Origin of the sequence: Mesorhizobium sp. BR1-1-4 (genome assembly GCF_020165375.1) — a bacterium.
GTDB lineage: Bacteria > Pseudomonadota > Alphaproteobacteria > Rhizobiales > Rhizobiaceae > Mesorhizobium > Mesorhizobium australicum.
Genome location: NZ_JAIUIB010000010.1, coordinates 110,299 through 221,468 on the forward strand (window position 1 = coordinate 110,299; position 111,170 = coordinate 221,468).

Annotated in this window: 111 protein-coding genes, 1 tRNA gene and 1 pseudogene (2 of these 113 only partly in view); 51 read left to right on the forward strand and 62 right to left on the reverse strand. The window is 63.7% G+C overall.

Translation table 11 applies throughout. The features are described from left to right. The 3 genes in view from LB571_RS21905 to LB571_RS21915 are tightly spaced (at most 15 nt apart) and all read left to right on the forward strand, a layout consistent with a single transcriptional unit that may run on beyond the window. Positions 1-1,231, forward strand: partial view of a mannitol dehydrogenase family protein gene (locus LB571_RS21905; protein WP_224597874.1) — the 3' portion only. It extends 248 nt beyond the left edge of the window; only the last 1,231 of its 1,479 coding nucleotides appear in the window; its start codon lies off the left edge, out of view; its stop codon occupies positions 1,229-1,231. Between the two features lie 15 nt (positions 1,232-1,246). Then, on the forward strand, positions 1,247-1,930 hold the full coding sequence (locus tag LB571_RS21910) for an HAD family hydrolase (RefSeq protein WP_224597876.1): 684 nt from the start codon (positions 1,247-1,249) through the stop codon (positions 1,928-1,930). Further along, positions 1,927-3,513: an FGGY-family carbohydrate kinase gene (locus tag LB571_RS21915; protein WP_224597878.1), complete on the forward strand. Its 1,587-nt coding sequence runs from the start codon at positions 1,927-1,929 to the stop codon at positions 3,511-3,513. The genes LB571_RS21910 and LB571_RS21915 overlap by 4 nt, the downstream gene beginning before the upstream one ends. Before the next feature lie 11 nt (positions 3,514-3,524). On the opposite strand, the gene LB571_RS21920 is transcribed toward LB571_RS21915, so the two are convergent. The 6 genes from LB571_RS21920 to LB571_RS21945 form a co-directional block, all read right to left on the reverse strand. Then, positions 3,525-4,610 carry an ABC transporter ATP-binding protein gene (locus LB571_RS21920; RefSeq protein ID WP_224525214.1) on the reverse strand — a complete coding sequence of 362 codons (1,086 nt, stop codon included), beginning with the start codon at positions 4,608-4,610 and terminating at the stop codon, positions 3,525-3,527. Between the two features lie 2 nt (positions 4,611-4,612). Continuing rightward, positions 4,613-5,659, reverse strand: coding sequence for an NAD(P)-dependent alcohol dehydrogenase (locus LB571_RS21925; protein WP_224597881.1), 1,047 nt, complete (start codon positions 5,657-5,659; stop codon positions 4,613-4,615). Between the two features lie 15 nt (positions 5,660-5,674). Continuing rightward, on the reverse strand, positions 5,675-6,487 hold the full coding sequence (locus LB571_RS21930) for a carbohydrate ABC transporter permease (RefSeq protein WP_140719268.1): 813 nt from the start codon (positions 6,485-6,487) through the stop codon (positions 5,675-5,677). Then, positions 6,484-7,350 (reverse strand): carbohydrate ABC transporter permease, encoded by an 867-nt coding sequence (locus LB571_RS21935; protein ID WP_224584155.1) that lies wholly within the window; start codon positions 7,348-7,350, stop codon positions 6,484-6,486. Before LB571_RS21935 ends, LB571_RS21930 begins: the two co-directional genes overlap by 4 nt. Before the next feature lie 118 nt (positions 7,351-7,468). Then, positions 7,469-8,740, reverse strand: coding sequence for an ABC transporter substrate-binding protein (locus LB571_RS21940; protein WP_140790002.1), 1,272 nt, complete (start codon positions 8,738-8,740; stop codon positions 7,469-7,471). A gap of 241 nt (positions 8,741-8,981) precedes the next feature. Next, positions 8,982-9,899 (reverse strand): AraC family transcriptional regulator, encoded by a 918-nt coding sequence (locus tag LB571_RS21945; RefSeq protein WP_015314478.1) that lies wholly within the window; start codon positions 9,897-9,899, stop codon positions 8,982-8,984. Positions 9,900-10,139: 240 nt separating this feature from the next. Here LB571_RS21945 and LB571_RS21950 point away from each other — a divergent pair, with 240 nt between their 5' ends. Further along, positions 10,140-11,543: an MATE family efflux transporter gene (locus tag LB571_RS21950; RefSeq protein ID WP_224597884.1), complete on the forward strand. Its 1,404-nt coding sequence runs from the start codon at positions 10,140-10,142 to the stop codon at positions 11,541-11,543. A gap of 172 nt (positions 11,544-11,715) precedes the next feature. After that, positions 11,716-12,633 carry an NADP-dependent oxidoreductase gene (locus LB571_RS21955; RefSeq protein WP_224597887.1) on the forward strand — a complete coding sequence of 306 codons (918 nt, stop codon included), beginning with the start codon at positions 11,716-11,718 and terminating at the stop codon, positions 12,631-12,633. Positions 12,634-12,780: 147 nt separating this feature from the next. Here LB571_RS21955 and LB571_RS21960 read toward each other — a convergent pair whose 3' ends face one another. The 4 genes from LB571_RS21960 to speB form a co-directional block, all read right to left on the reverse strand. Next, entirely contained in the window at positions 12,781-13,428 is a 648-nt protein-coding gene (locus LB571_RS21960; protein ID WP_224597889.1) for an amino acid ABC transporter permease, read from the reverse strand. After that, positions 13,425-14,081, reverse strand: a complete 657-nt coding sequence (locus LB571_RS21965) for an amino acid ABC transporter permease (RefSeq protein WP_224597890.1) — start codon at positions 14,079-14,081, stop codon at positions 13,425-13,427. Before LB571_RS21965 ends, LB571_RS21960 begins: the two co-directional genes overlap by 4 nt. A gap of 6 nt (positions 14,082-14,087) precedes the next feature. Then, on the reverse strand, positions 14,088-14,885 hold the full coding sequence (locus tag LB571_RS21970) for a transporter substrate-binding domain-containing protein (protein WP_015314473.1): 798 nt from the start codon (positions 14,883-14,885) through the stop codon (positions 14,088-14,090). Between the two features lie 74 nt (positions 14,886-14,959). Continuing rightward, positions 14,960-16,021, reverse strand: a complete 1,062-nt coding sequence (gene speB / locus LB571_RS21975; RefSeq protein WP_015314472.1) for an agmatinase — start codon at positions 16,019-16,021, stop codon at positions 14,960-14,962. 210 nt (positions 16,022-16,231) lie between these two features. Here speB and gcvA point away from each other — a divergent pair, with 210 nt between their 5' ends. The 8 genes from gcvA (at position 16,232) to LB571_RS22015 (ending at position 24,939) form a co-directional block, all read left to right on the forward strand. After that, positions 16,232-17,203 carry a transcriptional regulator GcvA gene (gene gcvA / locus LB571_RS21980; RefSeq protein WP_224597904.1) on the forward strand — a complete coding sequence of 324 codons (972 nt, stop codon included), beginning with the start codon at positions 16,232-16,234 and terminating at the stop codon, positions 17,201-17,203. Positions 17,204-17,321: 118 nt separating this feature from the next. After that, a complete protein-coding gene (gene pncB, locus LB571_RS21985) occupies positions 17,322-18,626 on the forward strand; it encodes a nicotinate phosphoribosyltransferase (protein WP_015314470.1) in 1,305 nt (434 codons plus the stop codon). 77 nt (positions 18,627-18,703) lie between these two features. Beyond that, positions 18,704-20,074: a hypothetical protein gene (locus LB571_RS21990; protein WP_224597907.1), complete on the forward strand. Its 1,371-nt coding sequence runs from the start codon at positions 18,704-18,706 to the stop codon at positions 20,072-20,074. A gap of 157 nt (positions 20,075-20,231) precedes the next feature. Beyond that, positions 20,232-21,536, forward strand: coding sequence for an ABC transporter substrate-binding protein (locus tag LB571_RS21995; protein WP_140824215.1), 1,305 nt, complete (start codon positions 20,232-20,234; stop codon positions 21,534-21,536). Positions 21,537-21,657: 121 nt separating this feature from the next. Then, positions 21,658-22,539, forward strand: coding sequence for a branched-chain amino acid ABC transporter permease (locus LB571_RS22000; RefSeq protein ID WP_224584146.1), 882 nt, complete (start codon positions 21,658-21,660; stop codon positions 22,537-22,539). Next, positions 22,536-23,498 (forward strand): branched-chain amino acid ABC transporter permease, encoded by a 963-nt coding sequence (locus LB571_RS22005; RefSeq protein WP_224597909.1) that lies wholly within the window; start codon positions 22,536-22,538, stop codon positions 23,496-23,498. Before LB571_RS22000 ends, LB571_RS22005 begins: the two co-directional genes overlap by 4 nt. Continuing rightward, positions 23,495-24,220 carry an ABC transporter ATP-binding protein gene (locus LB571_RS22010; protein ID WP_224597912.1) on the forward strand — a complete coding sequence of 242 codons (726 nt, stop codon included), beginning with the start codon at positions 23,495-23,497 and terminating at the stop codon, positions 24,218-24,220. Before LB571_RS22005 ends, LB571_RS22010 begins: the two co-directional genes overlap by 4 nt. After that, on the forward strand, positions 24,217-24,939 hold the full coding sequence (locus LB571_RS22015) for an ABC transporter ATP-binding protein (protein WP_140615266.1): 723 nt from the start codon (positions 24,217-24,219) through the stop codon (positions 24,937-24,939). The genes LB571_RS22010 and LB571_RS22015 overlap by 4 nt, the downstream gene beginning before the upstream one ends. Here the strand turns inward: LB571_RS22015 and LB571_RS22020 are convergent, their stop codons facing one another. Together LB571_RS22020 and pncA are read right to left on the reverse strand one after the other, a co-directional pair. After that, complete coding sequence (locus tag LB571_RS22020) at positions 24,940-26,322, reverse strand: sodium:proton antiporter (protein ID WP_181171071.1); 1,383 nt, start codon at positions 26,320-26,322, stop codon at positions 24,940-24,942. A gap of 66 nt (positions 26,323-26,388) precedes the next feature. Continuing rightward, positions 26,389-27,003: a bifunctional nicotinamidase/pyrazinamidase gene (gene pncA, locus LB571_RS22025; RefSeq protein WP_224597914.1), complete on the reverse strand. Its 615-nt coding sequence runs from the start codon at positions 27,001-27,003 to the stop codon at positions 26,389-26,391. 325 nt (positions 27,004-27,328) lie between these two features. Here pncA and LB571_RS22030 point away from each other — a divergent pair, with 325 nt between their 5' ends. From LB571_RS22030 to LB571_RS22055, 6 genes are read left to right on the forward strand one after another with little or no spacing between them, the layout of a single operon-like run. After that, positions 27,329-28,183: an FAD binding domain-containing protein gene (locus LB571_RS22030; RefSeq protein ID WP_224597916.1), complete on the forward strand. Its 855-nt coding sequence runs from the start codon at positions 27,329-27,331 to the stop codon at positions 28,181-28,183. Continuing rightward, positions 28,180-30,933 carry a molybdopterin-dependent oxidoreductase gene (locus LB571_RS22035; RefSeq protein WP_224597918.1) on the forward strand — a complete coding sequence of 918 codons (2,754 nt, stop codon included), beginning with the start codon at positions 28,180-28,182 and terminating at the stop codon, positions 30,931-30,933. Before LB571_RS22030 ends, LB571_RS22035 begins: the two co-directional genes overlap by 4 nt. Beyond that, positions 30,930-32,471 (forward strand): 6-hydroxynicotinate reductase, encoded by a 1,542-nt coding sequence (locus tag LB571_RS22040; RefSeq protein WP_224597920.1) that lies wholly within the window; start codon positions 30,930-30,932, stop codon positions 32,469-32,471. The genes LB571_RS22035 and LB571_RS22040 overlap by 4 nt, the downstream gene beginning before the upstream one ends. After that, positions 32,471-33,355, forward strand: a complete 885-nt coding sequence (locus LB571_RS22045; protein ID WP_015314458.1) for a UPF0280 family protein — start codon at positions 32,471-32,473, stop codon at positions 33,353-33,355. Before LB571_RS22040 ends, LB571_RS22045 begins: the two co-directional genes overlap by 1 nt. After that, complete coding sequence (locus LB571_RS22050) at positions 33,348-33,932, forward strand: amino acid synthesis family protein (RefSeq protein ID WP_015314457.1); 585 nt, start codon at positions 33,348-33,350, stop codon at positions 33,930-33,932. The genes LB571_RS22045 and LB571_RS22050 overlap by 8 nt, the downstream gene beginning before the upstream one ends. After that, positions 33,929-34,390 carry a MarR family winged helix-turn-helix transcriptional regulator gene (locus LB571_RS22055; RefSeq protein WP_140660160.1) on the forward strand — a complete coding sequence of 154 codons (462 nt, stop codon included), beginning with the start codon at positions 33,929-33,931 and terminating at the stop codon, positions 34,388-34,390. The genes LB571_RS22050 and LB571_RS22055 overlap by 4 nt, the downstream gene beginning before the upstream one ends. A 116-nt stretch (positions 34,391-34,506) precedes the next feature. On the opposite strand, the gene LB571_RS22060 is transcribed toward LB571_RS22055, so the two are convergent. From LB571_RS22060 to LB571_RS22070, 3 genes are read right to left on the reverse strand one after another with little or no spacing between them, the layout of a single operon-like run. Next, on the reverse strand, positions 34,507-35,475 hold the full coding sequence (locus LB571_RS22060; RefSeq protein WP_224597922.1) for a substrate-binding domain-containing protein: 969 nt from the start codon (positions 35,473-35,475) through the stop codon (positions 34,507-34,509). Continuing rightward, the gene (locus tag LB571_RS22065; protein ID WP_224597925.1) at positions 35,472-36,785 is read right to left on the reverse strand and encodes an ABC transporter permease; all 1,314 of its coding nucleotides are present in this window, start codon (positions 36,783-36,785) and stop codon (positions 35,472-35,474) included. The genes LB571_RS22060 and LB571_RS22065 overlap by 4 nt, the downstream gene beginning before the upstream one ends. Continuing rightward, positions 36,782-38,368: a sugar ABC transporter ATP-binding protein gene (locus LB571_RS22070; protein WP_224597928.1), complete on the reverse strand. Its 1,587-nt coding sequence runs from the start codon at positions 38,366-38,368 to the stop codon at positions 36,782-36,784. The genes LB571_RS22065 and LB571_RS22070 overlap by 4 nt, the downstream gene beginning before the upstream one ends. A gap of 221 nt (positions 38,369-38,589) precedes the next feature. On the opposite strand from LB571_RS22070, the gene LB571_RS22075 reads away from it, so the two are divergent. After that, on the forward strand, positions 38,590-39,609 hold the full coding sequence (locus LB571_RS22075; protein WP_015314450.1) for a LacI family DNA-binding transcriptional regulator: 1,020 nt from the start codon (positions 38,590-38,592) through the stop codon (positions 39,607-39,609). 46 nt (positions 39,610-39,655) lie between these two features. On the opposite strand, the gene LB571_RS22080 is transcribed toward LB571_RS22075, so the two are convergent. The 4 genes from LB571_RS22080 to LB571_RS22095 form a co-directional block, all read right to left on the reverse strand. Further along, positions 39,656-40,450 carry an inositol monophosphatase family protein gene (locus tag LB571_RS22080; RefSeq protein WP_224597930.1) on the reverse strand — a complete coding sequence of 265 codons (795 nt, stop codon included), beginning with the start codon at positions 40,448-40,450 and terminating at the stop codon, positions 39,656-39,658. 76 nt (positions 40,451-40,526) lie between these two features. Then, positions 40,527-41,528 carry an LLM class flavin-dependent oxidoreductase gene (locus LB571_RS22085; RefSeq protein WP_224597933.1) on the reverse strand — a complete coding sequence of 334 codons (1,002 nt, stop codon included), beginning with the start codon at positions 41,526-41,528 and terminating at the stop codon, positions 40,527-40,529. After that, on the reverse strand, positions 41,525-42,358 hold the full coding sequence (locus LB571_RS22090) for an arylamine N-acetyltransferase family protein (RefSeq protein WP_224597936.1): 834 nt from the start codon (positions 42,356-42,358) through the stop codon (positions 41,525-41,527). Before LB571_RS22090 ends, LB571_RS22085 begins: the two co-directional genes overlap by 4 nt. A gap of 70 nt (positions 42,359-42,428) precedes the next feature. Continuing rightward, the gene (locus LB571_RS22095) at positions 42,429-43,598 is read right to left on the reverse strand and encodes an AI-2E family transporter (RefSeq protein ID WP_015314446.1); all 1,170 of its coding nucleotides are present in this window, start codon (positions 43,596-43,598) and stop codon (positions 42,429-42,431) included. Between the two features lie 302 nt (positions 43,599-43,900). On the opposite strand from LB571_RS22095, the gene LB571_RS22100 reads away from it, so the two are divergent. Beyond that, positions 43,901-44,467, forward strand: a complete 567-nt coding sequence (locus LB571_RS22100) for a carboxymuconolactone decarboxylase family protein (RefSeq protein WP_140789958.1) — start codon at positions 43,901-43,903, stop codon at positions 44,465-44,467. 94 nt (positions 44,468-44,561) lie between these two features. Beyond that, entirely contained in the window at positions 44,562-45,398 is an 837-nt protein-coding gene (locus LB571_RS22105) for a helix-turn-helix domain-containing protein (protein WP_224597939.1), read from the forward strand. Positions 45,399-45,447: 49 nt separating this feature from the next. Here the strand turns inward: LB571_RS22105 and LB571_RS22110 are convergent, their stop codons facing one another. Next, positions 45,448-46,509, reverse strand: coding sequence for an LLM class flavin-dependent oxidoreductase (locus tag LB571_RS22110; protein ID WP_224597942.1), 1,062 nt, complete (start codon positions 46,507-46,509; stop codon positions 45,448-45,450). A gap of 335 nt (positions 46,510-46,844) precedes the next feature. On the opposite strand from LB571_RS22110, the gene LB571_RS22115 reads away from it, so the two are divergent. Continuing rightward, positions 46,845-47,273 (forward strand): DUF6481 family protein, encoded by a 429-nt coding sequence (locus LB571_RS22115; protein ID WP_015314444.1) that lies wholly within the window; start codon positions 46,845-46,847, stop codon positions 47,271-47,273. Between the two features lie 158 nt (positions 47,274-47,431). Here the strand turns inward: LB571_RS22115 and sugE are convergent, their stop codons facing one another. Beyond that, on the reverse strand, positions 47,432-47,746 hold the full coding sequence (gene sugE / locus LB571_RS22120; RefSeq protein ID WP_015314443.1) for a quaternary ammonium compound efflux SMR transporter SugE: 315 nt from the start codon (positions 47,744-47,746) through the stop codon (positions 47,432-47,434). A gap of 198 nt (positions 47,747-47,944) precedes the next feature. Then, on the reverse strand, positions 47,945-48,070 hold the full coding sequence (locus LB571_RS28820; RefSeq protein WP_015314442.1) for a hypothetical protein: 126 nt from the start codon (positions 48,068-48,070) through the stop codon (positions 47,945-47,947). Between the two features lie 211 nt (positions 48,071-48,281). Here LB571_RS28820 and LB571_RS22125 point away from each other — a divergent pair, with 211 nt between their 5' ends. From LB571_RS22125 to LB571_RS22135, 3 genes are all read left to right on the forward strand, one after another. Beyond that, a complete protein-coding gene (locus LB571_RS22125; protein ID WP_015314441.1) occupies positions 48,282-49,091 on the forward strand; it encodes a transglutaminase-like domain-containing protein in 810 nt (269 codons plus the stop codon). A gap of 118 nt (positions 49,092-49,209) precedes the next feature. Continuing rightward, positions 49,210-50,163 carry a cation diffusion facilitator family transporter gene (locus LB571_RS22130; protein WP_140711717.1) on the forward strand — a complete coding sequence of 318 codons (954 nt, stop codon included), beginning with the start codon at positions 49,210-49,212 and terminating at the stop codon, positions 50,161-50,163. A 126-nt stretch (positions 50,164-50,289) separates the two neighbouring features. Beyond that, positions 50,290-50,694 (forward strand): GFA family protein, encoded by a 405-nt coding sequence (locus tag LB571_RS22135; RefSeq protein WP_015314439.1) that lies wholly within the window; start codon positions 50,290-50,292, stop codon positions 50,692-50,694. A 3-nt stretch (positions 50,695-50,697) separates the two neighbouring features. Here the strand turns inward: LB571_RS22135 and LB571_RS22140 are convergent, their stop codons facing one another. After that, positions 50,698-51,954, reverse strand: a complete 1,257-nt coding sequence (locus LB571_RS22140; RefSeq protein WP_015314438.1) for a DNA recombination protein RmuC — start codon at positions 51,952-51,954, stop codon at positions 50,698-50,700. A 103-nt stretch (positions 51,955-52,057) separates the two neighbouring features. On the opposite strand from LB571_RS22140, the gene def reads away from it, so the two are divergent. From def to truA, 4 genes are read left to right on the forward strand one after another with little or no spacing between them, the layout of a single operon-like run. Beyond that, on the forward strand, positions 52,058-52,588 hold the full coding sequence (gene def / locus LB571_RS22145) for a peptide deformylase (RefSeq protein WP_015314437.1): 531 nt from the start codon (positions 52,058-52,060) through the stop codon (positions 52,586-52,588). Positions 52,589-52,592: 4 nt separating this feature from the next. Next, the gene (gene fmt, locus LB571_RS22150) at positions 52,593-53,546 is read left to right on the forward strand and encodes a methionyl-tRNA formyltransferase (protein WP_224597945.1); all 954 of its coding nucleotides are present in this window, start codon (positions 52,593-52,595) and stop codon (positions 53,544-53,546) included. Next, positions 53,543-54,049 carry a GNAT family N-acetyltransferase gene (locus LB571_RS22155; protein WP_141905997.1) on the forward strand — a complete coding sequence of 169 codons (507 nt, stop codon included), beginning with the start codon at positions 53,543-53,545 and terminating at the stop codon, positions 54,047-54,049. The genes fmt and LB571_RS22155 overlap by 4 nt, the downstream gene beginning before the upstream one ends. Positions 54,050-54,072: 23 nt before the next feature. After that, on the forward strand, positions 54,073-54,825 hold the full coding sequence (truA, locus tag LB571_RS22160) for a tRNA pseudouridine(38-40) synthase TruA (protein ID WP_224584121.1): 753 nt from the start codon (positions 54,073-54,075) through the stop codon (positions 54,823-54,825). Positions 54,826-54,856: 31 nt separating this feature from the next. Here truA and LB571_RS22165 read toward each other — a convergent pair whose 3' ends face one another. Both LB571_RS22165 and dapE read right to left on the reverse strand, forming a co-directional pair. Then, positions 54,857-55,489, reverse strand: a complete 633-nt coding sequence (locus LB571_RS22165; protein WP_224597948.1) for a transporter — start codon at positions 55,487-55,489, stop codon at positions 54,857-54,859. 5 nt (positions 55,490-55,494) lie between these two features. Beyond that, on the reverse strand, positions 55,495-56,688 hold the full coding sequence (dapE, locus tag LB571_RS22170) for a succinyl-diaminopimelate desuccinylase (RefSeq protein ID WP_224597951.1): 1,194 nt from the start codon (positions 56,686-56,688) through the stop codon (positions 55,495-55,497). 125 nt (positions 56,689-56,813) lie between these two features. On the opposite strand from dapE, the pseudogene LB571_RS22175 reads away from it, so the two are divergent. Continuing rightward, positions 56,814-57,856, forward strand: a pseudogene (locus LB571_RS22175) (2-dehydropantoate 2-reductase). Here the strand turns inward: LB571_RS22175 and LB571_RS22180 are convergent. From LB571_RS22180 to dapD, 4 genes are all read right to left on the reverse strand, one after another. After that, complete coding sequence (locus tag LB571_RS22180; protein ID WP_140711705.1) at positions 57,756-58,532, reverse strand: hypothetical protein; 777 nt, start codon at positions 58,530-58,532, stop codon at positions 57,756-57,758. The pseudogene LB571_RS22175 and the gene LB571_RS22180 sit on opposite strands and share 101 nt — an antisense overlap. A 69-nt stretch (positions 58,533-58,601) precedes the next feature. Continuing rightward, positions 58,602-58,985: a DUF805 domain-containing protein gene (locus tag LB571_RS22185; RefSeq protein ID WP_224597954.1), complete on the reverse strand. Its 384-nt coding sequence runs from the start codon at positions 58,983-58,985 to the stop codon at positions 58,602-58,604. Further along, on the reverse strand, positions 58,978-59,340 hold the full coding sequence (locus LB571_RS22190; RefSeq protein ID WP_140789931.1) for a DUF805 domain-containing protein: 363 nt from the start codon (positions 59,338-59,340) through the stop codon (positions 58,978-58,980). The genes LB571_RS22185 and LB571_RS22190 overlap by 8 nt, the downstream gene beginning before the upstream one ends. A gap of 71 nt (positions 59,341-59,411) precedes the next feature. Continuing rightward, positions 59,412-60,266, reverse strand: a complete 855-nt coding sequence (gene dapD / locus LB571_RS22195; RefSeq protein WP_015314427.1) for a 2,3,4,5-tetrahydropyridine-2,6-dicarboxylate N-succinyltransferase — start codon at positions 60,264-60,266, stop codon at positions 59,412-59,414. A gap of 142 nt (positions 60,267-60,408) precedes the next feature. Here dapD and LB571_RS22200 point away from each other — a divergent pair, with 142 nt between their 5' ends. Beyond that, positions 60,409-61,257 carry an LOG family protein gene (locus tag LB571_RS22200; protein ID WP_015314426.1) on the forward strand — a complete coding sequence of 283 codons (849 nt, stop codon included), beginning with the start codon at positions 60,409-60,411 and terminating at the stop codon, positions 61,255-61,257. A 98-nt stretch (positions 61,258-61,355) separates the two neighbouring features. On the opposite strand, the gene LB571_RS22205 is transcribed toward LB571_RS22200, so the two are convergent. Next, complete coding sequence (locus tag LB571_RS22205; protein ID WP_015314425.1) at positions 61,356-62,060, reverse strand: pyrimidine 5'-nucleotidase; 705 nt, start codon at positions 62,058-62,060, stop codon at positions 61,356-61,358. Between the two features lie 163 nt (positions 62,061-62,223). Between LB571_RS22205 and LB571_RS22210 the strand changes: the two genes are divergently transcribed. The 3 genes from LB571_RS22210 to LB571_RS22220 all read left to right on the forward strand — a co-directional run bounded on the left by LB571_RS22210 (position 62,224) and on the right by LB571_RS22220 (position 64,790). After that, complete coding sequence (locus tag LB571_RS22210; protein ID WP_140615443.1) at positions 62,224-62,985, forward strand: GGDEF domain-containing protein; 762 nt, start codon at positions 62,224-62,226, stop codon at positions 62,983-62,985. A gap of 183 nt (positions 62,986-63,168) precedes the next feature. Beyond that, positions 63,169-63,354 carry a hypothetical protein gene (locus LB571_RS22215; RefSeq protein ID WP_140789929.1) on the forward strand — a complete coding sequence of 62 codons (186 nt, stop codon included), beginning with the start codon at positions 63,169-63,171 and terminating at the stop codon, positions 63,352-63,354. Continuing rightward, entirely contained in the window at positions 63,351-64,790 is a 1,440-nt protein-coding gene (locus tag LB571_RS22220; RefSeq protein ID WP_224597957.1) for a GMC oxidoreductase, read from the forward strand. Before LB571_RS22215 ends, LB571_RS22220 begins: the two co-directional genes overlap by 4 nt. Positions 64,791-64,858: 68 nt before the next feature. Here LB571_RS22220 and LB571_RS22225 read toward each other — a convergent pair whose 3' ends face one another. Continuing rightward, a complete protein-coding gene (locus LB571_RS22225; RefSeq protein WP_015314421.1) occupies positions 64,859-65,026 on the reverse strand; it encodes a hypothetical protein in 168 nt (55 codons plus the stop codon). A gap of 94 nt (positions 65,027-65,120) precedes the next feature. Between LB571_RS22225 and LB571_RS22230 the strand changes: the two genes are divergently transcribed. Beyond that, positions 65,121-65,612: a MarR family winged helix-turn-helix transcriptional regulator gene (locus LB571_RS22230; RefSeq protein WP_015314420.1), complete on the forward strand. Its 492-nt coding sequence runs from the start codon at positions 65,121-65,123 to the stop codon at positions 65,610-65,612. Positions 65,613-65,629: 17 nt separating this feature from the next. On the opposite strand, the gene LB571_RS22235 is transcribed toward LB571_RS22230, so the two are convergent. The 3 genes from LB571_RS22235 to LB571_RS22245 all read right to left on the reverse strand — a co-directional run bounded on the left by LB571_RS22235 (position 65,630) and on the right by LB571_RS22245 (position 68,741). Next, complete coding sequence (locus tag LB571_RS22235; protein ID WP_224597960.1) at positions 65,630-66,598, reverse strand: amino acid ABC transporter permease; 969 nt, start codon at positions 66,596-66,598, stop codon at positions 65,630-65,632. Next, positions 66,595-67,899 carry an NAD(P)/FAD-dependent oxidoreductase gene (locus tag LB571_RS22240; protein WP_224597963.1) on the reverse strand — a complete coding sequence of 435 codons (1,305 nt, stop codon included), beginning with the start codon at positions 67,897-67,899 and terminating at the stop codon, positions 66,595-66,597. The genes LB571_RS22235 and LB571_RS22240 overlap by 4 nt, the downstream gene beginning before the upstream one ends. Positions 67,900-67,976: 77 nt before the next feature. Then, positions 67,977-68,741, reverse strand: a complete 765-nt coding sequence (locus LB571_RS22245; protein WP_224584230.1) for a transporter substrate-binding domain-containing protein — start codon at positions 68,739-68,741, stop codon at positions 67,977-67,979. Between the two features lie 422 nt (positions 68,742-69,163). Here LB571_RS22245 and LB571_RS22250 point away from each other — a divergent pair, with 422 nt between their 5' ends. Next, on the forward strand, positions 69,164-69,610 hold the full coding sequence (locus tag LB571_RS22250; RefSeq protein WP_224525312.1) for an Lrp/AsnC family transcriptional regulator: 447 nt from the start codon (positions 69,164-69,166) through the stop codon (positions 69,608-69,610). A gap of 135 nt (positions 69,611-69,745) precedes the next feature. Here the strand turns inward: LB571_RS22250 and LB571_RS22255 are convergent, their stop codons facing one another. Continuing rightward, positions 69,746-70,378 carry a TetR/AcrR family transcriptional regulator gene (locus LB571_RS22255; RefSeq protein ID WP_015314415.1) on the reverse strand — a complete coding sequence of 211 codons (633 nt, stop codon included), beginning with the start codon at positions 70,376-70,378 and terminating at the stop codon, positions 69,746-69,748. A 104-nt stretch (positions 70,379-70,482) separates the two neighbouring features. Here LB571_RS22255 and LB571_RS22260 point away from each other — a divergent pair, with 104 nt between their 5' ends. After that, entirely contained in the window at positions 70,483-70,887 is a 405-nt protein-coding gene (locus tag LB571_RS22260) for a VOC family protein (protein ID WP_224597967.1), read from the forward strand. Positions 70,888-70,953: 66 nt separating this feature from the next. Here LB571_RS22260 and phhA read toward each other — a convergent pair whose 3' ends face one another. After that, on the reverse strand, positions 70,954-71,790 hold the full coding sequence (phhA, locus tag LB571_RS22265) for a phenylalanine 4-monooxygenase (protein ID WP_224597969.1): 837 nt from the start codon (positions 71,788-71,790) through the stop codon (positions 70,954-70,956). 134 nt (positions 71,791-71,924) lie between these two features. Here phhA and LB571_RS22270 point away from each other — a divergent pair, with 134 nt between their 5' ends. Both LB571_RS22270 and bchE read left to right on the forward strand, forming a co-directional pair. After that, positions 71,925-72,401, forward strand: coding sequence for an Lrp/AsnC family transcriptional regulator (locus LB571_RS22270; RefSeq protein ID WP_140615204.1), 477 nt, complete (start codon positions 71,925-71,927; stop codon positions 72,399-72,401). Between the two features lie 109 nt (positions 72,402-72,510). Continuing rightward, entirely contained in the window at positions 72,511-74,076 is a 1,566-nt protein-coding gene (gene bchE, locus LB571_RS22275; RefSeq protein ID WP_224597971.1) for a magnesium-protoporphyrin IX monomethyl ester anaerobic oxidative cyclase, read from the forward strand. A 9-nt stretch (positions 74,077-74,085) separates the two neighbouring features. Here bchE and argB read toward each other — a convergent pair whose 3' ends face one another. The 3 genes from argB to LB571_RS22290 all read right to left on the reverse strand — a co-directional run bounded on the left by argB (position 74,086) and on the right by LB571_RS22290 (position 77,166). After that, positions 74,086-74,979, reverse strand: a complete 894-nt coding sequence (gene argB / locus LB571_RS22280; protein ID WP_140712454.1) for an acetylglutamate kinase — start codon at positions 74,977-74,979, stop codon at positions 74,086-74,088. 155 nt (positions 74,980-75,134) lie between these two features. Beyond that, on the reverse strand, positions 75,135-76,634 hold the full coding sequence (locus LB571_RS22285) for an amidase (RefSeq protein ID WP_224584109.1): 1,500 nt from the start codon (positions 76,632-76,634) through the stop codon (positions 75,135-75,137). Positions 76,635-76,734: 100 nt separating this feature from the next. Beyond that, entirely contained in the window at positions 76,735-77,166 is a 432-nt protein-coding gene (locus tag LB571_RS22290; RefSeq protein ID WP_015314408.1) for an SgcJ/EcaC family oxidoreductase, read from the reverse strand. 181 nt (positions 77,167-77,347) lie between these two features. Here LB571_RS22290 and LB571_RS22295 point away from each other — a divergent pair, with 181 nt between their 5' ends. The 4 genes from LB571_RS22295 (at position 77,348) to msrB (ending at position 80,114) form a co-directional block, all read left to right on the forward strand. Continuing rightward, positions 77,348-77,887 carry a sigma-70 family RNA polymerase sigma factor gene (locus LB571_RS22295; protein ID WP_140615195.1) on the forward strand — a complete coding sequence of 180 codons (540 nt, stop codon included), beginning with the start codon at positions 77,348-77,350 and terminating at the stop codon, positions 77,885-77,887. Beyond that, positions 77,884-78,606 carry an anti-sigma factor domain-containing protein gene (locus tag LB571_RS22300; protein ID WP_224598098.1) on the forward strand — a complete coding sequence of 241 codons (723 nt, stop codon included), beginning with the start codon at positions 77,884-77,886 and terminating at the stop codon, positions 78,604-78,606. The genes LB571_RS22295 and LB571_RS22300 overlap by 4 nt, the downstream gene beginning before the upstream one ends. A gap of 221 nt (positions 78,607-78,827) precedes the next feature. Then, complete coding sequence (locus LB571_RS22305) at positions 78,828-79,385, forward strand: fasciclin domain-containing protein (protein ID WP_224597974.1); 558 nt, start codon at positions 78,828-78,830, stop codon at positions 79,383-79,385. A 225-nt stretch (positions 79,386-79,610) separates the two neighbouring features. Further along, positions 79,611-80,114, forward strand: coding sequence for a peptide-methionine (R)-S-oxide reductase MsrB (gene msrB / locus LB571_RS22310; protein ID WP_015314404.1), 504 nt, complete (start codon positions 79,611-79,613; stop codon positions 80,112-80,114). A gap of 118 nt (positions 80,115-80,232) precedes the next feature. Here the strand turns inward: msrB and LB571_RS22315 are convergent, their stop codons facing one another. Both LB571_RS22315 and LB571_RS22320 read right to left on the reverse strand, forming a co-directional pair. Then, positions 80,233-81,828, reverse strand: coding sequence for a DHA2 family efflux MFS transporter permease subunit (locus LB571_RS22315; RefSeq protein ID WP_411908834.1), 1,596 nt, complete (start codon positions 81,826-81,828; stop codon positions 80,233-80,235). Positions 81,829-81,913: 85 nt separating this feature from the next. After that, on the reverse strand, positions 81,914-83,101 hold the full coding sequence (locus LB571_RS22320) for an HlyD family secretion protein (RefSeq protein WP_224597977.1): 1,188 nt from the start codon (positions 83,099-83,101) through the stop codon (positions 81,914-81,916). Between the two features lie 127 nt (positions 83,102-83,228). Between LB571_RS22320 and LB571_RS22325 the strand changes: the two genes are divergently transcribed. Next, entirely contained in the window at positions 83,229-83,963 is a 735-nt protein-coding gene (locus LB571_RS22325; protein WP_224597980.1) for a TetR/AcrR family transcriptional regulator, read from the forward strand. A 97-nt stretch (positions 83,964-84,060) separates the two neighbouring features. Here the strand turns inward: LB571_RS22325 and yihA are convergent, their stop codons facing one another. From yihA to LB571_RS22340, 3 genes are all read right to left on the reverse strand, one after another. Further along, positions 84,061-84,720, reverse strand: a complete 660-nt coding sequence (gene yihA, locus LB571_RS22330; RefSeq protein ID WP_224597983.1) for a ribosome biogenesis GTP-binding protein YihA/YsxC — start codon at positions 84,718-84,720, stop codon at positions 84,061-84,063. After that, positions 84,717-85,355, reverse strand: a complete 639-nt coding sequence (locus LB571_RS22335; RefSeq protein ID WP_181172867.1) for a CatB-related O-acetyltransferase — start codon at positions 85,353-85,355, stop codon at positions 84,717-84,719. The genes yihA and LB571_RS22335 overlap by 4 nt, the downstream gene beginning before the upstream one ends. A 122-nt stretch (positions 85,356-85,477) precedes the next feature. After that, entirely contained in the window at positions 85,478-85,852 is a 375-nt protein-coding gene (locus LB571_RS22340; protein ID WP_224597986.1) for a hypothetical protein, read from the reverse strand. Positions 85,853-85,968: 116 nt separating this feature from the next. Here LB571_RS22340 and LB571_RS22345 point away from each other — a divergent pair, with 116 nt between their 5' ends. Genes LB571_RS22345 through LB571_RS22355 form a run of 3 tightly spaced genes read left to right on the forward strand, consistent with a single transcriptional unit; the run spans position 85,969 to position 89,262 of the window. Beyond that, the gene (locus LB571_RS22345; RefSeq protein WP_140660130.1) at positions 85,969-86,433 is read left to right on the forward strand and encodes a MarR family winged helix-turn-helix transcriptional regulator; all 465 of its coding nucleotides are present in this window, start codon (positions 85,969-85,971) and stop codon (positions 86,431-86,433) included. After that, positions 86,426-87,718: an HlyD family secretion protein gene (locus LB571_RS22350; RefSeq protein ID WP_224597989.1), complete on the forward strand. Its 1,293-nt coding sequence runs from the start codon at positions 86,426-86,428 to the stop codon at positions 87,716-87,718. Before LB571_RS22345 ends, LB571_RS22350 begins: the two co-directional genes overlap by 8 nt. Continuing rightward, positions 87,715-89,262: a DHA2 family efflux MFS transporter permease subunit gene (locus tag LB571_RS22355; protein WP_140660128.1), complete on the forward strand. Its 1,548-nt coding sequence runs from the start codon at positions 87,715-87,717 to the stop codon at positions 89,260-89,262. Before LB571_RS22350 ends, LB571_RS22355 begins: the two co-directional genes overlap by 4 nt. A 204-nt stretch (positions 89,263-89,466) precedes the next feature. Here LB571_RS22355 and LB571_RS22360 read toward each other — a convergent pair whose 3' ends face one another. From LB571_RS22360 to rpmH, 6 genes are all read right to left on the reverse strand, one after another. Then, entirely contained in the window at positions 89,467-90,027 is a 561-nt protein-coding gene (locus LB571_RS22360; RefSeq protein ID WP_140824187.1) for a fasciclin domain-containing protein, read from the reverse strand. 212 nt (positions 90,028-90,239) lie between these two features. Beyond that, positions 90,240-92,210: a protein-L-isoaspartate(D-aspartate) O-methyltransferase gene (locus LB571_RS22365; protein ID WP_224597992.1), complete on the reverse strand. Its 1,971-nt coding sequence runs from the start codon at positions 92,208-92,210 to the stop codon at positions 90,240-90,242. Between the two features lie 140 nt (positions 92,211-92,350). After that, entirely contained in the window at positions 92,351-92,569 is a 219-nt protein-coding gene (locus LB571_RS22370; protein WP_015314392.1) for a hypothetical protein, read from the reverse strand. 383 nt (positions 92,570-92,952) lie between these two features. After that, positions 92,953-94,773, reverse strand: a complete 1,821-nt coding sequence (gene yidC, locus LB571_RS22375; RefSeq protein ID WP_015314391.1) for a membrane protein insertase YidC — start codon at positions 94,771-94,773, stop codon at positions 92,953-92,955. A gap of 14 nt (positions 94,774-94,787) precedes the next feature. Then, complete coding sequence (gene rnpA, locus LB571_RS22380) at positions 94,788-95,141, reverse strand: ribonuclease P protein component (RefSeq protein ID WP_015314390.1); 354 nt, start codon at positions 95,139-95,141, stop codon at positions 94,788-94,790. Between the two features lie 14 nt (positions 95,142-95,155). Then, positions 95,156-95,290: a 50S ribosomal protein L34 gene (gene rpmH / locus LB571_RS22385; protein ID WP_008833937.1), complete on the reverse strand. Its 135-nt coding sequence runs from the start codon at positions 95,288-95,290 to the stop codon at positions 95,156-95,158. 277 nt (positions 95,291-95,567) lie between these two features. Here rpmH and LB571_RS22390 point away from each other — a divergent pair, with 277 nt between their 5' ends. Next, complete coding sequence (locus LB571_RS22390; RefSeq protein ID WP_140875804.1) at positions 95,568-97,055, forward strand: ATP-binding protein; 1,488 nt, start codon at positions 95,568-95,570, stop codon at positions 97,053-97,055. Between the two features lie 258 nt (positions 97,056-97,313). Beyond that, positions 97,314-97,390: transfer RNA gene (locus LB571_RS22395), tRNA-Arg, on the forward strand. A gap of 116 nt (positions 97,391-97,506) precedes the next feature. Here LB571_RS22395 and LB571_RS22400 read toward each other — a convergent pair. From LB571_RS22400 to LB571_RS22425, 6 genes are all read right to left on the reverse strand, one after another. Then, a complete protein-coding gene (locus tag LB571_RS22400) occupies positions 97,507-98,724 on the reverse strand; it encodes an NAD(P)/FAD-dependent oxidoreductase (RefSeq protein ID WP_224597995.1) in 1,218 nt (405 codons plus the stop codon). 365 nt (positions 98,725-99,089) lie between these two features. Then, positions 99,090-100,748, reverse strand: coding sequence for an FAD-binding dehydrogenase (locus LB571_RS22405; RefSeq protein ID WP_224598010.1), 1,659 nt, complete (start codon positions 100,746-100,748; stop codon positions 99,090-99,092). A gap of 39 nt (positions 100,749-100,787) precedes the next feature. After that, on the reverse strand, positions 100,788-101,774 hold the full coding sequence (locus LB571_RS22410) for a Gfo/Idh/MocA family protein (RefSeq protein WP_224598012.1): 987 nt from the start codon (positions 101,772-101,774) through the stop codon (positions 100,788-100,790). A 124-nt stretch (positions 101,775-101,898) separates the two neighbouring features. Then, on the reverse strand, positions 101,899-102,474 hold the full coding sequence (locus LB571_RS22415; RefSeq protein WP_140719156.1) for a YceI family protein: 576 nt from the start codon (positions 102,472-102,474) through the stop codon (positions 101,899-101,901). 69 nt (positions 102,475-102,543) lie between these two features. Further along, entirely contained in the window at positions 102,544-103,116 is a 573-nt protein-coding gene (locus LB571_RS22420) for a cytochrome b (RefSeq protein ID WP_224598013.1), read from the reverse strand. Between the two features lie 59 nt (positions 103,117-103,175). After that, positions 103,176-104,066: a LysR family transcriptional regulator gene (locus tag LB571_RS22425; protein WP_224598015.1), complete on the reverse strand. Its 891-nt coding sequence runs from the start codon at positions 104,064-104,066 to the stop codon at positions 103,176-103,178. Positions 104,067-104,162: 96 nt separating this feature from the next. Here LB571_RS22425 and LB571_RS22430 point away from each other — a divergent pair, with 96 nt between their 5' ends. After that, a complete protein-coding gene (locus tag LB571_RS22430; RefSeq protein WP_140615160.1) occupies positions 104,163-105,158 on the forward strand; it encodes an aldo/keto reductase in 996 nt (331 codons plus the stop codon). A gap of 110 nt (positions 105,159-105,268) precedes the next feature. On the opposite strand, the gene LB571_RS22435 is transcribed toward LB571_RS22430, so the two are convergent. The 6 genes from LB571_RS22435 to LB571_RS22460 form a co-directional block, all read right to left on the reverse strand. After that, positions 105,269-105,871, reverse strand: a complete 603-nt coding sequence (locus LB571_RS22435) for a nucleotidyltransferase family protein (protein WP_224598017.1) — start codon at positions 105,869-105,871, stop codon at positions 105,269-105,271. A 38-nt stretch (positions 105,872-105,909) separates the two neighbouring features. Beyond that, positions 105,910-108,318, reverse strand: coding sequence for a phenylalanine--tRNA ligase subunit beta (gene pheT / locus LB571_RS22440; RefSeq protein WP_224598020.1), 2,409 nt, complete (start codon positions 108,316-108,318; stop codon positions 105,910-105,912). A 43-nt stretch (positions 108,319-108,361) separates the two neighbouring features. Beyond that, positions 108,362-109,414, reverse strand: a complete 1,053-nt coding sequence (pheS, locus tag LB571_RS22445) for a phenylalanine--tRNA ligase subunit alpha (protein ID WP_224525363.1) — start codon at positions 109,412-109,414, stop codon at positions 108,362-108,364. 299 nt (positions 109,415-109,713) lie between these two features. Then, positions 109,714-110,115 carry a 50S ribosomal protein L20 gene (rplT, locus tag LB571_RS22450; protein ID WP_006201247.1) on the reverse strand — a complete coding sequence of 134 codons (402 nt, stop codon included), beginning with the start codon at positions 110,113-110,115 and terminating at the stop codon, positions 109,714-109,716. Positions 110,116-110,203: 88 nt separating this feature from the next. Beyond that, complete coding sequence (gene rpmI, locus LB571_RS22455; RefSeq protein WP_006201248.1) at positions 110,204-110,407, reverse strand: 50S ribosomal protein L35; 204 nt, start codon at positions 110,405-110,407, stop codon at positions 110,204-110,206. A gap of 185 nt (positions 110,408-110,592) precedes the next feature. Further along, positions 110,593-111,170: the 3' portion of a methyltransferase family protein gene (locus tag LB571_RS22460; RefSeq protein ID WP_140660118.1), read on the reverse strand. Its footprint extends 70 nt past the window's final position; 578 of the gene's 648 nt are visible here — the last part of the coding sequence; its start codon lies beyond the right edge, outside the window — the gene reads right to left on this strand; its stop codon occupies positions 110,593-110,595.

Below are 111,170 nucleotides of genomic sequence, written 5' to 3' on the forward strand. Positions count from 1 at the left end.
GCTGACCACGGTGGTCGAGCAGGACGAGGGCCATATGAGTGCCCGCGTCACCGGTGCGATGATCGATTTCCTGATGCCGGGAGATGCCGCCGCCATCATCGATCGGCTGGCCGATCCGGCGATCAGGATCGTTTCGCTGACCATCACCGAAGGCGGCTATTTCATCGACCCGGCCTCCGGCGTCTTCAACCCGACCCATCCCGACATCGTCGCCGACGCGCAGCCGGGCGCCACACCGAAAACCGTGTTCGGCATTATCCTGGCCGGGCTGGTGCGACGCCGCCAGGATGGTATCGTGCCGTTCACCGTGATGTCCTGCGACAACATTCCCCACAACGGCCATGTCACGTCGGATGGTGTTATCGGCCTTGCCCGCCTGATCGACGAGGATCTGGCGAGCTGGGTCAGCGAGACGGTCGCCTTCCCGAACGCCATGGTCGACCGCATCACGCCGGCCACCAGCGACCGCGAGCGCAAGATCCTCGCCGACGATTTTGGCCTCGAGGACAATTGGCCGGTGTTCTGCGAGCCGTTCCGGCAATGGGTGCTGGAAGACCATTTCACCGATGGCCGCCCGGCGCTGGAAAAGGTCGGCGTGCAGTTCGTCAAGGATGTTGCGCCCTATGAGCTGATGAAGATCCGCATCCTCAATGGCGGCCACGCCACCATCGCCTATCCGGCCGGGCTGATGGACATCCACTTCGTGCATGAGGCGATGCAGGAGCCGCTGGTGCGCGGGTTCCTCGACAAGCTCGAGCACGACGAGATCATCCCGACCGTGCCGCCGGTGCCGGACACGGTGCTGGAAGACTATTACCAGCTCATCGAGAAGCGCTTCTCCAATCCCAAGATCGGCGACACGGTGCGCCGGCTCTGCCTCGACGGGTCCAATCGCCAGCCGAAATTCATCATCCCGACCATCGCCGACCGGCTGAAGACCGGCAAAGGCGTTGCCGGACTGGCGCTGGAATCGGCCCTTTGGTGCCGCTACTGCTTCGGCACGACGGACAGCGGCGCCGTCATCGAGCCCAACGACCCGAGCTGGGACCGGCTGAAGGCAACGGCAAAGGCGGCAAAGGACGCGCCCGCCGCCTGGCTTGCGATGGACGATATCTATGGCGACGTCGGCCGCGCCGCCGCCTTCGTCGAGGCCTTCGCCCACGCGCTCAACGTGCTCTGGGCCGATGGCACGCGCGCCACGCTGACGCGCTACCTCGCCGGCAAGCTCTGAGAGCCAGCCGGCATCATGACGCCTGAACTGGTCATCTTCGACTGCGACGGCGTGCTGGTCGACAGCGAGGCGCTCTCCGTCTCGGCGCTGCTCGGCATGATCGAACTCGCCGGCGGCAGTCTCGGCGAGGACGCTGCCTACGAGTATTTCCTAGGCAAGAGCATGAAGAGCGTGCGTGAGATCCTTGGCCGCGACTTCGGCCTGGAGATCACCGATCAGCATCTCACCGCCATGCGCGTCGACCTCATGCGAAAGTTTCGCGAGGAGCTGAAGCCGATCCCCGGCGTCAAGGAGATGCTGCCGAAGCTCGGCCTGCCGTACTGCGTCGCCTCTTCCGGCACGCTGGAACGCATTCGTTACGCGCTCGACGTCACCGGTCTGCTGACGCTGATGGAGCCGCATCTGTTCAGCGCGGCCATGGTTGCCAAGGGGAAGCCGGCGCCCGACCTTTTCCTCCACGCCGCCGCAACCATGCGAGCCCATCCGCGCAGGTGTCTCGTCATCGAGGACAGCCCGGCCGGTGTCGCCGCCGCACGCGCGGCAGGCATGCGCGTCCTTGCCTTTACCGGCGGCGCGCACGCCGGCAATCCGGGATTGAAAGCGCGGCTTGCGTCGACCGAACCGGACTTTATATTCGCTGACATGCTGCAATTGCCCGATCTGATTGCAGGCCTGGGAGCGAGAGTTAGAGCATCTTGACGAAACAGTTTGTCTGCGCGGTCGATGTCGGCACCGGGAGCGCTCGCGCGGGCATTCTCGACGCCAGTGGCACCTTGCTCGGCCGTGCCGAGCGGCCGATCGCCATGAACCAGCCGAAGCCGGATCATGCCGAGCACGATTCGCGCGATATCTGGTCCGCCGTCTGCACCGCCGTGCGTGCCGCGCGGGAAAAGGCCGGCGTCGCCGCCGGGGATATCGCCGGCATCTCCTTCGATGCCACCTGTTCTCTGGTCGTGCGGGACAGGCACGGCGGCCAGCTCAGTGTGTCGACCACCGGCGACAAGCGCTGGGACACCATTGTCTGGCTCGATCACCGCGCCATCGCCGAAGCCGACGAATGCACGGCGAGCGGCCACGAGGTGCTGAATTATATCGGCGGCGTCATGTCGCCCGAGATGGCGACGCCGAAGCTGATGTGGCTGAAGCGTAATCTACCGAAGACATGGAATGAAGCCGGCTACCTGTTCGACTTGGCCGATTTCCTGACCTGGCAGGCAACGGGCTCGCTGGCCCGCTCGCAATGCACACTGACAGCGAAATGGACCTATCTGGCGCACCAGGACATCGCATGGCAGCGCGATTTCTTCGAACTTGTCGGCCTCGACGATCTTTTTGACCATGGCAATCTGCCCGAAAAGGCAAGCCCGGTCGGCGCCGATATCGGTCCGTTGACGGCGCGGGCAGCGGCGGAACTCGGCCTGACCGAAAACTGCCGCGTCGGCGCGGGCGTCATCGATGCCTATGCGGGGGCGCTTGGCGTGCTCGGCGGCTTTGCCGGCGACGACCAGAATATCGGCCGCCATCTGGCGCTGATCGCCGGCACGTCCTCCTGCGTCATGGCGATGTCGCCCGACCCGCAGCCTTTCGCCGGCGTCTGGGGCCCTTACTACGGCGCCGCGCTGCCGAAGCTGTGGCTGTCGGAAGGCGGCCAGTCGGCGACCGGGGCGCTGCTCGACCACATCATCCGCTGGCACGGCGCCGGCGGCGAGCCGAACGCGGCCATGCATGCCAGGATTGCCGGGCGCGTCGCCGAACTGCGCGCCGCCGAGGGCGAGAACCTTGCCGCGCGGCTGCATGTGCTGCCGGATTTCCACGGCAACCGCTCGCCGCTGGCCGACCCGCACGCCGTCGGCGTCGTCAGCGGTTTGACGCTGGATTCGTCGTTCGACAGCCTGTGCAAGCTCTACTGGCGCACCGCCGTCGGCATCGCGCTCGGCGTGCGCCATGTGCTGGAGGCGCTGAATGAGAACGGCTACCTGATCGACACGCTGCACGTCACCGGCGGCCACACCAAGAACCCGCTCTTGATGGAGCTCTATGCCGACGCCACCGGCTGTACGGTGGTCGAGCCGCTGGCCGACGAGGCGGTTCTGCTCGGCACCGGCATGGTGGCGGCGACCGCTGCCGGGCTGTTCCCCGATCTCAACGCCGCCTGCCTTGCCATGCAGCAGGGCGGCAAGGCACGCGCCGCCAACCCGGCGGCCGGCGCCCGCTTCGATCGCGACTACCGCATTTTCCTGGAGATGCACCGGCAGCGGCAGGTGCTCGACGCCATCCGGTAGGTTTTGTCGCTCTACTGCTTGCGCAGGGACGCGCCCGATGTCGCGTCGAACAGGTGGATCGCTTCCTCCTCGAACGTATAGCGGACGGGCGCATGCAGCACCGGGCATTCGCGTGCCGGAACCAGTGCGCTGATCTCCTTGCCGCCGGAGCCGAAGGTCACCAGCGCGTCATTGCCATGGAATTCGATGAGATCGGCGGTGCCTTGCAATATGCCGGCGGCGCCGGCGCCGGCCGTCTTCAGGTCCGGCGGGCGGATGCCCAGCACGGCGCGATCGCCCGGCTGGACATGAAAACCCGCCCCGTCCATCGAAAGCACCGTTCCGGCGCCGGTCAGCGTCCAGCCGTTGCCGGCTCGGGCGACCGTCACATCGACAAAATTCATGTTCGGCGTGCCGATGAAGCCGGCCACGAAAATATTGCCCGGCCGCCGGTAGATTTCCGCCGGCGAGCCGATCTGCTCGATGACGCCGTCCTTGAGCAGCACGATTCGGTCGGCGAGCGTCATCGCCTCCAGCTGGTCATGGGTGACATAGACGGTGGTGGTCTTCAACGACTGGTGCAGCCGCGCGATCTCGACGCGCATATGGTTGCGCAATTTGGCGTCGAGATTGGACAACGGCTCGTCGAACAGGAACACCTTGGGCGTCTTGATCATGGCCCGGGCGATCGCCACGCGCTGCTGCTGGCCGCCGGAAAGTTCGGCCGGTTTGCGGCCGAGATAGGGGTCGAGCCCCAGCGTCCCCGACACCGCTTCGACCCGCTTGCGGATCTCGGCCGCCGGTACCTTCTGGCGCCGCAGCCCGAAGGCGATGTTGTCGAAGATCGTCATGTGCGGATAGAGCGCGTAGTTCTGGAACACCATGGCGATGCCGCGATCCCCCGGATCGAGGTCGTTGACCACCTTGCCGCCGATCGAGACCTCGCCGCCGCTGATGTCCTCCAGACCCGCCAGCATCCTGAGTAAGGTCGACTTGCCGCAGCCGGACGGGCCGAGGAAGACGACGAATTCGTGCTCTTCAATGCTGAGGTTGAGATCGCGGATGACCGTGGTGGCGCCATAGGCCTTGTCGACGTGGGAGCAAACGATCGCGGACATGGTCAGCCCTTTTCGCCTGTAAGCAGGATCTGCAGCTTGACGTCCTGCGGGTTGCCTTCGGCGGCCCGTTCGAACGCCTTGATGCTGTCGGCGAAATCATAGGTGCCGGTGATCAGCGGCTTGAGATCGACCTTGCCGGAGGCGATGAGCTGCAGGGCGCGGTCGAAAATGTTGGCGTAGCGGAACACCGTCTCGATGCGCACTTCCTTCGAGATCGCCGCCGGTACGTTGAGGGCCACCGGCTCCACCGGCAGCCCGACCAGCACCACCGCGCCACCTGGCCGCACGACATCGAACAGGTCGGCGAAGGCCTTGGGGCTGCCGCTCGCCTCGAAGACGATGTCGGCGCCCCAATTGTCGGTCGCGGCCGCGACGGCGTCGACCAGCGACTGTTCGCCGATATTGACCGGCACGATGCCGGCATATTGCGCTGCGATCGTCAGCTTGGGCGCGGAAAAGTCGGAAATCAGCACTTTCGAACAGCCGCCGGCAAGGGCGGCAAGCGCGATCATGATGCCGATCGGGCCGCAGCCGACGACGACGGCGACATCGCCCGGAACGATGCGGGCACGGCTTGCCGCCTGCATGCCGATGGCGAAGGGCTCGACCATGGCGCCCTCGGCGAAGGAGACATTGTCGGGCAGCCTGTAGGTGAAAGCCGCCGGGTGCACGGCATAGGGAGCAAGGATGCCATGCACCGGCGGGGTCGCCCAGAAAGTGACGTCCGGGTCGACATTGTAGATGCCGAGTTTTGTCGCGCGCGACGACAGGTTCGGCACGCCGGGCTCCATGCAGACGCGGTCGCCGACTTTCAAACTCCTGACATTAGCGCCGACCTCGACGATTGTGCCGGCGGCCTCGTGGCCGAGCACCATCGGCGCCCGCACGACATAGCTGCCGATGGCGCCATGGGTGTAATAGTGCACGTCGCTGCCGCAGACGCCGACCGTGTGGATGGCGATCCTGACGTCGTCGGGTCCGACATCGAGCGGCAACGCGATCTCGCGCAGCGACAGTTCGCCTTTTTTTTCAAGTACCAAAGCCCGCATCGGGTCGTCCTCACTTCAAGTCTTTTTTTGCCGGAAAACGGAATTCAGGAAACCGCTGAGCACGCCGAGGAAAAGCAGCGGCGGCAGCGACAGGAGCACGACCGAGGCGTTCAAAATCCCCCACGGCACATTCATGCCTTGCTGGGAGAGTTCGGAGGCGACGATCGGCAAGGTCTTGGCATTGGAACTCGACAGCATCAGCGCGATCAGGAACTCGTTCCAGACCAGCACGAAGCTGAAGGCAATCGCGCCGATCAGCGAACGGGCAGCCACGGGCAGCGCGATCCGCCAGAACACCGCGTAAGCGCCGTACCCGTCAACGAAGGCGGCTTCCTCGATTTCCTTCGGCACGGCCTGGAAGGCTGGAATGGCCAGCCACATAATCACCGAGATGGTGAGCAGGGAGTAGGTGACGATCAAAGCCGGCAAAGTGTCGTAGAGGCCGAGCTGCAGCCAGATCACCATCAGCGGGATCGCCACCGCCACCGGCGGCAGGAAACGCAGCGACAGCACGAAGAACTGGATATCGCCGGCCCAGCGGTTGGGATAGCGCGCCACCGCGTAGGCCGCGGGCAGGCCAAGCACGACGCCGATCAGCACGGCCGTGCCGCAGGCGACGACCGAATTGTAGAGGCCCGTGATGACGCTGTCGCGGCCAAGGATATAGCTGATATTGGCTAGCGTCGGCGTGAACACCAGGCGCGGAACGCGGGTGATGATGTCGACGCTGTTCTTCAGCGAATTGAGCGCCGTCCACAGCAGCGGGAACACGGCCAGAAATCCGGCGAAGGCCAGGACGGCCTTGGCGATCATGCGGCCGGGCCTCATGCCTGCACCCGCTTCCACAGCATGGTGAAGGTGATGACGGTGGCGATCATCATCAGCACGGCCATCGCCGAGGCGTAGGAGACCTTGCCGGACTCGATGAAGCCTTGCGAGAAGGCGTACATGTCGAGCGTTTCGGTTGCCACGCCGGGGCCGCCGCGGGTCATCACATAGATCAGGTCGAAGGAGCGCAGCGACTCGATCATCTTGACGAACATCAGGCTGATCAGCGGCGCCTTCAGCATCGGCAAGGTGACGTAGGCGTGGATCTGCCAGCGCCGGGCGTGGTCGAGTCGGGCCGCCTCGATCGGCTGCGGCGGCAAGGTCTCCAACAGCTTCAGCACGATGACGGCGAAGAACAGGCCCCATTGCCAGACGTCGACCGAAGCCACCGCGAACAGCGCCGTCGCGGGCTTGGACAGCGGGTCGAAGATCAAGCCGCCGGTAATGAGCCGGTAGGGATAGGTGGCGATGCCGTAGAGGGGATGGTAGGCGAACTTCCAGACGAAAGCGGCCGAGACGCGCGGCAGCAGCACCGGGATGATGAACAGCAGGCAGTAGAGATTGCGCAGGCGCGGCGAGGCGGCCTCGAACATCAGCACGCCGAGCCCGATCGCCACCACCATCGTTGCCACGACGGTGACCACCTCCCACTTCACCGACACCCAGACGGCGTTGAGGAAGCGGCGGTCGGAGAATAGATCAAAGAAGTTCGAGAACCAGACCCAGGAATAGGCCGTCGAGCTCAGCTCGCGGTTCTGCAGGGCGATGATGATCGCGTAGAGCGTCGGCACCATCGACAGGATCAGCAGAATGACCAGCGTCGGCACGACAAAGGTGACCGGCAGGGATGAACGTCGAGGCATTGGTCTCAGGCCTTGCTGTGTCTCTGATATCTGGACATGACGGGCAGGCCCTCCTGCGACGCACAGGTTCCGGCGGTCCCGAGACTGCCGCGAACCGCGCGCCGCAAGAGGGAGGGACCTACTTCTTCACCAGCTCATTGGCATAGGCCTCGAGCTCGTTGAGGCTGCCCTTGACGTCGGTGCGCGTGCCGGCGATCAATTCCTCGAGGATGATGCCCCAGCGGTCGCCGAGATCCGGCCAGCGTGGATCCTGCCAGAAGTTCACCGCCGTCACCTTGCCTGTTTCGGCAAGCGCCTGGCCGAGATCGGCGCCGTAGATATCGGCGAACTCCTTGCTGGACAGGATGCTGGTGCGGTTCAGCTCACCGAACTGGTGGGCGTCGAGCCGGCGCTTCTCGTTTTCCTTCGACGTTGCCCAGGCGATGAACAGGCCGGCGCATGTCTTCGAAGCGTCGTCGGCATTGGCTTTTGCCGCGATGGCGAGGCCATGACCGTAACCGCCGCCGGGAAGTGGCGAGGGCGGCGGCAGGAAGCCGATCTTGCCGACCACTTGCGAGGTTTTCGGATCGACCGCCATGCCCGAAAGCGGCGTCGATTCGACGAGGATCGCGACCTGGCCCGACAGGAAGGCGCCGGTCGATTCGTCCCAGCTGCCGGTCTGCGTGCCGGGTGCCGAATCCTTGAACAGCTTCAGATAGGTCTCGGTCGCCTTGACCGCGGCCTCGGAATTGAAGGCCGGCTTGTCGCCATCGAACCACTTGCCGCCATAGGCCTTGAAGAACGGCATCCAGCGCCAGACATTGGCGCCCGAGCCGCGTGCGCCGCGCAACGCGATGCCATACATGCCCTTGTCGGCATTGGTCAGCTTCGGCACGTCGGCGATCAGCTCGTCCAGCGTCTTGGGCGGCTGGATGCCGGCGGCCTCCAGCACGTCCTTGCGGTAGACCATCAGGTCGCCGCCGCCGGTCAGCGGCGCGAACCAGACCTTGCCGTCATAGGTGGCGACCTTCTGGCGGCCCGGGTCGAAGTCGGCATAGTCGTAGTCAGCCGGATAAAAATCGGTGAGCGGCACGATCCACTTCGACGAGGCGAAAAGCGCCACATTCGCTTCATCGACATAGTAGACGTTGTAGTTGCCGACTGTGGACGCGTCCGCGCGCGACTTGGCGCGGCGATCGTTCTCGTTGAGATAATCGATCTTGAAGCTCGCGCCGGAGAGCTTCTCGAACTCGGCCTTTGAGTCCTCCAGAAGCGTCAGGCCGTCGCGTGGCTGCGCCAGCACCTTGACCGGTGCCGAGCAGACCGGCGCCTGCGCCAGGGCTAGGGTTGAAACGGTAGCGGAAAGCACGAAAGCTGCGCCAAGGCTGGCAGCGAGCCGAACTGGTTTCATGATCTTTTTCTCCTCCAGGAATACGTCGCAGGAAACGCAGGTCATCGGTTGCGCGATCCTCACCATCGCCCGGACGACATGCCACCCGTCGCCAAAATGCGCAGTTGCGATGGGCCAAGCTAGAAGCCCCGTTGCAGCCGACCTGTACTTTTATGCATTGTGCAGCGCAAAAATCGGCGCCCATATAGGGGACGCGTCACACGAGTATCGATCTGGTCCAAAAGGGTGATTCAGGATGCGCTTATGCGCGCATCGCCAGACGCTGCCGCGACAGCTTGCGATAGGATGACGGCGTCATCTTGTGCTTGCGCAGGAAGGCGCGGTTGAAGTTGGAGATATTCATGTAGCCGACCTGGAAACAGATGTCGGTGATCGGCACATCGGTGTCAGCCAGCAGCTTGCACGCCTGCCACAGCCTGAGCTTGGCAAGATGGTCGCTGAAGGAATTGCCGGTGTTCTTCTGGAAGAACCGCGAGAAGGTGCTTTCGCTCATGCCGGCCAGCTCGGCCACGTCAGGCAGCTTCAGATCCTCCGCGAAATGCTGGAACAGATAGGTCAGCGTGCGCTGGATGATGTCGAGCGAGGCGGCATCGAGAACCGGCTGGAAGTTCGGTGATGACAACAGCTCATACTCATCGGTCCGGGCCAGCAGGTCGACCAGTTCGAGGAACAGGCAGAACCGGGCCAGCCCATGCACCGTACCCATCCGCTCCATCAGCGCGGCGCCTTCAAGCGCGGTCCCGCCGTGGAAGACCATGCCGCGCAGCGACCGTTCCAGGAACGGCTCCAGTTCGCGCAATTCCGGCAGCATGTCAGCCGATCCTCGCAGCCGCTCGGCATCGAATTGCAGCACGATGTCGCGACCCTCGATCAACTCGCCTGGCTGCACCGCGGTGACCCAGTCATGCGGCAGGCCACCACCGACGATGGTGAGGTAGCCCGGCCCGAACTCGCCAATATGGTCGCCGACCAGGACCACGCCGGAGGATTTCCGCAGCAGGTGGATCTCGTATTCCGGATGGAAGTTCCAGACGTTGCGCTCCCAGGGATAGTCGTCCAGCCGCCACAGGAAACTGTCGCTCGCCTCGGTGACGATATGCTCGAAGGAAGGCGCCGTGCGCGGGATCGCCGCCGTGTTCTTTCTGCGTCTGAACGCCATCCTGCCTCCCATATTCGCCCGCTGCCGATGTTTTAATCCGTAGCAGCCCGGGCCGGCAAGGGAACGAGGCGACGCCTCCCGGCAATGGCGCTGGCTCAATCTGTTCTCGCGCCCCTCCCTTGCCTTCATGTCGCATTTCGTTCAAGAGACGGCGCAAACGCGCGAAACCGAAGGTTTTGCCGTTTGCAATGCGGCTTCCGGCTCTTTGCCGACGCGCCGCAACCTTGAAAGAGCAGGACAATGTCCGCGATCGAAGCCGGCGCTCGCGCGCCGGAAAATCTTTGGCGTCAGGAAATCAGGGCGACGCTGGCGCTGGCCTGGCCGATGGTGCTGACCAATCTCGGCCAGACGGCGATGACCGCCACCGACGTCATGATGATGGGCCGCCTCGGCGCGGACACGCTGGCCAGCGGCGCGCTCGGCGCCAACCTGTATTTCATGCCGCTGATCTTCGGCCTCGGCCTGATGCTGGCGACCTCGCCGATGATCGCGACCGAGCTTGGCCGCCGCCGCTATTCCGTACGTGACCTGCGCCGCACCGTGCGCCAGGGCCTGTGGCTGGCGATCCTGATCTCGGTCCCGATCTGGCTCGTGCTGTGGCACGGCGAGGCCATCCTGCTGGCCATGGGCCAGGAGCCGGCGCTGGCGCGCCAGGCCGGCATTTACCTGCGCTGGCTGGAGTGGGCGGTGCTGCCCTTCTACGGCTACATCGTGCTGCGCTCGTTCATCTCGGCGCTGGAGCGGCCGGGCTGGGCGTTGGTCATCGTCTTCGTCGCCGTGGCCTTCAACGTGTTCGCCAACTGGGTGTTCATGTTCGGCAATCTCGGTGTTCCGGCCATGGGCATCGCCGGCTCGGGCCTTGCGACCTCGCTGTCCTCAACGCTGATGTTCGCCGGCATGGCTGTCGTGGTGATGTGGGAGAAAAAATTCCGGCGCTATCACCTGTTCGGCCGCTTCTGGCGATCCGACTGGCCGCGCTTCAAGGGCCTGCTGCGGCTCGGCCTGCCGATCGCCGGCATCCTTGCCTTCGAGGTGACGATCTTCAATGCCGCCGCCCTGCTGATGGGCCTGATCGACGCGGATTCGCTGGCCGCGCACGCCATCGCCATCCAGATCGCCTCGATTTCCTTCATGGTGCCGCTCGGCCTCAACCAGGCGGTGACGGTGCGGGTCGGGCTCGCCCACGGCGCCGGCAATCCCGAAGGTGTGTCGCGTGCCGGCTGGACCGCCTTCGTCATCGGCGTTTCCTTCATGGCGCTGATGGGGCTGGTGATGGTGCTTTGGCCGCATCTCCTGATCAGCGCCTTCATCGACCTTGGCAATCCCGCCAATGCCAGGGTGATCGCGCTAGCCGGTTCGTACCTGGTTTTCGCCGCCCTGTTCCAGGTCTTCGACGGCGCGCAGGCGGTTGCCGCCGGCATGCTGCGCGGCCTGCACGACACCAAGGTCCCGATGATCTATGCCGCGATCGGCTATTGGGGTGTCGGCCTGCCGCTCGGCGTGCTGCTCGCCTTTCATTTCGGCTTCCACGGCGTCGGCATCTGGATCGGCCTGTCTTCGGGGCTGGCGGTGGTGGCAGCGCTGCTTCTGGCCCGCTGGCTGCGCCGCGACCGCATCGTGCCGTCAGGCGCGTTCGGACATTGAACGCAAGACGGTCGCCAGCCCGCCGTCATGTCCTAACATTGCCGCTCATTAAAACGACGCCTTCAGATCGGCCCACGGACGCCCGCTAAGAGAAGGCCCTGGCATGAGATATTGAACGGTTCCCAAGCGGCAAACGTTTCCACCAAGAGACAAATGACCGAGGAGAATTATCATGAAGGCAATTGTGGTGACGGACCAGGCTGCGGGAACGGCCGGGATGAAGCTGGTGGAGCGGCCTGAGCCGCAGCCAGCGATAAACGATGTCGTCGTTCAGGTTCATGCTTCGGGATTCGTCCCGACCGAGCTGGCATGGCCCTCGACCTGGACCGACCGCCGCGGCCTTGACCGAACACCGTCGATCCTTGGGCACGAGCTGGCCGGAGTTGTCATCGCACTCGGGTACGGCACAACGGGACTGTCGGTAGGTCAGAGAGTATTCGGCCTCGCCGACTGGCATCGCGACGGCACGCTCGCGGAGTATGTAGCCATGGAAGCGCGCAACCTCGCGCCGCTGCCGGGCGACGTCGACTTCACGGTGGGCGCAAGCCTGCCGATCTCGGGTCTCACCGCGTGGCAGGGACTCTTCCAGCATGGCCGGCTTCAGGCGGGGCAGAGCGTCCTCGCGCACGGTGCGGCCGGCGCGGTCGGGTCGATGGTGACGCAACTTGCACGAGAGGCGGGCGCCTACGTCATCGGCACCGGACGCGCCGCCGACCGTCATACGGTGCTCGAATTTGGCGCGAATGAGTTCGTCGACCTCGAGAACGACGCCCTCGAAGACGTGGGCGAAGTCGCTCTCGTGTTCGATGTGATCGGCGGGGAAATCGGGAAGCGGTCCGCCGGCCTGATTCGAGCCGGAGGAACACTGGTGTCCGTCGTCGGATCGACAGAGGCGCGGCCTGCCGACGGCCTGGCGGTCGACTTCGTTGTCGAGTCCGATCGTGGCCAACTGAGCGAGATCGTCCAGCGGGTGCGGGACGGACGACTGCGGACGAACATCGGCAACGTTTCGACCCTCAACGATGCCGTCGCCGCCTTCAACCCTATCGGGCGACGCACTGGGAAGACGATCATCCGCGTTCGTCCGTGAGGATTTGGAAACGGCGAGGGGCAAGGGTCCTCTTCGGTCGAAAGCTGAGCATCCAGCAGATCAAATGACCTTCAAGAGGCGTTCGAACGCTAGGCACCGGGAGTTTGCGGCCGCCGTCGATGTTGGCCAGCGCAACATGCTCTCGGCTCAGCGAGCCGCCGCTCGCTTTTCGAGCCGTCGCGCATACTGCGTCAGCGGAAAGCATAGGGCGAAGAAGATCAGCGCCACCAGCCCATAGACCTTGAACGGCTCGAAGGTGGCGTTGTTGATGGCGTTGGAAGTCCGCACCAGCTCCTCGAAGCCGATGATCGAGGTCAGCGCGGTCGACTTGATCAGCTGCACCAGGAAACCGACCGTCGGCGCGCGGGTGATCGCGAACGCCTGCGGCAGGATGATCAGCCTGAGCTCCTGCAGATAGTGAAGGCCGAGGCTGGCGCCGGCATCCCATTGGCCCAATGGCAGCGCATCGACGCCAGAACGCCAGATCTCGGCCAGATAGGCGCTGGCGAAGAAGGTGAGGCCGAGCACCGCCGCGGTCCACGGCTCGATGCGCAGGCCAAGCATCGGCAGGCCGAAGAACATCAGGAACAGCTGCATCAAGAGCGGCGTCCCCTGGAACAACGCGATGTAGCCGGAGGCAACGCGCCGGCTCCATTTATTCTTGGCGATCCTCAGGAACAGCACCGCCATTCCGACCAGCGCGCCGCCGACGAAGGCGGCCAGCGACAAAAGCACCGTCCAGCGCGCGGCAAGCAGAAGGTTGCGCACGATGTCCCAGAGGGTGAATTCGATCATGACACGCCAGCTCCGAGCGCGCGGCGGCCGCCTGCAACCAGCAGCCGCCGCAAGGCCATCGACATCAAGAGATAGACCAGCGTGACGACGAAATACGTCTCGAAAGAACGGAAAGTGCGCGCCTGCAGCATGTCGGCCTCATAGGTCAGCTCGCGCACCGCGATCTGCGACACCACGGCTGATTCCAGCATCATGATGACGATCTGGCTGGTCAGCGCGGGATAGATGATCTTGAGCGCCTGCGGCAGCACGATCTTGATGAACACCTGCCGTGGCCTCAGCCCGAGCGCCAGGGCCGCTTCCGTCTGCCCGTGCGGCACCGCGTCAAGGCCGGCGCCGACGATCTCGATCGTGTAGGCGGCCATGTTGAGCGTCATCGCCAGGATGGCGGCCAGGATCGGATCGAGCCTGATGCCGAGGCTCGGCAGGCCGAAGAAGATGAAGAACAGCTGCACCAGGAACGGCGTGTTGCGCATCACCTCGACATACCAGCCGATGGCCCTGCGCAGCAGCGCGGGGCCGCTTCGCCGCCCGGCGGCACCGAGGATGCTGAGCAGCGTGCCCGCAAGCGTGGTGACGGCGATTAAAAGGATCGTCGTCGCCGCGCCGTGCGCGATGTCGGCCACGGCACCTGGAAGCCAGCCGAAGGCCACGGCAACTCAATCCTTGAGGTTGTCGGGATTGAGCGGCGTCTTCAGCCAGGCCTTCGAGCTTTCGTCAAGCTTGCCGTCGGCCAGCATCTTGGCAATGGCGTCGTTGACCGCCTTCTTGAGGGCATCCTCATGCTTGTTGAGGCCGATATGCGAAGGCGAGGTCAGAAGCTGAAACTTCTGCTCCGGCTTCAGCGCATCCTGCTTGGCCAGCACCTGCGCGCCGACATCGTTGCCGACGACCATCAATTGGGTCTGGCCCGAGATGAAGGCCTGGATCACTGAATTGTAGTTGTCGAAACGCTTGATGTCCGCCGAGGCCGGTGCTGCTTCGGTGAGCGAGGTGTCTTCCAACGTGCCGCGATTGACGGCGATCGACTTGCCGCCGAGATCTTCCTTGCCTTTGACTGGCATTGCCGCCGGACCGATCACCGCGATGTAATAGGGCGCGTAGGCAGCGGCGAAGTCGATGACCTGCTCGCGCTCTTTCGAGTAGCCGACGCTCATCAGGATGTCGACGCGATGGTCGTTCAAATAGGGGATGCGGTTCTGGCCGGTGACGGCAACGGTGTTGAGCTTCACCTTGAGCGTGTCGGCGATGTACTGCGCCACATCCATGTCATAGCCCTTGAGGCTCATGTCGGCACTGGCCGAGGAGAAGGGCGGGAAGTCGGCGAAGACGCCGACATTGATGGTGCCGGCCTTGGTGATGTCGGCCAGCGCGTCGGCATTGGCGGCTTGCGTGGCGAAGCCGGCTAACCCCACGAGCAGAACGGCGGCGATGGATGATTTGCGGTGGATTGTCATTGTCATTCCCCTTCTGGAAGCTTTTGATTGTTTGGGTCGGCCGCCGGCTCCAGTGCGGCGGCCGCCTTTCTCTGTCAGGCCCCCTTGCCTGATACTGCCGGGCTGAACACCATCAGGCTCAGGATCTCGAACAGCACCTGCGCGCCGGCGTGCGCCGTGTTGGTGGTGGCGTCATATTGCGGCGCCACCTCGACGACATCGCCACCGACAATGTTGAGACCCTTGAGGCCGCGCAGCAGTTCGAGCACTTCGCGCGTCGTCAGCCCGCCGACTTCCGGCGTGCCGGTGCCCGGTGCGAAGGCGGGATCGACGCTGTCGATGTCGAAGGACACATAGGTCGGGCCGTCACCGACTATTCTGCGCGCCTTCTCGATGATGGCGGGAATGCCGAGACCGGTCACTTCCTCGGCATGGACCACGGTCATCCCGGACTCGTAGGTGAATTCCCACAGATATTCGGCCGAGCCGCGGATGCCGATCTGGATGGTGCGCGTCGGATCGAGCACGCCGTCCAGCACCGCGTTGCGGAACGGGCCCCCATGGTGGAATTTGGTCAGGTCGAACAGGCCGCTGGTGTCGCAATGGGCGTCGATGTGGATCAGGCCGACCGGGGCCTTCTTGCCGACCGCCTTCAGGATCGGGTGGGTGATCGAGTGGTCGCCGCCGACCGACAACGGGATGACCCCGGCGTCGACGATCTGGTTGATGCGCCGCTCGATATCCTCATGGCTGGTCTCCAGTCGGTAGCGGCTCTGGAACGGAACGTCGCCGATGTCGGCGACCCTGAGTTCATGCGTCGGCGCGCATTCCAGCACATGATTGTAGGGGCCGATGCGCTCGATCGCTCGCAAGGCGCGCGGCCCGAAGCGCGAGCCCGGCCGGTTGGTGACGCCGAGATCCATCGGCACGCCTGTTATCGCCACCTGCAGGTCGCCGAAGTCCGGATTGTCCGCTGCAATTTCGCGGTAGGGCGCGGTGAGGAAAGTCGGGATGCCGGAATAGGGCGCCAGCCGCGTGCCGCTCTTGGAAAAGATCTTGTCGGCGACCTTGCGGAATTTCGGGTCGAACATCTCGCCGCCATGGCTCTCGCCATATTTGCGACGCAGCGCATCGAGCTTGCCGCGATCGTATCCCATATCCGCTTCTCCTCGGCTGATGCAGTGGTGCCGGCGGTCATTTCGGGCGAACCGACCGTCATCCGGCCGGGCCGTTGTCCCGCTGGCAGTCTGCAGATTTCACGTCTTGATATTGCTCCGGATCAAAGTGTCCGGCAGCCGCTTTGAAAAAGCAATTGATATTGTTAGGGTGTTTCCTGTGAGAAAATCTCACAGTAAAGCCGAGCATCCATGGCCAAGCGCCTGCCACCACTCAACCCGCTGCGCGCCTTCGAGGCCACGGCCCGCCATGCCTCGCTGACCAAGGCGGCGAACGAACTGAATGTCACGCACGGCGCCGTCAGCCACCAGATCAAGGCGCTGGAGCAATCGCTTGGCGTCAAGCTGTTCGAGCGCGTCGGCCAGCGGGTCAAGCTGACCCCGCATGGCGCCGAACTTTTGCCGGCGGTATCGGTCGCCTTCGACGGTATCGCCGCCGCCACCCAACGGCTGACGCGGCCGGCAAGCAGCGGCGCGCTGTCGGTGTCCTGCGTGCCTGCGTTGCTGCTCTTGTGGATAACGCCGAGGCTGGGCAGCTTCACCGCGCAATATCCCGACATCCAGCTGACGCTCATTCCCTCCAACGATCCCAGGGATAGCCGGGCGCCGCATATCGATGTCTGCGTGCACTATGGCGATGGCAGCTGGGCCGATTGCTGGATGCGCAAATGGTCGGGCCTGGAGCTGTTCCCGGTGGTCAGCCCGACGCTGATCAACAACCGGCCGATCCGCAATGTTCGCGACCTCGCCGAACATGTCTTGCTGCATGGCGACGATGGCCGCGAGTGGCACACCTGGCTGGCCGCCGCCGACGCGCTGGACCTGGAGCGCGGCCGGCGTCATCATCTCGGCGATGCACGCATGACGGCGGAAGCCGCCGTCCATGGCCACGGCGTGGCGCTGGGCGACTCGGTGACGGCAAGCGCCCTGCTGGCCAGGGGCATGCTGGTCGCGCCGTTCAGCCTGTCGGTGCCGGCGGTCGACGATTTCTATGTCGTTTGCCGCAATGAAATGCGGGCGACGCCGATCGTGCAGGTGTTCATCGACTGGCTGTTTGCCGAGAAGGCCGGGGATGACGGCCGCGCCGACGCCCCGGTTGCGGGCCGCCTCGTCACCCGCCGCAAACGTCCCGCGCTCAAGGTGATGGGCGGCAAACCCACATAGCCGCATGCAGGGCTTTCTTTTTGTCGGGCCAGCCTGAAAGCGGGCAGCGTTTTTGCCAATTCGATGCTATGAGGCCTGTCGCGATTGTGGGTGGCAGGCAGCGAAGGCGGCAGCAAGCATGGCAAAGACCGATATTGCGCGGCGTGTCTATAACCACACCTGGAAGCTCGACCCGATCGTGCGCAGCCTGCTCGATACGGATTTCTACAAGCTTTTGATGCTGCAGATGATCTGGGGCATGTACCCCAAGGTCGACACCACCTTCTCGCTGATCAATCGGACGACTTCGGTCCGCCTCGCCGACGAGATCGATGAAGGCGAGCTGCGCGAACAACTCGACCATGCCCGCACCTTGCGCTTCTCCAAGAAGGAAATGATCTGGCTGGCCGGCAACAATTTCTACGGCCGCAAGCAGATTTTCGAGCCGGAATTCCTCGCCTGGCTGGAAGGCTTCCGGCTGCCCGACTATGAGCTTTCCAAGCGTGACGGCCAGTACGAGCTCTCTTTCTCCGGCCCCTGGATGTACACCACGCTTTGGGAGATCCCCGCGCTCGCCATCATCAATGAATTGCGTTCGCGTGCCGCTTTGCGATCGTTCGGGCCTTTTACGCTCGACGTGCTCTATGCCCGCGCCAAGGCCAAGATGTGGGCCAAGACCGAACGGCTGAAGGCGCTGCCCGGCATCCGCATCTCGGATTTCGGTACCCGCCGGCGCCATTCCTTCCTGTGGCAGCGCTGGTGCGTCGAGGCGCTCAAGGAAGGCATCGGCGAGGCTTTCACCGGCACCTCCAACGTGCTGCTGGCCATGGACAATGATCTCGAAGCGCTGGGCACCAACGCGCATGAACTGCCGATGGTGTTTGCCGCCCTTGCCAATTCGGAAAAAGAGCTGAAGCAGTCGCCCTACAAGGTGTTGCAGGACTGGCAGCGCTACTATGGCGGCAATCTCTTGATCGTGCTGCCCGATGCCTTCGGTACCGCCTCGTTCCTGCGCGACGCGCCGGACTGGGTCGCCGACTGGACCGGCTTCCGCCCCGACAGCGCGCCGCCGATCGAAGGTGGCGAAAAAATCATCGACTGGTGGCGCGAGAAGGGCAAGGACCCCAGGCAGAAGCTGCTGATCTTCTCCGACGGGCTTGAGGTCGAGACCATCGAGGAGACCTACCGTCATTTCAAGGGCAAGGTGCGCATGTCCTTCGGCTGGGGCACCAACCTGACCAACGACTTCGAAGGCTGCGCGCCGACGCAAACCAACAGCCTCGACGCCATATCGCTGGTCTGCAAGGTCACCGAGGCCAATGGCCGGCCGGCGGTCAAGCTTTCCGACAACCCGGCCAAGGCGACCGGCGATCTCAAGGAGATCGAGCGGTATTTGAGGATATTTGGGCAGAAGGATCGCGTGGAGCAACTGGTCAAGGTTTGAGGGTGGTCGGGCTCTTGGACAGTTCGAGTTCTGTCGTAGAACGCCTCCGTCTGCCGTTCGCCTTATGGTTCTCGGCCTTGTGGCTCGTCTCCCCCACTCTCGCCTTCGCCCACGCCTCCGACCGCGGCCACGTCCTGCTCCTTCCTACCGGCTATTATCTCGCCGGCGGCGCTTTCGCCGTGGCCGCCAGTTTCCTTGTCTTGGCATTGCTGCCGTCCGACACCCTCGACCGTTTCTGGCGCCGACGCCTGCCGCTATTCGCCTTCGGCGACAGCGTCCGCGCAGCCATCAGCCTGGCATCCTTTGCCGGCTTTGCAATTCTCCTCGCCGCCGGCTTCATCGGCAGCCGCGACCCGCTCTCCAACCCGCTGCCACTGGTGGTGTGGACGCTGCTATGGGCCGGCCTGACACTGCTGCAAGGCGTGTTCGGCGATATCTGGTCGTGGCTCAACCCCTGGTACGGCCCGTGGCGGCTACTGTCGCGGCTGACCGGCGGAAGCGATGACGGGTTCAGGCAACTTCCGCAATGGCTCGGCTGCTGGCCGGCTGTCATGCTGTTTTTTGCCTTCGCCTGGTTCGAACTCGTCTATCCCGCTCCCGACGATCCGGCGCGGCTGGCCTTTGCCGCCGGCCTCTACTGGCTGTTCACCTTGGTGGCGATGCTGGTGTTCGGCTACGACAGATGGAGCCGCAGCGGTGAATTCCTCGGCATCTTCTTTTCGGTGGTGGCGCGCTTCGCGCCGATCAAGCGCGGCGACAAAGGCCGTCTTGCGCTGTGCTGGCCGGGCGCCAAACTGCTCCGGGCCCAGCCGCTGCCCGCCAGCGGCATCGCCTTCCTGCTGCTCGCTTTGTCCTCGGTCTCCTTCGACGGCCTGTCGAAGACCTTCTCCTGGCTCGGCCTGTTCGGCATCAATCCGCTCGAGTTTCCGGGCCGCACGGCCGTGATCGGCAGCGGCACGCTTGGGCTCGTTATGACATTCGTGCTGCTCGCGGCGGTGTTCCTGCTTGCCGTCGTCCTCGGCCAGCGTCTTGCCCGCGGCGGCCAGCCTTTCGCCCAGGCAGCCGGCATGCTGGTGTGGTCGATCGTGCCGATCGCGCTCGCCTACCATGTCGCGCATTATCTGACGGCGCTGCTGGTCGACGGCCAATATGCGCTGGCCTCCCTGTCCGATCCCTTCGCGCTTGGCTGGAACCTGTTCGGCACCGCCGACATGCAGGTCGAGGCCGGCATCGTCGCCGGCGCGGTGTCGGCATGGTGGCTGTGGAATGTCCAGGCGGGCGCCATCATCCTTGGCCATGTGCTCGCTGTCCTCGTCGCGCACGGCTTTGCCTGGCGCCTGCATCCCCAGCCTGCCCGCGCCGCGCTCAGTCAGTTTCCGCTCACCGTGTTGATGATCGCCTACACCATTTTCGGTCTCTGGCTGCTTGCCACGCCGACAGTCGGATGAGACAAGCCATCTCCTGTGAGCCATGCCCGAAGGAAAGCTCGCTTGCCAGGCCAAGCCTTTGGTGATTTAGTTTGTATACATGCAATTTTGCATCCTCTTGCCGAGGATGTTCGAGCCGCCTTATCGTTGGTCAAAACACAAAAACAGGGGAACGAACGTGACTGACAAGAACGGATTTTTCGATCTCTCCAAAACCACACTCACCCGCCGTACCACGCTGAAGGGCCTCGCCGCCGGCGCTGGCCTCGCCATGGCGCCCGGCTTCGTCCGCTACTCCCAGGCACAGAGTTCGGCGCCGATCAAGATCGGCTTCCAGTCGCACCGCACCGGCATTGGCGCCGCCTATGGCCGCTGGTACGAGAAGACGACCGCCGCCGCGATCAAGGCGATCAATGCCGCCGGCGGCATCAATGGCCGTCAGGTCGAGGTGATCATCGAGGATGACGGCACCGATCCCGGCCGCGGCGCCGAAGTGATCGGCAAGTTCGCCACCCAGCACAAGACCGACATCGTCTTCGGTACGCTGTTCTCGCATGTCGTCATCGGATCGGCGCCTGCCGCCGGCGAAAACAAGATGCCCTACTTCGTCGTCAGCGAAGGTCACCATGTCGCCTCGACCAAGCTCAACCGCTATGTCTTCCAGCCCGGCATCACCGACGTGAAGAGCCAGATCCAGTCGATGGCGCCATGGATCGCGGCCAATGCCGGCAAGAAGGTGACGCAGATATTCCCCGATTTCGCCTTCGGCTACGACCATCGCGACTACCTGCCGCCGGCGCTGAAGGCGCAAGGCGCCGAGGTGATCGCGCAGATCGCCATTCCGCCGACGGAATCGTCCTTCACCAAATACTTCCCGCAAATCCCGCCCGAGACCGAGGTGATCTACCACGTCATGGTCGGCCCGGCGGTGCTCACCTTCGTCAAGGAACTCGGCGAGTTCTACGGTTCCAACCGGCCGCAACTCTTCGGCTTCATCGATTCGCTGGAAGCCGTGGACATCAACAGCCCCGGCCTCGAATTCCTCGACGGCAGCCATTTCTGGGAAGGCTCGCCGCGCTACGCCCAGCCCGACGACACCGAAGCGCAGAAGGCCTATCGGGCCGCTGTCGGCATCGACGACAATGGCGCCGCCGTCGGCGACGCCAAGGATGTCTCCACCGCCGCGCACATGTTCGGCTGCTGGGAAACGCTCTACGTCGTCAAGAAGGCGATGGAAGACGCCGGCTACAAGGGGCCGGAAGACCGCGCCAAGCTGGTCGAGGCGACCGAGGCGCTGAAGGAATTCGCCGAAGGCCCGGAGCATCCGCAGGGGCCAAAAACCTTCAATGGCAAGATCCACCAGTGCTTTGGCATCCAGAATATCTCCAAGGTCGAGGGCGGCAAGCTGAAGGTCGTGCACAAGACCAAGATCGAGGACGGGCTTTACGAGGCCGAAGGGGATTACACGACGCAGGCGCTGTGAGCTCATTCCAGCAGCCAACGTGAGCGCCAAGGCACCCCCCTCTGTCCTGCCGGACATCTCCCCCGCACGATGGCCGGCAGGCCAGAGGGGGGTGCCTCGCGCATCCCTCTGTGGCTAACCCATGCACTTCGGACCTCACCTTCTCCTCGCAACCCTTGAAGGCCTCGTCACCTCGGCCGTGCTGGCGTTGACGGCCCTGGGCTTGTCGCTGGTGTTCGGCGTCATGCGTGTCGTCAACGTCGCCCATGGCGAGTTCTTCATGCTGGGCGCCGTGCTTGCCTGGGCGATCACATCGGCAATTGGCGGCCATCCGGCTCTTGGCTTCCTGGCGGCGCTGGTGATCGCGCCGCTGATCGTCGGCGCCATCGCGCTGGTCGCCGAACGGCTGGTGCTGAGCCGGCTCAACTACAATCCGGAAGCCACCATCGTCGCCACCATCGGCATGCTCTACATCATCCAGCAGCTGGCGCTGACCTTCTATGGCCCCGAAGCGCGGCCCGTGGAGCCGCCGTTCAGCTATCGCATCCTTCTGCCGTGGTTCGGCTATTCCGGCTACAAGCTGTCGATCATCGCCGCATCCGCTCTTCTGCTGATCGCGACATGGCTGGTGCTGACGCGCACCAGGATCGGCCTCATCATGCGTGCCACGCAGTATGACAGCGAGACGGCGCAGGCCTTCGGCATCCCGGTCGGCCGCGTCTATGGCGGCGTCTTCGCGCTCGGCGCCATGCTGGCGGCCATCGCCGCGGTGCTGATCGTGCCGATCAGCCAGGCGCACTACCTGATGGGGCAGGATCCGCTGCTCTTGTCTTTCATCGTCGTCATCATCGGCGGCCTCGGCTCGTTGCGCGGCACGGTCGTCGCCGCCGTGCTGATCGGCGTCTCCGACGGCATCATATCGATGTTCTTCTCGCCGACGCTGGCCAAGATCATCGCCACGCTGCTGGTCGCCATGGTGCTGGTGTTCCGGCCGCAAGGCCTGTTCGGGACGGCATCGCGATGAGCGAAGCTTCGCCGGCAAAGGCCTATGCGCTGCATCTCGGCGTGATTGCCATGCTCTTCATGCTGAGCTTCCTCTTGCCGGGCTATTATCACGGCCTGCTCGCCCGCATCATGGTGCTGGCGGTCTTCGCCATGGGCTACAACATGCTGTTCGGCTATGTCGGCCTGCTCAGCCTTGGCCATGCGATGTTCTTCGGCGCCGGGCTTTACGGCGCCGGCCTTGCCGTCATTCAGCTCGGCTGGAGCGTGCCGCTGGCGTTCCTCGCCGGCATTGCCTGCGGCGCGGCGTTGGCGCTGGTGATCGGCCTCCTGGCGCTGCGCACCACGGGCGTGGCCTTCATGATCGTCACCATGATGTTCGCGCAGGTGTTTTATCTGGCTATTCTCTACTTCGCGGCCTGGACCGGCGGCGATCAGGGTCAGGTCGTGCCGCAGCCGGCGCGTGTCCTCAATCTCGGCGCCACCTCGCTCGATCTCACCAACCCGACCGTACGCTACATGACGGCGCTGGGCTTGTTTTCGCTCGTGCTGCTGATCACGCTTGCCGTCGTCCGGTCCAGATACGGTCGCGTGCTGATAGCGATCCGGGAGAATGAGGAACGCACGAAGATGCTGGGCTACGACACCTTCTCCAACAAGCTTGCCGCCGTTATCGTCTCCGGCACGATCTGCGCGGCGTCCGGCGCCGCCTACGCGCTGCTGTTCGGCTATGTCGGGTCGAGTTTCGCCTCGATACAGTATTCGATCCTGCCGCTGCTGTGGGTGCTGCTCGGCGGTGCGGCCACAACGCTTGGACCACTGATCGGCACGCTGTTCATGTACTATGTCATCGACGTCACCAGCGGCTACACGTCGGCCTACCTGCTGATCGTCGGCATGGCACTCATTGTGCTGGTGCTGTTTTTCCCGAAAGGCATTCTCGGCACCATCCGCCAGCGCTGGCTTGGATGGCTGCCATGACGCCGCTGCTGACCACCAAGGGCCTGTCGCGCAGCTTCGGCGGCCTGCGTGCGGTCGACAATGTCGACTTCACCCTGATGCCGGGCGAGATCCGCGCCGTCATCGGTCCGAACGGCGCCGGCAAGACGACCTTCGTCAGTCTGATCAGCGGCCGCATCCAGCCGTCTTCGGGAGCGATCGTCTTCGACGGTGCCGACATCACCGGCCTGCCGACCTATGCCAGGGTCCGCCGGGGCATCGCCTACACCTTCCAGATCACCAGCGTCTTTGCCAACCTCAGCGTCTATGACAATGTCGCGCTGCCGGTGCAGCTCACGCTCGGCGATCGCCGCTCGAAGGCTGAGCTGCGTGCCGGCGTCATCTCTGCGCTTGAACGTACAGGGCTGGCCGACCGCACCCATATGCCGGCCGGGCAATTGTCCTACGGCCATCAACGATTGCTCGAAGTGGCGATGGGCCTGGCGCTGAAACCGCGCCTGCTGATCCTCGACGAGCCGACGCAAGGTCTGGCCGACAGCGAGATCGACAATTTCGTCGAACTCGTGCGCGACATCGCCAAGAGCGCCACCGTGCTGCTGATCGAGCACAACATGCCGGTCGTGATGCAGCTTGCCGATCGCATCACCGTCTTCAACGCCGGCAGGATCCTGGCCGAGGGCACGCCCGAGGCGATCCGCGAGAACGCTGCGGTTCAGGATGCCTATCTGGGAACGGCGCCATGACGGAGGCGAGCACGGTCGAAGCGCTGACGATTTCCGGGCTCGATTGCTTCTATGGCGCGGTCCAGGTACTCTATGGGCTCGACCTGGTGCTGAACAAGGGCGAGGTGCTGTGCCTGTTCGGCCGCAACGGCGCCGGCAAGACGACGACGCTGAAGGCGATCATGGGCCTGGTTCCCGCGCGTGCCGGCTCGATCAGGCTCGCAGGGCAGGAATTGACCGGCCTGCCGGCCCATGAAGTGCCGAAGGCCGGTGTCGCCTACGTGCCGCAGGGCAGGCGCCTGTTCGCCGAGATGACGGTGGCCGAAAACATCGAGATCGGGCTGATGGCGCGCGGCAAAGGCAAGGCGACGCGCGAGAACGTTCTCGACCTCTTCCCGCTGCTGCGTCAGCGGCTGCGGCAGCGCTCGGGCACCTTGTCCGGCGGCGAGCAGCAGATGCTGGCCATGGCGCGCGCGCTTTGCCTTGAGCCGCAGGTGCTTTTGCTCGACGAACCGACCGAAGGGTTGATGCCGTCGATGATCGCCAGGATCCGCGACACGGTGTCGAAGCTGCGCGAGATGAATGTTTCCACCATCCTGGTCGAGCAGCGGGTCGATGCCGTGCTGTCGGTCGCCGATCGTGTCTGCTTCATCGAAAACGGCCGCAACCGCGAGACGGTCGATGTCGAGGCCCTGCGCGTCGACCCCTCGGCGGTCCGGCGCTATGTCGGCGTGGGTTGATCAACCGAAAAACAGAAAACCCGCGACCAAGAAGGTCGGGACCAGCACCAGCCCGGACCACAGCATGTACCCAAAGAAGCCCGGCATCTTGACGCCGCGATGTCTGGCAATCGCATAGACCATGAAGTTGGGTGCGTTGCCGATATAGGTGTTGGCGCCCATGAACACGGCGCCGGCCGAGATCGCGGCAAGCGTCGAGGCGAACTCCGTCATCAGGTGGCGGGGATCGCCGCCCGCCAGCTCGAAAAACACCAGATAGGTCGGTGCATTGTCGAGGAAGGACGACAATGCACCGGTCAGCCAGAAATAGGCGAGGTCGTTGGGCGTGCCTTGCGCCGAGGTGACGAGCGCGACCAGCGGCGCCAGCGCACCGTTGTGGCCGGCCCTCAAAATGGCGACGACCGGGACGATGCAGATGAAGATGCCGGCGAACAGTTTGGCCACTTCCGCGATCGGACCCCAGTTGAAGCCGTTCGCCTCGCGGTGGCTCTTGTAGGAGAGCGGAAGCGATAGCAGGGCCAGCGCGAGGATGATCGCGTCGCGGACCAGGTTCTGCAGTTCGAGACCGACGCCGAACACGGAAAAACTCACGCCCGGCTTCCACGCCGCCGACAGCAGGATGGCCCCGATCACGCCGGCCAGCAGCGGGAGGTTGGCCAGGCCGCGCAGGCGCACCTTCGTATCGGGTGTCGGATCCTTGATCTTCGGTGCGCCGGCCTCGCGCCGGTGCAGGATGAGGTCGATCGCCAGGAACGCCGCCAGCACGACGACGCCAACGAACAGCGTCTCCCGGTAGAGGTTGGTGGTCGTCCAGAAGAAATCGACACCGCGCAGGAAGCCGACGAACAGCGGGGGGTCGCCGAGCGGCGTCAGCGAGCCGCCAATGTTGGACACAAGGAAAATGAAGAAGATGACGACATGGGCATTGAAAGGCCTGTTGTCGTTGGCGCGCAGGATCGGCCGGATCAGTATCATCGAGGCGCCGGTCGTTCCGATCACCGAGGCCAGCAGCGCCCCGACGATCAGCAGCCCGGCATTGACCAGCGGTGTGCCGTGGATGTTGCCGGCAAGCAGGATGCCGCCTGAAATCGTATAGAGCGCAAACAGCAGGACAATGAACGACATGTATTCGGTGAGCAGCGCGTGCAGCACCGCCTCGGTCGCCGCGGGAGCACCGAAGGCAATCGCGAGCGGCACGATCACCAGCGCCGCCCACAAGGCCGCGATCTTGCCGTAGTGATGTTCCCAGACATGGTGGAACAGCAGCGGACCGGTCGCGATCGACAACAGCAGCCCGGCAAACGGCAAGGCCCACCACAGCGACATGGCGCCGCCAGGCAGGCCGTGCTCTTCGGCCGCGAAGGCCTGTGCCGGAAACAGCATCGCGACGATGATCGCGCCGCCCGCCCCGGTCGCTATCGGCAAGTATCCCCTTCTACCCCCCACGAGTCAGCCCGAAGTGCGATCTTCGAGCGTCACGCCGGCATCGCGCATCTTCGCCAGCATTGTCTCGAGCGATCCGTTGAGATCGATGCCACGGCAGGCATCGAGCCTGACCGTGGTTCTAAACCCTTGTTTGACCGCATCCAGCGCCGAGAAGGCGACGCAGAAATCGGTCGCCAGGCCGACCAGGGTCAGTGTGTCGATGCCGCGCTCCCGCAGATAGCCGGCGAGCCCCGTGGGCGTCGCGTGATCATTCTCGAAGAAGGCGGAATAGCTGTCGATGGCCGGGCGAAAGCCTTTGCGGATGACGAGTTCGGCCTTGGTCCAGGCAAGTCCGGAATGGAAATCCGAGCCGAGACTGCCCTGGATGCAATGGTCCGGCCACAGCGTCTGCGGACCATAGGGCATCTCGATCGTCGAATAGGACTGCGACCCCGGATGGCTGGAGGCGAAGCTGGAATGGCCGGCGGGGTGCCAGTCCTGTGTCAGCACGACATGGTCTGTTCGCCGGATCATGTCATTGACCAGCGGCACGATCTCGTCGCCGCCGGCAACGGCCAGCGCGCCGCCCGGGCAAAAGTCGTTCTGCAGGTCGATGACAACGAGCGCTTCGTCGGCCATGGGCTTCCTTCCTGTCAGGCTGGGGTCGGGCTCCGAACGAGGCACCCGGCGAAAGAAAAAGCCGCTGGCGCGACTGGAGGAGAAACTTGACCAGATGGCGGTCCGCGTCAACCTCCAGCGGCATAACAAATGCGTGGCGATGCCAGCCGGACGTATGCCGGCGCAAACTCTGGCTTTGACAATTTCCGCCGTCTTGATATCATTTGCATACGAATGAATTTACCGGTCGAGGCCGGTAAAGACTTCCTTGGGCAAGCGCCTCGGGAGGGCCAGTTCGGGCAAAGCCCATTTTATCGGGAAGGCCCACCTTATTGGGAAGGAAAGCGTGATCCGTTACGCGAAACCCACCACGGTCGACGAGGCGCTCGCGCTGCTTGGCGGGGGCGTCTGGCGTATCCTTGCCGGCGGTACGGATTTCTATCCGGCGCAGGGCAGCAAACCGTTTCGTGACAATGTCCTCGACATCAACGGCCTGACAGCGCTGCGCGGCATCGCCGAGACCGGCAGCCACTGGATCATCGGCGCGCGCACGACATGGACCGACATCATCCGCCATCCGTTGCCGCCGGCCTTTGATGCGCTGAAACAGGCCGCGCGGGAAGTGGGTTCACCACAAATCCAGAACGTCGCCTCGGTCGCCGGCAATCTCTGCAACGCCTCGCCGGCCGCCGACGGTGTGCCGGGGCTGCTGGTCCTTGATGCCGAGGTCGAGCTGCGCTCGGCGACGGCGACGCGCCATCTGCCCTTGTCGGCGTTCATCCTCGGCAACCGCCGTACGGCCTTGCGGCCTGGCGAGATGCTGACGGCCATCCACGTGCCGAAGCCCGCCGGCACATCGGCCTTCGTCAAGCTCGGGGCGCGGCGCTATCTCGTTATTTCCATTGCCATGGTGGCGGTGCGTCTGGTTGCCGAGAATGGCACTGTCGCGCAGGCGGCCGTCGCCGTCGGCTCGTGTTCGGCCGTGGCGAGGCGGCTTGCCGGTGTCGAGGCGGCGCTGCTCGGGCTTCCCCTGGACGCCGGGCTTGTTGCCGCGGTCCGGTCCGCGCCGATGGCTGAGCTGCAGCCGATCGCCGATGTGCGCGGCAGCGCCGAATACAGGCTCGACGCGGTGCGCGAGATCGTTGCGCGCGCCGCGCTTGAGGCCGCGGGCAAGCCCACGGACGACAAGGTGGCCGCATGAGCATGGAACGCGCCGATATCGCCTTCGCGGTCAATGGCGCCGCTGTCTCGGTCAACGTGCCGCCGCTGCGCCGGCTGTCCTCGGTGCTGCGTGACGAATTGCGGCTGACCGGCACAAAGGTCGGCTGCGACGCCGGCGACTGCGGCGCCTGCACGGTGCTGGTCGACGGCGACCCCGTCTGCGCCTGCCTGATGTCGGCGGCCTCCGCTTCCGGCACTATGGTGACGACGGTCGAGGGCCTCGCCAATGGGCGCCTGTCGGCGCTGCAAGCCTCGTTCCTGGCGCATGGCGCCGCGCAATGCGGCATCTGCACGCCGGCGCTGCTGGTCGCGGCGTCAGCGCTGCTGGACACGAAACCCAGGCCGACCGAGACCGAGGTGCAGGATGCGTTGGGCGGCATCCTCTGCCGCTGCACCGGCTACCGCAAGATCATCACCGCGGTGATGGAGGCTTCCCTCCAGGCCGCGAGCCTGGACTTCCGTCTGCCTCGGTCCGGCCAGGCCATCGGCGCGTCACCGGTCAGGCTCGACGGTGTGCCAAAGGTGACCGGTGCCGAGAAATTCGGCGGCGATTCCTTTCCGGCCGAAGCGCTTGCGGTGCTGGTAATCCGCTCGCCGCATCATCATGCCGGCTTCGCCTTCGGCGACATCGATGGCTGGGCAAGCAGCCATTCCGGTATCACGGGCGTTTTCACGGCAGCCGATATCCCGGGAAAAAACTGCTTCGGCGTTATCGGCCCGTTCGCCGACCAGCCGGCGTTGGCCGAGGGCTTTGCCCGGCTTCGCGGCGAGGCTGTCGCGCTGGTCGCCGGCGAGCGCGAGGCGATCCTAGATCTCGACCTGTCGGATTTCCCCGTCCGCTGGACCGAACTGCCGCATGTTCTCCAGCCCGGCGATGCGCAGGCCGAAGGTGCGGCGCTGATCCATGAAAACCGCCCGGCCAATTTGCTGACCAAGGGCTTCGTCGAACGTGGTGATCCCGAGTCGGCACTTGCCGATGCGGCGTTCATCGCGAGCGATACGATCGACACCTCCTATGTCGAGCACGCCTATATCGAGCCGGAAGCCGGCTATGCATATCTCGACGGCGACACGCTCGTCGTCGTCGCCTGTACGCAGGCGCCTTACATGGATCGTGACGACACGGCAAAAGTGCTCGGCCTTCCCGTCGACAAGGTGCGCATCGTACCGACCGCGACCGGCGGTGGCTTTGGCTCCAAGCTCGACGTTTCCCTGCAGCCGCTGATCGGCCTTGTCGCGCTGAAGACCGGGCGGCCCGCGGCCCTTGCCTACACCCGCAACGAATCCATGATGTCGACCACCAAGCGCCATCCGGCGCGGATGAAGGCCACCGTCGGCGCGGATGCCGAGGGCCATGTCATAGGCATGATCTTCGAAGGCGATTTCAACACCGGCGCCTATGCGAGCTGGGGGCCGACGGTCGCCAACCGCGTGCCGGTGCATGCCTCCGGTCCTTATTTCACGCCGAATTACCGCGCCGAGGGCCGCGCCATCCACACAAATGGGCCGATTGCCGGCGCCTTCCGTGGCTTCGGTGTGCCGCAGGCGACGATCATGCAAGAGACGCTCTATGACGAGCTCGCCGGCAAACTCGGTATCGATCGGCTCGATTTCCGGCTGAAGAACTGCCTTCGAAACGGATCCGAAACGGTTACCGGGCAGGTCCTGGAGTCCGGAGTTGGCATCGCCGAATGCCTCGAAGCGTTGCGACCGCATTGGGCGCGGGCGACGGCCGATGCCGACGCTTTCAACAGCGCCAACCTGGACAGGAAACGCGGCGTCGGCGTCGCTTCGTGCTGGTATGGCTGCGGCAACACCTCGCTGCCCAATCCGTCGACCATCCGGGTCGGCATCGCGGCTGACGGCGCGGTTATCCTGCATCAGGGCGCGGTCGATATCGGCCAAGGGTCCAACACCGTCATCACGCAGATCTGCGCCGACGCGCTCGGCCTGCCGCTGGAAAAATTCCGGCTGAAGAGCGCCGATACGGCGATCAGTCCCGACGCCGGCAAGACCTCGGCCTCGCGCCAGACCTTCGTCACCGGCAAGGCGGCCGAGAAGGCAGGACGCGCCCTGCGCGAGAAGATCCTGCGCTTTGCCAATGTCTCGGACAAGGCTTCGCTTGAACTGGATGGCCCGGCGATCGTCATCCGCGAAGGCGAGGCGACACGAAGCATCGATGTTGGCTTACTCGACGTGGATGCGCACGGTTTCGTCTTCCACGCCGAGGAGACATACGACCCGCCGACGCTGCCGCTCGATGCCAAGGGCCAGGGCAAACCCTATGCGGTCTATGGCTATGGCGCGCAGATCGCCGAACTTGAGGTCGACCTCAGGCTCGGCACGGTCACGCTGATCAGGATCATCGCCGCGCACGACGTCGGCAAGGCGATCAACCCGCTGCTGGTCGAGGGCCAGATCGAGGGCGGTATCGCGCAAGGCATCGGCATGGCACTGATGGAAGAATACATCCCCGGCCGGACCGAGAATTTGCATGACTATCTCATCCCGACCATCGGCGACGTGCCGCCGATCGAGACCATCCTTGTCGAGGTGCCCGATCCCGAAGGGCCGTTCGGCGCCAAGGGCCTGGGCGAGCACGTGCTGATCCCCACGGCGCCGGCGATCCTCAATGCCATTCGTCACGCCACCGGCGTGCTGGTCACCAAAGTGCCGGCAACGCCAAGCCGCATCCTGGCGGCCATCCGCGAGAAGGAGGCACGCGCATGAGCGAGCTTGCCGAGCGTTTCGAAACCCATGATCCCGGCGAGAAGCTGGTGGCGGAAAAGATCCGCTGCGACGCCTGTCCCGTCATGTGCTACATCGCTGACGGACGCACCGGCGCCTGCGACCGCTATGGCAATATCGCGGGCCGCATCGTGCGCATGGACCCGCTGACCATCCTCGACCATGCGGCCGAGACCGGGGCCGCCATGGTGCCCTTTGTCGCCGAGGGCGAGCAGTGGGATGGCGAACTCATCAACACCGGCCGCCGCTTCGTCACGGCAATCGGCGCCGGCACAACCTATCCCGACTACAAGCCCGCTCCCTTCATCGTCAGCCAGGAAGTGGAAGGCGTCGATCTCGTCACCGTGGTGACCGAAGGCATCTTCTCCTATTGCGGCGTCAAGGTGAAGATCGATACCGACCGTCATATCGGACCCGAAACGGCTGTTGTGCGGGCTGAGGGCGAAGCCATCGGCCATGTCACGACGGGAGAATACGGCTCGCAGATGCTGTCGCTGGGCGGCGTGCATCATTTGACGGGCGGCTCCAAGGCGGAAGGCCGCGCCACCTGCGACGCGCTGCTCAACCTGTGCAACTGCAAACCGGTGGAACTCACCATCGACGGCGGCGCCACGGTCATTGTCGAAGCCGGCAAACCGCCCGTCATCGACGGCAAGCAGGAACATCGCATGCGCGTCGGCTGCGGTTCGGCCACCATCGGCATGTTCGCCACGCAATGGCGCGGGCTGGTCGACGAGGTGGTGGTGGTCGACGACCACATTACCGGCGTCGTTTCCGAACACCAGGCCGGCAAGGTGCTGGGCTGGCAGGATACCGGTATCAAGATCGTCGGCCGCCGCTCGACGCCGGGCCGCTATTTCAAGGTCTCCGAGCCCGGCCTCGGCTGGGGTGGCACCAGCATTTCAGATCCGCTGTCGATCCTCGGCGAATGGAACGCCAAGAAGGGCGCGCGGCCGGGCCTGTCGCTGCTGATGGTTTCGACCACCGGCGAGCAGTTCGCCTATTACGAGCTCGACGACGACTTGAAACCGGTCGAAAAACCGTTTCCGGAGCGGCTGCAAAAATCGGTCAACCTGATCGAGGACAATTGCGAGCCGGCTTTGTGCACCGTGCTGTTCATCGGCGGCGCCGGCGGGTCGCTGCGTGCCGGCGTCACTGAAAACCCGGTCAATCTCACCCGTTCCGTGCAAGGCCTGAAAACCTACGTCACCGTCGGCGGCGCGCCGGTCTATGTCTGGCCGGGCGGCGGCATCACGCTGATGGTCGATGTCACCAGAGTTCCGCCAGGCGCCTTCGGCTATGTGCCGACGCCGGCGCTGGTGGCGCCGATCGAGTTCACGCTGCGCCGCGACGACTATGTCAGGCTTGGCGGCTATGAGGCCGAAATCCGCAGCGTCGCGGATATTGTCGCCAAGGGCGGCGAGTACCTCAATCCCCGGCGCGGCACGGGTGCCCCGGCCAGCAATCCATGGCCGCCGCTGGCGCAGTTGCGCCGCGCGGGCTCGGATGGGGCCGGCTGATGGAAGGCCCGCAAGCGCATTGGCTGCAGGATGGCAAGCGGCTGCATCTCAACCATGGGCCGATCGACCTGATCGTCGAGGCCTTTGGCGAGGCTGACGAGTGTCGCGCCGCCTATGCCCAAGCCGTCGCGCGCTTCCAGACGATCCTGATCGAGTTGGTCGAGGAGCTTCCCGAACTGCGCCTCCCAGCATTTTTCTTGGCGCCGCGAACCTTCACCGGCCCGACGGCGCGCCGCATGGAAGCAGCCGTCATGCCCCTGGCGGAATGCTTCATCACGCCGATGGCCGCCGTCGCCGGATCGGTAGCCGACGAAATGCTTGCCGCGCTGCTTGCCGGCCGCAAGCTCGACCGCGCCTATGTCAACAATGGCGGCGACAGCGCCCTCCATCTCGACAAGGCCACGTCGATTGGCTTGGCGGTCGCCGGGACCGGCAACGGCATGGCCGACCGGATCACGATCCGCGCGCAAGATGGGGTGCGTGGTGTCGCAACCAGCGGCTGGCGTGGCCGCTCCTTCTCGCTTGGCATTGCCGATGCCGTCACCGTGCTCGCGCGCACCGGCGCCGAGGCAGATGCGGCGGCGACGCTTATCGCCAACGCCGTCGACCTGCCCGGCAATCCCGCCATCAGGCGCACTCCCGCAAGCGACCTGTCGCCCGACAGCGATCTTGGCGCACGGCTGGTGACACAAGGCGTCGGCACGCTTGCCTCTGGCGAGGTGGCGCGGGCGCTGGACAATGGCCTCGCCGTCGCCGAAGATTTTCGGCGGCGCGGCCTGATTGCCGCATCGGCGCTGTTTCTTGGTGGGGAGGCCCGTATCAGCGGCTCCGTTGCACTCGGCCCGCCCAACAAGCATGAACCGGAGGAAGTTGCCCATGCCTGAGTTTCCGATCCGCAAGATCGCGGTGCTGAGCGAAGAGATTTTTCACGACGGTGGGCCTGTCACTGACGTGCCGCGCCGGCGTGCCGCCGCCATGGCGGTGGTCAAGAACCCTTTCGCCGGGCGCTATGTCGAGGAGCTGCAGAGCGCCATGGACGATCTGAAGCCGCTCGGCCTGCTTCTTGCCGACCGGCTGATCGCGGCGCTCGGCGGCGACGTGAAACAGATCGACGGCTACGGCAAGGGCGCCATTGTCGGCAGCGCAGGCGAGCTGGAACATGGCGCGTTGTGGCATGTACCCGGCGGTTACGCGATGCGCGAGCGGCTGGGCGATGCCAAGGCGATCGTGCCCTCGGCCAAGAAGGTCGGCGCCTTCGGATCAAAGCTCGACGTACCGCTCGGCCACATCAACGCCGCCTATGTGCGCAGCCATTTCGACGCCATGGAGGTCGGCATCAGCGACGGCCCGCGTCCTGACGAGATACTGTTCTGCCTCGCCATGACCTGTGGCCCGCGCATCCACAACCGCATGGGTGGCCTCGCTGCGGATGACATAAAAGCCTGGGACGGGCTGCGGTGAGCGGCGAGGACAACCTGCTCAAGCTGGTCGAGACCGAAGAGGCCGACGATCACGACTACCTCCTGCAGGAACAGGTCGGCTTCATCCTGCGCAAGGCGCACCAGCGCCATGTCTCGATCTTCGCCGCCCGTATCGCCGATCTGACGCCGCCGCAATTCGCCGCACTGGCCAAGCTGCGCGATGTCGGCGAGACCTCGCAGAACCAGCTTGGCACGTTGATCGCCATGGATGCCGCGACGGTGAAGGGCGTCATCGACCGGCTGAAGGCGCGTGGCCTGGTCGAGCTGTCCCGGCATGAGGTCGACAAAAGGCGGCTGCTGGTCAATCTGACGGCCGAGGGTCGCGACGCGATCGAGCGGCTGATCCCGCTTGCCCGGGAAATCACACAGGAAACGCTGGCGCCGCTCACGAACAAGGAAATCGCCACCTTCATGAAGCTGCTGGCGAAGCTGGCGTAGAGCGGCGGCGGCGAGGTCCTTTCCTCTCCCCCGATCGACGGGGGAGAGGAAGGTGCCAAGCTGTCCCTCGGACGAAGAACCTGGACCTTGGGCCGGCGCTTATCTCCGGCGAAAACTCACAGGCCGTTGTCCTTCAGCACCTGGGCGGCGTTTTCCTTGGTGATCTTCTGCGTCGGCAAGGTGATGGTCTTTTCCACCTTCTCGCCGTTGAGGAACTTGATCGCCTGGCGCAAGCCTTCCGCGCCTGGGGTCACATAGGTGAAGGTCGCCGTCAGCTCGCCCTTGTTCACCATCTGCACGCCTTCGTTGGGCAGGCCGTCGATGCCGATGAACTTGATGTCCTTCTCGCGGCCGACATCCTTGGCGGCCAGATAGGCACCGTAGGCCATCGGGTCGTTGTGGCCGTAGACGAGATCGATCTTCTCGTTGGTCTTCAGCGCGTTGGCCATCAGATTGTAGGCTTGGTCCTGCTTCCAGTCGCCCGACTGCTGGTCGAGCAAATATTTGATGCCCGGTTCCTTGTCGGTGAATTCATGGAAGCCGTCATGGCGGTCATGCGCCGGCTGGGTGCCCATGCCGCCCCAGATCTCGACGACATTGCCCGCTGCCTTGCCCTTGCCGCCGAGCAGTTCGACGGCGTATTCGCCGGCCGCGCGGCCGATCAGCTTGTTGTCGCCGCCGACGAACTGCGTGTAGTCCTTGGTGTCGACATTGCGGTCGAGCACGAAGACCGGGATCTTGGCGTCGATCGCCTGCTGCACGACGCCGGTCAGGCCGGCGGATTCTTTCGGCGAGACCAGCAGCGCGTCGACTTCCTGGCGGATCAGGTTCTCGACGTCGGCGACCTGTTTCTCCGTCTTGTCCTCGCCGTCGGTGATGATCAGCTCGACCTCCGGATGCTTGGCGGCCTCGGCAATGATGTCCTTGTTGAACTGGGCGCGCCAGGGCTCGATGGTGGTCACCTGCGAAAAGCCGATCTTCCACTTCTTGTCCTGGGCGAAGGCATGGGCGGTGGACAGCAGTGCCGTGGTGGTCAGCAATGCCGCGCCGAGTGCGGCAAGCTTCAGCATGTCACGTCGTTTCATTTCTTGTTTCCTCCGAGATTGAGAGACGGTGTCTCTTGCGACGGCCGTTTTGCGGCGGCCGTTTCCTTGTGCGCCGCCCCGGGCAGGCGCAGATGGGCCATGAGATCGCCGGCATTGCGCTCCTGCACGAGCACGGTGCCGATGATGATCATCCCCTTCAGCACCAGCTGAAGGTTCGAATTGATGTTGTGGAGCTGCAATATGTTGGACAGCAGCCCGAAGATCAGCACGCCGCAGAAGGTGCCTATCAGGCTGCCGCGTCCGCCCATCAGGCTGGTGCCGCCGATGACCACGGCCGCGATGGCGTCGAGTTCCAGCCCAGCGCCGGCATCCGGCTTGCCTTGCCGGTACTGCGCCACGTAGAGCACCGCGGCGATTCCGGCGAGCAGGCCTGATATGGCATAGGTGGCGATCTTGACGCGGCCGGCGGCGATGCCGGAGAGCCTGGCCGCCTCCTCGTTGCCGCCGATCGCATAGACATAGCGGCCGAAGGGCGTGAAGCGCAGCACCGCGCCATAGATGACAATGGCGCCGAGGAAGAACAGGCCGGGCATCGGGATGACGCCGAACACCAGCGAGCGCAGCAGCTCGAAATCGGCGGTTGCGTTGGAACCGGTATAGACCGGCAGCACGGCATTGTTCTGGCCGGCGGTGAGCCGGGCGATGCCGAGCGCCGTCACCATCATCGCCAGCGTGACGATGAACGGCTGCAGCCGCCCGCCAACGATGATGAAGCCGTTGATGGCGCCGAACAGCAGGCCGACGCAGGGCGCCACCAGCAGCACGCCGAGAACGCCGAATTTGGGCTCGATCTGCGGCAACAGGTACCACAGCGAAAGACAGCACAGGACGACGCCGACGGTTGCCGGCGTGACCAGCCCGCGAACGGTATCCAGCCTGACATCGCGAACGGCGGCATCCGCGCTGGCGCGGGACTTCTCCACATTGAGGAAGATGAAGCGCGTGACGACGAAGCCGAGGCACAGCGCGACCAGCGCGACGGTCGGCACGCCGAGCACGACACCGGGCGTCACGCCCGGAACCGTCAGCAGCATGGCGCACACCACCGAGCAGATGGCCATCAGCGAACCGACGGAAAGGTCGATGCCGCCGGTGATGATCACCGCGGTCATGCCGGTGGCGATCAGCCCGGTGGTCGACACCTGGCGCAGCACGTCGAGCAGATTGCCGTAGGACAGAAAGATGTTGTTGCCCTTGGAACTCACCGGCGAACCCAGCACGCCGATCAGGAAGATGGCGATCAGGCCCCAGTAGAGCTTGGTGCGGGACAGGAGTTTCAGTGCGGTCATGCGGCGGGTCTCGATAGGGTCCGGCGCGGTGCAGCGAGGCGCATGATGGCCTCCTCGCTCGCCGCGTCGCGCGAAAGGATGCCTGTCTGGCGGCCGTCGGCCATCACCAGGATGCGGTCGGAAAGATGCAGCAATTCCGGCAGCTCGGAGCTGATGACGGCGATGGCCAGGCCATCGCGCGCCAGCCGGAAGATAAGGTCGTAGATTTCGCGCTTGGCGCCGACATCGATGCCGCGCGTCGGCTCGTCGAGCAACAGCACCCTGGGCCTGGTCGCCAGCCACTTGCCGATGACGACCTTCTGCTGGTTGCCGCCCGACAGCGTGCCGGCAGGCTGGTCGATGTCCCGGCAGCGTATGCCGAGCGCCTTGACCGCCTGCCGCGCCAGCCCCTGCTCGCCGGCCAGCGAGCGGATGCCGAAGCGCGCCAGCGCGCCGACCAGCGGCAGCGCCACATTGTCCGATATCGAGGCCTGCAGGTGCAGGCCCTGCGTCTTGCGGTCCTCGGTCACCAGCGCGATGCCGAGGCGTCTTGCATCGCGCGGCGAGCGGATATCCACTGGCTGGCCGTCGAGCCGGATCTCGCCGCCGGCACGGCCATCGCTCGAGCCGAAGATCGCTTCCATGATCTCGGTGCGGCCTGAGCCCAGCAGCCCGCCAATACCGAGGATTTCTCCGGCGGCCAGATCGAAGCTGACGCCGCCGACCACCTGCCGCCAGCCCTGGCGGTCGGGCTTCGACAGCGACAGGTCGCTGACCGAAAGCACGGTCCTGCCGCCGGGATCCCGCTCACCTTGGGAGGATGCGAGCAGGTCCCGTCCGACCATCGCCGAAATGATGGTGTTTTCGTCGAGTTCGGCCATCGGCCGCGTCAGCACATGGCGTCCGTCGCGGAAGACGGTGACGCGACCGGCCAGATGCATCACCTCGTCGATGCGGTGCGAAATGTAGACGATGGCGACGCCGCTATCGGCAAGCTGGCCGATGATGCGGAACAGCCGCTGGCATTCGGCCGGCGACAGGGCCGAGGTCGGCTCGTCCATGATCAGGATGCGCGCCGACATCGACAGCGCCTTGGCGATCTCGACCAGTTGCTGTTCGCCGACGCGCAAGGCGCCGACGCGAGCGTCCGGATCGAGTTCGATGCCGAGCCGCTGCAGCAGGGCGCTTGCCGCGCGGCTGCTCGCCTTGCGGTCGACGATCAGCCCGGCGATCAGCTTTTCACGGCCGAGAAAGATGTTGTCGGCGACGCTGAGTTCCGGCACCAGGTTGAGTTCCTGGTGGATGATGGCGATGCCGGCATCCTCGGCGTCGCGCACGCCGGCGAAGCCGACCGGCCGGCCATCGACGCTGACCGTGCCTTCATAGCCGGTATAGACGCCGGAGAGGATCTTCATCAGCGTCGATTTGCCGGCGCCGTTCTCGCCCATCAGGGCATGGACCTCGCCGCGTCGCAGTTCGAAGCCGACATCGACGAGCGCGGCGATGCCGCCAAAGCTCTTGGAAATGTGCTCGGCGCTCAGAACGATGTCCGGCCGATCCGATGCCGCATTGCGCGTCGAAGAAGGGGAACTGCTCTCTTGCATGACAATGGCGGCCTCCCTTCCGTCGTCGTCAACTCCAGGCAAACGCTAATCTAAACGTTTCGATAGTGTCAAGCCGATATCAGGTGCCAGAAGTTTGATGCATTTCGATTCTTGCTTAAAAAGACCGGATTCCGTAGGTATTGGCGGCAGAGGGGGGACGAAACGTTTCGAAAATGACAGCGTCAGGGCGAAAAAAACAGCGCAAATCGACCGCGCCCACCATGCTTCACGTGGCGGAGGCCGCGCGTGTCTCGGTCGCCACCGTGTCGGCGCTGATCAATGGTACGGCGACCGTCAGCCCGGAACTCAGCCAGCGTATCGAACAGGCAATCCGCGATATCGGCTACAAGCGCAACGCTATCGCCCGGAGCCTGAAGATGGGCACGACCCGCACCATCGGCCTGACCGTCCCGCACATCACCAACCCGTTCTTCACCGCCGTCGTGTCGGTGATCCAGCAGGCCTTCGACCGCGCCGGCTATGCCGTCATGCTGTGCTGCACTGACGAGGATTTGAACACCCAGGACGACCAGATCAGGCTGCTGCTCGACCGCATGGTCGACGGGCTTATCGTGGCCCGCGTCGGTGGCGGCGCGATCCTCGAGCGGATCGTCGTCGACGCCAATGTGCCGGTCGTGTTGCTGGACCGTCTGTGCGAGGGTGTGGACACCGACGCCGTGGTTCTCGACAACCAGCGCGCGGTGTTCGACGCCATCAGCTATCTGATCAATCTCGGCCATCGGCGGATTGGCTACATTACCGGCACCTCGGATATTTCACCCATGCATGACCGGATGACCGGATATTGCGAGGCGCTCCAGGCCGCCGGCTTGCCGGTGGCCGAGGAACTGGTTCGTTCCGGCAATTTCCACGAGATCGACGGCTACAACGCGACCATGCAGCTGCTGTCGCTGCATGAGCGGCCAAGCGCCATCTTCTCGGCCAACAACCCGATGGTGATCGGCACGATGAAGGCGATCCGCGACATCGGCCTGTCCTGTCCGGAGGACATTTCGGTAGCCTGCTTCGACGATTTTCCCTGGTCCGACGTGTTCCAGCCGCAACTGACGACGGTGGCGCAGCCGGTGCAGGCGATCGGCGAACAGGCGGCCAATCTGCTGCTCGACCGTCTCGCCGGCAACAGGGACGCGCCGCCGCGCAAGCTCGTCCTCAAGGGCCGTTTGATGATCCGCAATTCATGCCGCCCGCTGGGGACAGTGGTGCAGAGCGTGAGCGCCTGAGCATGCCGAAAGTGTGAAGCGGTTTCGGGCAATTCCCGGGATTTGATCAGGGCGTGAAGACCCCGGAACACAGTTCCTGCAGCTTCGAAAAGACGCCTTTGCCGCCGGTGATAATCTGTGTCCCTTTCTGCAGCACTGTCTTCGGATCCGCCTTCAGCACAGTGCCGCCGGCCTCCTCGATCAGCAGCATGCCGGCGAGGCAGTCCCAGGGGTTCATGTGTTCTTCCACATAGCCAAGCAGCCGGCCCGAGGCGACATAGGCAAGCATCAGCGCGCCTGACGCGTTGCGGAAGAAGACGCCGCCCTCGGCCAGGATCTTCTTGATCAGCACGGCGATGTTCTCGGCTTCGGCCCGGTTTGAGAAGCCGGTGCCCACCGAGCCCTCTTGCAGGCTGCTGGCCGCACTCGTTTTGATCGGCTTGCCGTTGACGAAGGCGCCGCCGCCCAGCCTTCCGTGGAAGGTCTCGCCGGTCGACGGCTCGTGGATGACGCCGACGATCGTCTCGCCATTTCTTGCGCAAGCGATCACCACGCACCAGGCCGGAATGCCGCGTACGAAATTGGCGGTGCCGTCGATGGGGTCTATGACCCAGGCATGGCCGGTCGAGCCGGCGACCGAGGCGTGCTCTTCGCCGATAATGCCGTCTTGCGGATAGTCGGCGGCGATTGCCGCGCGGATGAACAGCTCGACCTCGCGGTCGGCCTGCGAGACCAGGTCCTGATGGCCTTTGCTCTCGATGGTCAGGCTGTCGAGATCGCGGAAATATTTCAGGCCGAGTTCGCCGGCGCGCCGCGCCAGGTTGATGGCAAACTGCTCGCGTCTATCGAGATCATGGGGCAAGGCAAGGCTCGCTGTGGCGAAGGATACCCGCACTTAGCAGAGCATCGACGTCGGCAAAAGCTCCAGGCCGCCTGTTTCAGGCCGCTTGCGACAACGATCTATGCGCCTCGGCCAAAATCTCGAAGGAACGCACGCGAGCGGCGTGGTCTGATATCTGCGCCGTGACCATCAACTCGTCGGCGCCGGTGCGTCGCACGAACGCATCGATGCCTTGCCGGACTGTTTCCGGTGAGCCGACGACGGCGCAGGACAGCGCCTGGCTGAGCATGGACTTGGCCATCGGGTCGAGATCCCGGTCATAGTTCTCGACCGGGGGCGGCAATTTTCCGGGCCTGCCGGTGCGCAGATTGACGAAGGCCTGCTGCAGCGAGGTAAACAGCAGCCGCGCCTCTGCGTCGGTGGGTGCCGCGAAGACGTTGAGGCCGAGCATGACATGCGGCTTTTCGAGCTGCTCCGACGGCTGGAAGCGCGAGCGGTAGATGTCCAGCGCATGATCGAGTTCCGCCGGCGCGAAATGCGAGGCGAAGGCGTAGGGCAGGCCGAGCATGGCGGCGAGCTGCGCGCCGTAGAGGCTCGACCCGAGAATCCAGATCGGCACCGTCTGGCCCTCGCCGGGCACGGCGCGCACACGCTGGCCTTCCTCGGCCGGCAGGAAATAGCCCATCAGCTCTACGACATCCTGCGGGAAATTGTCGGCGCCAGCCTCGAGATTGCGCCGCAGCGCGCGCGCCGTGTTCATGTCGGTGCCGGGAGCGCGACCGAGGCCAAGGTCGATGCGGCCGGAAAACAGGGCGGCGAGCGTGCCGAATTGCTCGGCGATCACCAGCGGCGCATGGTTGGGCAGCATGATGCCGCCGGCGCCGACACGAATGGTTTTGGTGCCGCCGGCGACATGGGCGATGACGACCGATGTGGCCGCGCTGGCGATCCCCGGCATATTGTGATGTTCGGCCAGCCAGTAGCGCTTGTAGCCAAGCCGCTCGGCGTGGCGGGCGAGATCGAGCGAATTGGCGAGCGATTGCGAGGCATCGCTGCCTTCGACGATCGGCGACAGGTCGAGAACGGAAAGTTCGGTCATATACTGGTCTCCACGATCTTCTTCTCGCGCACCTGGGCGTCGAAGGCCTTGCGGTCGGGAATGGTGATGCCGAGCTGGCCTTCCAGCGTGTCGGCAAGTTCGGCGGCGGTGGCGATCTGCTTCTGCTCGGCGCGGCCATCGACGTGATGGATCGATAGGCGATCGCCGCGCAGCGCATAGCGCCGGTCGGGCGCGGCGCGGGCCGCTATGACGGAGGTGAGGAAATGCGATGCCGGGTTGGTCGACAGGAAGTAATTGGCGACGGAATAGTCCACCTCATAGTGCGGCTGCAGGTCGAAGCGATACAGCGAGCGCCAGTCGCCGCCGATCAAGGCCTGCAGGCGGAAATGATCGCCGGCCTCGATGATGCGGAATGTCTCGTGCGGCGTTTTTTGTTCCCGGCCGGGCTTCAGCAGCAGCGGCGCCGTAAGCGTCAGGCCGCCGAATCCGACGTCGGCGATATAGGTGTGGCCGTCAAGTTCGACGCGCAAAAGCATGTGGCTACGCGCCGTGATGGCGTCCTCGCTCTGACCCCAAAGCACACGCGCGGCAAGGCCGCCGACCTTGAAGCCGAGCGCCTTCAGCGTGTGCATGAAGAGGAGATTGTGCTCGAAGCAATAGCCGCCACGCCCACCAAGGACGATCTTGCCCTGCAGCGAGGCGACATCCAGTCCGACCGGGCGTCCCAGAAACGGATCCATATTCTCGAACGGGATCGCCTGCGGATGCAGGAAATGGAGCGTCTTCAGCGTGTCGAGCGAAGCGTGCCCGGAACCGGCATGGCCGATCCGGGCGAAATAGGCGTCGAGGTCGAAGGGAACGTCGTTCATCGGGAAGGGCACCGGGCACTGATCGGCCGGATATAGGCATTCGATCCCGCCGTCGCAAACCGTGCGCCGGTTATCCGGCTGCCGCGGCGTCCTGCTCGTCGGCTTCGTCCTCAACGACCGCGGTGTGTTGGGCGGCGAGAAAATTGCCGACATGGCTGAGGCTCTCGAAATGATCGCAGAACACCTTGACGACGACCAGCAGCGGCACCGCCATCAGCGCGCCGACGAAGCCCCACAGCCATGACCAGAATGCGATGGCGATGAAGATCGCCACGGCGTTGATCTCGAGCCGCCGCCCGACCACCATCGGCGTCACGAACTGGCCTTCGATGATGTCGCACAAAACCAGGAAAGCAGGCGCCAACAGCGCATAGGCGATCGTGTCGAAGGTGATGAGCGCGATGACGGTGACCAGGACAAGCGTGATCATGGCCCCGACATAGGGCAGGAAATTGAGCAGGGCGGCCGCCGCGCCCCAGACCAACGGATTGGGCATGCCGAGCGCCCACAGGCCGAGGCCGATGACCGTGCCGAGGCCGGTGTTGATGATGGTGACGGTGAGCAGATAGTGCGAGATTTCCCGCTCGACGTCGTAGACGACGCGCAGCGCCCGCTTCTTTTCGGTGAGGCTGGCGAAGGACTGGATGATCTTCTCGTAGAACATTGTGCCCGAGGCGAGCAGGAACAGCGACAGCACGAAGATGATGGTCAGGCTTGTTCCAGCCGACAGGATGTTGCTCGCCGCCGACGAGAAGAAGCCGGACTGCGCTACCGCGACCTTTTGCACACCCGGTTCCTGCGATGTCTCGGTCAGCCCCTCGATCTGGTGCGCGATGTCCATGATCCTCTCGAGCGGCCGTCGCAACTGCGCCAATCGCTCGGTCAGCTGCTGGCCGATGGACGATGTGTTGTTGATGAGATCGATGACAGGCCCACTGAGCACATAGCCTGCACTTGCGAAGACGAAGATGGACACAAGCACCAGAAGCGTCGCCGAAACCACTTCGGGAATGCCGCGCTTGCGCAGCAGCCGCACGATCGGGGTCAGCGTCAGCGCCAGCAGGAAGGCCAGGATGACCGGCATGAAAAAAGCGCGCGCGAAATAGAGCGCATAGACGGTCATGAACAGGAAGATACCGATGAGCAACGAGCGCATGAGACGCGTATCGGCACGCGCCGCCACTCGCGATTCTTCGGCTTCGGCAACGCCTGCGCCCAAAGCGGTGGGTTCGGCCTTCATCGCGATCCCCTCGGCGGGCACATCACAACTGATGCAATCCGCAGACGGAAACGCCAGCGCGGCTTCAAGGTTCCGTTAGCCGGCACTGACGGCGTGGCCGCCTTCGAGCGGCGGCGCCGTCAATATAGCTCAAACCGACGGCTCGGCTGCGAGCGTTCCACGATTACATGCCGTGTAATTGAGTCCGGGCAGGCGGCGGGCCTAGTACGGGAGCAGGCCTTTGCAGCCCAAGGGCTCGCAAGGCCGGCGCGGCGAGGATGTCGCCGGCACGATTACGCCCACCCCTGAAAGAGGACATCACGATGCAAAGATTTACCCTTCAAACAACCGAGTCGGCGCCGGAGAAATCCAGGCCCGCGTTGAAGGCGCTTGAGGAGAAGTTTGGCTTTCTTCCGAACGTCATGGCGACGATGGCCAACAATCCGGTTCTCCTCAACGGTTTCGTCAGCAGCTTCGGCAGTTTCCACGGCGGAAGCTTCGACGAGATCGAAAAGCAGGTGCTGCTGCTGACCAACGCGGTCACCATCAAATGCCCCTGGACCGTCGCCGCGCATTCGACATTCGCCATCGAGGATGGGATTGCGGAAAGCGAAGTCAAGGCGATCCGGGATGGCAGGTTGCCGACGGACCCAAAATATGCGGCACTCTCGGCCCTGACGAGGGCGCTGATCGAAAACAAGGGAAACGTGAGTGACGCGGACATCGATGCGTTTGCTTCGGCGGGCTATTCGAAAGCCCAGATCCTGGAAGTGGTAACCGGCGTCGGCGTCTCCACCATGGCGGCAACCACCACCAACATGGCCGGCACGCCGATCGAAGAGCGCTTCCAGCCGCAGGCATGGTCTCCCGCCGCCGCGATTGCCGCCTGACCCGATCGACGGCGCATGGATCTTCTGGTGCCATGCGCCGTCGCTGCGTGATTGCATCGCGTGTATCGTTCGAGGGACTGCGAGGACAGCGGGCATGAAGACCAACTCCAGAACGGCCATGACACCCGACCTGGGCACGCTCTTGCGTTACTGGCGCGATGTGCGTGGCAGAAGCCAGCTTGATCTATCCCTCGATACGGGCATTTCGCAAAGGCAGATCAGTTTCATCGAAAGCGGACGCAGCGTTCCCGGCCGTGAGACCTTGATGGCGATCGCGGGGGCGCTCGATGTCCCTTTGCGCGAGCGTAATGCCCTGCTTTTGGCGGCGGGCTACGCGCCGATGTTTTCCGAAGGCGCCTGGAACTCCATGGAAATGAAGAGCGTCACCGATGCCCTGACGCGCATCATGCGCCAGCATGAACCCTATCCGGCGCTGGTCATGGACCGGTACTGGAATGTGCTGATGACCAACGAAGCCGCACCGCTCTTCTTCGGCTGTTTCCTCGACATGGCCGCTCGGGAAGGGCCGCGCAACATGCTCCACCTCATATTCGATCCCGAAGGCATGCGCCCGTTCGTCGCCAATTGGCCTGACGTGGCGCGGAGCCTGTTCGAGCGGGTCTATCGCGAATCCATCGGCCGCGTCGTCGACGAAAAGACCAGGGAGTTGCTGGCGGCGCTGCTCGCCTACCCGGACGTGAACAGCGATTGGAAAAATCCGGTGGCGATCGGCTTCATGCCGGTCATTCCGCTTGGCTTCATCAAGGACGGTCGCCGCCTGGACTACTTTTCGATGGTCACCACGGTCGGCACTCCCCAAATCGTCGCCGCCCAGGAACTGCGCATCGAGTGCCTGTTCCCAGCCGACGAGGCGACCGAAATCCATCATGCCGCGATGATGGATGCGGCCGTACACCGGGCAACGCGATAAGCATCCTCATCCAGGGCTCATGGAATGAGGCTCGCGGGCCTCCTTAAGTTCACGCGACAGGCGCCGCCACGGGCGGCGCGGATTTCGCGGTTTCCTTGCGCACGATCGGCGCCACCTTGGTGCCGTAGAGCTCGATCGCCTTCATGATCTTGGCGTGCGGCATGGTGCCGATCGCCATCTGCAGCAGGAAGCGGTCATTACCGAACACCCTGTGCTGGGTCACGATCTTTTCCGCCACCTGCTCCGGATTGCCGACGAACAGCGCGCCGTCGGGACCACGCGACTGGTCGAAATGCGCGCGCGATGTCGGACCCCAGCCGCGCTCACGGCCGATGCGGTTCATCACCTCGGCCTGGGGGCCGTAGAAGTCGTCCGCCGCCTGCTCGGTCGTGTCGGCGATGAAGCCATGCACGTTGATGCTGGTCGCCAACCCCGTCGGATCGCCGCCAGCGCGCTTGGCGGCCTCACGGTAGAGGTCGAACAGCGGCGCGAAGCGTGCCGGTTCGCCGCCGATGATGGCAAGCGCCAGCGGCAGGCCGAGCGCGCCCGCCCGAGCGGCCGATTGCGGCGTTCCGCCAATGGCGATCCAGACCGGCAGCCTGTCCTGGAAGGGCCTGGGATAGATGCCGCGATCGTTGATCGGCGCGCGCAGCCTGCCCGACCAGGTAACCTTCACCTGATCGCGGATGGCCAGCAGCAGGTCGAGCTTTTCGGCGAACAGCTCGTCATAGTCTTCGAGGTTGTAGCCGAACAGCGGGAAGGATTCGATGAACGAACCTCGCCCGGCCATGATCTCGGCGCGGCCGCCCGACAGAAGGTCGAGCGTGGAAAACTGCTGGAAAACGCGCACCGGATCGTCGGAGGACAATACGGTCACCGCACTGGTCAGCTTGATGCGCTTCGAACGCTCCGCCGCCGCGGCCAAAGCCACGACCGGTGCCGAGGCGGCATAGTCCGGCCGGTGGTGTTCGCCGAGGCCGAAGACGTCGAGCCCGACCTGGTCGGCAAGTTCGATCTCCTCGATCAGGTTGCGCAGCCGCTCATGCGGACCGATGGCGCCGGGACCCGGCACAGGGCTCACATCGGCAAAAGTGTAGAGACCGAGTTCCATTTGGATGTCATCCCAATGTGTTGATCGTTGCGCTAGGGTGGGATGATTTCAGCTCTGTTCGACCTGAAATCCGAATCCGACGCTAAATCGAAGAGATAGAGCCTGATGTCGTCCGAAAACCGCTTCCCCCTTTTCGGCATCATGCTCCAGAGGTAGCGACGCGTCCCTCGCGCCGCCAGAGGCTGGCTGGTGAACAGTGCATGTCGATTTCGGCGGAAAATGCGTCTCCCGGGTGCAACATCCCGGAATTTCATGGCTGGCATGCCTTTTTGGCGCTTGAACTCCCGGTTTTCGCGCGTATGTAAGCGTCGCGAATAGACTTCAAGGAAGTGGACTTGGCTATCTACAGGGAAAAAGACATTTTCGAGCGGCGCAATGCCGCGACCGAGGCAAAGAAGGCGCTTCTGGAGCGCTTCAAGTCAAAGCCGGCAGCAGACGATCCCGCAGTGCTGGCACGACAGGCCGAACGCAAGGCGATCCTTGCGGCTCGTGAGATCCGCGAGGCCGAGAAGGCCAAGCTGAAGCAGGAAAAGCTGGCACGCGAGGCGATTGAGAAAGCCGAGCGCGAGGCAGCAGCCGAAGCTGCGCGCATTGCAGCCGAAGAGGCAGCGCAAGCGGATGCCAAGCTTCGGGAAGCTGAAGAGAACGAGCGTATTGCTCGTTTGCTTGCCGATGAAGCCGAGCGCAAGGCAAAGCGCGACGCACGCTATGCGGCACGCAAGCAGCGCACCGGCAGGACACCGCCCGGCTTTACGGGTCGCTAACAGCGCACTCGCCTCGATGGATGATGAATAAGGGACGCGCCAAGGCGCGGCCCTTTTTCGCGTTTATCGGTGTTGCCCACGGGAAGCCTCCCTGCATCCAGGGATGTCGATTCATGGATGTCAGCTCGATCGATAGCGTCAGCCGGTGGACAGGCCGTTCAGGCCGCGAATTTCAGCCCCATGATACCGCAGACGATCAACGCGATGCAGCCGAGCCTGATCGCCGTCGCGGGCTCGCCCAGCAGCCAGACGCCGAGCAGCGCCGTGCCGACGGTGCCGATACCGGTCCACACCGCATAGGCGGTGCCGACAGGCAGCGTCTTCAGTGCCAGGCCAAGCAAGGTCAAGCTGACGATCATCGACGCGACCGTGAGCACGGTCGGAACAAGCCTGGTGAAGCCGTCGGTGTATTTGAGCCCGATCGCCCAGCCGATTTCGAACAGGCCGGCGAAGAACAGAAGAATCCATGGCATCGGAACGCTCCATCCAGAACACCCGGCCGAAAGGTCTTCGGATGCTCAATCAAACAATGGGCGGGCCGTCCCAACCGGATTTCGGGAAATGCGAGGTCGTCCCCGCATCGTCGATATAGGGTGTCTGAACGCCCAATCAACAATTCGCCGGCGGTATGTCGGACGCCGCCGGTGAAATCCATGCACGCTCTGCGATATCTACTTTTCCTTGATCCTCGTCGCCTTGACCGGCGGCGCCTTCAGGGCCGGAGCGGCTACAGGCTTCTTGGCGTCTTTCTTTGGTTTGCGGGCTTCCTTGCCTGCCTTCATCGCACCTTTAGCCATGATTCGTTCCTCCAGTTGCGGGAAACGGAGTGAAACAAGACAAACGCCAGACTGCAAGAGGCGAGTGCCTGCTGCCGGCGCCGGCAGGCCGCTTTCAACCGGTTTCTAATTTGCTCGTAAACCCCGGCAGTCCATGCCATGCTTGTCTTCGCACTGCAGCATCGACCCGTGCACCGCCGGGTGATCGTCAGGCAGGCCCGTCAGGACGACAATGCGGATCCATATCGGCTGCGAGATGAGCTTCGACTTTCCGCAGGAAACGCCGCTCATCTCAATGCTCAATGTCCACTATTCCCGCGCCTCCGATCTTGAGCGCCCGGATTTCCTGACCTCCAACCCGCCAGTGCCGATTGAGAGTTATCGCGACAGTTTCGGCAACTGGTGCAACCGGCTCGTCGCCCCGCCCGGGCGTTTCACTTTCGGTACGGATGCGGTGATCCGCGACTCCGGCACGTTCGAGATGGGCGAGTTGATGGCGTGGCAGCATGAGGTGCGCGACCTGCCGGCTGAAACGCTGCTGTTCCTGCTGCCCAGCCGGTTTTGCGAAAGCGACCTCTTGGCAAGCGAGGCATGGCGGCTGTTCGGCCATATGCCATCAGGCATCCCGCGCGTGCAGGCGGTGTGCGATTTCGTCCACAACCACATCGTCTTCGACTACGGCAACGCACGGGTGACGCGCACCGCCGCGGAAGCCTGGCGCGAACGGAGCGGCGTGTGCCGCGATTTCGCGCATCTTGCCGTCACGTTTTGCCGGGCACTCAATATCCCGACGCGCTACTGCACAGGCTACATCAGCGACATCGGCATGCCGAAGCCTTGGGCGAGCATGGATTTCTGCGCCTGGATGGAGGTTTATCTCGGCGGCCGCTGGCACGCTTTCGATCCGCGCAACAACGCGCCACGCATCGGCCGCATCCTGATCGCCTCCGGCCGCGACGCGGCGGATGTGCCGCTAACCCATATCTTCGGGCCAGGGTTGCTTGCGGGCTTCAAAGTGTGGACCGACGAGATCCAGGAATAGCCGGCCTTCCCGTCAGCAGGTTTCGAACACATTGAACGACCCGACGATTGGCGCGTTGTGATGGCTGTGCAACTCCGCGGCAGAGCCGCTACACTGCCTCGAAGAGGATAAAACCTGCATGGCTGGGCACGGCGGCTCCAGAACGGTTATCTACGCGGCGCTCGCCGGCAATCTCGCCATAGCGTTGACCAAATTCGCCGCCGCCTTTTTCACCGGCAGTTCGGCCATGCTGTCGGAAGGCGTGCATTCGCTGGTCGATACAGGCAATGGCGGCCTGTTGCTCTACGGCATGCACCGGGCGGCACGCCCCGCGGACAGCTCGCACCCGCTCGGCCATGGCCGTGAACTCTATTTCTGGAGCTTCATCGTCGCCCTTCTGGTCTTCGCGCTGGGCGCTGGCGTGTCGTTCTACGAGGGCATCATCCACATCATGGCGCCGGAGCCGGTCGCCAACGCTAGGGTGAACTACATCGTTCTCGGCCTGTCCTTCCTGTTCGAAGGCAGCTCCTGGCTGGTGGCGCTGAAGGAATTCCGCAAGCAGAAGGGCAAGCAGGGCTGGCTGCAAGCCGTGCAATCGAGCAAGGATCCGAGCGTCTATACCGTGCTGTTCGAAGACAGTGCCGCCCTTCTCGGCCTGGCCGTCGCCTTTGCCGGCATATTGGCGGCGGAGATTTTCGAGATGCCCGAACTCGACGGCGCCGCCTCGATCGGCATCTCGCTCATCCTCGGCACGACGGCAATCTTCCTGGCGCGTGAAAGCAAGGGCCTGCTCATCGGCGAGCCGGCCTCACCCGAGGTGCAGAGGAAGGTGCTGGCGATCGTCCAGCAGGATCCGGCGGTGCAGCGGGCGAACGGCGTGCTGACGGTGCATATGGGTCCGGAAGAAATCGTCGCCGGCCTGAGCATCGAATTCGAGGACCATTTGTCGGCGCCGGAGATCGAGGCCTGTGTCGAGCGCATCGAGGCGCGGTTGAAGAAGGAGATGCCTGAGATCACGCGGCTGTTCGTCAAGCCGCAGACGTCAGGCACCTGGGAAAAGCGGCGCAAGCTGATCGAATCCGCGTCCGGATAGATTCGAGTACGAACTTTGCGACACCGCGGTGCACTTTTCGGGATTCTGGCCTCTGGACCAGCGCCCTGCCGTTGCCTCGGGTCTCCGTGCCGCTAAAATCAGCCGATCGAAGTTGGAGGAATGACAATGAAGATCGACGGCGGCTGCCATTGTGGCGCCATCACCTATGAGGCGGAGGTCGACCCGGAGAAGACCTCGATCTGCCATTGTACCGATTGCCAGCAACTGACCGGTACGGCATTTCGCGTTACCGTTCCTGCGACGGAGGATCACTACCGGATCACCAGCGGCGAACCGAAGATCTACATCAAGACCGTGGCGAGCGGCGCCAAGCGAACGCAAGCTTTTTGTGCCGACTGCGGCTCGCATCTCTATGCGACATCGGTCGGCGACGGTCCGAAGGTCTATGGGATCAGGGTCGGGACCTCGCGGCAGCGCCAGAACCTGGTCCCGAGACACCAGAAATGGCACCGGTCGGCGCTGCACTGGCTTCCGGAATTCGAGGGTATGACGACGGTCGAAGAGCAGTAGCGTTCAGTCGTCGCCTTCGACGACCCTCAATCTCAGCTGCCCGGTCTTTGAATCGGCAGCGCGCGGTGCGGCCTCCACCTTGGCAGGGGCGCCGCCGCGCGGGGCGTCGGGTTCGCCTTCTCCGAATTCCAGCGCCTCGATCTTCTGGCCACGCTTGGTCACTTTCGAGGTCGAGACGAGTATGTCTTCGATGTCCTTGGCCGACTGGCCGAAATGGCCCTGCAATTTGCGCACCCGCTCGTCGACACGCTGGACGTCTTCCATCAGCCTGATGACTTCGCCCTGGATCAGATGCGCCTGCTCGCGCATGCGCGCATCCTTGAGGATCGCCTGGATGACCTGGATCGACAGCATCAAGAGCGAAGGCGAGACGATGATGACGCGGGCACGGTGCGCCTTCTGGACAACCGCTTCGAAATTCTCGTGGATTTCGGCGAACACCGATTCCGACGGCACGAACATGAAGGCGGTGTCCTGGGTTTCGCCCTGCAGCAGGTATTTTTCCGAAATGTCGCGGATATGGACCTCGATATCGCGGCGGAAGGCCTGGGCCGCGACCTTCTGCAGGTCGGCGTTATCGGCGGCCCGGATGGCATTCCACGCTTCCAGGGGAAATTTGGCATCGATGGCAAGCGACGGCGCGCCGTTCGGCATTTTCACCAGGCAGTCCGGCCGGCTGCCGTTCGACAGCGTCGCCTGGAATTCGTAGGCGCCGTGCGGCAGGCCGTCGGCGACGATCGCCTCCATGCGCGACTGGCCGAAGGCGCCGCGCGTCTGCTTGTTGGAGAGGATCGCCTGCAGCTGCACGACCTGGCCGGCCAGCGACTGGATGTTGCCTTGCGCGGTGTCGATGACCGCCAGCCGCTCCTGCAGTTTCGCGAGGCTCTCATGCGTGGACTTGGTCTGCTCGGTCATGGTCTGGCCGATGCGGCCGGTCATGGCGTCGAGCCGCTGGCCGATCGACTGCGTCAATTCGGCTTGGCGGGCGCCGAACACTTCGGCGATGGCGCCCATGCGGCCCTGCATCTCGGCCTGGGATTGCAGAATGCCGGCCATCCGCGCCTCGGCGTCGCGGGCATGGTCGGCGGCTTCCGCTGCGGCGACCGCGCGCGCCTTGGCCGAGCGCCACAGCGCGATGACGAGCGCCACGAACAAGCCGAGAAACAGCAATGTGGCGACGGCCAAGACGTGGCCGAGCGTGATAGTCGAGGCGCCGAGCCGTGCGGCGGGCTCCGAAAGGATGGTGCTCAGATCATTCATGTGGACAGCATAGCCGATTCGGCGGTCTGGCACAGATCAAAACGTGAACGAGGCGCAGGCGCACCGGTTGACGCCTTTCTATTGAGGTCTTAGGTGAAACGCCATGCCGATCAAGCCGCTTATCATTCTTCCCGATCCCATCCTGCGCCAGGTCTCCAAGCCGGTGGAGCGCGTCGACGCGCCGGTACGCAAACTGGCCGACGATATGCTGGCAACTATGTATGACGCACCCGGCATCGGGTTGGCGGCAATCCAGGTCGGCGAGCCGCTGCGCATGCTGGTGATCGATCTCGCCAAGGAAGACGAAACCCCGGCGCCACACGTCTTCATCAACCCGGAAATTCTCGAAAGCGCCGACGCGCGGTCCGTCTACGAGGAAGGCTGTCTGTCGATCCCTGATTACTATGCCGAGGTCGAGCGCCCGGCTTCGGTGAGGGTCAAATATCTGGACCGTGACGGCAAGCTGCAGGAGATCGAGGCCGAGGGGCTGATGGCAACCTGCCTGCAGCACGAAATCGACCACCTCAACGGCGTGCTGTTCATCGACCACATCTCGAAGCTGAAGCGCGACATGGTGGTGAAGAAGTTCAAGAAGCTCGCCAGGGACAAGGCGCCAGGCAAGCTGGTGGGATAGGGCAATGCCCCTTCGCGTCATCTTCATGGGCACGCCGGAGTTTTCGGTGCCGACGCTGCGCGCCATCGCCGAGGCTGGCCACGAGATTTCAGCCGTCTACACGCAGCCACCGCGCGCCGCCGGCCGGCGCGGGTTGGAACTGACGCCGTCACCGGTGCAGCGCGAGGCCGGGCGGCTTGGCATCGAGGCGCGAACGCCGGCATCGTTGAAAAGCGAGGCCGAGCAGGCTGCTTTTGCCGACCTCGGCGGCGATATCGCCGTGGTCGTCGCCTATGGATTGCTGTTGCCCAAGGCAATTCTTGACGCACCCCGGCTTGGCTGCGTCAACGGCCACGCATCGCTTTTGCCGCGCTGGCGTGGCGCCGCGCCGATCCAGCGCGCCATCATGGCTGGAGATACCGAGACCGGCATGATGGTGATGCGCATGGAGGCGGGGCTGGATACCGGCCCGGTGGGACTGGTTGAAAAATGCGCCATCGGCCCCGATATAACAGCCGGCGATCTGCATGATCGGTTGATGAGTGTCGGCGCTGCCCTGATGGTGGAAGCGTTGGCGCGGCTGGAACAGAACACCCTGGCATTTACCGCGCAGGCGGCCGAAGGGGTGACTTACGCCAGGAAAATCGATAAATCCGAGACGCGCGTGGAGTGGACACGGCCCGCGGCCGAGGTTCACAATCACATTCGTGGCCTGTCGCCGTTTCCCGGCGCCTGGTCCGAGATTGAAATTGGCGGCCGTATGGAACGGCTGAAACTGCTTCGCTCGACGCTATCCGAAGGCGTGTCGCCTTCGGAAGATTTGGGCGAGTCGGGAGGAATTCTCGATGACCGGCTGACAGTCGCCTGCGGAAAAGGCGCGGTCAGGCTGGTCGAAGTTCAACGTGCGGGCGGAAAGCCCGCCGCCGCGTCGGAATTCTTGCGCGGAGCCAAGATCGAAAAAGGACTGAAATTCTCATGAGCATGATGTCGATACGCGCGGCGACGCCGCGGGACCGCGAGGCCATCCGCCTCGTCGAGGAACACGCTTTCGGCCAGCAGACGGAGGCCGGACTGGTCGACGCGTTGGTGACCGGCGGTGACGCCGTCGTCGAACTGGTGGCGGAAGAGGACGGCCAGGCCGTCGGCCATATCCTGTTTTCGCGGCTGTTCGTGCAGAACGGCGGCAAGAGCTTTGCCGCCGTGGCGCTTGCCCCGCTGGCGGTGGAGCCTTCCTTTCACGGCTCCGGCATCGGCGGCGCCTTGATCCGCGAGGCTCATATCCGGCTCAAGGACGCCGGCGAGACACTGGCCGTCGTGCTGGGCGATCCGGCCTATTACGGCCGTTTCGGCTATAGCCACGCCCGCGCAGAAAAGTTCGAAAGCGAATACCAGGGCGAGGCGCTGCAGGCGCTGGCCTGGGGCGAAGCTCCCGAATCCGGCAGGCTGGTCTACGCCTCCGCCTTCACCGCTCTCGCCGCCTAGGCGGGGGCGTATAGCCGACCGGCATGCCGCGTTTTCGCCTCGATATCGAATATGACGGCAGCCTGTTTGCCGGCTGGCAGCATCAGGCCGACCAGCCTTCGGTGCAGCAGGCGATCGAGCAGGCGATCGAGAAATTCTGCGGCGAGGCGGTCCGGCTGCGCGCCGCCGGCCGCACCGATGCCGGCGTGCACGCGACCGCGCAGGTGGCGCATGTCGACCTTGCCAAGGCGTGGCCCGACGACAAGGTGCGCGATGCCGTCAATGCACACCTGCAGGCGGCCGGCGCGCGCATAGTCATCCTGAAGGCCACGATCGTCCCGGACGATTTCGATGCCCGTTTCTCCGCCATCGGCCGGCACTATCTCTACCGCATCCTCAACCGGCGGGCGCCCTCGGCGCTGGAGAAGGGTAAGGTGTGGTGGGTACCGAAGCGGCTCGATGCCGCCGCCATGCACGAGGCGGCGAAGCTCCTGCTCGGCCGGCACGACTTCACCACCTTCCGCTCGACGCAGTGCCAGGCCAACAGCCCGATCAGGACATTGGAGCGGCTCGATGTGAGCCGGGCGGGCGATGATCTGATCGAGGTGAGGGCATCGGCACGATCCTTCCTGCACAACCAGGTGCGCTCGATGGTCGGCTCGCTGAAGCGGGTCGGCGACGGCGGCTGGACATCGGGCGACCTCAAGGCGGCGCTCGAGGCGCGAAACCGCGCCGCCTGCGGCCAGGTGGCGCCGCCCGACGGGCTTTTTCTCATTGGCGTCGATTATCCCGGGTAGAACCCTGGTTCTCCCGGGTAGAATCCTGGTTCTATCCGGGATAAAGCCCGGAAAGGCTCTGGCCCCCGACATCGTCCGGCACGGAGATGCCAAGCAGCATCTGCAGTCCGAACAGCACCAGCAGCGAAGCGACGAACATGCCGACGAAAACGGCGGTGCCGAAGGCAGCGCCCCTGCCGATCGTCGCGTTGGTCATGCGCCAGGTCAGCACCATCGACAGGGAAAATAACAGCAGCGACACAAGGCTCGAGACCTGGCTTGCCGAGGACAGGAAAAGCCTGATCAGCGCCGAAGGCAGCATCAGCCAGGCAGTGATCGCCGAGGCCCAGTTGCTGGCCACGACATAGTGGACGAAGCGCCCGCCGATGCCGGCGCGCCGCGCCACCAAGGCGAGCGCCACCAGCGGCAGTACCCAGGAGCCGATATCGACCGTCGCCAGTCGCACCAGCATGCTGAAGCGGCCGGCGAAGGTATCGGGATCGCCGATCTCGTTGGCGATGCCGACCCAGCCGACGATCAGCGCCGGTGCCGCGACGATGATGGCGAAGAACGAATTCCAGAAGCCGTCGGCCGTGAGGTCGAGCAGGCGCAGGCCGTCGGCCTTGCCGAGCATCAGCCGCCAGGCGCCGGTCAGCGAAGCTTGGGTTTCGTCCGCCGAAAGCATGCTGATCAGCCCTGTCCGAACCAGTCGTCGATGAAGCGCTGGTAGATCCGCGTCAGCGTTTCCAGATCGGCGATGGCCACGCGCTCGTCGACCATGTGCATGGTCTTGCCGACCAGGCCGAATTCGACCACCGGGCAATAATCCTTGATGAAGCGCGCATCCGATGTGCCGCCGGAGGTGGATAGCGCCGGCTTTTTGCCGACCACCGCCTTGACCGAGCCGCTCAGCGTCTCGACCAGCCTGTCGTCGCGGGTCAGGAAGACGTGGCTCGGCCGGTCGCGCCAGACCAGCTCATAGTCGACTGGCGTCTTCTTGCCCGGCCGGTATTTCTTGCGCCCAGCCGCCTGATCGAGGCGGTTGTGGATTTCCGCCTGGACCGTCTCGGCCGTCCAGCTGTCGTTGAAGCGGATGTTGAAGGTGGCGGTTGCCTTGGCGGGAATGACGTTGGTGGCCGGGTTGCCGACATCGATGGAGGTCACCTCGAGGTTGGTCGGCTGGAAATCCTTGGTTCCCTTGTCGAAGACGGGATGCAGCAAGGCGTCCACCAGGCTCATCAGGCCGCGCACCGGGTTGTCGGCAAGCTGCGGATAAGCGGCATGGCCCTGGCGGCCATTGACGGTGATGCTCCCCGACATCGAGCCGCGCCTGCCGATCTTGATCATGTCGCCGAGCGTGTCCGGATTGGTCGGCTCGCCGACGATCGACGCGTCCCATTTCTCGCCTTTGGACGCGGCCCATTCGAGCAGCTTGACCGTGCCGTTGATGGCAGGCCCTTCCTCGTCGCCGGTGATCAGCAGCGAGACCGAGCCCTTCGGGCCACCATTCGCCTCGACGTGGCGCGCCACCGCGGCGATGAAGCAGGCAATGCCGCCCTTCATGTCGACCGCGCCGCGGCCATACATTTCGCCGTTGGCGATGTCGGCGGCGAAAGGCGGATGCGTCCAGGCGGCTTCGTCGCCGACCGGCACCACGTCGGTATGACCCGCGAACATCAGATGCGGGCCATTGCCGGAGCGCCGTGCATAGAGGTTTTCGATGTCGGGCGTGCCGTCTTCGGAGAACACCGGCCGATCGACCAGGAAGCCGAGCGGCTTCAGCATCGCCTCCAGCGCGCTCAGCACGCCGCCTTCGGCTGGTGTCACCGAGGCACAGCGGATGAGAGAGGCAAGGTTTGCGGCGGGGTCAGTCGGCAGCGTCATGGCAAAAGCGATAGTCGAAAGCGAATGGCCTGTCACGGCCAGACATAGGGCCAAGCCAATGGCCGACGATACCGCCGACATTATGGTTTTCATGTCGTATAGTTCTGGCTGATGCGGAGTAAGAGATGGCAAACGGCGAAAAGAGGATCGTCATCGCCGGCGCCGGCAGCATTGGCTGTTATGCCGGCGGCTGCCTGGCGCTCGCCGGCGGCGGGTTGTCCTGCTTGCCAGGCTGCGCATCGAGGCAGCGCTCCGGCAGGGCGGATTGCGCGTCAGCGACCTCGAGGGCCGCGATCGCCTGATCAAGCCGGCAGAGCTTGTCGTCACCGCCGATCCGGCCGCGTCCTTGCCGGGGGCCGATGTGATCCTGGTCACCGTCAAGAGCGGCGCGACGCGGGAAATGGCGGCACTCATCAAGGCCCATGCCCGTCCCGATGCCGTGGTGGTAAGCCTGCAGAATGGCGTCGACAACGCCGACAGGCTCCGAGGGGCGCTTGGCCAGCGAACGGTGCTGGCTGGCATGGTGCCGTTCAATGTCGTGCAATCAGCCGATGGAGAGCTGCCGTTGCGCGTCCACCGCGCCAGCGACGGCAAGGTGATGGTCGAAAAGGGCGATGTCGGCCTTGCCGACCTTCTCGACACCGAAGGCCTGGCTGTCGAAACGCGTGGCGATATGAAGGCCGTGCTGTGGGGCAAGCTTCTGATGAACCTGAACAATGCGCTGGTGGCGCTGTCGGGCCTGCCGCTGGCAACTGAACTCGCTGACCGGCGCTGGCGGCTGATCCTGGCCAGCCAGATCGACGAGGCCTTGCTGGCGATGAAAGCCTCCGGCATCGAGCCGGCGCGGATCGCCGGCCTGCGCCCGACGCTGCTGCCGAAGGTGCTCAGGTTGCCCGACTGGCTGTTCAAGCTCCTGGCCCGGCGCATGCTGGCGATCGATCTCGAGGCGCGCTCGTCGATGTGGGACGATCTGCAGCGTGGCCGGTCGACCGAGATCGACGACTTGCAGGGCGCTGTTTTGCGGCTCGCTGAAAAAGCCGGTACGCCGGCGCCGACGGTCCAGCTTATCAGCGCGCTGGTGCGCGCGGCGGAAGCCGAGCGGCTTGGCTCGCCAAGCCTGGTGCCGGAGAAGGTTGTGGCGCCGCCGTCCGGCCGTCGATCAACGTGATCTTCTGCCAGATCTTGCGCGACAGGTTGGACGCCAGGTTCTCGATGTCGTTGACGCCGTCGATGACGACGGCGTCATTGACGGATTGCGCGAACAGCGCCGCGATCTTGCCGGTGATCGACAGCATTTCGGAGCAATAGTCGAGATAGCGCGCGAGATCCGCGGCATTGGTGAGACGGGCCGGCGAATGCGCCGTCGGCTTGAAGCTGGCCGACAGCGCCGCCGGATCCTTGGTCAACTGGTGCATGTCGATGACATGGATCAGCGATCTGAGGCCGTGCAACTGGCGAAACACCTGCTTGCGCTTGATGCGCTCCTCGGTGCGGATCAGGGCCAGGAAGCCGAGCACGGCGAGGATGATCATGTTGATCGTGGCTTCGATGCCTTGCACCGACTGGACCGCGTCGTCGGCCTGGGAGATGTGAATGAGCGGCAGGATGGTGCCGACGAACAGGAAGATCAGCGCGCCCGCGATGACGGAGGCGACGATGATGCCACGCAGCCACCATATAGGCGCTTCCAGGGCCTTGGCGGCCTTGGCCAGATCGCGCGACAGCGACACAAGTTCGGCGGCAACGCCGCGCAACCCGGCCTCCGGAAAACGGTCGGCCACACGCCCTTCCAGCCGCTCGGCGGTTTCGATGATCAGTTTCGGATCAAGCGTGCGGTAGCGCATGGCGATCCGATCGGCCCCCTAGGGCATGATGCCGAAAAGTGTGAAGCGGTTTTCCGACGACGTCATGCTCTATTTCTTTGATTCTGCCGGCTCGTTGGTGCGCCGGCCATAACGGTTGGGTCCAGGCTGCCCTGGAAACAGGCACAACACAAGGAAGGCGACGATCGAGACGACCGGCACGAACAGGATCAGCGCGGCGATACCCGGCTTGTCGAGGTCGTGCAGCCGCTTCACCGCCAGCGCGATGTTCGACCACAGCGAGGCGATGAAGGCGATGAAGAAGATGAACGACCACATGTTGCTCTCGGCCGAACCCTCCGGCACCAGCGTGAAGCGGTACAGCGGAAATGCCTGGATGATGGCGACGAGCAACCCGCCGAGAAAATAGGCCGCGCGGCTGACGCGGCCCGAGGTCTTGAGGAAAAGCCAGTTGAGATCCGATCTTTCAGGCAAGCGGGTCCGATCCATATTGATTGGCACCCCTGGTGCCTTCGAGAATGCCGAGTTCGACCAGCAGCCAGATGCCGCCGATGACGGGTACGAAGCCAATCAGCGTCCACCAGCCCGACTTGTTGCGGTCGTGCCAGCGTTTGGCATAGAGGGCAATCGCGAAATAGATCGATGCCAGCGCGAAGAGGATGCCGATGATGCCGATCTGGGCACCGCTGGCCGTGGTGACACGCGTGCCGAGGATCGCATCGAGAATGAAAGCAATAACGCCGATAACGATGAATACGCCGATGCCAGCCCAGAACTTGCCCCGGTTGATACGGCCATCAAAGCTTGTGAGCAGATATTTCCAGTCCATGTCACCCCTCCAGTTGAACCAGCGCGGCCGATTGTCGCGCCGGCGGAAGGTGCGCCTGCCCGGCGGAAAGATCAATCGCGCAGCAATTCGTTGATCGAGGTTTTGGACCGGGTCTTGGCGTCGACCCGCTTGACGATGACAGCGCAGTAGAGACCTGGGCCCGGCTCGTTGTTTGGAAATGCCTTGCCCGGTAGCGAGCCGGCGACGACCACGGAATTCGGCGGCACCTCGCCATAGAAGATCTCGCCGGTGGCGCGGTCGACGATCTTGGTCGACTGGCCGATGAAGACGCCCATGCCCAGAACGGAGCCTTCGCGCACGATGCAGCCCTCGACCACTTCGGAACGCGCCCCGATGAAGCAATTGTCCTCGATGATGGTGGGGCCGGCCTGCATCGGCTCCAGCACGCCGCCGATGCCGACGCCGCCCGAAAGGTGGACGTTCTTGCCGATCTGGGCGCAGGAGCCGACCGAGGCCCAGGTATCGACCATGGTGCCGCTATCGACATAGGCGCCGACATTGACGAAGGACGGCATCAAAACCGCGCCCGGCGCGACATAGGCCGAACGGCGCACGATCGACGACGGCACGGCGCGGAAGCCCGCCTTCTCGAAATCGACGGCGCCCCAGCCGTCGAACTTGGACGCCACCTTGTCCCACCACACGGCCTCGCCGGGGCCGCCCTTGATGATCTCCATCGGATTGAGCCGGAAGGAGAGCAGCACCGCCTTCTTCAGCCACTGGTTGACATGCCACTTGCCGTCGGCCTGCCGCTCGGCGACGCGGGCGGTGCCGCGGTCGAGCAGGTCGAGTGCCGACTGAATGGCGTCGCGCACCTCGCCGCGGGTCGCGGTCGAAATGGCGTCGCGTTCCTCGAAGGCCCTGTCGATGGTCTTTTCGAGGCTCGCCAGATCGGGCTTCGACATGAATTTGCTCCATTACCAAGCTGTTAAGGGCTGCGCCTTAACCTGTTTAAAAGTCGCGCGGACCCTATGTTAAGGTGGAATGGGGGTCAATCGCGCCAGCGTCATGGGACGGCGCAAGTAAAGGAATGGACGGGTGGATTCGATGACTCCCATGGAAAAGGCGGGATGGACGCCGCTGCCGCACTCGGATGAGGATCTGGAGCGGTCGAAAAGCGTGCCGGACACGCCGCAAACGCGGGCCGAGACCTACCGCCTGGCCTGGAACGATCCCGACTTCATGACCCGGCGCGAGCTGCGCGCCGTCAGGCTGCAACTGGAACTGCTGAAGCCGGAAATGATCCTCGCCGAGCGCGGCATTCGTTCGACCGTGATCCTGTTCGGCGGCGCGCGCCTGCCGGAGCCCGGCGGCGAGGCCTGGGCGGCCAAGAACGAGATGCAGAAGAAGAACCTTGAGGAAAACAGCAAATATTACGAGGAGGCGCGCAAATTCGCCCGCCTCTGCTCGCAGCAGTCGGCCACTTCATATTATCGCGAATATGTGGTGGTGACCGGTGGCGGTCCGGGCGTCATGGAAGCGGGAAACCGCGGCGCCGATGATGTCGGCGCGCCGTCGATCGGGCTCAACATCGTGCTGCCGCACGAGCAGGCGCCGAACCCCTATGTGACGCCGGAGCTCTGTTTCAACTTCCACTATTTCGCCATCCGCAAGATGCACTTCGTCATGCGCGCCAAGGCCGTGGCGGTGTTTCCCGGCGGCTTCGGCACGATGGACGAGTTCTTCGAGACGCTGACGCTGATCCAGACCGGACGCATGGAGCGCGTGCCGGTGATCCTGTTCGGCAAGTCCTTCTGGAAGCGGGCGATCGACCTCGACTTCCTCGCCGAGCAGGGCACGATCAGCCCGGGCGACCAGGACATCATCGATTTCGTCGACACAGCCGACGAAGCGTGGGGCATCATCAGCCGCTTCTATAAGCTAGGGAGTGAGTGAGTGAGTAGGCAGTGGGAATTAGTGAGTAGGGATTAGTCAGTAGTGAGCGAGCGAAAGGTGTGCTCCTCCACTACTCACTACTCACTACTCACTACTCACTACTCACTACTCACTATTCCCGTCAAAAATTCCGCGAGATCGTCGGTGACGTAGTCGACGTCGTCTTCCTGCGCCGGGTCGCGTTCCCAGATTTCCGAGAAGGTCGGCTCGAAATTGCGCGGCACCACGAGAACCGTGGTCATGCCCAGAGACTTCGGCACGGCCAGGTTGCGGGCAAGGTCCTCGAACATCACGGCATTGTGGCCGGTGACGGCGTGCAGTTCGGCGAACTTCTCGTAGGTCTGACGCGCCGGCTTGGGATTGAGGCCGGCAGCGACGATATCGAAAATGTCGTCGAAATGGTCGAGGATGCCAAGTTGGCGCGCGGTGCGCTCGGCATGCCTGCGGTCGCCATTGGTGAAGATGAATTTGCGGCCGGGAAGCTGGCGGATGGCGGTGCCGAGAACAGGATCGGGCACCAGCCACGAATAGTCGATGTCATGGACCTTCTCCAGAAAGTCGTCGGGATCGATGCCGTGGCGCGTCATCAGCCCGTTCAGCGTCGTGCCGTATTCGCGATAGAGCTCCTTCTGCAGCTTGCGCGCCTCCTCGCGCGGCAGCGCCAGCAGTTCCCCGACATAGGCGGTCATCTTGACGTCGATCTGCGAGAACAAATTCGAGTGATGCGGGTAGAGCGTGTTGTCGAGGTCGAACACCCAGTCGGTGACATGGGCGAAGCGGGCGGGATCGGGAAGCGTGGTCATGCGCTCCTTATGGCATGAAACAGGGATTCTGAAAGCGACTTTATCCACAACTTATGCGCGTCGAGAGTGGCGGAAATGGCCCCACGATTCAAATTTTAGCCATCCCGGAAAGGTGGCCTTCAGGGCTTGCTGGCACAGAGACAAGTCCTGTGGGGAGCCCGCGATGAATAGCATTATTCTCAAATCCGCCGCCATCGCCTTCGCCTCCGTCGCTGCCTCGCTCCTGCTGACATTGATCATAGTCCCAGCGATGGGATTCCCGGTCACGCGCACGATCTGGCTGACGTCGACGGTCTGTCCGCTGGTCCTTGCCTGGACGGCATGCGCCGGCACGTTCTGGCAGAGCGACAGGTTGAAAAATGCCCATCGCGAATTGGCCCGTGCCCATGCCCAACTCGCCGCGGCGCACCGCCGCCTGGCGGAAAAGGCGAGCCGCGACGACATGACCGGCATGCTCAACCGGGAAAGCTTCTTTGCCGCGTTGGACGGCTCCCGGCGCAAGTCCGACCGCGGCGCGCTGCTGATCATCGACGCCGATCATTTCAAGAAGATCAATGACAATTTCGGTCACCTGACCGGGGACGACGCGCTGCTGTTGATCGCCAGCGCCATCGAGCGCGGCGTGCGCAGCGGCGACGTGCTCGGCCGGATCGGCGGCGAGGAGTTCGGCGCGTTTCTGACCGGAGCCACGGAACAGGAGGCCAAGCGCGTTGCCGAACGGATCCGTCGCGAGGTCGAGCTGATCCGCTTCCGACCCGTCGATGAGCGAACCATTCCGTTGACCGTTAGCATCGGCGGCACCGTGTGCGGCGAGGATGTCAACGTATCGGACCTGATGCGCGCCGCGGACCGGCGCCTCTACCAGGCCAAGCATGCGGGCCGCAACCTGACGATCCTCGATACCGACATTTCCGAAGCCGCATGAGCGGGTTGGCCAGCACACCCGGCCGGTTAAGAAATCTCTAACCCTGTTTGCATCCGGTTGTCCGCTTGTCAGGCTTTTTACCGCCGTGAGGCCATGCTTGGCACGATACTGGCTTCCGTGACGATGCGTGTGCCGTTCGGGGAATGTCATGCGCGCATCGAAGCCCCAGCCGAGAGGCCTGTCATGAGTTTCTTGATCAAAAAAATGTCGCGCCGCACGCTCGTGCAGGCGCTGATCGCCCTGCCTGCGCTGTCCTTGTTCCGCAAGCTGCCTGATACGGCCGCCACCCATGCCGGTTCATCCCGGGCCAATCCCGACGAGATCGTCGAGGTCAATGGCTGGATCCTGAAGCGGAGCGACCTGGCATGATCTTCGACAGCTACGACGCGTATCGCGCCGCCAATTTCGCGCCAAAGGTCTGTGTACTTGGTTCCGGCCCCGCCGGCACCACGATCGCCAGGAAACTTGGCGCGGCCGGCATCCCGGTCGTGGTGCTGGAAGCCGGCTCGCGGGAATTCAGCGACGAGTCGCAGGATTTCTACCGCGGCACCACGGTCGGCGATTCCTACTTCGATCTCGATATCACGCGGTTGCGGTTCATGGGCGGCAGTTCCAATCACTGGGCCGGTTGGTGTCGCGTGCTCGACAAACAGGATTTCGAGCCGAAAGCCTGGGCACCGGACACCGGCTGGCCTATCCGGCGCGCCGACATCGAACCCTATCTTGCGGAAGTGCGCGATATCCTCGACCTTCCAGATTTCCGGCCAGATGTGCCGATCTCGGACGACATTCGCTGGGTGCAGCTGATCAAGAGCCCGGCGGTCCGGTTTGCAGAAAAGTTCGGCGACCAACTCGACCAGAGCAAAAACATCGCCGTCGTGCTCAACACCTACGCCACCGAGCTTGCCGGAGATGGCAAACGCGTGACCGGCGCCAGATTATGGTCCAACGGGCAGGACGCCGGCTCGTTCAGCGCCGACTATTTCATCGTCTGCACCGGCGGACTGGAGAATTCCCGGCTGCTTTTGTGGTCCAACCGGCGCTCCAACGGCGGCGTCGTGCCGAACGCGACGGCGCTTGGCCGCTACTGGATGGAGCATCCGACCTTCGAGGGCGGCAATGCCATCCTGGCCGACGACGGCGCGTTCGAGGTCGATGCCGTCAAGGAGGCCTTCTTCTCGCCGATGGCTGCCGCGATGGAACGGCTCAGGATCATGAATTTCGGCATCAGGCTGATCGAGACTCCCTATCCGGGCGTCAAGAGCCTGATCGCTGATCTTGCCTGTACGGCGCCGCACATGGCGGAATGGGTGTCGGGCAAGCTCGACCAGAACCTGCGTTGCGCCGCTCAGCTTTATGTCGCCTGGGAACAGGCGCCGCTGGCTTCGAACCAGATCGAGCTGTCGAAAACCGAGGTCGACCATGCCGGCGTGCCGCGCATCGAACTGCACTGGAAGAAATCGGAACTGGAACGCCGCACCCTTCTCGAAGGCTTAAGGCTGTTCGGCACGACGCTTGCCCAGAAGAACCTGGGCCGGGTGCGCATTGCCGACTGGATCTCGAAGGGCGACGATTATCCGACCAACGAAGAGACGGCGGGCCACCATCATATGGGCGGCACGCGCATGGGCACCGACGTCACCAGGAGCGTGGTGGACGCCAACTGCAAGGTGCATGGCATGGACAATCTCTATGTCGGCGGCTCTTCGGTCTTTTGCACGTCGGGACAAGCCAATCCAACGACGACGATCACCGCGCTCGCCTGCCGGCTGGGTGAGCACCTGAGCAAGGTGGTCACGGTCTGAGCGCAGTCGTCGTCCCTGCTCGGATCACCACCCGTTCTGCCGACGCCAAGGATGGCGCCGGCAGAGGCTCAAAAGCCGTAGAGGGCGATGCGCACCAGCACGGCGGCGGCGGCGAGCGACACCAGCAGGATGCCGAGGCCGATAGGCGATCCCCAGCCGTACCATTCCATCGCCAGCTTCGCGTATCTGAACTCTTCCTCATGCGAGAGAGGCGTACGCTGTTGGATCAGGCTCATTTTCCACTCCTCGTTGGCGGCCGCCCCTTGCCTATCGCAAGCCGTGGCCGCATATTGCTATAATAGTCTAAATGTTAGACAGATTGATAATTAGATGATCGAACTAAATTCGTCAAGCGGAGATCGCGCCGAACTGACCGCCGCGATCGGCCTTGCCATCATGCAGTGGCAGGACGCGACGCAGGCCTATGACGATGCGGTAGGCGCGAGACTCGGCCTCAACATGGCCGAGCGCCACTGTATCGGACTGCTGCATGGCGGCCCGCAATCGGCCGGCGCGATCGCGGCCGCGACCGGGCTGACGCCGGCCGCGGTGACCGCGCTGATCGATCGGCTGGAGGCGCGCGGTCTCTTGACGCGCACGCGCAGCCTCGAGGACAGGCGCAAGGTGGTTATCGAGGCAACGGAGACAACACGGGAGCTCTCGGCGCGCTATTACGGCGCCATCGCGCGGGAAGGTGAAAAGCTCATTGCCACGTTCGGCGACGCCGAGCTTGCCACCATCCGGCGCTTCGTCACCGCCGCGCTCGAGCTGCAGCGCGACCAGCTTGTGCGGCTGAAGGCCGAGGCACCGCAGCCGCGCTGATTTTAGGCGTCAAACCCCTAGCGGTCCGATCGGCCGAAGCGCCGTTCGAGATAGGCCTGGCCGAATTCCAGCGCGATCGACAGGATCCAATAGATCATCGAGGCGGTGATCAGCATCTCGATATGGCGGAACTCCGTCTGGCCCATCGTGCGGGCGAGATACATGATCTCCCAGACGCCGACGACCGACACCAGCGAGGAATCCTTCAGCATGGCGATGAACTGGTTGCCGGTCGGCGGGATGATGACGCGCATGGCCTGCGGCAGGATGACCAGCGCCATGGTCTGGCCGGGGCTCAGGCCGAGCGCCGTGGCGCCTTCGCTTTGGCCGCGCGGGATGCTTTCGATGCCGGCGCGGAAGATCTCGGTCATGTAGGCGCCATAACACAGCGACAGGGCCACGATGCCGGCCGGCACCGCGCCGATCACATAGCCGACCTGCGGCAGGCCGAGGTAGATGATGTAGATCTGCATCAGCAATGGCAGGCCGCGAAACAGCGATGTGTAGAAGGTGGCCAGCCCGTAAACGATGCCGTTGCCGGTCAGTTTGGCGATGGCCCCGACGAGCGCGATGGTCGTTGCGATGAGAATCGAGATCGCTGAAATGTAAAGCGTCGTGGTGACGCCCTGGGTGATCAGGAAGCCGACCTTCCTGGCAATGAAGGCAAAGGAGAGGTCGAAGGAATAGAAGAACAGCATCAGCAGCGCGAACAGCTCGATCCAGACGCCGGCGATCTGCTGGCGTCGGGGCATGAGCAGCAGCAGCTTGCAGTTCACCAGAACCAGGAGCGCGATCAACACGGCCGAGAGGGCGCGCGACAAGGCTGGATTGGCCTGCAACCAGTCGGATGCAAGCGGCATCACCGAGCCGATCCAGCTCGACTTGATGCCCATGGCGTAGAGGGCCGCGGCCAGCAGCGCGGGAAAAAGCGCGGCCGCCGCGTGGCGGGCAAGCCCTGGATGGGAGAGCATCAGCCTGCCGATCATGCCGTCACCTTGTCCTTGGTGGTGGCGCGGCGTTCCCGCCACCAGTCCTGCGCCTGCAATTTCCAGTAGGTGAGCTGCGCGGCGGCCAGGCCACCGGCGCCGCCGGCCCAGCTCAGTCCGAATGGCGCGAATTGCCGATACCGGTCCGAAGCGCCCAGAATGCCCTCGGCGACAATTTTTCCGGCAATCGCCGTGGTGTTGAGGCCATGGCCACCAAAAGCGGTGCAGTACCAGACGCCCGATTGCAGCTCCCCGATCTGGGGCATCAGATGCCGGGCATAGGACATCAGCCCCGACCAGGCCAATTCGGTCTTGAGGCCGGCGAGCTGCGGGTAGGTGCCGACCATTTCACGGCGCAATTCGCGCGCCAGCGCGTCGGCGGAAGCGGCGCGCGTGGTGATGCGCCCGCCCCACAAAAGGCGATTGCCGCTCTCGACCAGACGATAATAGTCGCCGGCCCGCCTGTTGTCGCCGACGGCATCGGTGGTGGCGATGGCTTGCGCGATGAGGCGGGGAGCCGCCTCGGAAACCATCACATAGGTCGCGATGGGCAGAAAGGCGCGGTAGAGCTGGCCGAACACCGGGCCGGTATAGCCGCCGGTCGCGAGCACGATCTGGGGCGCCCGAAGCGTGCCCTGGCTCGTGCGCAGCATCTTTTGCGGTCGCGACAGGTCGCATTGCACGACCTCGGAACTCTCATGGATCTTGCCGCCCAGCCGCTCGATCTCGTCGGCCAGGCAACGCAGATAGTTGAGCGGATGGATGTGAAAGGCGTTCGGGTCGCGCAGGCCCTGGTGGTAGCGAGCCGACTTCAGCACCGCGCGCACATCTTCGCCGCGCAGATATTGAAGCTCGTAACCATGGTCGCGTGCCATCTGGTCGGCATAGGCCTTCAGCGCATCGCCGCCGTCGTAGCGCAAGACGCTGAGCAGGCCGGCACGCGGCTGGGCGGCCGATATTCCGAGCGCCTCGATGGTGTCGCGCACGAAGTCCATGCCTTCGATCGACAGCCGGTGCAGGTCGCGCGCTGCCTCCCCGCCGACACGTGCGGCGATAGTGTCGCCGCCGGTGGCGAAGCCGGGTGTGACGAAGCCGCCATTGCGTCCCGAAGCGCCGAAACCAACGACCTGGGCTTCCAGCACGACGACGTGCAGTCCGGCGCGCGCCAGTTGCAGCGCTGTCGTCAGCCCGGCCAATCCGGCGCCGACGACGGCCACGTCACATCGCGCCTCGCCTTTGAGCGGGGGCCGCGTCTTCCGGTCAGTCAGGGTGCGGGCGTAATAGGTGTCCGGATAGGCCATGGCGACTTTGCGGTGAGGGCATTCATGAGGCGAGGTGACGCCCGCCGGCTGCCGAGGAGGCAGCCGGCGGAATGACTTTACTTGGCGCTGTAGTCCTTGCCGTACCACTTCGTGGTCAGCGCGGCGAGCGTGCCGTCCGTCTTCATTTCGGTGATGATGCCCCCGACCTTCGCGGTCCACTCGGGATCCTTCTTCTCGGCGATGACGACGAGCGGCTCGCGGAAGGCGTACTCACCTTCCAGGATCTTTACGGGATAGCCGTTCTTGATGGCATTCTGCGCCGTCTGTTCCGGCGCGATCACGGCATTCAGGCGCACGCCGTCGCCAAGCCGCAGGTCATCGAAGGGAAGCATGGAATCCGCGTAGGTGCGGATCTCGCCCGGCTCGAGCTTGTATTCGATGGGAGCCAGGCCAGGCGCGTCGATTTCGAGCTTGCGGCGGATGAAATCCTCCGAGGTGGTGGCAGTCTCGACGCCGATGATCTTGCCGTTGAGATCGGCGACCGACTTAGCGCCGCTGTCCTTGTGCAGGACATAGACGTAGGGGCTGTAATAATAGATGCCGGCAAAGTCGATCACCTTGGAGCGGGCTTTTGTCGGCGTGACCGATCCGACGCCAAGGTCGTAGCGTCCCTGCCAGCGCCCGCCGGTCAGCGTCGCCCAGTCGGGCGTTTCGAACGAGACCTCGACGCCAAGCCGCTTGCCGATCTCGCGCGAGACATCGATGTCGAAACCGGCGAGTTCGTTGCTGTCGTTGAGAAAGCTCTGTGGAGGCCAGGCCGCGTTGGTGGCGATGACCATCGCCTTTTTCGACGTGACGCGGTCCAGGGTTTCACCGGCCATGGCTGCCGTCGTGATGGCGAATGTCGCGGCGGCAAGAACGGCCAAATTGAGCAGTTTTTTCAAAGTTATCCCTCCCTTGTGGTTGAACTGATAGGTTGAGTGGCCGACGTCGAACCTCAGCGCTTCAGCTGCAGGTGCAACCGGATCGGTTTCGGACTTTGCCCATCACAGCCGAAGCTGATTCCTCCTGACGGACCGGCGTTCGTGACCCCAGACAGTCAGGTCGCAAAAAGAAGGGTTCCACCCGGCGAAATGCGGGATATTGGCGATCGCGCAGTCATTGCGTCCCTTGGGATGACAAAGTGCCGGATAGTTGGCCTTGTTCCGTTCGCCGCTGCCAGTATTGCGGATTGTCGCGGGGGCTGTTCAGCCGATAGGATCGCGCGGTGGTTACTAAGCGGATCGAGCGAGAGGTTTTGTTTGTGGAATTGACCGAGAAGGATCGTCAGTTGCTCGCGCTGATGCAGAAGAACGCGCGTGAGCCGGTCGCGTCACTGGCACGGCAGCTCGGCGTGTCGCGGACAGCGCTGCAGGAGCGGATCCAGAAGCTGGAGGCCGGCGGCATCATCGAAGGCTATACCGTGCGGCTGGCCAAGACGGTGGCCCAGAACGCCGTCCACTGTTTCACCCTCGCCTCCCTGAACAACAAGAGTTATCCGGACGTCTCCAGAAGGATCAAGGCGATGCCCTCGATCCAGGCGGTCTATGCCATAACCGGTGAATGGGATCTGATCATCCACCTTGCCGCCGAGACGCTCGAGAAGCTGAACCGGGAGGTGAATGCCCTGAATGAAATCAGCGGCGTCGTCAAAACCGCTTCCCACGTGGTGATGGAGACGAAGTTCAACCGGACCATCTACGCTCTGTAGGAATGGCGGAATGTCCCGGCGGCCGGCCGTTCCACTGGAACTTGTCGATCTGGTAGCCGGTGCGCATCACTGTTTGCGGGTCGAAAGGCACATGGTGGTGTCCTCGACCCCTGCAAACGTGGGCAGGGGACGCGACTAGTTCGGCTGGACTCCGTAGACGGCCAGAAATGCCTCCACCGAGGCATCCGCGTGGCGTTCCAGTTCGGCCTTGGAGCGCCGGTTGCCTCCCGTGAACATGGCTTCATTCATGGGGATCCAAAGAAGCATTCCAAAAAGATGGCTGGCTGCCAGATAGGGATCACTTGTTTGTATCAGTCCTCGACTGGTGAGTTTTTGAAAGCAGGACGCCGTCGAGGCAAGCATGCGCTCAAACCCCTTTTCGTACCAAGCGCGGCCAAGCTGCGGCATTCGATCCGCGTTGGCGATGATCAAGCGCCGCAGCTTCAACAACTCTTCATCCATGAGAACCGCTATCAGACGTCGGGCAAGCTGCTGCAGGCCGCCTTCCATGAATTTCGCCTCGGAAAGCAGCGTCGTCACGGACTCGATGATGTCATTGACCTGGGTAGCGGTTGACAGAACGACTTCGCCAAACAGCGTCTCCTTGTCGGTGAAATGCTTGTAGACGGTCTGCTTGGAGGCCCCCGCCTTGGTGGCGATTTCCTCCATGCTGGTCCCGTCATATCCCTTGCTGGTGAACGCCGCTGTGGCCGCCTGGATGATCTCACGATCCTTGCGAGCCGATCTGGTCTCACCGTCGATTTTCATGGCGCCCTCTTAACCAGTACTAGACGGTACCGTTCTCTCGTGGTAGCCCCATGAAACGGTACTGGACTGACTAGTACCTGTCAACGAAGGCAAGGCTTAGACCGATGACCAAGATGATCTTCATAAATCTGCCGGTGCGGGATCTGCAGGCAGCGACCAATTTCTATCTCGCGATCGGGGGCACGCTCAATCCGCGGTTCTCGAACGACCAGGCCAGTTCGGTCATGTTTTCCGACGCGATCGGGGTGATGTTGCTGACGCACCAGCATTACGGCCAGTTCACAACCCGCCAGATCGGCGACGCCAGGCGTGACAGCCAGATGCTGATCGCACTCACCGCGAGCAGCAAGGACGAGGTCAATGCCACGATCGAGAAGGGCGTCGCGGCCGGCGGCCGCGCCGATCCCAACCCCGCTCAGGATCTCGGCTTCATGTTGAACCGCCACATCGAAGACCCTGACGGCAACGTCTGGGAGCTCCTGTGGATGAACCCCGCTGCCATGCAATAGCCCAGCGCGATCAAAGCGTCCAAAGCGCGTCGCGTTGAGACAGATTCATGCGACGCGCTTTATGTTTTAGACCGTCGCCGGGTCGAGCGCCGGCTGGCTCTTGCGGCGCGCGACGATCGCTTCGAAATCCGCCGTCTGGAAGGCATCGCGCAAGGCGTCGAAGGACGGCAGCACGAAATAGGCGCGCTGGAACTTGTCGATCTCGTAGCCGGTGCGCATCACCGTTTCCAGGTCGAACGGCACATGGTGGGCGTCCTTGCTCTCGACAGCGAACTGCAACTCGGTGAACGACGACATCAGACCGGCGCCAAACGCCTTCAGCTTCTGGCCGTTCTCCTGCATCAGGCCATATTCGGCCGTGTACCAGTAGAGCCGGGTGATCATCTCGTCGCCGCCCAGCGCAATGATGTCGCCGGCCTTCTTGCCATACATCTGCATGAAATCGGCAAACACCGGCTGCGAGAGAACCGGCACATGGCCGAAGAAGTCATGGAACATGTCCGGCTCGACGACGTAGTCGAGTTCCTGCCTGGTCCGCAGCCAGTTGGTGACCGGGAAGCGGCGGTTGGCGAGGTGGTCGAAGAACGGTGCGGCCGGGATGAGGCCCGGCACGGCGACGATTTCCCAGCCGGTCAGCTTGCGCAGTTTGGTGCTGACGTCCTCGAAATCGGGGATGCAGTCGAGCAGGCCGAGCTTCTCGACGCCGTCGAGATAGGAGTGATGGGCGAGCTTTTGCGTCAGCTTGGTCTGGCGGTCGCACAGCGTGCGCCACACCGCCTGCTCCTCGGTCGAATAGTCATAAGCCTGCGCCACGGTGAAATCCGCGCGGCACACCGAATAGTCCCCGCGCAACCCTTGCGCCGCGCAGTCGCGGGCGTATTCGGCAACGCTCATCGTCGTCATGGGTTTTCTCCTCGCATCAATGGTTGACGTGCCGCAAGGCTAACCCGATCTGCCGAGGCAATTCGGTTTTGATGGTGGCTCCTCCGCCACATTCGAGATACTATTCACTCACAATTCACGTGGGAGGAGTGAAAATGCCTCAATTCGACGATTTCGAGATCAAGATGCTGGATGTCCTGCAACGCAACGGTCGCAAAGCCGTTTCCGAGCTGGCGCAGGAGGTCGGCCTCTCCACCACGCCCTGCGCGCGGCGCTTCGAGGCGCTGCAGGAAGCCGGCATCATCAAGGGCTTTGCCGCGGTGATCAGCCGCCGCGCCGTCGGCCTGATGGTCGAGGTATTCATCCAGGTGCGCCTCGTCAGCCACAGCGACGGCTCGCCCGAGAGCTTCATTGCCGCCGTTCAGCGCATGGATGAGGTGTCGTCGTGCTGGACGATGACCGGCGACCACGATTTCCTGCTGCATGTCATGGTGCCATCGGTCGACGAGCTCAACGCCTTCGTCATGCATCGGCTGATGCGGCTCGACGGCGTGCGCGACGTCCACACGCAACTGGTGCTGCAGAACATCAAGGGACCCGGCCACACGCCGCTCGCCCATCTCAGGCGGTGATGCGCGTCCGCGTTTCTGCGGAAAAGCTGCAAGCAAACTGCTGAAACGGGCCAATCGGGCGGCACTATCGCCGGCCAGCATTGCGCGGACCAACTCCATGAGGTCCGCCATGAAAATCGTCCTGATCAATCCGCCGCACACCGCCATCGGCAGCCGCGTGCCGGACGATCACCTGCCGCCGCTTGGTCTGCTGGCGATCGGCGGCCCGCTGCTCGACGCCGGTCATCAGGTGCGGCTCGTCGATGCCGAGTTCGGGCCGATGCCGCTCGCCTCGGTTGTCGCGGCAGCCCTGAAGGACTGTCCCGACTTCGTTCTGATCGGCCATTCCGGCTCGACCTCGGCACATCCGACCGCCTTGTTGATCGCCGGGATGGTCAAGGCGCGCGCGCCGGCGACGATCATCCTCTATGGCGGCGTCTTCCCCACCTATCACTGGCGCGACATCCTGGCGTCAACCGACGCCTTCGACTTCATCGTGCGCGGCGAGGGCGAGGCGACCGTGGTGGCGCTGGTCGAGGCGCTGGAGATGCGCCAGCCGCCGGCAAGCGTTGCCGGCATCGCCTGCCGCGACGATCTTGACCGTCCCTTCGCTACGCAAGCGGCGATGACCATCGCCGACCTCGACGCCTACCGCGTCGGCTGGGAGCTGATCGACCACCGCGGATACAGCTACTGGGGAGGCAAGCGTGCGGTGGTCATGCAGTTTTCGCGCGGCTGCCCGCATCTGTGCAATTATTGCGGCCAGCGTGGCTTCTGGACCCGCTGGCGGCATCGCGACCCAGTCAAGTTCGCCAAGGAGATCGCCTGGCTGCACCGCGAGCATGGCGTCGAACTGATCAACCTGGCGGATGAAAATCCGACGGTTTCTAAAAAGGCATGGCGCGCCTTTCTCGAAGCCTTGATTGCCGAGAACGTGTCGGTGCTGATCGTCGGCTCGACCCGCGCCGACGATATCGTGCGCGATGCCGATATGCTGCACCTCTACCGCCAGGCCGGTGTCATCCGCTGGCTGCTCGGCATGGAAAACACCGACGAGCAGACGCTGCAATTGATCCGCAAGGGCGGCAGTACCTCGTCCGATCGTGAAGCGATACGGCTGCTGCGGAAGCACGGCATCCTGTCCATGGCAACCTGGGTCGCCGGCTTCGAGGATGAGGGATTTCGCGATCTGTGGCGCGGCTTTCGCCAGCTCCTCGCCTATGACCCCGACCAGATCCAGGCGCTCTATGTGACGCCGCATCGCTGGACGCCGTTTTTCCGCATCGCGCGGGATCGCAAGGTCATCCAGAGGGATGCCCGCCTGTGGGATTACAAGCACCAGGTGCTGCAGATGACCCGGCTGAAGCCGTGGATGCTGTTCTTCTCGGTCAAGCTGATTGAGCTCGCCGTGCAGTCGAGGCCGAAGGCGCTGGCGCGCATCCTGTTCCACCCCGATCCCGAGCAGCGGCATTCGATGCGCTGGTACACGCAGATGGGCCGCCGCGTCTGGTTCCGCGAGGTCTGGGGTTTTCTGGTGACCGACCGCCGGGTGAAAGGCGGCCCGACGCTCGCCGAATTCTGGGGCGCACCGCAGGACACCGAGGAGGAATCGATGGTTGTCGGGCGGCCAGTTACGAAGCCGGAGCTTCCCGCAGCCGTAAATCGCGGCCTGCCAGGCAGAAGATTAGCCGGCTGACAACAAGCATTATGGCACGATCAGCGTGCCGGCGCCGTGTTCGGTGAACAGTTCGAGCAGCACCGAATGCGGCGTCTTGCCGTTGAGGATGACGACGCCTTCGACGCCACGCTCGATCGCCTCGATGCAGGTCTCGACCTTGGGGATCATGCCGCCGGAAACCGTGCCGTCCTTGATCAGCGCCTTGGCCTCGGCGACCGTCAACTCGTCGATCAGCTTCTTGTCCTTGTCTAGCACGCCCGGCACGTCGGTGAGGAACAGCAGGCGCGAGGCCTTGCATGCGCCGGCGATGGCGCCGGCGAAAGTGTCGGCGTTGATGTTGTAGGTATGGCCATCGCGGCCGGGCGCGACCGGCGCCAGCACGGGGATCATTTCGGAGCGCGCCAGAAGGTCGAGCAACGTGCGGTCGACCTCGACCGGCTCGCCGACGAAGCCGAGATCGAGCACGCGCTCGATGTTGGAATCGGGGTCGATCATCGTCTTGCGCGCCTTTTCGGCGAACACCATGTTGCCGTCCTTGCCGCACAGGCCGATCGCCCATTCGCCCTCGGCGTTGATCAGCGCGACGATCTCCTTGTTGATCGACCCGGCCAGCACCATCTCGACGATCTCGACCGTCTTCTGGTCGGTGACGCGCAGGCCGCCCTCGAACTTGGATTCGATGCCCATCTTGGCCAGCATGGCCCCGATCTGCGGTCCGCCGCCATGGACGACGATTGGGTTGACGCCGGACTGCTTGAGCAGCGCGATGTCGCGGGCGAAGGCCTTGCCGAGTTCGAGATCGCCCATGGCATGGCCGCCATACTTCACCACGACCGTCTTGTGCTCGTAGCGCTGCATGTAGGGCAGCGCGCGCGACAAGAGGGCGGCCTGCATTTCGGCGGTGGCGGCGACGTCCGACATCGGCGTGGTTCCCTGGTATTTGGTTTTATGCATGTCGTTGTCCCAAACCGCTGGGCACTTTTGGGCGACATGCATCAGGTAAGGACGGCGGCGTCTTAGCGGGAATTGACGCGAGCCGCAAATGGCTTTGCTGTCATAGTCGGTTCACGGTGTCGTCATTGTGACGGCACCATCAGCGGCGCCCGCCGCGTCAGCCAGCCCGAGATTTTCTCCATCTGCGCGGCGAGCGACAAAAGTGTTTCCTCGTCGCCCGGCCGGCCGGCGGCCTGGATGCCGAGCGGCAGGCCGGCGTCCGTGACATGGACGGGGAGCGCGATCGACGGCTGGCCGCTGACATTGTGGATCGCCGGCCAATGCGTGAACCAAAGGCTCTTGTCCATCAACTGGCCGAACAGCGGCTTGATCCTGAGCAGCGCGGTGAGGTGCAGCTTGTCGAGCAGGTTTTCGATCAGTTCATCGGCGCCTTTCGGATCCATGGCGCCGCAGGCGAGCGGCGGGTGCGCGATAACAGGCATCAGAACCGCGTCATAGCGCGCGGTCTCCGTGATCAGTTGCCTCGAGGTGGCATGCAGGCGCTGCAGGCCGGCATAGGTTTCGCCGGCCGAGATCATCTCGCCCAACCGGCCAAGCACGCGCGTGGCGCGCTCGATGTCGCCCGTCACCGAGCGGCCGACGCGCAGCGCTTCACCCCGCAACGAGCCGGCGACGGCGGAGGCGACCGTTGTGCAGAAATCGGCGAAGAAATCGCGGCCGATAAAAGGCAGATCGATGTCCTCGACCGAATGGCCGCCCTCGCGGGCGAGTGCCACGGCAATGTCGAGCGCCTTCAGCGTCTCGGCCGAAATCGGCAGGCCCAGCGGCGACTTGCGGTACACCGCCAGCGTGAGCTTGCCGGGATCCCGCGCGGCAGCGGCGGCGAACGAGCTTTTTGGCGGGCGCGCGGCATAAGGCGCGAGCGTATCCGCACCATGGGTGAGGTCGAGCAGCAGCGCGCAGTCGCGCACCGAGCGGGTGACGGCGTGATCGACGACCATGCCGTACCAGCTTTCGCTCACCAGTGGGGACAACGGGACACGGCCGCGCGAGGTCTTGAGGCCGACAAGGCCGCTGCAGGCCGAAGGCACGCGGATCGAGCCGCCGCCATCCGACGCATGCGCCACCGGCACGACGCCGGCGGCAACCAGGGCTGCCGAACCGCCCGACGAGCCGCCGGTGGTGTGGCCGGTATTCCAGGGATTGCGGGTGACGCCAAAGGCCTTGGATTCCGTCATCAGCCGCAGCCCGTGCTCGGGTGACGTCGAGGTGACGATCGGAATCAGCCCGGCGGCGAGATAGCGTTCGGTCATCACCGAGTTGAAATCGGGCACCCAGGCCGGAATGCGGCTGCCGCCATGCGAGGGCACGCCCTTGATGGCGATGCCGAGATCCTTGATGGCGAAGGGGACCCCAGCCAGCGGCAGCGAACGGTCGATGCTCTTTGCCCGGGTCCGTGCCGCCTCGTAGAGCGGCTCGGCCGTGGCATTGATTTCGGGGCGGGTGGCCTCGGCACGGGCGATCGCCGCTTCGGTCAACTCGATCGCCGATAGTTCGCCCCTGCGCACCAGACCGGCAAGGCCGGTTGCGTCTTCTTCCCAAAGGATTCGTTCGACCGACATGTGCGCTCCCCCATTGCTGCCAAGCTAGTCAGCGGCAATTCCCTTGGCAATCCAGGCTGATAGTGTCTCAGTTTGGAGTTTGGCGGCGACTTTTAAACGGCTATCTCCCCGCGTTGGAAGGGGGCGCAATCGCCCCCGGAACAATGTCGGTGTTTTGGGCAACCTTTATCCGCCAGCCCGACTGTTCTTCCTTCAAAACCAGAAGCAGAATGCCTTCTCGTTTTCCGGCGGATGAGCCGTCCGGAGCGGATGCGCCGGTCAGGATCCATGAATAGTGCACCGATGCAATGCCGGAAGACAATTCAACAACTGACGAGACAACACCCTTCAATCGGCTGTCACGAAACATGGTTTCATGAGTTGCGCGGTGCGCCCTTTCGATCTCGGTGCGGTTCTTCCACCACATGCCCACGACATTGACGAAATTGGCGTCGTCGGCGAACAACGCCGCGAAGTCGTTCATATCGTGTCTATTCCAGGCATCGGCAAAGGCAGTGGCGACATCCTCAGGTTTGGCGAGCACCAATCCCATGACAAATCTCCCTTGCTTCGGCTGAAGCGTAGCATGTCGGGGGAAGCGCCTCAAACGCGATTGCCAGCTTTTGACTTCAAACCGGGACACTGTCTCGGGGCAGGTGTGCGGACGCCGAACTTTAGGTGCACAGCATATTTCCGGCGTTGCAAATACAGCCCAATTGCCTAATTTGGCGCGCATGACGCCGCAGGACATTACCAAGCTGATCGTCCGGACTTCGATGAAAGATCGGGCAGCGTTCGATCTGCTTTACCGGCACACCAGTGCGAAACTTTTCGGCGTATGCCTTCGTGTATTGAACGACCGGGGAGATGCTGAAGAAGCGCTGCAGGAAGTCTTCGTCAAGATATGGACGAAGGCGGATCGCTTTGCTGTCTCCGATCTGAGCCCGATCTCCTGGCTGGTGGCAATCGCGCGCAATCATGCGATCGATCGCATCCGAGCGCGGCGCAAGCCCGCCGCCGATATCGATGCCGCGCTCGACGTGGCCGATCCGGCGCCGGGACCTGAAGCGATGGTGGTGGCGGGCGACGAGACCGAGCGGATCCATCATTGTCTCGATGAGTTGGAGAAAGACCGGGCGGCGGCCGTCCGGGGCGCTTATCTCAAGGGCGAAAGCTATGCCGAACTGGCGGAACGCCACGGCGTGCCGTTGAACACGATGCGCACCTGGCTGCGCCGCAGCCTGATGAAACTCAGGGAATGTCTGGAAAGATGACGCTGGCAGAGGACAACGGACCGGAACGTGGAGGCGACGACCTGTTCGCCGCCGAATACGTTCTTGGCGTGCTGCCGATCGAAGAGCGGCAGATAGCCTCCAGGCGCATCGACGTCGAGACCGATTTCGCGCGGCTGGTCGACGGCTGGGAAGTTCGCCTGTCGCCGCTGGGCGCGGCCTATCTTGAAATCGAGCCGCCGGCTTCGGTGAAGCCGGCGATCGACCGCCGGCTGTTTTCATCCGCCGCCACCACGCCTGCCGAGCCGCGCGCCGGCCTGTGGTCCAGCCTCGCCTTCTGGCGCGGCCTTGCGGTGGCGGCTGTTGCCGCGCTGGCGCTCTACGTCGCCGTTCCCTATGTCAACCGGCCGGCTGAACAGCCGCAGGCGCGACTCGTCGCTTCGCTGGCCGCCGACGGCAGCGACGTCAAATATCTCGCCGTCTATGATTCCGAACGGCATGAAGTCAGCCTTTCGCATGTTTCCGGCGTGCTCGCCGCCGGCAAGGACTTCGAACTCTGGATGATCGAGGGCAAGAACGCGCCGGTCTCGATGGGCGTCATCCCGGCGGGTGCGACGGCGCATATTGGCGTCTCGCCCACCACGCAGCGGAAACTCGCGCAGGGCGCCGTGCTGGCCGTCAGCCTCGAACCCGCCGGCGGTTCGCCGACCGGGCAGCCCACCGGGCCGGTGGTTGCCGCGGGCGATTTGAAGGGCATCTGATCGAGCCTTCGCACTGGCGGCGCGTGGATAGAACAGGCTCAGTCTATCTCCGTTCCATATGTCTAAATGGACCGGTAGCCGGCGAATTGCCAAGGCAGAAAATACATCCACAGTGAAAATAAATCAAAAATCCGCGAAATATTCTGAAACTCACGCATCTGTGTTCCGTATCTCCTTGCGTCCCCAAAATGGGAAGAGAAAACCCGAGGAGTTTTGATACAATGCGTAGATTCGCCACCCTTTTGCTCGCCGGCACGATCGCTGTCTCCGCGCTTGCCACGGCTGCTTATGCTGAAAACCCGATGGTCGGCGGCGCCGCCATGTTTGCCAACAAGACCATCGTCGACAATGCCGTCAATTCGAAGGATCACACGACGCTGGTCGCCGCCGTCAAGGCGGCCGGTCTTGTCGAGACCTTGCAGGGCGCCGGCCCGTTCACCGTCTTCGCGCCGACCAATGAAGCCTTCGCCGCCCTGCCGGTCGGCACGGTCGAGACGCTGCTCAAGCCCGAGAACAAGGACAAGCTCGTCAAGATCCTGACCTGCCATGTGATCGGCGCCAAGGCGATGGCGGCGGATGTGATGTCCATGGCCAAGGCCGATGGCGGCACGCACAAGGTCAAGACGGTCGGCGGCTGCGAGCTGTCGCTGAAGGCCGACGGTGGCACGGTCACCGTCACCGACGAGAACGGCAATGTCGCCAATGTGACCATCGCCGATGTCGAACAGTCCAACGGCGTCATCCACGTTCTCGACAAGGTTCTGCTCCCGAAGATGTGATCGGGCCGAAGATGTAACGAGGCGCTTGTCGCGGACGAACCTGCTGCAAGAGCTCTCCGTCGATCGCGCCGTCTCGCTCCCGTGATCCGCAATCGACACGCGTGCTCCGCGCCGCCCACGATCGAAAGTGGACGGCGCGGAGTGTCGTTTGGGGCAACCGTCACCGGCTTTTGACTTTCGGGCGGCGGCATAGTTTGGCAAAACAGACGACAGGAGGAACTGGTCATGAACCGTCGCGACTTTCTTTTGAGCGGTGCCGCCGCTATCGGCGTCATCGGAACCGCGGCAGCAATGCTGCGCATGGGCAGCCCGCAGGCCGCGCAGGCCGCCGAAAAATTCGAGGTCGCCAAGACCGAGGACGAGTGGAAAGCCATCCTGTCGCCGGCCGCCTTTAACGTCCTGCGCAAGGAAGGCACCGAATATCCAGGCACCAGCCCGCTGCTCAACGAACACCGCAAGGGCATCTTCGCCTGCGCCGGCTGCGACCTGCCGGTCTATCCCTCGGAGACGAAATTCGATTCCGGCACCGGCTGGCCGAGTTTCTGGCAAGAGATCGCCAATGGCATCGGCAAGACCGAGGACCGGTCGCTGGGCATGACCCGCACCGAAGTGCATTGCCGCCGCTGCGGAGGCCATCTCGGCCATGTCTTCGATGACGGTCCGGCGCCGACCGGCCTGCGCCACTGCATCAATGGGGTGGCGCTGACCTTCAAGCCCGCCGCCGCCTGAGGACCCAAAGGCAATAAAAAAACTCCGGGCTTTGCGGCCCGGAGTTTTTTGCGTGGGTCGGAGCTTTCGGGCGTGGACTGGAGGAGCTTCCCGAAAACCGCTGCCACGATTCCTTGCTTCAGTGCCCGCCGCCTCCGCCGCCACCGGGCGCGGCCGGCTTCCTGATCAGCATGGTGAAGAACCCCAGCGTCCCGAACAGCACGGTCAGCAGATAGAACACATCCATGAAGGACAGCAGCGCCGCCTGCTGCTGGACCATGCCCGACAGCTTGGAGATCGCGGCACTGGTGGCGTCGAGGCCGGTGGTCTGCTCGAAATTGAGCGTCATGTTCTGCAGTTTGGCCTGCGCGGCGGCACTGCCCCACTGCACATGCTCGGAGAGCCGGGCATAGTGGAAGGCGTTGCGGTCGATCAGCACGGTGTTGATGAGGGCGAGGCCGACGGCGCCGCCGAGATTGCGAGTCAGGTTGAACAGTCCCGACGCATTCTTCAACCGGTCCGGCGGCAAGGTGCCGAGCGCGATGTTGTTGATCGGCACCATGCACAGCATCATCGAACAGCCGCGCAGGATCTGCGGGATGAGCAGCTCGTAGAAATCCCAGTCGGCGGTCAGGTGCGTCATCCACCAGGTACCGGTGGCGAAGCCGAACAGGCCGATCATCATCATCAGCCGCAGGTCCATCTTGCTCGACAGGATGCCGGATATGGGCGCGGTGACGAACATGGCCAGGCCGCTGACGAACAGCGCTTCGCCGATCATCATCGAGTCGTAGCCGCGGATGCGTCCGAGGAAGACCGGATAGAGATAGGTCAGGCCATAGAGACCGATGCCGATGACGAAGGAAAACAGCGAGCCGAAGGCGAAGTTGATGTTGCTGAACGCCTTGAGGTCGACGATCGGCTCCTCGGCGGTGAAGACACGCCAGAAGAAGATCACCGCGCCGATGGTCATCACGATGGCGCAGATGAAGACGCCCTGGTCCTGCAGCCAGTCATTGTTCGGGCCTTCTTCAAGCACGTATTCCATGCAGCCGAGGAAGGCCGCCATGCCGGCCAGGCCCCACCAGTCGAACTTCGAGAACAGCTTGAGATTGGGCTTGTCGAAATCGATCAGCGACCAGGCAGCGGTCGCCACGAGGATGCCCGGCACGACATTGACCAGGAACAGCCAGTGCCAGGAAAAAGCGTGACTGATATAGCCGCCGACGGTCGGGCCGATGGTCGGCGCCAGTGTCGCCACCAGGCCGATCATCGGCGAGACGATGGCACGGCGCGAGGGTGGGAAGATGGTGAAGGCCGCGGCGAAAACGCTCGGGATCATGCCGCCGCCGATGAAGCCCTGCACGGCGCGGTAGACGATCATCTGGTCGATGTTGGTGGCGGTCGCGGCAAGGGCGCTCGCCGCGGTGAAGCCCGCCGCCGCGACGGTGAACAGCACGCGCGTCGACAGCATGCGGCTGAGGAAGCCCGACAGCGGGATCATGACCACCTCGGCGATCAGGTAGGCCGTCTGCACCCATGGGATCTCGTCGGAGCTGGCGCTGAGGCCGGCCTGGATCTCGGCCAACGAGGCCGAAACGATCTGGATGTCGAGGATCGCCATGAACATGCCGAACACCATCGCCAGAAAGGCGATGACGCGGCGCGTCGAGATCGTGTCGGGGGCAGCCGGCATTGCCGGCGGCGATCCTGCGGTGATGGTTGCGGTTGCCATTTCCTGGCCCTCCTTGGGGCCCCGTTGAGGCAGGCCGGGCGGCTCGGTGCTTCAATCAGCCACCAAGCCGCCCTCCGAAAAGCGATCAGTTACTGGTGGCGGCAGGCGCGGTACGGCTGTCGACGGCGACGACGACGCTCAGGCCCGCGCGCAGCTTGCCGGTCTTCAGCGCATCGGCCGGTACGTCGATGCGGACCGGAACGCGTTGCACCACCTTGGTGAAGTTGCCGGTGGCGTTTTCAGGCGGCAACAGCGAGAACACCGCGCCCGAGGCCGGCGCCAGCGAGGAGACGGTTCCCTTGATGGGCTGGCCGTCGATGGCGTCGACCGAGATGTTGACCTTTTCGCCGGGCACGAGCCTGGCAAGCTGCGTCTCCTTGAAGTTGGCGACGATGTAAAGCTTGTCCATAGGCACGACCACGGCGAGCTTTTGGCCGGGGCTGACCAGATCGCCCTGCTCGACGGAGCGGTTGCCGACGACGCCGTCATAAGGCGCCTTGAGCACCGTGAAGGAGAGGTCGCGCGCGGCCTTGTCGCGGCCGAGCTGCAGGGATGCCAGCGTGCTGGCGGATTCCGCGCGCTGTGCCTCGAGCACACCGATATTGGCCTGCGCGGCGGCGATCTGTGCGTCGGCGCCGACGAGCGCGGCATTGGCCTGGTCGAGCGCGGTCTGGGCGTCGTCCAGCTGTGCCTGCGTGCCGACATGGGTCTTGACCAGTTGCGCGGCGCGCTGCTGGGCCCGGCCGGCATTGTCGGCGGCGGCCCGATCGGCGACCTTCTGCGCCTGTGCCTGCTGAAGCGAGGCTTGCGCGGCCTTGGTCTGCGCGTCGATGCGGTCGAGCGTCATGGCCAGCGTGGCGATCTGCGCCTCGGCCTGGGCGACGGCGATCTTGTAGTCGCCGGCGTCGATCGTCAGCAATGGATCGCCGGCCTTGACCTGCTGGTTCTCGCTGACCAGGACCTGGTCGACATAGCCGGAAATTTTTGGCGAGACGAACGCCATGTCGGCCTGGACATAGGCGTCGTCGGTGGAGATCATGAAGCGGCCCGTGGTCCAGTAGTCATAGCCATACCAGGCGCCGCCGCTCAGAAGGGCAAGGCCGATGATCGGCAGCAGGAAGGAGCGCACCGAGCGCTTTTTCTTGGCCGGCGCTTCCGCCGGCGGCGGTGCGACGACCGGCTGGAGGGGAATTTCCGGAGCTTCCGTCGCCGGCGCGACCTTGGCGTTGGGGAAAGGGCGGACTTCGGCTGATATTGACGCGGTCGAGGACATGACATCTCTCTAAAGTTATAATACTGAACCGTTCGGTTCGATCAGGCCGTTGACATAGCGCGTAAAGAGGACCATATCAAGGGGCAATCGAACCGATTGGTTCGAATTATTTCGAGGTCCGACTTTTATGGTTGAGATTGTACGCAACAGCGAAACCGATCCGTGCGAAGACCTGCTGGACGGTCTGCGCCGCGGCCGCCCGGCCGCTGGACAGGACCCGGTCAAGCGCAGCCAGATCATCGATGGCGCCCGTCGTGTCTTCATCGAAAAGGGCTTCGAGGCCGCCTCGATGAACGACATCACCCGCGAGGCCGGGGTCTCGAAGGGCACCATCTACGTCTACTTCGCCAACAAGGAAGAGCTGTTCGAAGCGCTGATCGAGGAAGAGCGCGGCACCATCTTCAAGAACATGTACGACATGCTCGACCGCGCCGACGACTTGCGCCAGACGCTGGTGAAGTTCGGCAAGGTTCTGTCGATGAAGATCACCTCGGCCAGGGTCATCCAGGCGCAGCGTACGGTGATCGGCGCCTCCGACAGAATACCAGACATGGGCGCGCGCTTTTACGAGCGCGGGCCCAAGCGCGGCCATGACAAGGTGGTGACGTTCCTCAACGCCGCCATCGAGCGCGGCCTGCTGGAGATCGACGATGTCGACCTCGCCGCCTATCAGTTCACCGAACTGTGCCTGGCCGGTCTTTTCCGGCAGTGCATCTTCGCCTATCGCACCAAGGCCCCGACCCAGGACGAGATCGACCACATCGTCAGGTCGGGCGTCAACATGTTCCTGAAGGCCTACGGCACCGAAAAGCTCGTCGATGAAGAAAGCCACGAGATGATTGCAATCGAGGCGAAACCTTAGAAGCAATCCAGGAAATTGCGTGCAGGTTTCTGTCCGAATTGCGAGAAAACAGGGAGATAGGGCCTGCCCGTCCTGATGGCCGACCTATCCCAGCTTTTTACCCGCCATTGGCGGCGAGCACGATCGCGGCCTGCAATTCCTCCAGGCCTTCGCCTTTTTCCGATGACGTCGCCAGCACGAACGGGAACGCCGCGGGACGCTTCTTGATCTTGGCCAGCGTCTCCTCGATCAGCCGCGGCACGCCGGCGGCCTTGATCTTGTCGGTCTTGGTCAGCACGATCTGGTAGGACACCGCCGCCTTATCGAGCAGCGACAGCACTTCGTCGTCCTTGGCCTTGATACCGTGGCGGGCATCGATCAGCACATAGACCCGCTTCAGCGTGACCCGGCCCTTGAGATAGTCGAAGACCAGCTTGGTCCACTCGTCGACCTTCTCCTTGGGCGCGGTGGCATAGCCGTAGCCCGGCATGTCGACCAGCGCCATTGGCGGCAGGTCGGTGCCCTCGCCCGAAAATCCATCCGGCACGAAATAGTTGAGCTCCTGCGTGCGCCCCGGCGTATTGGAGGTGCGCGCCAGGCCCTTCTGGTTGACCAGCGCATTGATCAGCGACGACTTGCCGACATTGGAGCGGCCGGCGAAGGCGATCTCGGGCGGCCCTTCCGGCGGCAGGAGCTTCATGGCCGGCACGCCGCGGATGAAGATCCACCCGCGCGTGAACAGGTCGGTGCTGATCGCGGTGCTGTTGGGAACGTTCAAGCTGCTGCCTCCAGAAGAGAAATATCGGCGCCTCTGATGGCGTCGAGGTTGCGGCCGATCTTGTCCACCGGCCAATCCCACCATGCCACCGCCAGCAGCCGCCGGATCGTCCTGTCGTCGAAACGCATCTTGACCACTTTCGCGGCGTTGCCGGCGACGATCGCATAGGGCGGCACATCGTGCGTCACCACCGATTTGGCGGCGACGATGGCGCCATGGCCGATTTCCACGCCGGGCAGGATCACAGCCTCCATGCCGATCCAGACATCGCTGCCGACCATTGTGTCGCCGCGCACTTCCTTCGACCACGTGGCTGGGTCAAAACCGTTTTCCCAGCCATGACCGAAGATGTTGAACGGATAGGTTGAAAAGCCGGACATCGCGTGGTTGGCGCCATTCATGATGAAGCGCGCGCCTTCGGCTATGGCGCAGAACTTGCCGATGATGAGCTTGTCGCCGATGAAGGGATAGTGATGCAGCACGCATTTTTCGGCGAACTTGTCCGGCCCGTCGGGGTCGTCATAATAGGTGAAGTCGCCGATCTCGATATTCGGCACTGTCACCAGAGGCTTCAGGAAGCCGACGCGTGTGTGCATCGGGATCGGGTGCTTGATGCCGGGGTTGGGTCCGTCCATGTCGAAGTCCGTCCAGGAAGTGACAGCCACGTGGATCCGCAATCCGCGCGCCTGGTCAAAATAACGTGATCCGCCCTATAGCACCAATCGGCTGACGAGCGAGCCTTCCTTGCTCGCCATGCTCATTTGTTGCCGCGGCAGATCACGATCGGATTGGACAGCGCGCTGTCGAACCCACTGCCCTGATAGACCTGAACGTTCGACGCTCCGGGCGGCAGCATGAAGCTGCCTTCGACGACCTTCTGATCGCCCGCGATCGTGTGGAGATCCCAGCTAAACGTGCAGAACTGCGGCGGCGCCTTGGTTTCGACGTGGCTGCAATTGAGCTGCGCGCCGCCCAGCATGGCGGCGCCGCCACAACTGACCGCATCCTTGGCAGCCGCGGCGCCGGGGCACCCAATGAGAGCCGTGACGGCCGCGATCCCAATCCAATTCATCGCCAAATCCTTGCCGGCAAATCCACATCGCCAGGCGGCCTTTGCGGTGCCGTGGCCCATGCGTTTTTTCCTGCCCGAGGCTTAATCGGTCTTGCGCGGGGCGTCCAGCAGGATTATGTGCATGATGATAATAAGCATGCTCACGAAAAATTGTCCATCGACCCCGATCTCCTCCCATGCCCTCTTCCCCCAATATCAGCTTCGTGCTGCACGACGTTGCGCGTCTGCTTCGCAAGCGGTTCGAGCAGCGGTCGCGCGCTTCGGGACTGACCCGCGCCCAGTGGCAGGTGCTGGCGTACCTTTCGCTGCATGAAGGCATCCACCAGAACAAGCTCGCCGACCTTATCGAGATCGTGCCGATCACGCTCGCCCGGCTGCTCGACAAGATGGAGGCCCGCGGCTTCATCGAGCGCCGGCCCGATCCCGCCGACCGCAGGGCCTGGCTGCTTTACCTGAAGCCGCAGGCCCGTCCGCTGCTCGAGATCATGCGCGGCAACGGCCAGAAAACTCGAGACGAGGCCTTCGCCGGCCTTTCGCCTGAAACACAGCAGCGTCTGCTGCAAACCCTAAGCTTGATCAAATCCAATCTGCTCGCGGCTTGCACCCAGCCGGCCGTCGACCGGGAGAAAATACATGGCTGAATCAACATACCCCAAAAAGCCCGCCGGAGACGAGACGCCAGCGGGTCGGACAGACCAGATCATCCGGCTCGACAATGAGCGGGAGCAGCGGCGAGCCAACGTCGTCATCGACAATGACGAGCTGGAAGCGCCGGTTGCCCTGGAGCCTGCGGCACTCGAGGCTCCGGCCAAGGAGCCGCAGCCACGGCAGACCCCCGCCGCCGTCGCCCCTCCTGTTCCGGCCAAACCGAAGCGCAGCCTGACACGGCCGGTCCTTTTTGCGCTGCTTCCGGTCGCGCTCGTCGTCGGTGGCTATTACTATGTCACCGGCGGCCAGCTGATGACGACCGACAATGCCTATATCCAGGCCCAGTCGCTCGGCGTCTCCACCGACGTCTCCGGCACGGTGGAGGAGATCGACGTGCATGAGAACCAGGCCGTGAAGAAGGGCGACGTGCTGTTTCGCCTGCGTCCGGCCTCCTTCGAGACCGCTCTCGCCGCCGCCCAGGCCCAACTCGGCACCGTGCGCAACCAGGTGCTGACCCTGGAGGCGAGCTACCAGCAGTCGCTGTCGCAGATCGAGCAGGCGCAAGCCGACATCCCCTATTATGAGGCCGCCTTCCAGCGGCAGCAGGATCTGCTCAAGACCTCCACCGCCTCGAAGGCGTCTTTCGACAGCGCCCAGCACGACCTCGTCGCCGCGCGCCAGAAAGTGTCCGTCGCCAAGGCGCAGGCGCAGGCCACGCTGGCCCAGCTCGGCGGCGACGCCAACCAGCCGGTGGAGAAGAACCCCTTCTACCTGCAGGCCAAGTCGGGCGTCGACGATGCGCAGCGCAACCTCGGCGATTCCGTGGTCAAGGCGCCGTTCGACGGCATCGTCACCAATGTCGACGCACTGCAGGTCGGCAAGTACCTGCCGGCTTCGCAGCCGGCGTTCAGCCTGGTCTCGTCGACCGACCTGTGGATCGCGGCCGAGCCGAAGGAAACCGAGCTGACCTATGTCAGGCCGGGACAGACGGCGACGATCAGCGTCGACACCTATCCGGGCGCCGTGTGGCACGGCACCGTTGCCTCGATCAGCCCCGCCTCCTCGTCGAGCTTCTCGCTGCTGCCGGCGCAGAACACCACCGGCAACTGGGTCAAGGTCGTGCAGCGCATCCCGATGCGCGTGACGATCGATGGTATCGACGGCAAGCCGCCGCTGCGCGGCGGCATGAGCGCGGTGGTCGACGTCGAGACGGGCCATGCACGCGGCCTGCCCGACTTCGTCACCAATCTCGTCGGCCTGTTCGGACAAAAGTCATGACCAGCGCGTCCGCGACAGCTGCCACGCCGGTGGTCGCCAATCGCGGCGCCATCACTGCCTGCGTGATCCTGGCCGTCATCATGCAGGCGCTGGACACCACCATCGCCAATGTCGCGCTGCCTTACATCCAGGGCAGCGTCTCGGCCAGCGCCGACCAGATCAACTGGGTTCTGACCTCCTACATCGTGGCGGCGGCGGTGATGACGCCGCCTTCGGGCTACCTCGCCAACCGCTTCGGCCGCAAGCGCATCCTCCTGACCTCGATCACCGGCTTCGTCGTCGCCTCGGTGCTGTGCGGCTTCGCGCAATCGCTGCCGCAAATCGTCGGCTTCCGCCTGCTGCAGGGCCTGTTCGGCGCGGCTCTGGTGCCGCTCTCGCAGAGTATCCTGCTCGATATCTACAGTGTGGAAGAGCGCGGCTCCGCGATGGCGCTGTTCGGCATTTCGGTGATGGTCGGGCCGGTGCTGGGCCCTGTCATCGGCGGCTGGCTGACCGAAAATGTCAGCTGGCGCTGGGTGTTCTACATCAACGTGCCGATCGGCGCCTTGGCCTTCGCCGGCGTGTCGCTGTACGTCCTGGAAACCAAGCTGGACTTCAAGGCGAGGCTGGATTGGCTGGGTTTCGGCATGCTCAGCATCACCATCGCCGCCTTGCAGATGTTTCTCGATCGCGGCGAGCAGCTCAACTGGTTCTCGTCATCCGAGATCATCGTCGAGGCGGTGATCTGCGCATCGGCCTTCTACATCTTCCTCGTCCACACCTTCACCGCCCGCAACACCTTCGTCAATCCGAGACTGTTCCTGGACCGGAATTTCGCCGTCGGCATGATCTTCATCTTCATCATCGGCATCACCTACTTGGCCTCGCTGGCGCTGATGACGCCCTATCTGCAGACGCTGATGGGCTACCCCGTGGTGACGGCCGGCATCGTCATGGGGCCGCGCGGGCTTGGCACGATGGCCTGCATGTTCCTGGTCGGCCGGCTGATCGGCAAGGTCGACACGCGCTGGCTGCTGCTCATCGGCCTGCTGATCACCGCCTGGGCGATGTACGACATGACCGGCTGGACGCCCGACGTTTCGCAATGGACCATCATCTCCACCGGGTTCATCCAGGGGGCGGGGCTCGGCTTCCTGTTCGTGCCGCTGACCACCATAACCTTCGCCACGCTGGCGCCGGAGCGGCGCGCGGAAGGAACCGGCCTCTACAATCTGTCGCGCAACATCGGCTCCAGCGTCGGCATATCGGTGGTCACCGCGCTCCTGACGCAGAATGTGCAGATCAACCACGCCAGCATCGCCACCTATGTGACGCCCTTCAACCAGGCGTTCAACGATCCGGCGATCTTCCAGGCGATGAACCCCTACACCGCCGCCGGCCGCGCCGCGCTCGACGGCGTGGTGACGCTGCAGGCGACTGTTATCAGCTACATGAACGACTTCAAGCTGATGATGCTCCTGTCGCTGGCCGCCATCCCGCTGGTGCTTCTGCTGCGCAAACCGGGAACGCCGGCCAAGATCGACCACAGCGCCGTCATGGAGTGAGACCGCTGGGAACGGTTGACGTTCGACCGCTGACCCCGACCGTCTGCACGGTAGGGAAAAAGAAACCGGGGTCCTGTTAGGGACGACAGGACCCCGGCCTCGCCGATACGGCTTCCCAAGAAACATGGCACCTCGTCACGAGGCGGGGATGGCGGACCGAGAAAGCCCCAACGGTCTGCCAACGCCCCCTTTCGCCGGAAGCCGTTACTTCGGCAACAGCACCTTGTTGACGACGTGAATGACGCCGTTCGACTGGTTGACGTCGGCGATCGTCACCTTCGCCTCGCCGCCGGACTCGTCCATGATGTAGAGCTTGCCTTTCTTGATCTCGGCCGTGAGCGTGTCGCCCGAGACGGCCTTCATCTCGTATTTGCCGCCCATCGCCTTGGCCTTCTTCATCATCTCGGCGCCTGAAATCTTGCCAGCCACGACATGCGCGGTCAGCACCTTGGTGAGCTTGTCCTTGTTCTCGGGCTTGAGCAGCGTATCGACGGTGCCGGCCGGCAGTGCGGCGAAAGCCTCGTTGGTCGGGGCAAACACGGTGAACGGACCCGCGCTTTGCAACGTGTCGACCAGGCCGGCGGCCTTGACGGCGGCGACCAGCGTTGTGTGATCCTTCGACTTGACCGCGTTCTGCACGATGTTCTTGGTGGCGTACATCGGCGCGCCGCCGACATTCGGGTTCTTGGCGTAGGCTGGGGCGGCAATCGCCATGCCGGCGACAAGGGCTGATACGGCGATGGTCCTGAATGTGGGCAAGCGCATGTGGTCTTCCTCCGGGTGAGGGCTGATCGGAATTGATAGCCTTTGGAAACGCACAAGCAGTCACGCCGCGCGAGTGCTCGCAGTTTCGCCGATCACGGGAACGTGAATGGAGGCCTGCCCAAAGAAAATATCTGGACGAACCAGGCTTTTTCAACGGGCCGCGCGATTGAGGACAGGCCGACCGTCAGGCGCTGGAAGTGAGTCCCGGACATTCAGATGCCGAAGGGAAATGTATCCGGTACCTTGCCGATGCTGTCGGCCGGCTTGCTGAGCGGCGTGACCGCGGACGTTCGATCGAACCAGACGAAGGCGTCGAACTGGCGGGAGACGGACGAGTCCATGTAATGGCTGAGCCGTTCAGTCTCCGGCCTGTAGATGACGCCGATATAGCGTTCCGGCCTCGGCGCCGCCAGGTCGGCGCCGAGCTGGCCATGGCGCTCAAAATCCAGCAGGAACGACGGTTTGCCGCTCTCGTGACACAGCCGCTCGAAGCTGCCCGGCAGCGACGGATTTACGTCCTTTACCTCCATCTCACGGTCCCAATCCGAGGCACAGGCGACGGTACCGGTATCCGTCCCGAAGCCGATCAGCGCCGTCTGGGCACCGAAGCGCTCCCGGCAGAGCTGGCCGATGTTCAACTCGTCACGGACAGTGCCCATGTCGGTATGCCGCGCGTCCCCGATATGCGAGTTATGCGCCCACACCACGGCCTTCGACTTCGGCCCATGCGCTTCGAGAAGTTGATCGAGCGTTTCAAACATGTGCCGATCGCGGAGGTTCCAGGTCTCGGCGCCACCATAATACATCACGCGGTAGTAGCGCTCGGCCGATGCGACCAGACGTGCACTCTGCTTGGCGTCGAGGAGATCGCCGTCGCCCTCCATCATGGATCGCTCGAACAGATCCATGCACTGTCGCACAACGGCCTCTTCGCAGGTTCTGTAGCCCGGCCGCAGCGCCGCGCGTCCGTAGGTGCTGGGCTCGTTCTGCCAGGGCATCAGACAGCCATAGCGCTCGCGCGCGACGGCGGCCGCTTCGGGATCGACCTTGTCCAGATAGGCAAGCACCGTGGCGATCGAGCCGCTCATATTGTAGAGATCGAGCCCATAAAAGCCTGCTTTCCGCGCATGACCGGGCACATCCCGGTTGTATTCATGCAGCCAGCCGATGAATTCGGACACCTCGGCGTTGCGCCACATCCAGGTCGGGAAGCGCTGGAAGAGCGGCTGCGCATCCGACCGCCGCTCCCCTCCGCGAACATACCGGTTGATCTGCGCCGCATCCGGCCAATCCGCCTCGACGGCCACGATGGTGAAGCCGTGTCGCTGGAGGAGGCGTCGGGTGACAGCCGCACGGGCACGATAAAATTCCGAAGTGCCGTGGCTCGCCTCCCCGAGCAGGACGACGCGCCGGCTGCCGAACCGATCGAACATCGCGCCGAAGGCCGGATCGTCGATCTGCGGCAAATCTTCGGCCGCCCTTGCAATTTGCTGCGGCAATGGAGGAGCGCGCGCCTCGCGCACCGATGCGTTTTCGTCGTGTCCGCCGTGCTCGCCGATCAGCGGCACGAACATGACACCACCGAGGTCCTCCTCCTCGAACTTGTTTGCAGCGATCCGCGTGACGCGAACGAGCCGCTGGGAGTAGAGGTCTTCACCGACCGGGATGATCAGCCTGCCGCCGATCTCCAACTGCTCCTGCAAGCCGAGGGGGATGGACGTTCCGGCGGCCGCGACGACGATGGCGTCAAACGGCGCCTTTTCCTGCCAGCCTTTTGTGCCGTCGCCGACCCGGACCTCGATATTTCGATACCCGGCGGCATTGAGCCGCCGCTCCGCCTGCTGCGCGAGCGATCGATGCCGCTCTATGGTGAAGACGTGTTCAGCAAGTTCGGCCAGCACAGCCGCCGCGTAGCCCGAGCCGGTGCCGATTTCCAGCACGCGATCGGTCGCCTCGATCTCGGCCATCTCCGCCATTTTCGCCACGATGAAGGGTTGCGAGATCGTCTGTCCGCTGCCGATCGGCAGCGGACTGTCCTCATAGGCGAATTCCTCGAAACCCTCGTCGACGAATTGCTCTCGCGCAACCCGGCGTACCGCATTCAGAACCCGCCTGTCATGCACTCCACGGCGCGCGATGTGCGCCTCCACCATCCGATGCCTGGCGTGCTCGAAATCCAGCATGAGAGCCTCCAATCAGGCGATTGATCGGATCGACGTGATGTCATCTCGAGAGCGAAGTCGTTTTCGGTGCCATTCGCTCTTCCGGCTCCCGGGCACGGACCATCCTGTCTTCCTCGGCAGCCCACGCCGATCGCGCAGGCTTATTGGTTGGTTCGCCCGGTCTGTCGCGGATTGACGCCGCCTTGCGGCGTGGTGTCGTTATCGACATCTCCCTTGAAAGTGTTCTCGCCGTCCAGTTCCTCGTCCTCGTCGAGAAGATTGCCTCCCTTGATCGTGCCCCTGGAGGCGCCGATCCCGGGATTCTGCTTCAAATCCTTGTTGGTGGGCTTGGCCGTCTTTGGGTGAATGTTGCTGCTCATCGGAATGCCTCTCTGCAATTAGCATGTGATGAGGTCGATCCACTGCCTTGAATTTGGATGGGCGCGCCGACCTGATCCTCTCCACGCGGGAGCTTAGGAAGCCTTTTGCGCGAACTCTTGAACGCAGGATAAGTTCCATGCGGGACAATCCGGCAGCGGCGAGGGTCGGCTGATTTGCCGGTAATGACGGAGACCAGGAAATGCCGGCTCGGTGCCTGTCCTCATCGCGTGCCGGACCACCGCATCGCACGCTGCATCGCTGAAACTAAAAGGCTGGGCCCTGTAGAACGCAGGACCCAGCCGTCAGATCTGCTTGCTTGCCGAGACCGCCCAACTTTATGGCTCAGTCGGCTGGGGCGGGCTCTCTTGCCTAAGAGGTGCCGCTATTCCGCCGGTGACGGTTTCTTGCGGAACAGCGCCACCAGATTGTCCCACAGCTCGATCTTGGCGCCCTGGCGCTTCATGATCACGCCCTGCTGCAGGATCGACAGCGTGTTGTTCCAGGCCCAGTAGATGACGAGACCCGCCGGGAATCCGGCCATCATGAAGGTGAAGATGACCGGCATCCAGGTGAAGATCGCAGCCTGCGTCGGGTCCGGCGGCGTCGGGTTCATGCGCATCTGCAGGAACATGGTGACGCCCATGATCAGCGGCCACACACCGATCATCAGCATATGCGGCAGCGTGACCGGAACCAGCCCGAACAGGTTGAAGATCGAGGTCGGATCGGGCGCGGCCAGATCCTGGATCCAGCCGAAGAACGGCGCATGCCGCATCTCGATGGTGATGTAGAGCACCTTGTAGAGGGAGAAGAAGACCGGGATCTGCAGCGCCACCGGCCAGCAGCCGGCGAGCGGATTGATCTTCTCGGTCTTGTACAGCTCCATCATCGCCTGCTGCTGCTTCATCTTGTCGTCCGCGTATTTCTCGCGGATCTCGAGCATCTTGGGCTGCACCTTCTTCATGTTCGCCATCGACGCGTATGACTTGTTGGCGAGCGGGAAGAAAATGGCTTTCACGATGACCGTGGTGGCCAGGATCGCCAGCCCGAAATTGCCGAGGAACTTGTAGAGCGTGTCGATCAGCCAGAACATCGGCTTGGTGATGAAGTGGAACCAGCCCCAGTCGATCAAAAGGTCGAACCGCTTGATATGGCGCTCTTCGGCATAGGCGTTGATCTTGCCGACTTCCTTGGCGCCGGCGAAGATTTCGGTCTCGACGGTCGCCGACTGGCCGGCCTCGACATTGATCGGGTCGGTCAGGAAGTCGGACTGGTAACGGTGGCGGCCATCCTCGAAATACGCATAGCGCGGCTGGAACGGCTGCTTCTCGGTCGGCACCAGCGTGACGGCCCAATATTTGTCGGTGATGCCGAGCCAGCCGTCGGTCGACTTGCCAGGCTGGTACTGTTTGTCCTTCTCGACCGAGGCGTATTTGTGTTCCTGCAGGCCTTCCGTGCCGGTGAAGCCGATGAGGCCTTCATGCAGCACATAGGTGCTGGCGACGGCCGGCTTGTCGTAGCGCGTGACACGGCCATAGTTGAACAGCGAAACCGCGCTCGAGCCTGAATTCTGCACCGTGTCCGACACGGTGAACATGTAGTTTGCGTCGACGGAGAAGGTGCGCTTGAAGGTCAGGCCCTTGTCATTGGTGTAGGTGAGCGTCACCGGCGTCGACGGGGTCAGCGTCGGATTGCCGTCCACGCTCCACACCGTCTCCGCACCCGGCACCGCGCCGGTCTTGTCGTTGCCGACAAAGCCGATCTCGGCGAAATAGCCGGTGGGCAGCGCCTGCGGGTTGAGCAGCTCGATCTCGGGCGAATTCTTGTCGACCGTCTCGGTGTAGTGCTTGAGCTTGAGGTCGTCGAGCCGCGCGCCGGTCAAATTGATCGAGCCCTCGAGGCTCGGCGTGTCGATCTTGACGCGCTTGGATGCCGCCAGCGCCTGATCGCGGCCGGCCACGGTGACCACGTCACCACCGGGCGCGTTGGGAATGGCGCCCGGGGTGGTCGCGCCTGGGGCCGGTGTCGATGCGCCCGGATTGGCCGCATCGGCCGCCTTCTTCTGTTCCTCGACGCGCTGCTGCTCGATTTTGGCGGCCTCGCGCTGCGCCTCGCTGCGCGGCAGCACGTAGAAGTACTGCCATACCGCCAGGATCAGCACCGACAGGGCGATGGTGATGAAGAAGTTCCGGTTGTTTTCCATCGAGAGCCCTTGGCCTATCGTGTTCCGCGAAGTCGGCGGGAGAGTTCGGCCTTCAACTGGCCGAAAGGGGCGCGCAGCGCATCATCGCGCCCGACGATGACATAATCATTGCCGGGCACCATGTCATCTGCGGCATGGACGCGGACGGCTTCTTTCAGCCGGCGCCTGACGCGGTTGCGCACAACGGCGTTGCCGACCTTCTTGGTGACGGTGTAGCCGACGCGCGGCACCCCGCCATCGCCGCGGTCGAGGACCTCGACGAGGAAAAACCGTCCGCGTCGCTTTTCACCACGACGGACGGCCAGGAATTCCGCGCGTTTCAGAAGCCGCTCGGGATTTTGCCCCACTGGCTTGCCGGTTGCGGGCAACGATCTCGTCTCGCTTAGGCGCTGAGCCGCTTGCGGCCGCGGTTGCGGCGAGCTGCGACGACGCCACGGCCACCCTTGGTGGCCATGCGGGCACGGAAGCCGTGCCGGCGTTTGCGGACGAGTTTGGACGGTTGGTAGGTACGCTTCATTTGTTTTAATACCGCGGGGTGCGGCCCTTCTTGATTCTGTCACTTTGTAACAGGAGCTTTGCCGGGCCGGTTTTGGCGCGATCGAAACCGCGCCGGGACGAATGGCCCGAGCGTGAGCGGGCTTATAGAAAGAAGGGTTTTGGAAGTCAATCCGGCGTCGGCGCCCTAAAGACGCACCTGTTTTGGAGCATCTATTTTTCCGACCAAGGGAGAAATTGGCAAAAAAGCCGTAATCGCCTAATCTTGGCTGATCAAGTGATTGTGAAGATCGAGTCGCATGAGCGAAGCCAGCCAAGCAGGGGAAGGGACCGGACCGGCGTCAGCCGCTGTCCGCACGGTACCGCTGTCGCGTGGTCTGTCAACGAAGCTGCTGCTGCTCACCATCGTTTTCGTGCTGCTGGCCGAAGTGCTCATCTTCCTGCCCTGGATCGCCAGTTACCGGCTGAGCTGGCTCAAGGAGAGGCTGAGCACGGCCGCAGCCGTGTCGATCGTGCTGGTGCAGGGCGAGTCGACCTCGCTGTCGCGTACGGCCCAGAATGACGTGCTGATGGCGATCGGCGCCAAGGCGATCGCGGTGCGCGACGGCGGCGTGTCGCGGCTTCTGGTGGTGGCCGACATGCCGCCGCAGGTCGACGAACACATCGATCTCGCCAGCGTCGGCATGATCAAGGGCATGACTGGCGCGCTGGATACGCTGTTTTTCGGCGGCGACAGGATGCTGCGCGTCTTCGGACCGGTCGGCGACAGCGACAAGGAGTTCGAGCTGATCATGCCGGACTACTCGCTCCGCAAAGCCATGCTCATCTATTCGCGCAACGTCGCTTTCGTGTCGCTATTGATCTCGCTGTTCACGGCCATGCTGGTCTATGCGGCGATCGACCTGATCATGATCGGGCCGATCCGCACCATGACGCGCTCGATGCTCTCCTTCTCGGAAGCTCCCGACGACCCTGGACGGATCATCCGCCCCGCTGCTCGTTCCGACGAGATCGGAGTGGCCGAGCGCGAACTGTCGCAGATGCAGGAGCGGCTGCAAAAGATGCTGGCCGAGCAGAAGCATCTGGCCGACCTCGGTCTCGCCGTGTCGAAGATCAACCACGACATGCGCAACATCCTGGCCTCCGCCCAGCTGATGTCGGACCGCCTGCGCCTGGTCAAGGATCCGACCGTGCAGGCCTTTGCGCCGAAGCTTCTGCGCGCGCTCGACCGCGCCGTCTCCTATTCGGAGGGTGTGCTTCATTACGGCCGCACGCAGGAGCCGCCGCCGTCGCGCCGCAGGGTGAGGCTGCGCCAACTGGTCGAGGACGTGCACGGCCTGCTCGACATCGAGCAGGGCATCGAGTTCATCAACGCGGTCGAGATGGCTTTCGAGGTGGATGCCGATTCCGACCAGCTCTTCCGGGTGCTCACCAATCTTTGCCGCAACTCGGTGCAGGCGATGGCGGCCGATACCGAAAGCGCCGTGGTGCGGCGGCTGGCGGTCTCGGCCGAGCGCATGGGCAGCGTCAGCCGCATCGCCGTCACCGACACCGGCCCCGGCCTGCCGCCGAAGGCGCGCGAAAACCTGTTCGCGGCCTTCCGCGGCTCGGCGCGCAGCGGCGGCACCGGCCTTGGCCTGGCGATCGCGCATGAACTGATCAGGGCGCATGGCGGCACGGTGGAATTGGTCGAATCGATCGGCGGGCGCACCACATTCGCCGTCACCATCCCCGACCAGCCGGTGCGGCTCGACCAGGCCCGTGGCAGCCTGCGCCGCCCAGCCTGACGGCTTCCGTCCCGTTTCCCGAGATTACCACCTTGCGGACCCGTCGCTCTCTCCAACAGTTCCCGATCGCCAGGATCAGGCCAGTCACAGCGGCTCGAAGTGCCGGGATGAGCGCCGGCATCGCCGCATGACAGGCTTGCGACAAAACTTTTGCCGGATCGGCTTGCTTTTCGCGAATTCAGTCGTTAGGGAACTGCACACATTCGCGGCCGGTCTTTCGGACCGGATCGCGGGGCCGTCGAAAACATGGCCTGATGCGCGCCCGTAGCTCAGCTGGATAGAGCACCAGACTACGAATCTGGGGGTCAGGAGTTCGAATCTCTTCGGGCGCGCCATTTCGGAATTCGCTATTCATGCCAAAATCGACCGGCTCTGCGATTCACCGTAATTCCGTCGCTTTGTCGGCGTGTCGGCGGCTAGCCCTCGGGGTCTACACGTGGCCCTATCGTGGTCAAACTGCGCCATAGAAGTGCCGATATTGCCAGGCGGCTTCCCGCTGCAATTCAGCCTCGGACCACGACGTGTCCTTGAAGCGCATGACGGACATCGGCGAGAGATCAACCGGTGGCTTACCATCGACAATCCAGGTTGCGAGTGCCTCTCCGACCGTCGGCGAGATTGAGAGGCCGGCAACATTGCAACCGCTTGCGAAATGGAAGCCGTCAATTCCTGGAACTGGGCCAAGGATGTGATGACCGTCAGCGGTCATTGTGGGGATGCCACCGCGAAATTCTCGCACCTTAGCCTTTTGCAGTATCGGCAGTTGATCCGTCACTTCGGTCGCAGCTGAATGAAGTATCTCGATGTCGAGCGGCATGTCCTTGACATCAAATCCAGGCCCGAGCGATTGCATATCGAAAAAGCGCGGTGCATCCTCGTAGACGCCCCAAAGAAACCCACCCTGACATGGGCGCATGTACACGGCCGCGTCCATGATCCGAACCATTGGCAGCTCCGCACGCGCGCCAGCCAGAGGCTCCGTAACGATTAGTTGCTGGCGGGTGGGTACCAAGGGCACCCGAATGCCGCTCGCCTCCGCCACCTGCCGCGTCCACGCACCAGCGGCATCAACGACGACCGGACCTTCAATTGTGCCTTTCACGGTATTCACGCCGGTGACCTTGCCACCACCGATGTTCACGGCGAGTACGTCGGTTTTCGGCAGCAAGGTTGCGCCCTGAGCCGCCGCTGCTCTGGCGAAGCCGACAGCAACCTGCGTCGGGTCGAAATATCTGTCGTCGCCAATCCTCATCACTCCAACGACGCCGCTCGGCTTCAAGAACGGATTAAGGCGGCTCGCCTGCTCCGCTGAGATCAGCTCGACATCAAGACCCATGCGCCGCCCGCGCTCGAAGTCGACCTGGATAACCTCCGCGTCCTGCGGCCGGCGCGCGATTTTCAGACTGCCCGAATGCACCCAATCGAGAGGTTGCCCGGTTTCTTCCGTAAACGCCTCAATCTTGCGGCACGCGTCCTTGATAAGGCTAGTCATCAAATCGCCTTTGCGGGTGCAGCTCACCATTCCTGCAGCGCGGGGCGAGGTCTGCGATCCGATGTCATGCTTGTCGATCAGAGCAACGCTGAGCCCCTTACGCTTGCTCAAGTAGTACGCGGTGGCAGCGCCAAGGCCGCCGGAGCCAATGACAATAACATCCGCTTTGCTGATCATTGCGGCGTACCCCCGATAGATTGGCATTCATCGAACGGTATCACGCAGTATTGCGATGGGCTATCTCTCCTCCTCTGAGCGCGGCCGGGGTGAGGTCCGCTGCTGGCCCATCACGTCAATTCTGGATTGACCGGCATAGCCGCTATCGAAGAGCAACCGGACCCCGGCAGCCGCCCATGAGGCGAGGGCAAAATGGCAGGCCGTCGCAGGCTTCGCGATTGGAGCGCGTGGCGGCATCATAGCGCCACTGCGAAGCAATAGTCCCCATCTTCATCACCCGGTGTGGCGCGCCAAATCTCCTAAGCCGCGGTTTATTGCTGCACGGTCGCAGCGGCTCAGCCAAATGCCGGCAGCACGCCGCTGTCTCACCCCACTGAGCGTGCCGCCGCCCGGCCGGCGCTGCGGCCCGAGAAGATACAGCCGCCCAGGAATGTGCCTTCGAGCGCCGCGTAGCCATGCACGCCGCCGCCGCCGAAGCCCGCCACTTCACCGACCGCATAGAGGCCCGGCACCGGCTGGCCGCCGGCATCGAGCACGCGGCTGTCGAGATCGGTCTGCAGGCCGCCCAGCGTCTTGCGGGTCAGGATGTTGAGGCGCACCGCGATCAGCGGTCCGTTCGCCGGGTCGAGCATCTTGTGCGGCTTTGCCGTGCGGATCAGGCGGTCGCCGAGATAGGCGCGCGCGCCGCGCAGCGCGGTCACCTGCATGTCCTTGGAGAACGGATTGTCGAGTTGCATGTCGCGGGCGCGGATCTCGCGCTCGACCGTTGCGACGTCAAGCAGCGGTTCGCCGCCGGCCAGCGCGTTCATGCGCGCGACCAGTTTCGAAAGATTGGCCTCGACGATGAAGTCCTCGCCCTTTTCCATGAACGCCTTGACCGGGCCGGGAATGCCCGACGTGGCGCGACCGAGCACCTGGCGCCAGCTTTTTCCCGTCAGGTCGGGGTTCTGCTCCGAGCCCGACAGCGCGAATTCCTTCTGGATGATCTTTTTCGTCAGGATGAACCAGGAATAGTCGAAGCCGGTGCTCATGATATGGCTAAGCGTGCCCAGCGTGTCGAAGCCGGGATAGAGTGGCACTGGCAGGCGTTTTCCCCGGGCATCGAGCCACAGCGAGGATGGGCCGGGCAGGATGCGGATCGCATGGTCTGTCCAGATCGGCGCCCAGTTCTTGACGCCCTCGACATAGTGCCACATGCGGTCGCGGTTGATGACCCTGCCGCCGGCGTGTTCCGATATGGCCAGCATGCGGCCGTCGACATGGTCCGGCACGCCGGTGATCATGCGCTGCGGCGCGTTGCCCAGCCGCTTGGGCCAGTTTTCCCGCACCAGCCGATGGTTGGCGCCAATGCCGCCGGAGGCGACGATCACCGCCTGCGCTTGCAATGCGAAACCGCCTGATACGTCGCGCGGACTCCTGTGGCCGCGCTCGACAGGGCTCGGTTGCAGGATGTCGCCCTGTACGCCGGTCACGGCTGCACCCGTCCGCGTCAGGGCATTGACCCGGTGACGAAACCTGAAGTCGATCAATCCACGCTTTTGCGCCTCGCGCACGCGCAGCACGAAAGGTTCGAGCACGCCGGGACCGGTGCCCCAGGTGATGTGGAAGCGCGGTACCGAATTGCCGTGGCCGATGGCGTTGCCGCCGCCGCGCTCGGCCCAGCCGACGACAGGAAAGAATTTCAGGCCGCGCTCGATCAGCCAGGAGCGCTTCTCGCCGGCGGCGAAGCCGACATAGGCCTCGGCCCATTTGCGTGGCCAGTGGTCTTCCGGCCGGTCGAAGGCGGCGGTGCCCATCCAGTCCTCGAGCGCCAGGTCATGGGAGTCGCGGATGCGCATGCGCCGCTGCTCCTGTGAATCGACGAGGAAAAGCCCGCCGAACGACCAGAACGCCTGGCCGCCCAGCGATTGCTCCGGCTCCTGGTCGACGATGATGATTTTCTTGCCCGCTTCCGCAAGCTCGGCGGCGGCAACCAGTCCGGCAAGGCCGGCGCCGACAATGATCACATCCGCGTCGTCAGCCATTTTTCCTCCCCAGGATTAGCCGGCTATGTAATATGGGTTTCAGACGGTCTCCCAGCCGCCTGTGTCGCCGGCGCGGAAGATGGCGTCGATGACTTTCTGGTTGAGCACGGATTCTTCCAGCGTGAAGACGCGCTCCTTGCCGCCAAGAGCTGCCCGCGCGAAGGTCTCGACCTCGAGCCTGTATTGCTGCGTGCCGGGGAAGCGGAACACCTGCGCCTCGGTGTGGTTCTGGTTGTGCAGTTCGACGCGGTGATGGTCGTAGAGCCCGGCATTGAAGGGCGAGAACAGTTCGATGAAACCCTTCTCGCCGTGGAACACCATCATCTGCCGCGCCGCCATCTGCGTCGACAGGTAGAAGGACAGCTCGAAATCGCCGAAATCGGCGCGGATCGATGAATAGATGTCGGTGCCGAATGTCTTGTCGCGCTCGATCGTCGCCTGTACGCGCAGCGGCTCCTTGCCGGTCGAGAAGCGCGTCGACACGGTCGGGTAGACGCCGATATCGGGCAGCGCGCCGCCGCCGAGATCGAGCTTGTTGCGCATGTTGTTGGGGTCGACATTGTAGTAGGAAAACGCGCCCTGCACATGGCGCAGCCGGCCGATGGCGCCGCTGGCGATGAGATCACGCACCTTGATCCACTGCGGGTGGTAGATAACCATGAAGGCTTCGCAGACCAGCACCTTCTTCTGGTCGCGCAACTTGATCAGCGGCGCGATGTCCTTGGCATCGAGTGCCAGCGGCTTTTCGACCAGCACATGCTTGCCCGCTTCGATGGCTTTTGCAGTCCATTCGACATGCTGCGAGGTCGGCAACGGGATGTAGACGCCATCGACCTCGTTGGAAGCGAGCAACTCCTCATAGGAGCCGAAGGCATGGCGCGCGCCAAAGCGGTCGCCCAATGCCTTGGCCTTCGCTAGGTCGCGGCTGGCGATTGCCGACAGCACGCCGTTCTCCGCTTCGACGATTGCCGGCAACAGCTGCTCGCGGCCGATCTTGGCCGTCGACAACACACCCCATCGGAACATCACGCTTCTCCCTATAGATTACAGGCAAGGAGGTTTGCCTGAAATCGCTGGAAAAGCCAATGCAGGTCGCTCGGTTCCTCGCCCCACGAAAGCGGGCAAGGAACCCAGGTACCTCAGCCGCGCGCTAGCCCCTTTTCCCGGTCAGCGTCATGTCGAAATCGACGACGTTGGAATAGAGCGGCGTGCCGACATCCATGCCGTAGCGCGAGCGCAGCACCTTGCCGGTGACATGGAATTTGATCGTCCCGCCCTTCAACCCGTCGAGCTCGGCGGTGAATTTTTCCGGAAACGTCTTGCCGCGCGCCGTCAGCCTGCCGGTGACAAGGGCCGACGTGTCGCCGGTGCGGGTCACGCTGGTCGAGCGGAACTGGATTTCGGGACTGTTGGCCGCGTCGAACACCGCGTCGGAGCGCAGGAACGCATCAATGCGGCCTTGGCCGGTGCCGACGCTTTCGGGATAGATGGTCAGGTCGACTTTCGAACGGCCGACATCATTGTTGTCGATGCGGATCATGCCCTTGAAACGGGCAAAGGCGCCGTCGAAACCGCCGCCGCCGGCCTTGCCGATGGTGAAGCGGATCGCGGAGCCAGTTTGGCTGATCGTATAGCTGCCGGCGGCATCGCCGAGCACGACCGCCGCATAAACAGGCATGGCAAGGCAGGCGGCGATAGCCGCCAATCCGAGGATTCGCGCACGCATTGGGTTGTTCCTTGTTAGGAGGCAGCGCTCTCTGGCGTCCTCACCCCACAAACGAGACCAAGGCGCCTTCTATTCCCCGGCTGACGAAGGCGTGATCATACGCGCGAGCACCCCGTCGCGAAGCAGGAAACGGTGGCGCAGGGCAGCCGCGACATGCAGGGCGACAAGCGCCGCGCCGGCATAGGCGAGATACCAGTGTGCCGACGTCCAAAAGCTTTCGGCGGCATCGGATTCGGCGAGCGGCAGGTTCGGCATGACGAACAGGTTGAACGGCATGCTGGGAATCTCCAGCGTCGAGACCGACACCAGCGCCCAGCCTGACAGGGGCAGGGCGATCTGGAAGGCATAGAGCGCCAGATGCGCCAGCGGCGCCGAGCGGCGCTCCAGGGCGCCGACAGAAGGCGGCAAGGGCGGTGCCGCATTGCCGAGCCGCCAGGCTATACGCAGGATGATGAGCCCCAGCAGCAGGAAGCCCAGGGATTTGTGCAGCTGGATCAGTTCGAAGGCCGTGCGTTGGCTCGGGGTCCTGACCATGACGAAGCCGAGCATGAACTGGCCGATGAAGATAATCCCGATCAGCCAGTGGAGGATAATGGTTGCCCATCCATAGCGGGTCGCGGTGTTGGTGATTGAAGCCTGCATGCGAGGCGAACGTTGGGGCGGTCAGCTTTCTTCCCCTTGCCGAGGAGGAGGAGAGTTGCCTACCCACTCACCTTGAAGAAATCGACGAAAGCCCTCAGCGCCGGCCGCATCTGGCGGCGGCTCGGGTAGTAGACGAAGAATCCGTCAAAGGGTGGGCACCAGTCCTCCAGCACGCGGATCAGCCGTCCGTCGGCAAGCGGCGCGCGGACATAGTCCTCGAAAACGAAGGCGAGCCCGGCGCCGTCGATCGCGGCCTGGGCGATCAGATGGTCCTCGTCGAGGATCAGCGGCCCTTGCACCGCGATCTCGACCTCCTCGCCGTCCTTTTCGAATTCCCAGCGGTAGAGAATGCCGCTGGAGAAGCGGAAGCGGATGCAGCGATGCTCGGCAAGATCGCGCGGGTGGCGGGGCCGGGGCATGCTCTCGAAATAGGATGGCGCGCCCACCACCGCGCCGCGAATGTCCGGCCCGATGCGCACCGCGATCATGTCGCGCTGCAGGCTCTCGCCGAGCCTGACACCAGCATCGAAACCGCCTGCCACCACGTCGGTGAAACGATCCTCGATGATGATCTCCAGCACGATGTCGGGATAGGCTGATGCAAAGGCGCTGAGCCGTGGCGTCAGCACCAGATGCGCTGACGTGCGCGGCACGCTGAGCCGCAAGTTCCCGGCGGGCCGGTCGCGCGCCTCGACGGCCGTCTCCAGCGCCAGGTCGATCTCGGAAAGCGCCGGGCGCAATCGCTCCAGCAATTGCGCGCCTTCCTCGGTCGGAGCGACACTGCGTGTGCTGCGCGCCAAAAGGCGCACGCCAAGCCGTGCCTCCAGGCTGGAGACCGCGTGGCTCACCGCGGAGGGAGCTATCGCCAGTTCCCTGGCCGCGCCGCGAAAACTGCCGCATTGGGCAACGGTTGCCAGCACCGCGAGCTGTGAGAGATGTGCCCGATTCATTGATCTATTTCATGGAACGACCCGTACGAAGAAGAGCCGATTATCGAACGTGCTGCAAGGCGTTATTTCCTAGGCATCACAACAAGGAGATGCGTGATGAAAACCCGCAAGCTAGGAACTGAACTCGAAGTCTATCCGGTCGGCCTCGGTTGCATGGGCATGAGCTTTGCCTATGGCGGCCAGCCGGAAGCCGAGGCGATCGCCACCTTGCACCGCGCCGTCGAGATAGGTGTCAACTTCTTCGACACGGCCGAGGTCTACGGCCCCTACGAGAACGAGATCCTGCTGGGCAAAGCGCTGAAATCGGTTCGCGATAAGGTGACGATCGCGACCAAATTCGGCTTCAAGATCCTGGAGGAAGGCACCGGCATGGATCGCATGGCCGGTGTCGACAGCCGTCCCGAGCACGTCAAGGCCGTCGCCGAGGCGTCGCTGAAGCGGCTCGGCACCGATGTCATCGACCTCTACTACCAGCACCGCGTCGACCCGGACGTGCCGATCGAGGATACGGTCGGCGCCATGGCCGAGCTGGTGCGCGAGGGCAAGGTGCGGGCGCTTGGCCTGTCGGAGGCAAGTGCCGCCACCATCCGCCGGGCACACGCAGTGCACCCGATATCAGCAGTGCAGAGCGAATACTCGCTGTGGAGCCGCGACCCGGAAGACGAGACATTCGCCGTCTGCCGCGAGTTGGGCATTGGCTTCGTGCCCTACAGCCCGCTCGGCCGCGGCCTGCTCACCGGCACCATCGCGAGGCCGGAGACCCTGAGCGACGACGATTGGCGCCGCACCTTGCCGCGCTTCCAGGCCGACGCCATGGAAGCCAATGGCAAGGTGATCGCCACGCTGGAAAGGATGGCGATGGAGAAGGGCGTCACCTCGGCGCAGCTGGCGCTGGCCTGGGTGCTGCACCAGGGCGACTTCATCGTGCCGATCCCGGGTGCGCGAAAAATCCGCCATTTGGAGCAGAATACGGCGGCGGCTGACATCGTGCTCAGCGCGGCAGAGGTCGCGGCGATCGGCGATGCGCTGTCGCCCGACAAGGTTATGGGCAAGCGCTATACGGAGGAGTTGCTGGCGCTGGTGAATGGGTGAAGGTGGAAAAGGGCGCGCCCTTTTATGCAGCGAATTAAAGGGCGTTGGCGCGAGGCACCCCCCTCTGTGACAGAGGGGGGTGCCTCGCGCCAACCTGAAACTCTGTTAGCTCACCACGGCACCACCGTAATCTCCGGCCAATACGCCCGCGCTCGCGCGCCCTTCTCCTCATGCGTCTTCCGGTTATCCATCAGCCGGCTGGGCGTAATTCGAAACGAAAAAAGGTCGTCGAGCCCGAACGGCGCCACGAGGTCCAGCTGCCCGTCCCCGTCGAACCGCACCCCCACCGCATGCGTCTTCGAGGCAAAATAGCTGACGGATTGGCTGGCACTCGTATAGCGCGGGCACGGCTGCCCGAACTTTTCCGGATACCACAGGTGCACGCGCGCCTGGTTGCGCACTTCCACCGGCAGCGGCAGTCCTTCGAAATGCCTGGCCGCCCGTTGGATCACCGCGTCTTCGGCCTCGTAGGACAGGTCGGAACCGTCGAAATAAAACAGGTCGACATCCCTGATGCCGTAGCCCGATGGCTTGCCGGTCAGGTGGTTCCAGACGCTATTGTAAAGCGCGCCGGAAACCACCAGCCAATCCGGCAGCGCAAGCGCGCGCACCCTCGCCAGCGTTTCGGCAAGCAGCGGGTCAGCCGCGACGATGTCGAGAAAAGCCGTACGCTGTTTCTCGAAGGAGAGCCCAGAATGGCGCAGATGGTCCATCGCCCTTTGGAGAGCGATTCGCCATCCGCTCGCAAGTCTCAGCCGCGCAGCACGCCGCCCGTCTGCTTGCCGACATTCTCGACGATGCGCTTGGCCAGCGCCTCGAAATCCTCGTCGGTCAACGTCTTCTCGACCGGCTGGATCGAGACTTCGATGGCGATCGACTTCTTGCCTTCGCCCAGCGACGCACCTTCGAACACGTCGAAGACCGAGGCAGCCGTGATCAGCTTCTTGTCGGCGGCAAGCGCGGCACGTACCAGCGTGCCGGCCTCGACTCCCTTGTCGACGACGAAGGCGAAGTCGCGCTTCACCGCCTGGAAAGCGGACAGGTGCAGCCTGGGCTTGGTCTTGGTCGGCTTGGCCTTCGGCTCGGGCACGGCGTCGACGAACACCTCGAAGCCGCAGAGCGGCCCCGAGACATCGAGCCCTTCCAGCGTCTTCGGATGGAACTCGCCGAACGTGCCGAGCACGGTCTTCGGGCCAAGCTTGATCGTTCCGGAGCGGCCGGGATGGTACCAGGCGGGTCCGCCGGCCTCGATCTGCAGCCGGTCGACCGGTGCGCCACAGGCTTCGAGCGCGGCGATCGCATCCGCCTTCGCGTCGAACACGCCGACCGGGCCCGAATTGCCGGCCCAGTTGCGGCCGGAGCCGTCGAGCTTGGCCGTGCCGCGGCGCACGCCGGCGGCGACGCGCCGCTGCTGGTCGGCGCCGTCGCCCTCATAGGTGCCCGAGACCTCGAACAGCGCCACGTCGCCGATGCCCTTGTCGGCGTTGCGCTGCGCGGCCGAAATCAGCCCCGGCAGCAGCGAGGGCCGCATGTCGGACATGTCGGCGGCGATTGGGTTGGCAAGCTTCAGCGCCGTCTGGCCGCCGCCGAACAGTTCGGCGTGTTTGGCCGGGATGAACGACCAGGTAACGGCCTCCATCATGCCGCGCACCGCAAGCGAACGCTTCGCGGCACGGGTGCGGATCTGCAGCGTGGTCAGGATCTTGCCGTTGACCACGTCATGCGCGCCGAGCGGCTGCGGCGCGATATTGTCGACGCCATGGATTCGCATGACCTCCTCGACCAGATCGGCCTTGCCGTCGACATCGGGCCGCCAGGACGGCACGGTCACGTCGACGACGTCGCCCGATCCCTGCGCGTGGAAGCCGAGACGCGACAGGATGTCGAGGCTCTCCGCCTTTGGCACCTCGATACCGGTCAGCCGTTTCACTTCCGACAGCGGAAGCGACACGATCTTCGGCTGATGCCCGGCATAGCCGGCCACCTCGGCCTCGGTCGGCGTGCCGCCGCAGAAATCGATCACCAGCTTGGTCGCCAGTTCGATGCCCGGCACCATGAATTCAGGGTCGACACCGCGCTCGAAACGGTAGCGCGCGTCGGTGATGATGCCGAGCGTGCGGCCGGTGCGGGCCGTGGTGATCGGGTCCCAAAGAGCGGATTCGATCAGCACGTCCGTCGTGTTCTCGTCACAGCCGGAGTGTTCGCCACCCATGATGCCGGCAATGGACTCGACGCCATTGTCGTCCGCGATCACGCACATCTCCGGCGTCAGCGTGTATTCGCGCCCGTCGAGCGCCTGCACCTTTTCGCCATTCTTGGCGCGGCGCACCACGAGGTTGCCGGCGACCTTGGCGGCATCGAAGACATGCAGCGGCCGTCCGCGATCGAAGGTGACGTAATTGGTGATGTCGACCAGCGCGCTGATCGGCCTCAGCCCAATGGCGATCAGCCGCTGCTGCAGCCATTTCGGCGAGGGCCCGTTCTTGACATCCTTGACCAGCCTGAGGGCGAAGCCGGGGCAAAGCTCCGGCGCTTCGATCGTCACCTTCACCGGGCACATGCCGTTGCCGACATGCGGCATGATCGCCCCGCCGACGAGGCGGCCAAGCCCGCTCGCCGCCAGATCCCGGGCGATGCCGTAGACGCTGGTGGCGTCGGGCCGGTTCGGCGTCAGATTGATCTCGATGACCGGATCGTCGAGATGCGCATAGGACGCAAAGCTGGTGCCGACCGGCGCATCCTCGGGCAGGTCGATGATGCCATTATGCTCGTCGGACAGTTCCAGTTCGCGCTCCGAACACATCATGCCATGGCTTTCGACGCCACGGATCTTGCCGACCGTCAGCGTCACGTCGATGCCGGGGACATAGGTGCCGGGCGCGGCGAAGGCGCCGATCAGGCCAGCGCGGGCGTTGGGCGCGCCGCAGACGACCTGCACCGGCGGCTTGCCGTCGCCGGTATCGACGGTCAGCACCCGCAGCCGGTCGGCGTCGGGATGCTGCACCGCCGTCAGCACCTTGGCGATGACGAAGGGTTTCAGCCCCGCCTTGTCGTCGACATGCTCGACCTCGAGGCCGATCGAGGTCAGCCGCTCGACGATTTCGGCCAGCGTGGCGTCGGTTTCAAGGTGATCCTTGAGCCAGGAGAGGGTGAATTTCATTGGGCTGTTCCGTGGTAGCTGGCAGCAGAAGTCTTCAGGGCCGTCACGCGCTCAGGCCTCCGAACAGCGTCGGCATGTCGAGCGGCCGGAAGCCGTAGTGCGACAGCCAGCGCACATCCGCGTCGAAGAAGGCGCGCAGGTCGGGCATGCCATATTTCAGCATGGCGATGCGGTCGATGCCCATGCCCCAGGCAAAGCCCTGGTACTCGTCGGGATCGAGTCCGCCGGCCCTGAGCACATTGGGGTGCACCATGCCGCAGCCCAGGATCTCCATCCAGTCGGAGCCTTCGCCGAAGCGCACTTCGCCGGGCCTGGAGCGGTCGCACTGGATATCGACCTCGAGGCTTGGCTCGGTGAACGGGAAGAAGGAGGGGCGAAAGCGCATCTTGACCTGCGGCACTTCGAAGAAGGCCTTGCAGAACTCTTCCAGCACCCACTTCATGTTGGCGACGTTGGCCGATTTATCGATCACCAGCCCCTCGACCTGATGGAACATCGGCGAGTGGGTGGCGTCGGAATCCTGGCGATAGGTCTTGCCCGGAATGACGATGCGGATCGGCGGCTTCTGCTTCTCCATGGTGCGGATCTGCACCGGCGAGGTATGAGTGCGCAAAAGCTTGCGCTCGCCCTTCTCGTCCGGCTGGAAGAAGAAGGTGTCGTGCATCTCGCGTGCCGGGTGGCCCTCCGGAAAATTCAGCGCGGTGAAATTATAGTAGTCGGTCTCGATATCGGGACCTTCGGCGATGGCGAAGCCGAGATCGCCGAAGATCGCGGCGATTTCGTCGATGACCTGGCTGATCGGATGGATGCGGCCGCGCTCGGCCGGCGACTGCCGCACCGGCAGCGTCACGTCGACCTTCTCAGCCGCCAGACGGGCGGCGATCGCCACATCCCTGAGTTCAGCCTTGCGGGCCGTCAGCGCCTCGGTGACACGGTTCTTGAGGCCGTTGATGGCCGGGCCCTTCACCTGCCGGTCCTCGGCGCTCATCGCGCCAAGCGTCTTCAGCATTTCCGAGATTGAGCCCTTCTTGCCAAGCGCCGAAACGCGCACCGCCTCGATCGACGTCTCGTCGGCGGCCGAGGCGATGTCAGCCATCAGGGTATTTTCGAGTGCATCAAGGCCAATGGTTGCGTCGTTCACGATCAAACTCGCTGCGTTGGAAGTCGGCTTAAGTGAAAGTCACTTTAAAAGTGAAATTTCAGGCAGAGACAAAAGAACCCGCGCCAGCCGTGCCAGCGCGGGTTCCCAAATCAGAATTTCGAATGCTTGGGAAGCGCTGGGCTCGGAGCCCGATCCCGAAAAGTTGCAGACTTTTCGGAAAAGATCGCGCTCCCCGCTAATTTCCCTGGAGCATGATGTTGTCCAAAAAGTCAGAAACTTTTTGGCATCATGCTCTAGGCGACAGCGCTTTCAAAAGCATTCGGAGTGGTGTTCTTGAGGTACTCAAGAGCAACCTTGGCCTTGGCCACCAGGGCGGCGAAAGCCTGCGGCTCGTGGATGGCCATGTCGGACAGGATCTTGCGATCGATCTCGATGCCGGCCTTGTTCAAACCGTCGATGAAGCGGCCATAGGTCAGGCCATGCTCGTGCGTCGCGGCGTTGATGCGCTGGATCCACAGCGCGCGGAACGAGCGCTTGCGGTTCTTGCGGTCGCGGTAAGCGTACTGCAGCGACTTTTCCACCGCCTGCTTGGCGATGCGGATGGTGTTCTTGCGGCGGCCGTAGAAGCCTTTCGCGGCTTTCAGAACCTTCTTGTGCTTGGCGTGCGAGGTGACGCCTCTCTTTACGCGTGCCATGTCATGATCTCCTTAAAAGCAATTCCAGGTGCCTGGCGGCGTTCCGTTCGAAATTGCGTAAAACTGATGCGTGTCCGGACCGAATGCCTTAGAGGCCGTTCGGCAGAAAATTCTTGATGACCTTCTTGCCATCCGGTTCAGCCAGAACCATCGTGCCGCGGGCATTTCGAATGAACTTGTTGGAACGCTTGATCATGCCGTGACGCTTGCCGGCCGCAGCCGACAGGACTTTACCCGTACCTGTGATCTTGAACCGCTTCTTGGCGGCCGATTTGGTCTTCATCTTGGGCATTTTGCTACTCCGTATTGTTGGCGCACGATCGCGCTTCTTGTTCGCTCCGGGCCGACCAAAGCCCGAAAAGCAAATGAAACCGCCACGGCATGCCCTGCCGGGCGGTTTTCTTGGAACGGCGGTGCTATAGATCAAAGATGGCGCGGGCGCAACACCCTCAGCACCGTGCGACGCACTGTCCCCGGTCAGGGCAGCCTAAACCAGACCGGCAGCATGCCCGACAACTGCGCGCCGTCGATCAGTTCGAAAGCCGGCAGCGCGATCAGGAACACCAGCCCGTCGAGCAGTGTGGTCAAAAGCAGGCTCGGCCTGAAGCTGCCGGTGTCGCCTTCCTGGTAGAGCGAAAGCTTGGGGAAGAAGCGCGGCACGCGTGCCAGATAGTCGGCATAGGGTGCACCGAGCGCCTCCTTGAGGAACTTCTCCTCGCGCAGGATGACGATATGGAAGGCACCGGCGCACAGAACCGCGAAAAGGATGATGCCGGAGAACGAGCCGATCTGCGCGCCGACGCCGGCGGCGGCCACGGTCGAGAACACGTAGAGCGGGTTGCGGGTGATCGAATAGGGGCCGCCGGTCACCACCTCGGAGGATTTGCGCCCGCCTATATAGAGCGTCGCCCAGAGGCGCCCGACGATGCCGAGGAAAATCAAGAGCACGCCGAACATCTCGATCGTTTCGTGCACCGGCGTGTCCGGCGGGAAGGTCGACTGGCCGAACAGCAGCGCCAGAAACAGCACCACCACGAGCACGGCAAGCACCAGCC

Excerpts from the sequence above, each read along its gene's own strand:
- LB571_RS21940 (WP_140790002.1), bottom strand. The coding sequence starts at position 8,740 with ATGAAACCAGTTCGGCTCGCTGCCAGCCTTGGCGCAGCTTTCGTGCTT.
- LB571_RS22155 (WP_141905997.1), top strand. The coding sequence starts at position 53,543 with ATGAGCATGATGTCGATACGCGCGGCGACGCCGCGGGACCGCGAGGCC.
- LB571_RS22430 (WP_140615160.1), top strand. The coding sequence starts at position 104,163 with ATGAAAACCCGCAAGCTAGGAACTGAACTCGAAGTCTATCCGGTCGGC.
- LB571_RS22355 (WP_140660128.1), top strand. The coding sequence starts at position 87,715 with ATGACCAGCGCGTCCGCGACAGCTGCCACGCCGGTGGTCGCCAATCGC.
- yidC (WP_015314391.1), bottom strand. The coding sequence starts at position 94,773 with ATGGAAAACAACCGGAACTTCTTCATCACCATCGCCCTGTCGGTGCTG.
- LB571_RS21955 (WP_224597887.1), top strand. The coding sequence starts at position 11,716 with ATGAAGGCAATTGTGGTGACGGACCAGGCTGCGGGAACGGCCGGGATG.
- LB571_RS22300 (WP_224598098.1), top strand. The coding sequence starts at position 77,884 with ATGACGCTGGCAGAGGACAACGGACCGGAACGTGGAGGCGACGACCTG.
- LB571_RS22320 (WP_224597977.1), bottom strand. The coding sequence starts at position 83,101 with ATGTCCTCGACCGCGTCAATATCAGCCGAAGTCCGCCCTTTCCCCAAC.
- LB571_RS21970 (WP_015314473.1), bottom strand. The coding sequence starts at position 14,885 with ATGACAATCCACCGCAAATCATCCATCGCCGCCGTTCTGCTCGTGGGG.
- LB571_RS21945 (WP_015314478.1), bottom strand. The coding sequence starts at position 9,899 with ATGGCGTTCAGACGCAGAAAGAACACGGCGGCGATCCCGCGCACGGCG.
- LB571_RS22415 (WP_140719156.1), bottom strand. The coding sequence starts at position 102,474 with ATGCGTGCGCGAATCCTCGGATTGGCGGCTATCGCCGCCTGCCTTGCC.
- LB571_RS22315 (WP_411908834.1), bottom strand. The coding sequence starts at position 81,828 with ATGGCAACCGCAACCATCACCGCAGGATCGCCGCCGGCAATGCCGGCT.
- argB (WP_140712454.1), bottom strand. The coding sequence starts at position 74,979 with ATGTCGGACGTCGCCGCCACCGCCGAAATGCAGGCCGCCCTCTTGTCG.
- pncB (WP_015314470.1), top strand. The coding sequence starts at position 17,322 with ATGGCAAAGACCGATATTGCGCGGCGTGTCTATAACCACACCTGGAAG.
- LB571_RS22090 (WP_224597936.1), bottom strand. The coding sequence starts at position 42,358 with ATGAACGACGTTCCCTTCGACCTCGACGCCTATTTCGCCCGGATCGGC.
- rpmI (WP_006201248.1), bottom strand. The coding sequence starts at position 110,407 with ATGCCCAAGATGAAGACCAAATCGGCCGCCAAGAAGCGGTTCAAGATC.
- LB571_RS22045 (WP_015314458.1), top strand. The coding sequence starts at position 32,471 with ATGGAAGGCCCGCAAGCGCATTGGCTGCAGGATGGCAAGCGGCTGCAT.
- LB571_RS22060 (WP_224597922.1), bottom strand. The coding sequence starts at position 35,475 with ATGAAACGACGTGACATGCTGAAGCTTGCCGCACTCGGCGCGGCATTG.
- LB571_RS22365 (WP_224597992.1), bottom strand. The coding sequence starts at position 92,210 with ATGCTGGATTTCGAGCACGCCAGGCATCGGATGGTGGAGGCGCACATC.
- gcvA (WP_224597904.1), top strand. The coding sequence starts at position 16,232 with ATGGCCAAGCGCCTGCCACCACTCAACCCGCTGCGCGCCTTCGAGGCC.
- LB571_RS22350 (WP_224597989.1), top strand. The coding sequence starts at position 86,426 with ATGGCTGAATCAACATACCCCAAAAAGCCCGCCGGAGACGAGACGCCA.
- LB571_RS22260 (WP_224597967.1), top strand. The coding sequence starts at position 70,483 with ATGACCAAGATGATCTTCATAAATCTGCCGGTGCGGGATCTGCAGGCA.
- speB (WP_015314472.1), bottom strand. The coding sequence starts at position 16,021 with ATGGGATACGATCGCGGCAAGCTCGATGCGCTGCGTCGCAAATATGGC.
- LB571_RS22000 (WP_224584146.1), top strand. The coding sequence starts at position 21,658 with ATGCACTTCGGACCTCACCTTCTCCTCGCAACCCTTGAAGGCCTCGTC.
- LB571_RS21935 (WP_224584155.1), bottom strand. The coding sequence starts at position 7,350 with ATGCCTCGACGTTCATCCCTGCCGGTCACCTTTGTCGTGCCGACGCTG.
- LB571_RS22215 (WP_140789929.1), top strand. The coding sequence starts at position 63,169 with ATGAGTTTCTTGATCAAAAAAATGTCGCGCCGCACGCTCGTGCAGGCG.
- LB571_RS22165 (WP_224597948.1), bottom strand. The coding sequence starts at position 55,489 with ATGCTTTCGGCGGACGAAACCCAAGCTTCGCTGACCGGCGCCTGGCGG.
- LB571_RS22105 (WP_224597939.1), top strand. The coding sequence starts at position 44,562 with ATGAAGACCAACTCCAGAACGGCCATGACACCCGACCTGGGCACGCTC.
- LB571_RS22015 (WP_140615266.1), top strand. The coding sequence starts at position 24,217 with ATGACGGAGGCGAGCACGGTCGAAGCGCTGACGATTTCCGGGCTCGAT.
- LB571_RS22370 (WP_015314392.1), bottom strand. The coding sequence starts at position 92,569 with ATGAGCAGCAACATTCACCCAAAGACGGCCAAGCCCACCAACAAGGAT.
- pheT (WP_224598020.1), bottom strand. The coding sequence starts at position 108,318 with ATGAAATTCACCCTCTCCTGGCTCAAGGATCACCTTGAAACCGACGCC.
- phhA (WP_224597969.1), bottom strand. The coding sequence starts at position 71,790 with ATGACGACGATGAGCGTTGCCGAATACGCCCGCGACTGCGCGGCGCAA.
- LB571_RS22225 (WP_015314421.1), bottom strand. The coding sequence starts at position 65,026 with ATGAGCCTGATCCAACAGCGTACGCCTCTCTCGCATGAGGAAGAGTTC.
- LB571_RS22130 (WP_140711717.1), top strand. The coding sequence starts at position 49,210 with ATGGCTGGGCACGGCGGCTCCAGAACGGTTATCTACGCGGCGCTCGCC.
- LB571_RS22065 (WP_224597925.1), bottom strand. The coding sequence starts at position 36,785 with ATGACCGCACTGAAACTCCTGTCCCGCACCAAGCTCTACTGGGGCCTG.
- LB571_RS22220 (WP_224597957.1), top strand. The coding sequence starts at position 63,351 with ATGATCTTCGACAGCTACGACGCGTATCGCGCCGCCAATTTCGCGCCA.
- LB571_RS22405 (WP_224598010.1), bottom strand. The coding sequence starts at position 100,748 with ATGGCTGACGACGCGGATGTGATCATTGTCGGCGCCGGCCTTGCCGGA.
- LB571_RS22255 (WP_015314415.1), bottom strand. The coding sequence starts at position 70,378 with ATGAAAATCGACGGTGAGACCAGATCGGCTCGCAAGGATCGTGAGATC.
- LB571_RS22295 (WP_140615195.1), top strand. The coding sequence starts at position 77,348 with ATGACGCCGCAGGACATTACCAAGCTGATCGTCCGGACTTCGATGAAA.
- rplT (WP_006201247.1), bottom strand. The coding sequence starts at position 110,115 with ATGGCACGCGTAAAGAGAGGCGTCACCTCGCACGCCAAGCACAAGAAG.
- LB571_RS22390 (WP_140875804.1), top strand. The coding sequence starts at position 95,568 with ATGAGCGAAGCCAGCCAAGCAGGGGAAGGGACCGGACCGGCGTCAGCC.
- LB571_RS22140 (WP_015314438.1), bottom strand. The coding sequence starts at position 51,954 with ATGAATGATCTGAGCACCATCCTTTCGGAGCCCGCCGCACGGCTCGGC.
- LB571_RS22290 (WP_015314408.1), bottom strand. The coding sequence starts at position 77,166 with ATGGGATTGGTGCTCGCCAAACCTGAGGATGTCGCCACTGCCTTTGCC.
- LB571_RS22340 (WP_224597986.1), bottom strand. The coding sequence starts at position 85,852 with ATGGGCCACGGCACCGCAAAGGCCGCCTGGCGATGTGGATTTGCCGGC.
- LB571_RS22410 (WP_224598012.1), bottom strand. The coding sequence starts at position 101,774 with ATGTTCCGATGGGGTGTGTTGTCGACGGCCAAGATCGGCCGCGAGCAG.
- fmt (WP_224597945.1), top strand. The coding sequence starts at position 52,593 with ATGCCCCTTCGCGTCATCTTCATGGGCACGCCGGAGTTTTCGGTGCCG.
- pncA (WP_224597914.1), bottom strand. The coding sequence starts at position 27,003 with ATGGCCGACGAAGCGCTCGTTGTCATCGACCTGCAGAACGACTTTTGC.
- LB571_RS21930 (WP_140719268.1), bottom strand. The coding sequence starts at position 6,487 with ATGAGGCCCGGCCGCATGATCGCCAAGGCCGTCCTGGCCTTCGCCGGA.
- bchE (WP_224597971.1), top strand. The coding sequence starts at position 72,511 with ATGAAAATCGTCCTGATCAATCCGCCGCACACCGCCATCGGCAGCCGC.
- LB571_RS22020 (WP_181171071.1), bottom strand. The coding sequence starts at position 26,322 with ATGCTGTTTCCGGCACAGGCCTTCGCGGCCGAAGAGCACGGCCTGCCT.
- LB571_RS22435 (WP_224598017.1), bottom strand. The coding sequence starts at position 105,871 with ATGGACCATCTGCGCCATTCTGGGCTCTCCTTCGAGAAACAGCGTACG.
- LB571_RS22075 (WP_015314450.1), top strand. The coding sequence starts at position 38,590 with ATGCTTCACGTGGCGGAGGCCGCGCGTGTCTCGGTCGCCACCGTGTCG.
- LB571_RS22040 (WP_224597920.1), top strand. The coding sequence starts at position 30,930 with ATGAGCGAGCTTGCCGAGCGTTTCGAAACCCATGATCCCGGCGAGAAG.
- LB571_RS22400 (WP_224597995.1), bottom strand. The coding sequence starts at position 98,724 with ATGATCAGCAAAGCGGATGTTATTGTCATTGGCTCCGGCGGCCTTGGC.
- LB571_RS22010 (WP_224597912.1), top strand. The coding sequence starts at position 23,495 with ATGACGCCGCTGCTGACCACCAAGGGCCTGTCGCGCAGCTTCGGCGGC.
- LB571_RS22125 (WP_015314441.1), top strand. The coding sequence starts at position 48,282 with ATGCGGATCCATATCGGCTGCGAGATGAGCTTCGACTTTCCGCAGGAA.
- LB571_RS22425 (WP_224598015.1), bottom strand. The coding sequence starts at position 104,066 with ATGAATCGGGCACATCTCTCACAGCTCGCGGTGCTGGCAACCGTTGCC.
- LB571_RS22100 (WP_140789958.1), top strand. The coding sequence starts at position 43,901 with ATGCAAAGATTTACCCTTCAAACAACCGAGTCGGCGCCGGAGAAATCC.
- LB571_RS22235 (WP_224597960.1), bottom strand. The coding sequence starts at position 66,598 with ATGATCGGCAGGCTGATGCTCTCCCATCCAGGGCTTGCCCGCCACGCG.
- LB571_RS22360 (WP_140824187.1), bottom strand. The coding sequence starts at position 90,027 with ATGCGCTTGCCCACATTCAGGACCATCGCCGTATCAGCCCTTGTCGCC.
- LB571_RS22085 (WP_224597933.1), bottom strand. The coding sequence starts at position 41,528 with ATGACCGAACTTTCCGTTCTCGACCTGTCGCCGATCGTCGAAGGCAGC.
- LB571_RS22345 (WP_140660130.1), top strand. The coding sequence starts at position 85,969 with ATGCCCTCTTCCCCCAATATCAGCTTCGTGCTGCACGACGTTGCGCGT.
- dapE (WP_224597951.1), bottom strand. The coding sequence starts at position 56,688 with ATGACGCTGCCGACTGACCCCGCCGCAAACCTTGCCTCTCTCATCCGC.
- sugE (WP_015314443.1), bottom strand. The coding sequence starts at position 47,746 with ATGCCATGGATTCTTCTGTTCTTCGCCGGCCTGTTCGAAATCGGCTGG.
- dapD (WP_015314427.1), bottom strand. The coding sequence starts at position 60,266 with ATGTCGAAGCCCGATCTGGCGAGCCTCGAAAAGACCATCGACAGGGCC.
- rpmH (WP_008833937.1), bottom strand. The coding sequence starts at position 95,290 with ATGAAGCGTACCTACCAACCGTCCAAACTCGTCCGCAAACGCCGGCAC.
- LB571_RS21920 (WP_224525214.1), bottom strand. The coding sequence starts at position 4,610 with ATGTCCGCGATCGTTTGCTCCCACGTCGACAAGGCCTATGGCGCCACC.
- def (WP_015314437.1), top strand. The coding sequence starts at position 52,058 with ATGCCGATCAAGCCGCTTATCATTCTTCCCGATCCCATCCTGCGCCAG.
- LB571_RS22110 (WP_224597942.1), bottom strand. The coding sequence starts at position 46,509 with ATGGAACTCGGTCTCTACACTTTTGCCGATGTGAGCCCTGTGCCGGGT.
- LB571_RS22050 (WP_015314457.1), top strand. The coding sequence starts at position 33,348 with ATGCCTGAGTTTCCGATCCGCAAGATCGCGGTGCTGAGCGAAGAGATT.
- LB571_RS22200 (WP_015314426.1), top strand. The coding sequence starts at position 60,409 with ATGACTCCCATGGAAAAGGCGGGATGGACGCCGCTGCCGCACTCGGAT.
- LB571_RS22230 (WP_015314420.1), top strand. The coding sequence starts at position 65,121 with ATGATCGAACTAAATTCGTCAAGCGGAGATCGCGCCGAACTGACCGCC.
- LB571_RS22210 (WP_140615443.1), top strand. The coding sequence starts at position 62,224 with ATGAATAGCATTATTCTCAAATCCGCCGCCATCGCCTTCGCCTCCGTC.
- LB571_RS21910 (WP_224597876.1), top strand. The coding sequence starts at position 1,247 with ATGACGCCTGAACTGGTCATCTTCGACTGCGACGGCGTGCTGGTCGAC.
- msrB (WP_015314404.1), top strand. The coding sequence starts at position 79,611 with ATGAACCGTCGCGACTTTCTTTTGAGCGGTGCCGCCGCTATCGGCGTC.
- LB571_RS22070 (WP_224597928.1), bottom strand. The coding sequence starts at position 38,368 with ATGCAAGAGAGCAGTTCCCCTTCTTCGACGCGCAATGCGGCATCGGAT.
- LB571_RS22305 (WP_224597974.1), top strand. The coding sequence starts at position 78,828 with ATGCGTAGATTCGCCACCCTTTTGCTCGCCGGCACGATCGCTGTCTCC.
- LB571_RS22035 (WP_224597918.1), top strand. The coding sequence starts at position 28,180 with ATGAGCATGGAACGCGCCGATATCGCCTTCGCGGTCAATGGCGCCGCT.
- LB571_RS22095 (WP_015314446.1), bottom strand. The coding sequence starts at position 43,598 with ATGAAGGCCGAACCCACCGCTTTGGGCGCAGGCGTTGCCGAAGCCGAA.
- LB571_RS22270 (WP_140615204.1), top strand. The coding sequence starts at position 71,925 with ATGCCTCAATTCGACGATTTCGAGATCAAGATGCTGGATGTCCTGCAA.
- LB571_RS22420 (WP_224598013.1), bottom strand. The coding sequence starts at position 103,116 with ATGCAGGCTTCAATCACCAACACCGCGACCCGCTATGGATGGGCAACC.
- LB571_RS22190 (WP_140789931.1), bottom strand. The coding sequence starts at position 59,340 with ATGGACTGGAAATATCTGCTCACAAGCTTTGATGGCCGTATCAACCGG.
- LB571_RS22240 (WP_224597963.1), bottom strand. The coding sequence starts at position 67,899 with ATGGCCTATCCGGACACCTATTACGCCCGCACCCTGACTGACCGGAAG.
- LB571_RS22180 (WP_140711705.1), bottom strand. The coding sequence starts at position 58,532 with ATGCGCTACCGCACGCTTGATCCGAAACTGATCATCGAAACCGCCGAG.
- LB571_RS22205 (WP_015314425.1), bottom strand. The coding sequence starts at position 62,060 with ATGACCACGCTTCCCGATCCCGCCCGCTTCGCCCATGTCACCGACTGG.
- LB571_RS22005 (WP_224597909.1), top strand. The coding sequence starts at position 22,536 with ATGAGCGAAGCTTCGCCGGCAAAGGCCTATGCGCTGCATCTCGGCGTG.
- LB571_RS21960 (WP_224597889.1), bottom strand. The coding sequence starts at position 13,428 with ATGATCGAATTCACCCTCTGGGACATCGTGCGCAACCTTCTGCTTGCC.
- LB571_RS21925 (WP_224597881.1), bottom strand. The coding sequence starts at position 5,659 with ATGCGGGCTTTGGTACTTGAAAAAAAAGGCGAACTGTCGCTGCGCGAG.
- LB571_RS21950 (WP_224597884.1), top strand. The coding sequence starts at position 10,140 with ATGTCCGCGATCGAAGCCGGCGCTCGCGCGCCGGAAAATCTTTGGCGT.
- LB571_RS22285 (WP_224584109.1), bottom strand. The coding sequence starts at position 76,634 with ATGTCGGTCGAACGAATCCTTTGGGAAGAAGACGCAACCGGCCTTGCC.
- LB571_RS22325 (WP_224597980.1), top strand. The coding sequence starts at position 83,229 with ATGGTTGAGATTGTACGCAACAGCGAAACCGATCCGTGCGAAGACCTG.
- LB571_RS22135 (WP_015314439.1), top strand. The coding sequence starts at position 50,290 with ATGAAGATCGACGGCGGCTGCCATTGTGGCGCCATCACCTATGAGGCG.
- LB571_RS28820 (WP_015314442.1), bottom strand. The coding sequence starts at position 48,070 with ATGGCTAAAGGTGCGATGAAGGCAGGCAAGGAAGCCCGCAAACCAAAG.
- LB571_RS22245 (WP_224584230.1), bottom strand. The coding sequence starts at position 68,741 with ATGGCCGGTGAAACCCTGGACCGCGTCACGTCGAAAAAGGCGATGGTC.
- truA (WP_224584121.1), top strand. The coding sequence starts at position 54,073 with ATGCCGCGTTTTCGCCTCGATATCGAATATGACGGCAGCCTGTTTGCC.
- LB571_RS22335 (WP_181172867.1), bottom strand. The coding sequence starts at position 85,355 with ATGGACGGACCCAACCCCGGCATCAAGCACCCGATCCCGATGCACACA.
- pheS (WP_224525363.1), bottom strand. The coding sequence starts at position 109,414 with ATGGCTGACATCGCCTCGGCCGCCGACGAGACGTCGATCGAGGCGGTG.